Genomic DNA, 115343 nt, shown 5'->3' with positions numbered 1-115343 from the left:
ATCGCAAACGCAGCTATGGTTCTTGTGGCGATTGGACCCGCAGGCATCGGCATACAACATCAACGGTGCGATTCAACTGACGGGCACGCTCGATACCACCGCGCTCGCGCAGGCGCTGGCGCAGTTGCCGCTACACCATCCGGCGCTGCGGATGCGTTTTTCGATGCAAGGTGGAGAACACGGGGGCGTGCCAGTCCAATACGTGGACGCTGATGCGCGGTTGACGCTCTCGAAGGTGGACATGTCCGACACTGCACATGTTGGCGAATCCGTTTCGCCGACGTCGCATGATGTGTCGGCATCGGCATCGGCATCGGTGCCGGCGCGAGTGCAAACATATTTGCGTGAATGTGCCCGCAAGCCATTTGATCTGCTGGCGGAGCCCCCGGTGCGCGCCACGCTGATTTGCACGGCCCCCGATGCGCATCTGCTGCATCTGTCGATGCATCACATCATCGGTGACGACTGGTCCGTCGGTTTGCTGATGCGCGATCTCGCACGGATATATCGGCACTTGGCCGGCGTGGCCGAGGCAAGGCATGGGCAAGGCCAGCCGAGCGCAACGGCAGTGACACGCTCGGCGGCGAAGGTGGCGATCGCCGCTTATCGGGACCATATTCAACATCGCCTCGACGTGGCGGCGCACGACGAGGCGCAACTGGCCTATTGGCGCGACGCCCTGACGTCGGCGTATGAGGCCGCGGACGGCGTTCATTCACTCGATGCGCCAATGGCGTTGCCTTATGACCGGCAGCATCACGCACGGGCGGCCGATACCGCGGGGCGGCCTGGTGGTCGCCTGCAACGGCGCGTTCCCCCGGATGCAGTACGTGCCGTGCGACGTCTCGCGCAACGCTGCGGTGTGACGCCGTTCGTGGCAATGCTCGCTGCGGTTGATTTGCTGTTGTATCGCTATACCGGCCAGCGGGATCTGCGGATTGGTGTGCCGCTCGCCGGACGCGATGCGGAAAAGGCGGCTGACATCGTCGGGTTTTTTGTCAATACCGTGGCGTTGCGTGCGCGGATGCGCGCCAATATGACACTGCGGGGCCTTCTGGCGCAGGTCAAGGACCGCGTACTCGATGCGCATGCACATCAGGCATTGCCGTTTGCGAAAGTGGTGCGGGCGCTTTGTCCTGCGCGCGACCTGACATGTACGCCGCTGTTTCAAGTACTGGTGAATCAGCAGCAACGTTTTGCGGAGGATACCGCTTTTGGTGAGGGGCTGCGGGCATGCGTCTCGCCCGTCGACAGTGGCGAGGCGCAGTTCGACCTGATGGTGCAGTTCGGCGACATGCATTCCGTGCCAGGTGGGGCATCGAATGGACCGGATGCATCGATGTCCGCGGATACGCGGACATCGATGCCGGACGTGACCGCGTCGAACGCGGCGAAGCACATCGCTGACGGCGAAGTGTCTATCGATTGGACATTCGCACGCGACGTCTTCGACGAAGCGACCGTTGCCGCGATGGCCGACGCGCTGGTGGGGCTGTTGACGCAGTGGGCGGGGGCCGACGCCAACCATGGCATGCCGGAGGATCTCCCGCTGGCGCATTGGCAATTTGGCGGCGGCGCCGATGAACGGTTGACGTCTCTCGCCATGACATCGGCGAGGGCCTCGGATGGCGCGAGTGGGCATCGACATCATCTTGAAAATAACAACGATTTCGTCGCCCGGATCGTTGCACAGATGATGACCCGGCCGGACGCGCTTGCGGTGACGTTGCCGGCGGACGGCACGCATGCGCAAAGCGATTGGCGCTACCGCGATCTCGCGCTGGCATCCGCCGCCATTGCGCGCGCCCTTCGCGCGCGGGGCGTGACAGTGGAAACGCGCGTCGGCGTTGCCATGCAACGCGGTGCCGCGTTGATCGCGACGTTGCTTGGTGTGTTGCGGGCGGGTGGCGTGTATGTCCCTCTGGACCCTGCCTATCCAGCGTCCCGCATTGCCTATATCGCCGCCGATGCCGGGCTGCATTGTGTATTGACGGACCAGGCCAGCGTTGACGTATTTATCGGCTCGGGGGGGGGCGTGCCGTGTGAGCAACTGCTGGATATCGATGCGTTACTTGCGGAGGGCACGTCCGGTGCCGTGCAAGAAAGGATCGACGCGCCGGTACATCCTGCGCAATTGGCCTACGTGATCTACACGTCGGGATCGACGGGTGAGCCGAAGGGTGTGGGGGTAACGCATGGGAATGTGTCGTCGCTGTTCGAAGCGACGTCGGGTGGTTTTGCGTTTGACGAGAATGATGTGTGGACACTGTTCCACTCGTACGCGTTTGATTTTTCGGTATGGGAGATTTTTGGTGCGCTGGTGCATGGGGGGAGACTGGTGGTGGTGCCGCATTGGACGGCGCGTGAGCCGTCGGCCTTGCATGCCTTGCTTCGCGGTCAGGGGGTGACGGTGCTGAACCAGACGCCGTCGGCCTTCGCGCAACTGACGCGGGAAGACCGTGAGAACACGCTGGACAGTCTGCGAGTGGTGATTTTTGGTGGTGAGCGTCTGGATGCGGGGTCGATCGTCGAGTGGGCGCAGCGCGCGAGCGCGCGGGGTGTGCGGCCGTTGCTGGTGAACATGTACGGGATCACGGAGACGACGGTGCATGTGACGTGGCGTGTGCTGGACGACGCGTTGTTGCGCGCGTCGGCGCGCAGTGGTCGCAGTGTGATCGGTGAAGCGTTGCCTGGTTGGGAGGCGCGCCTGTGCGATGCGGAGGGCAACGTCGTGCCGGAGGGTGGGCAGGGAGAGATATTGGTTGGGGGAGCGGGCGTGACGCGCGGCTATATTGGTCGACCGTCGCTGACGGCGCTGCGTTACGTGCCGAATGAAGCGGGCGCGCCGGGATCGCGGGCGTATCGGTCGGGCGATCTGGGACGGGCGCAGCGATTCGAGGCGGGTGAGCCAGGCGGAGGGGCCGATGCGCGCTCGGCGGGGGGTGAGATGGGGTCAAGCGAGTCGGCGGGTCTGTTGCTGTGCTATGTGGGCCGCAACGACGATCAGGTGAAGATTCGGGGTTACCGCATCGAACTGGGGGAGATCCAGGCGGCGCTGCAGGCACATCCGTCGGTGCGCGAAGCGGCGATCATCGTCTCGGAGGGGCGCACATCGGCCGATGGCACCCCGCCAGGTAGTGCAAAGGATGGCGCGGCGAAGCAAGGAAGCGACGCAGCGCGTGAAAGGGCGCATGCGCCGGCAGGCGCATTGCAAGCGCATCCGGCGCGGTTGATCGCCTATGTTGTACCACGCGATGGCAACACCGGTACACGAGGCGGCGACAACGACGGTACACATGTCCCGCGATATGATCGTGAAGCGTTGCATGGCTGGCTGTCGGAGCGTTTGCCCGCCCATATGGTGCCGTCGGCGTTTGTCATCATCGACCAATTTCCACTGACGGCGAATGGCAAGCTCGATCGCCGTGCCTTGCCGTTGCCGGAAATCGTCACCGATGCGAAGGGCCAGGGTAAGACAGCCGACGCCGACGAATCGCAGCGTGGGGCGCAGGCGGCTGGATTGGACGTCGAGGTCGGGCCGGCGGAGGCCGTGCTGACCGCGGTGTGGCGCAAGGTGCTGGGCCAAGTGAAGATCGATCGACACGACAATTTCTTTGTCGTGGGGGGCGATTCGATCTTGAGTTTGCAAATTGTCGCGCAAGCCCGTGAGGCGGGCTGGGTCATTACGCCTCGCCAACTGTTCGAGGCGCCGACGATTGCCGCGTTGTCCGCCCGCGCACAACCGATAAACGCGGCCATCGTGACGCGATCCACCGAGTCCGATGATGTGGCACGTCATTCGGAAAGCGCCGACGTGCATGCCGGGAAACCGGATACGGCGCTATCGGTGACCGCTTCCGCTAACGTGGCGGCGGATGGAAATGCGGATGCCGCAGGTGCGGTGCATCGCACCTGGCGGGCGTTGGGGTTGGTGCCGGAGCATGTCGACGACGTATATCCGGCGAGCCCGTTGCAAAGTGGCCTTTTGTTCCATTCGGTGGCGGGTGGAGAAAACGCCGCGTACCTGAATCAGTTTCACCTGACGTTGCGCGGCCGCTTTGATGCCGAGGTGTTTCACGCGGCATGGGCTGCCGCGATGATCCGCCATCCAATGCTGCGTACCCGCTTCCTGTGGCAACACGGTGGCGCGCCGATGCAGGTCGTTCAGCGGCATGGCCCGCTGCCTTACGTCGTCCACGACTGGCGTGGACGTGATCACGCCGATGTCGCAACGGCCTTGGCTGCATGGCGCGCCCGCGATCTCGAAAAAGGCATGGCACTCGACGCCGTGCCGCTGATGCGTATCGCGGTTTTTGAACAAGACGGCGGTGTGACCGATATCGTCTGGACCCATCACCATGTGCTGCTGGATGGCTGGAGCATGGCCACGCTGTTCGGCGAAGTGCTGCGCGACTACCAAGCCAGACTGGACGGGGTGGCTTGCACGTTTGCATCGGTACCCGGTTACCGTACTTATCTCACGCGGGTGAATCGCGTGTCTGACGATCCCGCCACGCGTGAATGGTGGGAACGGCATGCCTTGGGTGGTTTGCATCGAGAAAACCATGACGTTGGCGCATCGAACATCGCGGCGACCGGCGAGGACGCGTTGCCCGCCACACTGATCCCAAGCGTGCCCGCGCCACAGGCGCGCGTGCCGGGCGTTGCGACCTCGCGTGAGCAACTGCCGCCGGGACTGTCGGATGGCTTGACCCAGGCAGCGCGCGATTATCGGGTCACGTTAAATACGATCATGCAGGGTGCCTGGGCGATCGTGTTGGCGCGGTATGGGCATCGCACACGCGTTGCGTACGGGACGACGTTGTCGGGTCGTCCGTCGGATCTGCCCGGGGCGGATCGGATGGTCGGCCTGTTTATCAACACGCTGCCGGTATTGTTCGACGTTGCGCCATCCGCGCCATTGGGAGACTGGCTGGGCGCGCTGCAGCAACACCTGAGCGCAATGAGTGACATGGCGTCGACGCCGCTCGCGCGTGTCCAGCAATGGCTGGGGCGCAGCGGTGATGCATTGTTCGATTCCCTGCTTGTTTTCGAAAACTATCCGCTTGACGCCACCGTGTCCGACGCGCGCGGCGGCCAGGCGGGTCGCGATGCCAACAGCGATGGGCCGTTGGCCATCACACATGTCGATGCGGTTGATGCCACGCACTATCCGCTTGCACTGGCGGTCATGCCGCGGCGTGGCCGCATCGCGCTCGAATGGTCATGGGACGGTGCGCGTCTGGATCGCGACACCGTGATGCAACTGGCGACCGATTACCGCACGGTCCTGATGCGGCTCGCACATAGCACGTTGGCGGGAGCCACCCGTCCTGTCGTCGCGGACATCAATCTGCTGCCGCTGAACGAGGCGGGCGACCGCGCGGTGTTGCCAAGCACGAAAGGGGGGGCGTCATCGTCATATCGGGAACCGCACTGCTATCCGTATGAGTCAGTTGTGTCGGCGTTGCGCGCGCAGGCGTTGCGAACACCGGAAGCGGTGGCGGTACGTTGCGAGGGTGGCAATGGCGCGGGTTTTGGGAGGCGAGCGGATGGGGGTGTGCCGCTGGAGACTTCGCTGACGTACGGAGCGCTGGAGGCGTGGTCTGGCCGGATCGCGTTGCGACTGCGCGCGGCGGGCGTGTGCGCGGAGACGCGGGTGGGACTGTGCGTGGGTCGTGGCCCGGCGCTGATCGCGGGGATGTTGGGGATTTGGCGCGCGGGCGGGGCGTTCGTGCCGCTGGACCCGAGCTATCCGCTGGAGCGTCTGGTGATGATGCGCGAGGACGCGGGCATTGCGCAGGTGGTGGGGGATGAGGCGAGCGTGCGGGGTGTGGCGAGCCTGTTCGATGAGGTGACGCTGATCGATGTGGGTTCGGCGTGCGAGGGGGAGGAGGTGATGGAGGCGCCGGTTGCGGCGCTGCATCCGTCGCAACTGGCGTACGTGCTGTACACGTCGGGCTCGACGGGCAGACCGAAGGGTGTGGCGGTCGAGCATGAAGCGCTGTGGGTGCATTTGCAGGATTTCCTGTCGACCTATGAGATCACGGCCGAGGATGTGGTGCTGCATTCGTCGACGATCAATTTCGACGTGGCCTTGCACGAGATCGTTCCGGCGCTGTTGCGTGGTGCGAGGATCGAGATGCGCGGCGAGCAGCCGTGGGATTTACGCAGTCTGAGCGCGCGTCTGGTGGGGGGGGGTGTCACGTTCGCGCGGATTCCGACGGCGCTGTGGCAGCAATGGCAGCACCATGCGCCGGCGCGGGAGTTGTTGAAGCTGCGGCAGGTGACGGTGGGAGGAGAGGCGTTGCCCGGTGACGCGTTGGCGGTGTGGCAGGGTGGTGCGTTGGGTGATATCGCGCTGGACAATTTGTACGGACCGACGGAGACGACGGTTGCGGCGCTGTACCGGCGCACGCAGGCATCGGACGCGAGCGCGACGACGGTGCCGATCGGGATTACGTATCCTGGTCGCACGGCGCGGGTGCTGGACGCGTTTGGTGATATCGCGCCAGTTGGCGGGTTGGGGGAGTTGTGCATTGGCGGGCCGACGGTGGCGCGGGGTTACCTGGGTCATGCGTCGCAAACGGCGGAGCGTTTCGTGCCGGATCCGTATGGTGCGCCTGGTGCGCGGCAATACCGAAGCGGGGACCTGTGTCGCATGCAGGCGGATGGGTGCGTGGGGTTCCTGGGTCGCCTGGACCAGCAGGTGAAGCTGCGTGGTCAGCGCATCGAGCTTGGAGAGATCGAGGCGGCGTTGCGCAGTTGTGAGGGGGTGCGAGAGGCGGCGGTGATTGTCACGGGGACGGGAGCGCAACAGCGTCTTGCGGCGTACGTGGCGGGTGAGGGAGAGGGCGAGAGTCAAGGTGTTGTAGAAGGGCAGGTGCGTGCGGGCTTGGATGGTGGGGTGATCCGTGAGGTGCTGCAACGCAAGCTGCCGTCGTACATGGTGCCCACGAGTGTGATGGTGCTGGAGAAGTTGCCGTCGATGCCGAACGGGAAGCTGGATCGCGGTGCGTTGCCGCTGGTGCAGGAGGGGGTGTCTGGTGGAGAGAGGACGCAGGCGCGCAACGATGAGGAGCAGACGTTGCTGGGGATCTGGCGTGCGGTGCTGGGACGAGAGGATGTGGGGGTGACGGAGAACTTCTTCGAAGCGGGAGGGGATTCGATCCAGAGCTTGCAGATCATTGCCCGCGCCCGCGAGGCCGGATGGGTCCTGACACCAACACAGATCTTCGAGCAGCCGACCGTGGCACAACAGGTCACCTGCTGGACGGCCGTGCATGCCACGGCGCCCGCTGCAAACACCGGTGGCACCAATGAAGACGCCACACTCCCGCGCGGGGTTGCACATGACCCGCGCGGTCAGCACCCACGGCAGTCATCGTTGCAGTCACTGAACGACGATCTGTCGCCGTTTCCGCTGACGCCGATACAGCAACGCTTTTTCCTGCGCTATCCGCATGGCGAGGCGCACTGGAATCAGTCCGTCCTGCTGCGCGTCAAGGGTGTGTTGGACATCAGTGCCCTGGCCCGCGCGGTGGAGGCACTACGACTGCGCCACGATGCGCTGCGTTTGCGCTTTACGCGTAGTGATGCGGACGGTTGGCGGCAATGGGTCGCCCCGCGTGCCATTCGGGAAGACGATCTGATCCGTCGCCAGACGTTGCGCGATTGGGATGATCTGGCAGCGGCCGGAGAGCGTGTGCAAGCCAGCCTCGACCTGCAACGCGGGCCGATCTGGCGCATCGGCTATTTCGACGTTGCCGGCAATGCCGCCGATGCGGTGCCAGTGGCCGCGATGCCGGAAACCCGTTTGTTGTTGGCGATCCACCATCTGGCGGTTGACGGCGTGTCATGGCGTGTATTGCTGGACGAGTTGCAGCAAGCCTACGAGCAAGCCGAGCGAGATGAGCCGGTCGTGTTGCCCGAGCCGTCCACACCGTGGCGCGAGTGGGTTGGTGCGCTATATCACCATGCATGTGCGGACGATGTGCAACGTGAAGCCGCGTGGTGGGCATCCCATCAAGGCGCGCACGCCGCGCCATCGGGTGACACCGCGGGCAATGTTCGCGCGCACGATCTTTTCACTGCCGGCAAGGGCTTGCCATGCTTGATGCGGGACAGCGTCGTGCGTGAATGGCGCCTGGACGCCACGCGCACGCGTGCCCTGTTGCAACAGGTGCCGCGCGCCTATCGCACACGGCCCGACGAACTGCTGTTGGCTGCGCTTGTGCAGGCCATCGGTCAATGGGCGCATGTCGCCGAGGTGCCGATCGAACTCGAAGGACATGGACGCGAGGACCTCATCGATGGCGTGGATCTGAGTCGTACCGTCGGCTGGTTCACCACACGTTTCCCGCTTGTGTTCAAAGTCTCGCCTGCCGCCGACGAACAGGCCGCCAATGCCGGAGCCAACGTCGATGACGATCCGGACGCGGGCGCCACTTCGCTGATCGCGGTCAAGGAAACGCTTCGGGCAGTGCCGAACAAGGGTTTCCATTGGGGCTTGCTGCAGATGGTGAATGAGTGTGGCACGCCGGCGAGTGGCGCGTCGGCATCCGTTCAGTCGCCGCCACCGATCAGCTTCAACTACCTCGGGCGCTTCGATCAAACACTGTCGGATGACGCGCGGTTTGCCTTTAGCGGCGATGCGGCCGGCAAGAGCACCAGCGAGCATGCTTTTCTCGAACATGCGCTCGATCTGAACGCGATGGTGAGCGGGGATGAATTACAGGTGCGATGGCGCCATGACCCGGCGCGGATATCGGTCGAAGCGTTGGATCAGATCGTCGCGGCGTTCGCTCGGCAAGTCGACGACTTGATCGACCACTGCCTGCGCGCTCGTCCTGGTGCAACCGCATCGGACTTCCCGCTTTCCGGCCTAGACCAGAACGGCTGGCGCGCGGTTCGGCGCCAACTATCGCAGCCCGTGGGGGTGGGGGGAAGTGCGCGCAAGGTGGTGGATATCTCCAAGATCGCCGATATCTATCCCGCCACGCCATTGCAGCAAGGCATGCTGTATCACAGCACTTTGCAGCAAGGTGCCGGGGTCTACATCAACCAGGTTCAACTGACGTTGGGGGGAGCGGTGGATGTGGCCGCGATGCATCAGGCGTGGCGCAGCGTCGTCGCGCGTCATGACATGCTGCGCACGCAATTCGAATGGGGCCATGGTGGAGACGCGCTGCAAATCGTACTGCGCGAAGCAACGCTGCCGTTCGAGGTGCATGACTGGCGTGACCGTCCCGATTACGATGCGGCATTGCGAAACTGGCGAACCCGGGATCTCGCCGCCGGCGTCGACGTGACACGTGCGCCGTTGATGCGGGTCCATCTTTTCCGCCGCCCCGACGGGCGACACGACCTCGTGCGGACCCATCACCATGTGCTGACCGATGGATGGAGTGGCGCGCAGCTGCTGAACGACGTTTTTGATGCGTACCAGACGCATCTGCGCCGGTCCTCCGCACGGCAAGGCGGACAACCGGAGACGCCGTTGCCTCGCGTCGCACCGGCGCCTTCCTATCGTGGCTATGTACGGTGGTTGTCCGGACAGCCGACGGCACGCGATTGGTGGTTGGCGCGTCTCGCCGAGGTCGACGATCCCGGCACGCTGTGTAACAGTCTGGCCGCGCCGCGCGTTGGCGCCGTCGCTCACGCCAGCATCAACGCATCGAAGCGCGCCTCGAACGAGGTCGTCGCGGGCATGGCCTCGGACAAACTCGTGATGCATCTTGATTCGACCCTTGATGCGGCGCTGCGTCGAGCGGCGCAACGCGCGCATGTCACGTTGAATACAGTGATGCAAGGCGCATGGGCGGTGCTCCTGTCGCGTCTGAGCGGGAAGCGCGGCGTGGCGTTCGGGGTGACGGTATCCGGACGTCCGGCAACGTTGCCGGACGCTGACCGGATGATTGGCTTGTTCATCAATAGCTTGCCCGTGTTGATCGATGCGCCGGGAGACATGCCGTTGCGTGACTGGTTGCAGCGCTTGCAACGCTACAACTTACAGATGCGCGACGTAGCGCACACGCCGCTTACCGAACTGCAACAATGGGCCGGCCGTAGCGGCGATGCGTTGTTCGACAGTCTGGTCGTCTTCGAGAATTACCCGGTGTCACGTCGTCAGGTGCCGTCGGCCGCTGCCGGGGAACGTCTCGGCGTCGATGCCGACAAGAGCGCACTCGCGGCTTTGCGCATTGATGCGGTCGACGCAGTCGAGCGCACGCACTATCCGCTGACCCTGACCATCGTGCCATCCCGTATCGACACCGCGGACGATCGACCGGGGCAACCTGTCGCTCTCGGTGATCCACGTGACGATAGCGAAAAGCGTGGTGCGATCGTGCATTGGAGCTGGCAGACGGCGCGTCTCGATTCGGTGCAAATCCGGCAGTTACATGCGCAGTACGTCACGTTGCTGATACAACTCGCTGGATTGGGCGCCGAGCCGGTAACGGACGACCGCGACGCGCCTGATGGCGATGTCTTCGATAGCGACATGGGCGCCATGACGCCGGGAGAGGCCTCCGGTGTTGCGCCTGGCGCCGTCACCGTGGCCGCACATCGCCGCGCGGTCCGATATGTCGGGGACTTGAGCGTCGAGCCGTCGTCGAATGCCGCCGATGCGCCCGCGAGCGATGTCGTGACTCAGGCGCGATCGCCGGCGTCGGCATGGTCTGCCGCATCGCCTTCGATCGTTGCCGACACGCTCGGTGGCGGCGTGGAGGGAGCGGTATCGGTCGTCGCCCGTGTCGAGGCGTTGGCGGTGCAGATGCCTTCGCGGGTCGCTGTACGTTCGTTGACGCGTATTGGAACCGAGAATGGGATGCAGGCGGGCTACGATGGCGTCAACGCTTATGGCGATGCGCTCGACTACGCCGGGCTGGCTCGCTGGCTGCGGCGTCTGCATGGCGATCTCGCGCGGCATCGGCTGCCGCCGGAAGGCGCGGTTGCTGTCTGCATGCGCCGCACGCCAGGATTGATCGCCAGCATGCTGGCGATCTGGCGCGCGGGCGGGGTCTATCTGCCGATGGACCCGCTCTTGCCGCCGGCACGGCTTGCCGCGATGCTCGATGAAGCGGGCGTCGCGCATGTGATCGTGGATGAAACCGGTCGCGCGGCGCTTGATGGCCTGCTCGCGCATCGTGCCGTCATCGATGTGGCGCCGTGCCCCGATCGCATCCCGCAAGCCGAAGAAGTAACGCAAGATAGCGCGCCGTGTGATGCGCAGCAGTTGGCCTATGTGATCTTTACATCGGGCTCTACGGGGCGTCCCAAAGGGGTAGCGGTCCCGCATGGCGCGTTGGACAGGTTGCTGAGGAGCGTCGATGCCGCAATCGGCCAGCGGGACGACGATCTTTTCGTGTCGGCGACGACGGCATCATTCGATATCTCGCTCACCGAGTTCTGCCTGCCGCTTTTACGGGGCGCAACGGTGGGTCTCGTGGACGACGCGGTATTGGGTGACGGTGCCGCATTGGGCGCGATCATCGATGCCAGCGGCGCGACGATCATGCAGGCCACGCCAAGCGGTTGGCGCTTGTTGCTTGAAGCGGGCTGGCGCCGTCACGCGCTCGGCGAAGGGGCTGGCAACGGCGGGCGGTTGCTGGGCCTTAGTGCCGGTGAACCGCTTCCCGCCGATGTCGCGGCGGCTTTGCGGCAGCGTGGCGTGACGATGTGGAATCTTTACGGGCCCACGGAAACGACGATTTACTCCAGTGGCATGTTGGTCGCGGCTGCCATGACGTCTGCAACCCTGCCGCCGGTTGCACCGTTCGGCGATGACGGGTCGTGGCAGCGTGACACACGTCCAGCTCAGGATGCCACGGTGGCAATTGGTCCGGCACTGCCAGGAAATACGGTGCGACTGTGCGACGCCAGCGGGCAGGCCACGGCGTCCGGCGGCGTCGGGGAATTGTGTATTGGCGGGGACAATCTTGCACGCGGCTATCTCGGTCGTCCGGGGCTGACGGCCGAGCGGTTCGTGCCTGATCCATTCGGTGCGCCTGGCGCGCGGATGTACCGGTCAGGTGATCTCGGGCGCGTCGAAGAAAGCGAGACCGTGGCCGGGGACATCGTGCAGGGTTTTGCATGCCTTGGCCGTATCGACCAGCAGATCAAGCTCCGTGGTTATCGTATCGAACTGGAGGAAATCGAGACCGCATTGCGCGACATTCCCGGTGTTCGCGATGCCGCTGTTGTCGTCGTGAACGGCATTGCAGTCGCGGCGCATACGCAGGGCATGATGGGAACGTCGGATGCGGTGGCCGCGGATGCCGACGCGCAGGCGAGGCTGGTGGCGTTGCTGATTCGCGAAGGGGACGCATCTGCCAATGCCGACGTTGACGTTGACTGGCGCACGCCGTTGATGGCCCGTCTGCCGCGCTATATGATCCCGTCCGCCGCCTGTCGTGTGACGTTCTTGCCGCGGACACCCAATGGCAAGCTTGACCGTAAAGTGCTGCTGCAATTGGCCAGGGACGGCATCGCTGCCCAGAAGCAACGTACCGATGCGGCGGATACCGGCGATGTGATGCCGATGACGGGCATGACGGCCTTGATCGCGGAGACGATTGGTGCCGTTCTTGGCGTGACGCGAGTAGGGGCCGACGATGACTTCTTTGCGCTGGGCGGTCATTCGCTGGCCGCCGTGCGGGTCTGCGCGCGGTTGACGCAGTTGTGTGGAACGCAGGTCGCCCTGACCATGTTGTTTTCGCACCCGACGCCGGCGCGGCTTGCCGCGTATCTCGACGGTCCGCACGGCGGCGATTCGGGTCTCCCCGCGGCCGTGCATCGCACGCCGGTGGACGCGCGATCCGCGCCGAATGTCGCGTCCGATGGAGGACGCCCTGCCCCGGATACATCGCTGCAGGCGTTCGATGACTTGTTCGATGCGCTGGACTAGCCGGTCACCGCAACGTTTTATGAAAAATCCTCCGGAGCCCTTGCTTCGGAGGACGCAATCGTCCTTCGAGGACAACACGCCGATGCCATCATGCCGATAGACCCACACGACGATACGGCGCATAAGCCACACGATACGGAAAACACCGCGCTGCGCGGTGACCTCGCCAAGGAAGTGCGCGGCGCGACAGGTGCGAAAGACGTCCTTGCCGTGACCACCCCGCCAGTCGACGCCGCCGCACGCGAGGCAACGGCCGCCATCGCTTTGCCGCGCGCCGACAGCATTGCGCGCAAGTACGCTGCCCTGTCGCCCACGCAGCGGCAGCAATTCCGGCGCAAGGCGCATGCACAACAACTCGACTGGACGCGCTTGCCGGTGATGCCGCTGAACGACGGGAGCGCGGACGTGGCAACAGATGCAACGTCGTTCACGGCGCAAACCGATCCTCGCGGTGATGCCGATGCGGGGACGACCGCTCGGGACAGCGCGTCCAGGCGCCGCTATCCCGTTTCTCCCGCACAGTTGCGCTTATGGTTCCTATGGCGCCTGGACCCGTCCAGCCCGGCGTACAACCTGTCTCAGGCAGTGCGTCTGGAGGGCCGTCTGGATGCGACGGCGATGCGCCAGGCCTTCTCGGCCGTTGTTGCACGACATGGCGCATTGCGTACCGTTTTCACCGAAGAGAATGGCGCGGTCTGGCAATCCGTCCGGCCGATGCCCGAAAAAGACGTTGCGAACGTGTTTGAATTTCAGGTGATCGAGGACGATGCGGACCGCGATCGTCTTCGCGAGCGGTTGCGCGTTATCGCGCGAACGCCGTTCGATCTAACGCGTGGCCCGTTGCTTCGGGTGACGTTGTTGCGTTCGGCGCCGGAGACGCATCGGATGGTGATTGTTACGCACCATATTGTCTCTGATGGGTGGTCGCAGAAAATCCTGTTGAGCGAATTGGCGCAAGCCTATGACGTCGCGATACGGGGCGGCGATCCCACGATCGATTTGCCGCCGACGACGATACATGCCGCGGACGTCGCGGCGTGGCGTGACGAGTGGATGCGTGCCGATGGAGACGGTACGGATACGTCGCGCACGGACGATGCGCTGCAGTTCTGGAAAACGCGCCTGGCGCCATGCGCGCGCCGCGCGCCAATCGCCTTGCCGCTGGATCGACCGCGTGGCGTGCATCGAGGCGTGGAAGGCGGACGTGAGCGTATCGCCGTCGACGGTGCCTTGCTCGACAGCCTGCGTGCGTTTGCCCGCGCGCAGCGCACATCGTTGTTCACCGTGCTGCTGTCGACGTATGCGGCAACGCTTTACCGATACGGCGCTTTGCGTGACATCGGGTCGGACGCAGGCGATACCCCGGCCCGTTTGCCGATCGGGGTGCCATTCGCGGGCCGCGACGATCCGACCTTGCATCCGGTGATCGGGTATTTCGTCAATACGATCGTGCTCGATCCGGCAGTCGACGGCGCGATGTCGGGACAGTCCTTGGTGCAAGCGGTACATAGGCGCCTGGGTGAAGCGCAGGCGCATGCGCATGTGCCGTTTGGTCAGATACTGGACGTTTTGAACGTGTCGCGGGAAGTAGGCCGTGCACCGTTGTTTCAGGTGATGTTCAACCTGGAGCAGGGCGGCGGTCGCGAGGCGGTGGCGAAACTGTCCGGCCTGACGGCAAGCGGCGAGGATGGCGGTACCGATACCGCGCGTTTCGATCTGGTGCTCAATGCGGTGGATCAGGGCGATGGCGTCGCGCTGTTGTTCCATTACGCTGCCGACGTGTTCGATGCCGGGACCATTGCACGCTTCGCCGCGGATTATCGCGGGTTGCTCACGGCGATGACCGCTGATCCGCAGGCACGTATTGGTGCGCTGCCGGTTGCGTCATCGTCATATCGGGAACCGCACTGCTATCCGTATGAGTCAGTTGTGTCGGCGTTGCGCGCGCAGGCGTTGCGAACACCGGAAGCGGTGGCGGTACGTTGCGAGGGTGGCAATGGCGCGGGTTTTGGGAGGCGAGCGGATGGGGGTGTGCCGCTGGAGACTTCGCTGACGTACGGAGCGCTGGAGGCGTGGTCTGGCCGGATCGCGTTGCGACTGCGCGCGGCGGGCGTGTGTGCGGAGACGCGGGTGGGACTGTGCGTGGGTCGTGGCCCGGCGCTGATCGCGGGGATGTTGGGGATTTGGCGCGCGGGCGGGGCGTTCGTGCCGCTGGACCCGAGCTATCCGCTGGAGCGTCTGGTGATGATGCGCGAGGACGCGGGCATTGCGCAGGTGGTGGGGGATGAGGCGAGCGTGCGGGGTGTGGCGAGCCTGTTCGATGAGGTGACGCTGATCGATGTGGGTTCGGCGTGCGAGGGGGAGGAGGTGATGGAGGCGCCGGTTGCGGCGCTGCATCCGTCGCAACTGGCGTACGTGCTGTACACGTCGGGCTCGACGGGCAGACCGAAGGGTGTGGCGGTCGAGCATGAAGCGCTGTGGGTGCATTTGCAGGATTTCCTGTCGACCTATGAGATCACGGCCGAGGATGTGGTGCTGCATTCGTCGACGATCAATTTCGACGTGGCCTTGCACGAGATCGTTCCGGCGCTGTTGCGTGGTGCGAGGATCGAGATGCGCGGCGAGCAGCCGTGGGATTTACGCAGTCTGAGCGCGCGTCTGGTGGGGGGGAGGTGTCACGTTCGCGCGGATTCCGACGGCGCTGTGGCAGCAATGGCAGCACCATGCGCCGGCGCGGGAGTTGTTGAAGCTGCGGCAGGTGACGGTGGGAGGAGAGGCGTTGCCCGGTGACGCGTTGGCGGTGTGGCAGGGTGGTGCGTTGGGTGATATCGCGCTGGACAATTTGTACGGACCGACGGAGACGACGGTTGCGGCGCTGTACCGGCGCACGCAGGCATCGGACGCGAGCGCGACGACGGTGCCGATCGGGATTACGTATCCTGGTCGCACGGCGCGGGTGCTGGACGCGTTTGGTGATATCGCGCCAGTTGGCGGGTTGGGGGAGTTGTGCATTGGCGGGCCGACGGTGGCGCGGGGTTACCTGGGTCATGCGTCGCAAACGGCGGAGCGTTTCGTGCCGGATCCGTATGGTGCGCCTGGTGCGCGGCAATACCGAAGCGGGGACCTGTGTCGCATGCAGGCGGATGGGTGCGTGGGGTTCCTGGGTCGCCTGGACCAGCAGGTGAAGCTGCGTGGTCAGCGCATCGAGCTTGGAGAGATCGAGGCGGCGTTGCGCAGTTGTGAGGGGGTGCGAGAGGCGGCGGTGATTGTCACGGGGACGGGAGCGCAACAGCGTCTTGCGGCGTACGTGGCGGGTGAGGGAGAGGGCGAGAGTCAAGGTGTTGTAGAAGGGCAGGTGCGTGCGGGCTTGGATGGTGGGGTGATCCGTGAGGTGCTGCAACGCAAGCTGCCGTCGTACATGGTGCCCACGAGTGTGATGGTGCTGGAGAAGTTGCCGTCGATGCCGAACGGGAAGCTGGATCGCGGTGCGTTGCCGCTGGTGCAGGAGGGGGTGTTTGGTGGAGAGAGGACGCAGGCGCGCAACGATGAGGAGCAGACGTTGCTGGGGATCTGGCGTGCGGTGCTGGGACGAGAGGATGTGGGGGTGACGGAGAACTTCTTCGAAGCGGGAGGGGATTCGATCCAGAGCTTGCAGATCATTGCCCGCGCCCGCGAGGCCGGATGGGTCCTGACACCACGCCAGATTTTCGACTATCCAACGGTGGCGGAACAAGTGGTGCAATGGACTCCGGCATCCGCTACGGCATCGGCCGATGACGTCGATGATGTGGCGGACGCCTATGACGCGGACGCAGGGGATGCGCCAACATCCCTCCCGCTGACGCCTATTCAGCAATGGTTTTTCTTGCGCTACCCCCATGGCGAATCGCATTGGAATCAGTCCGTGCTGTTGCAAGTGGCTGGGCCGCTCGATCTGGCCGCCTTGGAACAGGCAGTGGATCTGCTGCGACGTCGGCACGATGCGTTGCGTCTGCGGTTCACGCGGGACATCGTGATCGATGGCGATGAAAAGCACGATGCGGAGACTGCGCTGGCCAAGCCGGGAACACCCCATGCGTCGCCAGATCCGCGCTACACATGGCGTCAGACGGTGCTTCCCGCGTCGATAGCCGAGCGCGATCTTGTATGGCGGCAACACCTCGTCGGCTGGGATGCATTGCCCGAGGCAGGGGAGGCGGTACAGCGCAGCCTGGACCTGACACATGGCCCGATCTGGCGTGTAGCGTATTTCACCCTGGCGGATGCGGAGCCGAAGGCGGATACGCGACTGTTGCTGACGGCCCATCACCTGGCAGTCGATGGCGTTTCCTGGCGCATCCTGTTGGACGAATTGCGGCAAGCGTACGAGCAGATCGTGGCGGGCAATACGACCAGCAACGGTACGGATGCGGGCGCGATGCTGGGAGCAAGCGCGGATGCGCATGCCACGCATTTGCCGAATCGAAGCTGGTCGTGGCGGCGCTGGACGCGGGCTTTGTCGGCGTATGCGAAGGAGCCCGCGCGTCTTGCGGAATTGCCGTGGTGGCAAACCGCGCTACGGGAGACGACACAAGGCGCGGCGTCCCTGTCGGCACCGCTTTTCCATACCTTGTCCAACACCGCTGCGCCTCAGCAAACCGTTTTACGCCGTCTGTCGCCGACGCTGACCGACGCATTGCTCCGGATACCCGGTGCGCTGACCAGCCGTTCCGCCCCGAGTGGAATACGTACGGCGCCGTCACCTACGCGACCTGCGATTCGCGTCGAGGATTGCCTGCTTGGCGCATTCGCGTCCGCGATCTGTGCCCATGCGGACCGCGGCCGTTTGCTTGTCGAGATCGAAGGGCACGGCCGCGAGGATGTGGTGGGAGGCGCAGACCTGAGCCGTACCGTAGGCTGGTTCACCACGCAATATCCGATTGTCGTCACGCATCAGCTGGCGCCGGCGGCGATGGTGGCGTCGGTCCGCGACGTCATGGCGCGTGTCCCTGCGCGGGGCATCCATTGGGGCCTGTTGACGCAACAGGCTGATGCGGCGAGCATTGCCGCCGTGCGGGCATTGCCGCAACCCCAGGTCAGTTTCAATTACCTCGGTCGCTTCGACAGTACGCTTGCGGCCGATACGGCGGAGTCGCCGCCATCGCGGTTTGGTTTTGCCGCGGAATCGGCGGGCCGCGCCACGGCACCATCAACGCAGGGACCGGATCGTGTTTTGGACCTCAACGCCTGGATCAGCAATGGCCGTCTGTCGGTGAGCTGGGGCTATGCCCCGCAGTATCTTGACGAAGCCCGCGTGACATCGATCGCCGATGCGTTCGAGGCCGTTATCGCCGCATTGGTCGATGCCGATGCAGCGCACAACGTCGCGCATCAGGTTCCCGGGGCGTCAGCGTATGAGATGGCCGGGTCGGGCGATGTGTCACACGCGGCATCGACACCGCTTGTTGCATCGCCCAGGGCGCCGCGAGAAGCGGAGGCGCTTCTCACGGCGCTGCCGTCGCCAGTGCGCTTGCCTGCCGTGCCGAATCATCTGCGCCAGGCGGCCCTGTCCGAACCAACGCTCAGCGCCTGGGTGACGCGTGCCGATATCGAGCATGCGCTGTTGTCGATACCGGCCGTATCGCCGGGATTTTCCACGTGGTCCGGGTCGACACAGAGGCGGACGGCGCTTCTCGATATTGCACGCGATGCCGCACGGGAGGCCGATTCGCTCCCGTTGATACCGATGAATGCACTGGGGGCGCCATGGACTGTGTTTTGCCTGCATCCTGGGTATGGGATGGTGGCGGAATACTGTAGCGTCGCCCGCGCGCTGAATGGGATTGCCACGGTTGTCGGGGTGCAAGCACCGGCGCTGCGGGGATGTCCCTGGGACGGCGCGACACTCGAGGCGCTGGCGGCGCACTATGCGGACGCAATAGCCGCCTGGTGCGCAGACGCAGACGCTGGTGCGGCGAAGGCCGTGTCATTCCCCGGTGGGCACCCGCGCGGCGCAGGGCGAATCGGTTTACTAGGCTGGTCGTTCGGTGGCCGTCTGGCGGCGGCAATGCTCGCCGCGCCGGGCACGATATCGTTCGATTTCGTCGGCATCGTCGATACGGCCACGCAGTTGGCGGCCTCCGGAGGCGCCGACACCGACGCGCCGATGGCTGCCGGTACCGGGACGCCAAGCTTGACGGACAGCGTGCGCACTGGCGCGCCGTCGCTATTGCGTGCGGCGTTCGAAGCGGATGCCATGCATACGCGACTACTGCACGGTCACCTATTGCCGTCGTTACAATCCAATCTGTTTTTTTGGCGTGCGGCGCGGAGCGGCGTGGCGCAACCGACGGTAGGTGAAAAAGCGGGGGACACGTCCGTCACGTCCGCGCAAACGCCGACGGCAGTCCATCAGGACGTGCCAGTACGCCGCAGCGATTGGCAGCATGTCACGTCGGGCGTTGTCGTCGAGCGCAGCGTGGACGCAACGCACACGAGCATCGTTCACCATCCGACGTTTCTGGCGCAACTTCATGAAACGCTGGCGAATATCGCGCATGAAGGCTAAACATCGACCCACCACGATCTCATTCGAAAGGCGGGTGTAAGAAAAATCTGTCCTTCTAACAAATGATAGTGGTTCTCATTTGTATTAACATATCGCCTGCATCGCGGTTTTCACAAGCACAGTGCTTGAAATCAAACTGACTGACGGCGAGGATATAAGAAGATGGAAAGGCAGCAATTCGGGGCGGAATGCGGCAAGGTGGGGAATGGGGAGCGGGGTGGCAAGAAAGGGCGGCAACAGGGCATGCACACTCGGCTGCGCGCGAAGCGCACGGTGATCGCACGGCACGTGGTCTCTGCGTTGACGTTGGCCGGCGCGGCGGCGGGCACCGCAATGGCGCCCGGTGTGCACGCACAGGCCAACCCATCCAACGGCACCGTTGATACGGGCTCCACCAGCAGCGCCGCGAGCACATCGCAAACCACCTCGGCGATGCAGGCGACCGTTAATGCTGCCTTGCCTACGGTCGCGGTGACCGGAAAGACGGAAAATCCAAAAGGCCCAGGCGTCGGCTACGTCGCCACGCGATCGATGACCGGCACGAAGACCGACAGCTCGCTGATGACGAATCCGCAGAGTGTAAGCGTTGTCACCCGCCAGCAGATGGATGACCAGGGCGCGATGACCGTCGACCAGGCGTTGCGCTACACGCCGGGCGTCTATACGCAAGACGGTACCGATATTCGATCGGACCAGATTCGCGGCCGGGGTTTTACACTGGATTCCTATCTGGACGGATTGAAGCTGCAGGCATCTCCACGCTTCTCCACGCCGCGTGTCGATGCCTATCTGATGGAACGGATGGACATTCTGCACGGCCCGTCTTCGGTGCTGTATGGGTCAGCCAATCCCGGCGGTCTCGTGAATTTCGTCAGTAAATTGCCGACGGAGACGCCATACCACGAAATCATGCTGCAGATAGGGAATCACAATACCTATCAAATCGGCTATGACTTCAGCGGCCCGGTGGATAAGAACGGCACGATCTTATATCGTATCACCGGCATCGGGCGCACCGCGGAGACGCAGGTAAGCGCGATCAAGGACCAACGTATCGCGATTGCCCCGTCGGTGACGATCCGTCCGAGCCGCGACACCTCGTTGACGCTGCAGGGCGGTTATCAACGCGATCCCAATGGTGGCCTGTTCAATCCGGTGCCGGCGTCGGGGACGATTCTGCCGAACCCGAACGGGTCCGTGTCCTCGGACCGGTACTTGGGTGACGCAAGCAAGGACGGCATGCATCGCTCGCAATACTGGCTGGGCTATCAGTTCCAGCATGGGTTCAACGACACGTTCAGCGTGTCGCAAAATGCCCGCTATCTGTTTGTCGACCAACGGTACTATCAGACGTCGGTGGGGGCAGCGCTGCTGAACAATGGGGCAACCGCGCCGATGTACGGAAACGTCGACCAGGAACGGTATTCGCAATTCGAGATAGATACGCATGCAACCGCCAAGTATGCAACCGGGCAGGTGCAGCATACGACGTTATTTGGTCTTGATTACCAGCGGGCATCGTTGAACGACGCAACCAATCTTGCCCAGTTTGTGGGCAATACCAGTCTGTTCAATCCGAACTATGGATCGCTCAGTTCCGTCCATCCGCTGTACAAGGACTCGTATTCCTTGAGCCAGGTGGGCGTGTACGCGCAGGACGAAGCACGGTGGCGTAACTGGGTACTGACGTACGGCATTCGGGAGGACTGGGCCGGGACAGATCAAAATTACCGGCTGATTTCCACCGGTAACAGTATCCAGCATCAGCACGCGGACGACCATGCCTTCACGTGGCGCGTGGGCCTCGCCTACGAGTTCAATAACGGTATCGCACCGTACATCAGCTACGCCAAATCGTTTGCGCCGGTGCTGGGTGCGACATACAGTGGCGCGGCGTTCAAGCCGACCACCGGAAAGCAGACCGAGGTCGGTGTGCGTTACAAACCCACCGGTTATGATGCGCTGTTCACCGCCGCCTTCTATACACTGACGCAGAACAACGTCACGACGACGGACCCGGCGCATACCTCGTCGAGCATCCAGACCGGCCAGATACTATCGCGCGGGATGGATTTATCGGCCAATGCGAACTTGACGGAGAACCTGAAACTGATCGCGTCGTACTCGTACATCGATCAACGCAATACGCAGAGCACCACCGCGTTCGGTAAGCGTCCTACCATCGCGCCGCGTCACTCCGCGTCGATTTGGGCCGATTACACACTGCACAAGGGACCTTTGCGGAACTTCGGTTTTGGTGGCGGTGTTCGGGCGGTGAGCAGTTCGGCCGGGGACGACCAGGACACGATCCGTGTGCCGGGTCGTATGCTGGTTGACCTGAGCGCGCATTACGATATCCAGAACTGGCGTCTGTCGATCAACGTCAACAATCTGCTCGATCGCGAGTATATTTCCTACTGCACGACGTCCTATGCCTGCTATTGGGGTGCAACCCGCACCGTGCTAGGAACGGCGCGTTACCAATGGTGAGCTTGAATGGTCAGGCCGCTGATGTTGCCGGAACTACCAATACTTATGCCCATGCCGGATTGCGGTGACACGAACTTCGGCGATCCCGTTCCGATGACCCGCCGCCGCTGGTTGCGGGCTGTTGGGGGCATGCTTGGCATGGGGTGTCTCGGCGCAGCAGGATTATTGGCCGACCCGGCAATGGTCCATGCCACGTCCACCGCGACGCCGTTTGATCGCAATGCCGCGCGTCGGATGGCGACGGGGACCATGCCGCGGGTTGCCGTGCTCGACTGGGGGCTGACCGAGGTTGTCTTGTCATTGGGCGTGACACCGCTGGCGATTGCGCGACCTACCTGGTATCGGGCGCTTGACGGCGATCCGTCGTTGCCGGTCGCGGTAACAGACACGGGACTGCTCTACCAACCGAATTTCGAGGTATTGCAGGCACTTGCACCGGAGCTGATCATCGTCACGCCATGGCATGCACCGCTGCTACCACAATTGAGGCGCATCGCACCGGTGGAAACGGTGGCAATGTTCGGCGCGCGTCATGATTTGCTTGCGCTTGCGCAATCCGCCACGCAGCAGTTGGGCGACCGGCTGAATCGACAAGCGGCCGCCGCGGCATTGGTGGCGGAAACCGGGCAGGTGATTGCGGCCACCCGGGCCACGCTGGCGTCCCGGCTATCCGATAATGTCGGGACGCCGATGCTGTTTTTCAAACCGATCGATGCGACGCATGTGGCTGTCTATGGCGAGAACAGCTTGTTCGGCGCGGTGGCCGGCCGCGCTGGTCTGCAAAATGCCTGGACGGGAGAAGGGGACTTGCTCGGCAGTGGGCAAACCGATCTCGCCGGTTTGGCCGATGCCACGCGTCTCCATGACGTCGATCGATTGCTGGCCGTTGCCATCGACGCCCCGCCGCCATTGGCCGCCGCGATGCGTGGTAGCCGATTGTGGCAAGTTCTTCCGTTTGCCACGGCCGGGCGTGTCGTGCAGTTAAACGGCATGACATACGATGGTCATCCGTTCGCGCCATTCGGCGGATTGCGGACGGCGATTCGTTTTGCCCGCGCGCTCACTGGCGTACTCGACTTAACGTCTTCTCACAACGTGGCTTCCGGCAGTATGCACGCCCTCTCACGGATGTCGCCCGCGACGCCCCGCGCCTGACGCTAATCGATTCCTGATGACACGATACGATTCCGCTTCACGTGATCCGGCACGGTCCCCCGCGCCACCCGCGCCCGTCCGGTCGCGCGAACGATGGTCGATGCCGGTAGTGGTGTTGCCCTTCCTCTTCATCGCCCTGGCATTACTGGCGCACGGGTTGGCGCAGCAGTTGCCGGTGAGTACCTGGCCACGATTATTCGGTTTGGTTTTTGACCACGGTGCCAGCGTCGGCGGCATCGGCAGGCCCGTAACAGACCACGCGTCGCATGCGGCCTCGGCGGTGGAAACCCTGTCGATCTTGCTGGTCCGCTATGGCTGGCTGCCACGCGTGGTGATTGCACTGATTGCCGGGGGAGCCTTGTCATTGGCGGGCGTGATTTTCCAGCAAGTCTTGCGTAATCCGCTCGCCGAACCCCTGACGCTCGGCGTGGCATCAGGCGGCTATCTGGCGCTGACAGTGGCGGCGGTGGTCGCGCCGGCCCTGGTTGCGGATGCGCGATTCGCCGTGGCCTTCGGCGGTGCCGCGGTGGCGATGCTGCTGACGATGGCCTTTGCCGCCAGGCGCGGCTTTTCATCGCTGTCTGTCATTCTCGCCGGCATGATCGTCAACCTCTATTGCGGCGCCGTGGCCGTGCTGTTGACCATTGTCTATGAGCGCTCACTCACCGCGGTCTTTATCTGGGGCGGCGGCGTCCTCAGTCAAAGCGGCTGGCAAGGCGTGCTCTGGTTGTTGCCTCGGGTCCTCGTCGGCGCGGTGCTGGCAGCGCTGTTGATCCGCCCCTTGCGTCTGTTTTCGCTTGACGACGCGCAAATGTCGCAACTGGGTCTGCGGCTCGCGTGGATCCGGCCATTGGCGCTGACGCTTGCCGTCTTGCTGAGCGCATCAGTTGTCAGCGCGGTCGGCGTGATCGGTTTCATCGGTTTGGCAGGTCCCGCGTTGGCACGACTGGTCGGCGCGCGGCGCCTGCGTGACCAATTGCTGTGGGCACCGGTAATTGGCGCGCTTTTGCTGTTGATCGCCGATCAAGTCGTGCAAGCGCTGCCTCCGGCGCTCGGTGCGCAGTTGCCCACGGGTGCCGCCATCGCTTTGCTGGGGGGGCCGTTGCTGTTGTGGATGTTGCATCGGTTCCGACTGGACGGTGCGCGCCCGGAAACGCTGCACGCCGCCGCGCCGCGTCGCGCGCTGCACGGGCCGGCATGGGTACTGACGATTTTGCTGTTGATCGGCGTATGGCTGTCCCTGCACCTGGGGCGTGATGTCGGCGGCGGTGGCGGGCAGGGTGGATGGACATGGGCTGATGCGTCGACACTGCCACAACTGATGTACTGGCGCTGGCCGCGCTTATTGGCATCGCTTGCTTCGGGCATCATGCTGGCGTTGGCCGGGACGCTCCTGCAGCGCGTCACCGGTAACCCGATGGCAAGTCCGGAGTTGCTCGGGGTCAGCGGTGGCGCAATGGTGGGAACGTTATTGCTGGCGCTGTCGTTAGCGGCGCTCGGCATGGCCCCCGGCACGGGCTGGCTGCTGCTGGGGGCCTCCGCTGGCGCGCTGCTTTTCCTGGCCGCACTGCTCGCGATAGGGCGGCGCCGTCGGTTCGCGCCGGGGCATGTGTTGTTGGGCGGTATCGCGCTCAGTGCCTTTGCACAGGCGGTCATTGTGCTAGCCACGGCCAGCGGTGGCGCGTATGCCACGTTGATACGCCCCTTGCTGTACGGTTCGACCTATCTGGTCAGCCCCGGTACCGCAGTCGGTGTTGCCGTCTCCGCGGTGCTGTTGACGCTGTTGGCGATGCTGTGTGCCCGTTGGCTCGATATGTTGCCACTAGGGGGCGACATTGCCGATGGCTTGGGCATGGACAGCGGGCATGCGCGACTCGTGTTGTTGCTGTTGTCCGCGGTGGCGAGTGCGGCGGCGACGTTGATCGTCGGGCCGATGTCATTTGTCGGCCTGATGGCGCCGCATCTTGCGCGGCTGCTGGGGTTCAATCGAGCACGCTCGCAGCTATGGATTGCCGCACTGATTGGCGCGGTGCTAATGGTGTTGGCGGACTGGCTCGGGCGGAATGTCATCTTCCCGCAGCAGATGCCGGCAGGTATCCTGGCGACGCTGATTGGCGGGCCTTATCTGCTGTGGTTGTTGCAAAAGCGGTAAACAGCATTGCGGCGCCGTCTTGCCGCTATGTTCTCGCGAACGCGGACGGCAGCGTTGGCGGAAGCAGGCACTTCGATAGTAATTTAGGGACCGATGTAAATGCGCTGACGGTTACGCGAGGGAGTGCAAAGAGATCGTCATTCGCACGCGCCCGGCCGCGCGCCGTCGTGGTGGCGTTGCTGTAGCCGGCCTTACGCGTCATGTCGGCAAGTTTCGCGTTCCAATCACCATAGGGGTAGCAGAAAGCGTCGACTGGCGCGTCCACCACGGTTTCCAAGGCGTGTTTGGAACCGGCGATCTGCCGCTCGGCCGATGCGTTGTCCAACTGCGGCAAATGACAGTGATCGATCGTGTGGGAGCCTACTTCCTGGCCCGCCGCGTGCCACGCCCGCACCTGCGCGGCATCCATCAAGGGCGTCGCGGGGACGCCGAGATGCGCGTCCCAGTCATTCGACCCCGCCAGCTTTCCCGCCACGAAATAACATGTCGATGTGAAATGCAATGCCGTCAATACGGGCGCCGCATATTCAAGCACGTTCGCGAAACCATCGTCGAAAGTAATCCCGAACACCTTGCCGGTTTTTTCGCCGTGCAGATAAGGCTGCAGGTCGCGCATCGACAGACCGCGGTAGCCGAGTCGTCGCAGCCATTGCATCTGAGCGCGAAACGCCGACGGTGCGACATGCAACGTCCATAACGGGTTATCGCGCGGCGGCACGATGTCGATCTGGTGGTACATCAGAATCGGAATAGCGGCGCGCGGCGTCATCGAGGGCATGGTGTCAAAGGGCCTGCGACGTGTTGGATGGCACGATCGGCTTGCTCACGCCTGTAGCCGTGTCCATGCTTGTCCGTGTGTCCTTGGTCTGCTTGCCGCGTGCTGCAATGGCGCAATGGTAGACCGACATCGTTTCGACAAGAAAGCCTTCCATGCCGAATTGCGCGACACTTTTGCTCCGGGCTGCGCGCCCCAGCGCCAGTCGATGGTCCGGGTCGTTTAATATCTGGCGCAGCACGCCAGCGACAGCCGCGGCATCCCCTGGTGGGACTACCCAGCCGTTGATACCGTCATCGACATTCTCCAGTAGGCCGCCGCTGGCAGCCACCATCACGGGGAGACCCGCGGCCATTGCTTCCCGGCAGGCGTACGACAGGGTTTCTTTTTGCGATAAGACAAATGCCATGTCACTACAGCCTAATACGGCGTTTTTGTCCGTGATCAGCCCGGTGAAATGAAAATGACGGCGAACGTCCAGCGCGTCGAGTGTCGCCAATGTCAAGTCACAAGGTAATTCCCCGGCCAGTACAACGGACAGTCGCGCGCGCTCCTCGGGGCGCAACAAGACGAGCGCATTGGCCAGTGTCATCCAGCCCTTGTGCGCGCCCGTCCCCGCGGTGCTGCCTAAAACCAGATGAGGCAACCGGCCCGAGGCACCGTAACAGATGTCGCGTAGCCCTTTCCATTGCCGTGCCAGTTCGGGATGATGTCCGGCGTCGAGATCAATGCCGTGTTTGACGACTGAAACCTTGCGGTAAGCGGAGTTGGCAAGGAAGGTTTTGACGTAGTCGCTTACTGCGATGGTGTGATCGGTGAAGAAGCGGGCACGAATGGCATTTCCGATCGAGCACGCGCGATGCTCATTATGTTTCGTGAAAACGATCACAGGGCGTTTGCGAATCAATGCGCAGGCAAGCATAACGAAGCGGTGATCGGCCGATCCGTTGACGTGGATGATGTCGAACTTGCCGGCGACAATCAGTTTTCTCAGGTGAATGATCGTAGTGGCCCACTCGGCGATGCGCGGTTTGAAGTCAAACGGGAGAAACGCGATATCGGGCAGCGCGTCACGCCATGCATATAACTGACTGGTGTCCGGCGTGGCAATGCTGATTCGGTGTTCCTTGGACAACGCCTTCGCCAGCGTCACGATGTACGTAGTGTGGCCTCCACCATTCAAGCTGTGGAAATTCGTATATAGGATGTTCACGCTGGCACCGTATGGCGTTACCGATTATTACTTTCCGCGCCGAGTTTAATACATGCAATCTGCTTACAACTGTCCGTCAGTCCGAAATATACAAAAGTCGCAAAGTCGCAAAGTCGCAACGTCGCGTAACGTGACATATCGACGCCTCACAGCGATATCAGCAGGCGGTCAAACGAATTATTGCTTAGGCACTAAACAACATGCAGCGGTATGGACTATCTGTTTACCGCGAACGAGAAGGCGTAGCGAGGCGAGATGGTCGACATTCATGGTGCCGTCATGACAGGTGACTAGTCTGGGGCTGCTTCACTTCTTTATCCCATGAGAGCCCAAATGACAAAGATCAACTGGCATCATGCGGCTGGCGTTGCAATGGTTGCAATGAGCTTGGTCGCGCACGATGCGTTTGCAAAAACCCCGACAGTTGGCAGTCGGGAATTCAAGGTCCTCTTGAATCCGGCCGCGTTCGACAGCGACCCACTGGACGCGGCGAACCGGTTCCTGACCGACTTGCAGGCCAGCCTCGCGTCGAATGGTTTCGATTCGACCGTGAAAAAGACGTTCGCCGCCGACCACGATCGCACCGTGCTCTATTACGATTCACCGGGAACGTGTGAAGTGAAGGCCGCAGGATATTCGATGCGCGAACGAGACGATAGTGGTGACCGTGAAATCGAGTTGAAGTTTGGTTCCACCGATGAAAGTACGGCGGCGAATACCGATGTCACCGGCAGTTCGTCAAAAGCCGAAAGCAAGCTTGAGGACGATATCACGCCGACGTATCACGAGCAGTTTTCGCATTCGACTTCAGAACCGTTGAAGAGCAGTAAAAACCTCAATCACCTGAGTGACATCAAGGATCTGTTCCCGACGACGACTGTTTTCGATAGCGTCAGCAGCCAGGCATTATCGCCAGTCAGCGGCTTGTCGATCCATGAGGTGACCTATGACGGGCCAACCAGTGATATTGGTCAGTCCGATGCGGATTTCACGCTCACGGTGTGGTACGCAAACGGGGCATCGACTCCCTCATTGGTGGAGATATCGTTCGAAGTCGACGTGAATGGTGATGGTCAATTTACGGACAAGGTGACGTCGCGGTCGAAATTAATTTTCAGCACCTTGCAAGGGATGACGAACTGGACGTTGTCGCCCAGCACGACGAAGACGGCGTGGGTGTACAACTACCAGCCGTCGTTTTGCTCGCAGTAAAAAAACGATCCTATCGGTCAGGCCGGCTGTGCCCATGGCGGCGATGTATCGGCCGGACGGGTGTTCGCGAGCATGGCTGGTAAGATAGCGGGACAGTCATCAGCCCGTCTCCCTTCCACCGATGAAGCCAGCCGCAAAGCCGACCCGAAAGGATATCGGAACCCGAATCACCCCTCGCCCCGCGCAGCGCCTGACGTATTCGATCGGCAACCTCGATCGCCTGCTGCGCCGTCACATGACCGACGCGCTTGCCCCGCTGGGCATCACGCTGGCGCAGTACACGGCGTTGTCCGTACTGGAGGCGCGTGGGCCGTTATCTAATGCGAAGGTTGCCGAGCGCTCATTTATCACGCCGCAATCCGCAAACGAGGTGATGAGTGCCATGGCCACGCGAGGACTGATCCGGCGCGATGCCGATCCGAACCACGGCCGCTTGATCCTTTTGACACTGACCGCGGAAGGCAGCGCGATGCTGCGTCGCTGCGAGACCGTATTTCAACCCCTCGAATTGCAAATGCTCGACGGCATGCAGGATGCCGATCGCGCGGTAGTGCAACGCTGGCTTGACGTCCTGGTGCGCAACCTGCGCAACTGATTCGGTTTCGGACACGCAGCCTTGCCCGACATATCCTGCTGGTTTCGGGTATACACCGAACTCGTGCGCACGCAATATCAGGTAACCTGATATAAATCACCTCTGGTTGCAATCGCGTCGGCGTGGCACCGCGATGCGATGCACTGATCCACACGAATAACGGGAACGTGACATGAGCAAATATGGAAATCGCTGGGAAACGGTGAAGGTGGAGGTATCGGCTGGTATCGCATGGGTCACGCTGAACCGACCGGAAAAGCGCAATGCGATGAGCCCGACGCTCAATCGCGAAATGCTGCAGGTGCTCGATGAGGTCGAGTTCGACGACGAGGCGAAGGTGCTGGTGCTGACCGGTGCGGGCACCGCGTGGACGGCCGGCATGGACCTGAAGGAGTATTTTCGCGAGATCGATGGCGGCTCGGACGCCTTGCAGGAGCGGGTACGTCGCGACGCGTCCGAGTGGCAATGGCGCCGGTTGCGGATGTATAGCAAGCCGACGATCGCGATGGTCAACGGTTGGTGCTTCGGCGGTGGATTTTCCCCGCTGGTCGCGTGCGATCTGGCGATTGCCGCCGACGATGCGGTGTTCGGGCTGTCGGAAATCAACTGGGGCATTCCGCCGGGCAATCTGGTCAGCAAGGCGATGGCGGATACGGTGGGTCATCGCCAGGCGCTGTACTACATCATGACGGGCGACACGTTCACCGGGGCCGAAGCAGCGGAGATGGGGCTCGTCAATCGCAGCGTGCCGCTCGCCGAATTGCGCGATGCGACGATTGCGATCGCCGCGAAGCTGACCGACAAGAATCCCGTCGTGCTGCGCGCGGCGAAACACGGGTTCAAGCGTTGCCGTGAACTCACGTGGGAGCAGTCGGAGGATTATCTGTACGCCAAGCTCGATCAGGCGCAATTGCGCGACCCGGAGCATGGTCGCGAGCAGGGGCTGAAGCAGTTCCTCGATGACAAGGCCATCAAGCCGGGCCTGCAGGCATACAAGCGCTGACTGACAGTGTGTGCTGGTGCCGGGCGCAAGGCGAGCCGAAAGGCGTGTATGCCGTCTTGCGCGGCGTGGCGTGTCCGACGTACCCGTCACGCCGACGTGATGAAAACGATAACGACCCCATCTCGCCCCGCGCCGGCAAGGGCGGGGTGAAGAGACGGACAGGAGACAACATGACCGACGGAAAGATGCTGATCGGCGGCGAATGGCGCGCGGCCACGGGCAGTGCGACGTTCGACCGACACGATCCGGTAACGGGGGCGCTGGCCTCGCGCGCCGGTGCCGCAAGCGTCGACGATGCAACGGCGGCGGTGGCGGCCGCGCACGCCGCCTTCCCCGCTTGGGCGGCGCTCGCCCCGACGGAGCGCCGGCGAAAGTTGCTGCAAGCGGCCGATCTGATGGATGCGCGCGCCGCGGACTTCATCGCCATGGGCGTCGCGGAGACCGGTGCGACGCCCGGTTGGATCGGCTTCAACGTGATGCTTGCGGCGAACATGTTGCGCGAGGCGGCGTCGATGACCACGCAGATTCAGGGCGATGTCATTCCGTCCGATACGCCCGGCAGCCTCGCGATGGGCTTGCGGGTGCCGTGTGGCGTCGTACTCGGCATCGCGCCGTGGAACGCGCCGGTCATCCTCGGCACGCGTGCGGTCGCGATGCCGCTTGCCTGCGGCAACACGGTGGTATTGAAGGCGTCCGAGCTATGTCCGGCACTGCACTTGATGATCGGGGGCGTGCTGAACGACGCGGGCATCGGTGCGGGGGTGATCAACGTGATTACCCATACGGCGGCCGACGCGCCGGCCGTTGTTGAGCGGCTGATCGCGGACCCGCGTGTGCGCCGTGTGAATTTCACCGGTTCGACACGGGTCGGCCGTATTGTCGCGCGGCTTGCCGCGGAGCATCTGAAGCCGGCACTGCTCGAACTTGGCGGCAAGGCGCCGGCGATCGTTCTCGATGACGCCGATCTCGATGCCGCCGTCGACGCGATCGCCTTCGGTGCATTTTTCAATCAAGGGCAGATCTGCATGTCGACGGAGCGCGCGATTGTCGCGCGGGGCGTTGCCGATGCTTTCGTCGAGCGGCTTGCCGTGAAGGCGCGGACGCTCGTGGCGGGTGATCCGCGTGACGGGCATCCGCTTGGCGCGATGGTCGGCGCCGACGCGGCGGCACGCGCCGCGGCGCTGGTCGAGGACGCGACGTTGCAGGGCGCGTCACTGCCGGTTGGCTGTCGTGTCGATGGCGCCATCATGCAGCCGACGATCGTCGACGGTGTGACGTCCTCGATGCGGCTCTATCGCGATGAGTCGTTCGCGCCGGTTGTCGCCGTGCTGCGCGCTGAGGATGACGAGCATGCGATCACGCTCGCGAACGACAGCGAGTTCGGTTTATCCGCGGCGGTATTCAGCCGCGACCTCGCGCGCGCCATGCGTGTTGCGAACCGGATAGCGTCCGGCATCTGTCACATCAACGGCGCGACCGTGCACGACGAGGCGCAGATGCCGTTCGGTGGCGTCAAGTCGAGCGGTCATGGCCGCTTCGGCAGCCGCGCGTCGGTCGCCGAATTCACCGAGCTGCGCTGGATTACCGTGCAGACCTCACCACGTCACTATCCGGTATGAGCAAGGAGACTGCCGTGCTTGCCACGCCTGTTTCATCCGTGCGTTATCGCGCGGCCGACGTCGCCGAGGGCGCCGCGCATATCGAGCGCGACGGTGACGGCTGGCTGCTGCGTGCGGTCGAGCCGCTCGGCGCCTATCCGGATCGCCTGACCGACTGTCTGATCGCCGGGGCGCGGGCGCATCCGTCTCGCACAATCGCCGCGCAACGTGGACCGGACGGCGAGTGGATCCAACTGCATTACGCGGCGATGCTCGAGCGTGCCCGATCACTTGGCGAGGCGCTCATCGGGCTCGGACTATCCGCTGAACGACCGCTCGCGATCCTGTCCGGCAACGACCTGCAGCATCTGCAACTCATGTTCGCCGCGATGCTGGCCGGTGTGCCCGTCGCGCCGATCTCGCCAGCGTATTCGCTGGTATCCACCGACCATGGAAAACTGAAATACACGCTTGGCGTGCTGACGCCTGGCGCGGTATTCGTCGATGACGGCGCGGCGTTCGCACGAGCGATTGCAGCGGCCGCGCCGGCCGACGCGGCCGTGATCGTCGGCCGCAATGCCGGAGCCCTCGCGACGCCTGGCGCGCGCGTCGTCGCGTTCGATGCGCTCCTCGACACGGTCCCGTCGACGATCGATGCCGTCCATGCGCAGGTGGGCCCCGACACGCTCGCGAAGATCCTCTTTACCTCCGGCTCGACGAAGCAGCCGAAGGCCGTGCCGACGACGCACCGGATGTTGTGCAGCAATCAGCAGATGCTGCGCCAGACCATGCCCGAGCTTGCGCGCACGCCACCGGTACTGGTGGACTGGCTGCCATGGCATCACACATTCGGTGGTAGCCACAACCTCGGCATCGCGCTGTACAACGGCGGCACGATCTGGCTCGATGACGGTCGGCCGGTGGCAGGTCGTTTCGACGAAACCGTGCGAAACCTGCGCGAGATCGCGCCCACGATCTATTTCAATGTGCCGAAGGGCTGGGAGGAACTGACGTTCGCCCTGGAGCGTGATTCCGCGTTGCGCGAGTCATTCTTTTCGCGCGTGAAGTTGTATTTCTTCGGTGGCGCGGGACTGTCACAGGCTGCGTGGGACCGGCTTGAACGGGTGACCGAGGCACATTGCGGCGAGCGCGTTCGCATCATGGCGGGGCTCGGCATGACGGAGACGTCGCCGTCATGCCTGTTCACGACCGGGCCGGTGCGACGTTCGGGCTACATCGGTTTGCCTGCACCCGGCTGCGAGGCGCGGCTCGCACGCTGTGGCGACAAGTTCGAGTTGCGTTTTCGCGGGCCGAACGTCATGCGTGGCTATCTCAATGCGGAGGTAGATCCCGCCAGCGTTTTCGATGCCGACGGATTTTATCGCAGCGGCGATGCGGCATATTTCGCCGATCCTGATCGTCCGGCGCTCGGGCTGATGTTCGACGGGAGGCTGACGGAGGATTTCAAGCTCAGTTCAGGGACTTTCGTCAGCGTCGGACCGATGCGCGCGCGGGCGGTATCGGAGGGCGCCCCCTATGTGCAGGACATCGTGGTGACGGGTATCGATCGTGACGACATCGGCTTTCTGGTGTTTCCACGACTCGACGCGTGCCGGCAACTGGCGGGTCTAGCCCCCAATATTCCGGCGGCCGACGTGCTCGCTTCGCCGGCGGTGCGTGACTGGTGCGCGACGTGGCTCGCGCGGTTGAACGCCACCGCGACCGGCAGCGCGTCGCGGATTGCGCGCGTGCGTCTGCTGGAAGTGCCGCCGTCACTGGATCTTGGGGAAACAACGGACAAGGGGTCGATCAATCAGGGTGCGGTGCAACGGCATCGTGCGGCGCTGATCGAGCGGCTATACGCGGCGGCGGCCGACGATCCGCTGGCGATTCTTGCGATACACGACGCACAACAGTGACACCCCATGAAACGCGATCGGCGGACGGGGCGGCGGATCTCACCGTCGCGCCGCACTGCCACAACGGGCATACGGAAAAGGAAAAATTAGGTATCCGTATGATGAAAGAAAACCGATAACAGACATTGCCGCGGCACATCAGACGTCCGCAAGCGGTGCAAATGGAGACCGACGCATGAATACCTATGTAGCGCAGCGGCAAGGAACCGCCGCGACGCTCGCGCTGTGTTTCGCGATTGCCTTGCTCGAGGGGCTCGACTTGCAATCGGTCGGGGTCGCGGCGCCGCGGATGGCGCGAGAATTCGGCCTGTCGGTTGGGCAGATGGGCTGGGCCTTCAGCGCAGGGACGTTCGGACTGCTGCCGGGCGCGATGCTCGGGGGACGGCTTGCGGACCGCTACGGCCGTAAGCGCGTGCTGATTGCATCGGTCTGCCTGTTCGGGTTGCTGTCGCTCGCGACCGCACAGGTGTCGAGCTTTGCCATGCTGACGGTCGTGCGGGTTCTCACCGGGATCGGTCTGGGCGGCGCGATGCCGAACCTGATCGCGTTGTCATCGGAGGTGGTTGCGCCGAATCGGCGCGGCACGGCGGTCAGCGCGATGTATTGCGGCATTCCGTTCGGCGGTGTAATCGCTTCGCTGATCGGTGTCCTGCTGGCAAGCGATACCGAATGGCGTCATATTTTCTATGTCGGCGGCGTCGGGCCGCTGCTGCTGGTGCCGCTTCTTGCCTTGATGCTGCCTGAGTCGCGCGCGTATCTCGACGCGGCCAGTACACGCAGTGAACCGGCGAGTGTTCGCACCGTGCTGTTCGGCGGCGGTCGCACGCCTGCGACGCTGGCGTTGTGGCTCAGCTACTTCTGCACGCTGATCGTGCTGTACTTCCTGTTGAACTGGCTGCCGTCGCTGATGGCCGCGCGCGGACTCGGCCGCGCGGAGGTCGGCATGGTGCAGATCTGCTTCAATATCGGCGGAGGGCTCGGTGCGCTCGGCATCGGCATGTTGACCGACCGACTCGGCGCGGCGCGCGTCGTGGGTGGCATGTACACCGCAATCGTCGTGTCGCTCGCGGCCCTGGCGCTCGCACCCGGTTTCACGACGTTGGCGGCGGCCGCATTTGCCGCGGGGATGTTCGTGATCGGTGGACAGTCGGTGCTGTATGCGCTAGCGGCGATTTATTATCCCACGGCCATGCGCGGTACCGGCGTCGGGGCGGCCGTTGCCGTGGGGCGGGTCGGCTCGGTCGTGGGACCGCTCGCCGCCGCGCAACTGCTTGCGATGGGACGCAGTACCTCCGTCGTGATTGGCGCGAGCATCCCTGTCACGGTGGTGGCCGCGCTCGCCGCGCTGCTGCTCGTGAGGCGTCAACCGGCCGATGAATGAGTCGCGGATGAGGGCGGTACGCGCATCCCGACACCCGTGTGGTCCACGCTAGGTGTTTGTACTAAACCGTACGCATTGGCGATTTAATATCAGGCTTCCTGATATAAGATGCGCTTCACGACAACGGACATTGGCGCGCCCGATGCCAACGTCGAATCGGGCAATACACGTCGCGGATGTCAAGAAGGCAGACTTTGCGATGCAACTAAAAAGGCGGCATCCGGGCATACCGGACAGTTGCCATCCTGCCAGATGGTTTGGAGATTGGAGACAGCATGAAGAAACTCGTCTGCATCGCGGCCTGTGCGATCGGCAGCGTCGCGCACGCGCAAAGCAACGTGACGTTGTACGGGGTCGTCGATGGCGGCCTGCTTTACCAGAACAAGAACGGCGGTCCGGGAGCGGGCGGTCCGACTTCTCATAGCAGCTTTCTGTTCAGCTCGGGAGGCAATACGAGCAATCGCTTCGGATTGCTCGGCATCGAGGATCTTGGCGGCGGCCTGAAGGCTGGCTTCCAGTTGGAAGGGCAGTTCAGTCTCGGCACGGGCGCGCTGTCGGCAACCAATACGTTGTTCGGCCATTATGCAAACGTGTTTTTGCGCACGCCGTACGGCCAGGTGACCGCAGGTTTGCAGCAAGATCCCGCGTATTACGCATTCGGTCGTGTCGACCCGCGCGACCTGAAGCAGGCGTTCAGCGCGGCCGGCTTCTGGAATTTCAACGAAGGCAGGAGCACGAGCTCAGCTGTCACCGTGTATGAATCCAATTCACTCGCGTATACGTATCGCACTGATAGCGTCTACGCTGGCGTGCTGTACCACTTCGGCAACCAGTCCGGCAGCCTTGCGCAAGGGCAGACGGTGTCGGCCGGCGCTGCCTATACGGGCGACCCGCTGATCGCCGAGGTGGCATACGTGCAGAAGAACGACACGACCGGCACGCGTGACCTGCGTGTATGGTCGCTCGGTGGCGGCTACCGGCTTGGCACGGTCACGCTGAAGGCGGCGTGGACCGACTACGACCAGCCGTTGGGCAATGCCATTTCACAGTTCGGGGTGACGGGTCCGTCCGACATCCGCGTGCTCCAAGCGGGCGCTAACTGGAATGTGACGCCCGCGACGCGGCTGACACTCGCCTACTACTGGGCCGAGGATCGGAAGAACACGCAGAATGCGACCACCACCGTCGTGTTGAGCGATGATTATCTGCTGTCGAAGGCGACCAGCGTATACGGCTATGTTGGTTGGATGAATGCGAAGAAAGGCGCGAATGGGCTAACGAATCTGATGACCGCATCGCTGACGGGCGGCGTGGCAGGACAGAACACGACGGCAGTCGGCGTCGGCATCTCGCATAAGTTCTGACCACGCGTAGCGGCACAATGCAACCACGCACGCAGTGGTCGCGTGCGTAACGACGACAAGCGGGAGACGACACGAAATGCAGATGGATCACGATAACGCGGTGCATCGCCCGGGTGGCGCCGGCGTAGCGAAAGTATCGGCCGGCAAGGTTGCATGGATGGTCGTGCTGGCCGCTGGCGTGGCTGGCTATTCGGGGGCGGCCCTGTCGGCATCGGCATCGTCCGGCTCGGCTTCGTCGGTCGCGCGGCGCGACGCCGATAGTAGCGCACAGATGTGCGCGCGCCTTGCTGAAAGCGCGATACCCGATGGCACGGTCACGTCGGCGAAATGGGTCGACGCGGTCAACGGCAAGCCTTCCGAGACGCTACCGGCGCATTGCCTCGTCGAGGGCGTGCTCGCGTCGCGCACCGGCCGGCCCGCGCCGGTCACGGTGAACGGCGCCGCTTCGACCAATGCGCAATACGGCATTCACTTCCAATTGCGTTTGCCGCTCGTATGGGCGGGACGCTTCTTCTACCAGGGCGGCGGCGGTAGTGATGGCGTGGTGCTGCCGGCTACCGGCACGATCCCGTCGTGGCGAGACGGTCCGCGTGCATTGGCGCGCGGCTTTGCCGTCGTCAGTTCCGATGCCGGCCACACCGCCGACCAGAACGTCGGCTTCGGTGTTGATCCCCAGGCACGTGTGGATTACGGCTATGCATCGATCGGCCCGGTCACGCGCGCCGCGAAGCAATTGATTGGCGCATTCTACGGCATCGGGCCGAAGCATTCCTATTTCGCCGGCTGCTCGAAAGGCGGCCAGGAAGCGATGGAAGCGATGCAGCGCTATGGCAGCGAATACGATGGCATCATCGCAGGTGATCCTGGTTTCCGCTTACCGCACGCGGCCATCGCGCAGGTTGCCGACACGCAGGCTTTCTCCCGCGCCGCGCCGCGCGCCTCGGACGGGCGTGTGTTGCTCGGCCAGGCGTTCTCGAATGCGGATCTTAATCTCGTCGCCACGGCCGCGCGCGCGCGCTGCGGCAACAGCGACGGCTTCGATTACCGGCCGGACACCTGCCGGTTCGATCCGGTGGAACTGCAGTGCCGGGCGGGTCAGACCGAGCAGTGCTTGCGCCCGGCGCAGGTTACCGCGCTGCACGAGGTGTTCGATGGTGCGAAATCATCCGATGGTCGCCCGTTGTATGCGCGCTGGCCGTATGACTCGGGGATTGGTAGTGCGAACTGGCGTCAATGGAAGCTGGGTGACAGCACGAATCCGTCGCTCGCCGAAACGCTGGGTGCTGGATCGATGCAGTACGTGTTCTCGACGCCGCCCCGCGATACGTTTGATATCCAGACGGTGTCGCTCGACGATCTCGATCGTTCAATCTACCGGAAGACCCCGGAATATCCGCAGTCGTCCGTCGAATTCATGGACGCTGATTCACTTGATCTCGACGGTTTCAGGGCGCGTGGCGGCAAGCTGTTGATGTATCACGGCGGCAGCGATCCGGTGTTCTCCGTGCTGGATTCCATCGACTACTATCGGCGGCTTTCCGAAAAATACCGTGCACGCGCCGATGCATTCGCGCGCCTGTACATCGTGCCGGGCATGAACCATTGCGCGGGTGGCGACTATGCGCTCGACAGCTTTGATTCGCTTGCGGCGATAGTGGGCTGGGTCGAGCGTGGCACCCCGCCGGGTGCGCTCGTCGCGCATGCAGGCAGTCAGTCCGGGTCGCAGTTGCCGGCCGGGATGACGCGTCCACTGTGCCCCTATCCGCAGACCGCGCGATATGTGAAAGGTGACGTGAACGATGCGTCGAGTTTTGTGTGCGTCGGGTCGTGAGCGCGATGAACAGGAGACATGCGATGAAAACGACTTGGTTGAAACCGCGGGGGTTGGCCGTCTTGCTGATGCTGGTATCCGTGGCGGCCGCCCAGGCGGCCGATATACCGTCACCGCCGCCGGAGCATCCCCCTTCGACCGAACTCGTGATGGAAATCACCTGTGATCTCGCGCCGACGATGTCACTCGGTGAATCGCCGATCGGTGAGCGGCGGATGGTGCCCATCGTCGGTGGCACGTTCACCGGCCCGCATATTCACGGAACCGTGCTGGCGGGTGGGGCGGATCGGCAACTGGTGCGTCGCGACGGCTACAAGCAACTATCCGCCACCTATGAGTTGAAGACCGACGACGGTGCAGTGATCAGCGTGTCGAATCACGTACTTGCGCCGCCGCAGCGTGCGCCCGGCCAGGCTGTGTTCTCGAATCTGGATCTGATTGCGCCGTCGGGGCGGTACGGTTGGATCAACGAGGGCGTGTATGTCGGAACGCTCGACAGCCTGCGTCCGGCACGCGATGCGGTGCTGATTCGCGTGTATCGACTTAAGTAGGCTTTTCGCGGCCGGACGATTCGCGACGATTGCCGCCCCGCATTGCCGGGGCATTGATCAGGTGTCGCTGTTGCCGCGCGCGTCGCGTTCGGCGATCCATGCGTGCGTCGGATCGTTCTTGAAGTGCCAGGTGCGCTTGTCGCCGGCCATGACATTCAGGTAGTAGTTGTCATAGCCGTACGGCACCACCACGGGATGATAGCCGCGCGGCACCATCACCACGTCATGATCTTCCACGGCCATCGTTTCGTCGAGGTCGCGCTGGTCGGTGTAGACGCGCTGAAACGCGAAGCCTTGCGGCGGATTCAGCCGGTGGTAATAGGTTTCCTCGAGCGCGCTTTCCACCGGCACGTTGTCCTGGTCGTGCTTGTGCGGTGGGTAGCTCGATGCGTGCCCGCCAGGCGTCTTCACTTCCACGACGAGCAATCCCTCGGCGGGCTCGGTCTGCGGGAGAATATCGCAGATATAGCGTGTATTCGCCCCTTTGCCGCGCGTCGAGCGGCTCATGTGCGACGGATCGATAAGGCGTGGGGGATACATGCCGGTCGCGGGCGCGCTCGCGACACCGATCTCGGCGTGGCGCGACGCGTGCACGGTAGCCGTCAAGGTGGGCGGTAGATAGACCGCGTACGGTGCGGTGTCCTCGAACACGCTGTCGCGCGTGCCGATGTTTTCCCAGCGGTGCATGCCCGCCTCGATCGTCACCGTGCCTGACAAGACCACGATGCACATCTCACGCGCCGTCTCGTAGAGTGACAGGCTCTCGCCGGGTGCAAGCCGGTAGGCCGCAAAACCGACATGTTTCCACGCCGCGCTTTGCGGTGTCACGCACGCGATGGTCTTGCCGTCGCGTGAAGCCTTCACGAGTAGGTTCATGCTGCCTCCTTCGAATGGGAATCGACGAGCGCGCGCAAAGTGTCATACCCCTTTTGCGCGAAGGCGTAGCTCGGCGCGATGACCGGGTCCTGCTCGGCCTCCACCACCAGCCAGCCGCGGTATCCGTGCTTTTTGAGGCGTGCGATGAGCGCGGGGAAGTCGATGTCGCCGTCGCCCGGAACCGTGAACGCGCCGTTGACCACGGCTTCCAGAAAACTCCAGTTGCGATTGCGTGCCAGCTTGACGACCTCGGTGCGCACGTCCTTGCAGTGGACGTGGCATACGCGTGCGACATGGCGATCCAGCACGGCGAGCGGATCTCCCCCGGCGAATGTGATGTGTCCCGCATCAAACAGGAGGCCCACCGTATCGTCGGTCAGGCTCATCAGCCGATCCACGTCGTCGGGGGTTTCGATATAGGCGCCCATGTGATGATGGTAAGCGACGCGTACACCGTGCGAGAGGGTGTAGGCCGCGAACGTGTCGAGGCGCTCGGCGTACGTGTCCCATTGCGCATCGGTAAAAAAGCGTGGGCGTTTATAAAGTGGTTGTGGCGCACCTTGGATCGAATGGGCGACCTCGCCATACACCATTACTCGCGCGCCGTTCTTCGCCAGCAGAGCCAGATGAGGGCCGACCGCTTCTATTTCCGCCTCTGCGCTGCGCTCGGCGAGGCGCCCCGAGTACCAGCCCGAGACGAGCGCGAGATCGTATGCGTCAAGCAGCGTCTTCAGGGCATGCGGTTCGCGCGGAAACTTGTTGCCGAGCTCAAAACCGTCATAACCGATCCGCCGGCCTTCGGTCAGCGCCGTGGCGAGTGGCGTTTCACCACCGAGCGAAGGCAGGTCGTCGTTCATCCACGACAGCGGATTGATGCCGATGCGTACGTCGAATCTGCTCATGGCGTTAGTCCTTTTTGCGTCCGCGTGCTGCAACGGCGCGTTCGTAGATCTCGCGTGCCTGGTTTACCGAGGCCCGTGCCGAGACCTCCGGCACCGCGACTTCCCACCACCAGCCTCCTTCCTCCGTCGGACGTGCCGGGTCCGTGTCGATGCTGATGAGATAGCTGTAATGTGCGGCGCGTGCGCGTCGCATGGCGGCTTCGAGTTGGCTGATGTTGGAGACGTGTTCGGCGCTCGCGCCGAGCGCGCGGGCATGCATTGCGAAATCGATGAAGGGCGCGCCGTCCGGTCCTTGTCTGCAGTCGTCGATAAGATTGTTGAACGGGGCGCCGCCGCACGCCTGTTGCAGCCGGTTGATGCAACCATAGCCGCGGTTGTCGAGTAGCACCACGATCAGCTTGCATCCGAGCATTACGGACGTGGCCAGCTCGCTGTTCATCATCAGATAGCTGCCGTCGCCCACGATCACGATCACTTCGCGGTCCGGCCGCGCGAGCTTCACGCCGAGGCCCCCCGCGATCTCATAGCCCATGCAGGAGTAACCATATTCGACGTGGTAAGCGCCGGCCACGCCCGCGCGCCAGAGTTTCTGCAGATCGGCGGGAAGTGTGCCGGCCGCACACACCACGATGTCGTTGACGGGCGACTCGGCGTGCGAGCGCTGCACCGCGCCGATCACGTCGGCTTCGCGCGGCAGCGCGTGGTCTGCGGGGGGCGTGCCGGTGACGCGAGCTACGGTGGCGCGCCAATCGCCGGCCAGGGCCTTCGCGCTGGTGGTCCACTGTGGCGCGGCACGCCAGTCCCCGAGCGCGGCGCTCAGCGCATCGAGCGCGGGTGCCGCGTCGCTTTCCACGGCGATGCTGCCTTGCTTCAACGCATCCAATCCATTCGCATTGACCGCGACGATGCGCGCTTGGGAGAAAAGCGTATTCGAGCCGGTGGTGAAATCCTGTAGTCGTGAGCCGACGGCGAGCACGCTGTCTGCCGTATTGGCGAGATCGTTCGCTGCCGCCGAACCGGTTACGCCGATGCCGCCCACGTTCAGCGGGTGATCCCATGCGAGCGCACTTTTTCCCGCCTGTGTTTCCGCGACGGGCACGCCATGGCGCTCCGCGAAGCGCCGAAGCGCCGCGCTTGCGTCGCCATACAGCACGCCCCCGCCCGCGATGATCAGCGGCGTGTACGCTTCACGCAAGGCGTGCGCGGCCGCATCGATTTCATGTGCGACCGGCGCCGGGGCATGGAAGGATATCGTGCGTGGTGCGAAAAACGCGAGCGGATAGTCGTAGGCCATTGCTTGCACGTCCTGCGGCAGGGCAAGCGTTACCGGCCCGCACAGCGCCGCGTCGGTCAGCACGCGAATCGCGCGCGGTAGCGCACTCAGCAATTGCGCCGGATGCATGATGCGGTCGAAGTAGCGCGACACCGGTTTGAGGGCATCGTTGGCCGAGATGCCGCCGTCGTGCGTGTCCTCTATCTGTTGCAAGACGGGGTCGGGGGCACGCGAGACGAATATGTCGCCCGGCAATAGCAAGACCGGCAATCGGTTCACATGCGCGAGTGCCGCCGCGGTCACGAGATTGGTGGCGCCTGGCCCGATGGAGGTGGTGACCGCCATCATGCGCTGGCGGAAATGCGCCTTTGCATAGGCGATGGCACTATGCGCCATCGCCTGTTCGTTATGCGCCCGATAGGTCGGCAGGGTGTCGCGCGCTGCGTATAACGCCTCGCCGATGCCTGCCACATTGCCGTGTCCGAAGATCGCGAAGACGCCGCCGAAGAGCGGTTCGCCCGTGGCCACCCGCAACGCCGCGATATAGCGCACGAGCGCCTGGGCGGTGGTGAGTCGGACCGTCGTTGCCTGCGCGCTCATGCTGCCTGCTCCTGACGTCGTGGCATTCCGGGTGCGCGGACCTTCCGCCATGCGTCGACCAGCGTTTGGAACGTATGCCGTACCTGCGCGATCAGTTCGCGGTCGTCGATTTCGCCGGCGAGCCATGCGCGGCTGGGATCATGAAAGATGGTCCGTCCGACCGTGAAGCCACGGCATGTCGCGGATGCCGCCGCCGCCACGAATGCCTCGCCTAACTGCTCGACTGGCGCCGACAGCCCGAGTAGCACCACGCCCTGGCAGGCAGGGTCGCGCTCGGCGATCAGTGCGTCGATGGCCTGCCATTGCGTCGCGCTCATGGACTCCAGCTTCCACCAATCCGGATAGATGCCGAGGTTATAGAGGCGCTTGAGCGCACGATAAACGCTGTCCTCCTCGGCGATCGGTCCGGTTTTCGGCACGATCACTTCGAGCAGCAACGCGTGACCGCTTGCCTGCGTCGCGTCATAAAGGGCGCGGATCTGCGCTTCCTGTTCGAGCCGCACATCATGGGGATGGTCGGGATGAAACTGCACGAGACATTTGACGATATGCTCGCGCGGCCAATCGGCCAGCGTCGTGCCGATCGAGCGACCTTGGTCGAATACGAGCGGCAGCGACCCTGGCATCTCCACGGGTCGCGCGATCCACCATCCGCGCCCGGTCGCCGCGTTGAGGGCATCCTGACCATAGCGCCCGTCGATCAGCACGCCGATGCGCCCTGCGAGTCCGCATTGTTGCTCGGTCTCGGCCACCGCCTCGACGAAGAGGCGCTTGAGTGTCGCGATACGCTCCTCGCCCGCGCCGCTCTGCTGTGCGAGTTCGAAGAATTGCGGACGATGATCGAAGGCGAAGCCAAGCACTTCGTCCCATTGCCTGCGTGCGGGACTGGTGCGATGCAGGCGCGCGAGGTGGGCATCGCGGTCCGGACGACGCATGCGTTCAGGCTCACGGCTCGCGGCGTCGAGGAAATAATCGAGTTCCGCGGACGTGGGCATGGCCGGCGCGCATCCATGGCGTGACACCACCAATGCGCCGCAGGCGTTGGCGGTGCGTGCGCACGCCTCGGGTGACGCGTCACGCAGCCATTTGGAAAGAAAGCCCGCGGCGAACGCGTCACCCGCACCCAGCACATTCAGCACTTCCACCTGCACACCGCGATGGATCAGTGTGGCGTCGAGTGTCGGCGGCACCGCGCCGTCGATGATCGAGCAGCCGAGCGGTCCCCGCTTGACCACGAGCGTGGCGCCGGTCACACGCCGTACGGCCGCGAGGGAGTCGACGAGGTCGTCGTGTCCTCCTGCGATGCGAAACTCTTCCTCGGTGCCGATCACGAGATCCATCAGCGGCAGGATGCCTTGCAGATGCGCGGTCACGCCTTCGTTCGCGATAAAGCGTGTTTCGCCATCCGCTTTGCCGGTCAGCCCCCACAACACCGGCCTGTAGTCGATATCGAGTATGGTACGCACGTCGTTGCGGTGCGCGTATTCGAGGGCACGGCGGCTCGTGCGGTTAACCTGCGGCGTGGAGAAGTGCGTGCCCGTGATCAGCAGCGATTTCGCGGACGCGATGAATGCTTCGTCGACGTCGCTTTCATCTACCGCCATGTCGGCGCAGTTTTCGCGATAGAACACGAGCGGAAAGGTGTCGCGGTCTTCGATGCCTAGGAGCACGAGCGCCGTAAGCCGTTCGGGATCCACCTTGATGTAGCGCGTGTCGCAGCCTTCGCGCTGGAGTGTCTCCAGGAGGAAGCGGCCCATATGGTCGTCACCGACGCGCGTGAGCATTGCCGATTTCAGGCCAAGTCGCGCCGCGCCAAACGCGATGTTCGCCGATGAACCGCCGAGATACTTCGCGAACGTCGAGACGTCTTCGAGACGCGCACCAACCTGCTGTGCATAAAGGTCGACGCCAAGTCGACCCAGGCAGATGATGTCGAGCGCGCGGTGACGGTCAAAATGGATTTCAGCGCGTGATTCGTTTTTCACTGACATGTCGCGTTCCGGTGCGTAATCCTTGTTCAACGGTCAGACCGTCGCCCCTTCCAGTTCTTCGATCATCCGCTGCATTTCGGCACCTCCCGCCATCATGTCGAGCACTTCGTTCTTCGTGATGGTGTCCTTGGTGAACGTGCCGAGCGAGCGCCCGCGATTGAGCAGCGTGAAGGAATCGCCAATCGGATAGGCATGGTGCACGTTGTGGGTGATGAAAATCACGGAGATGCCTTTGGCGCGCGCCGCATGGATCAGCCGCAGCACGTTGAAACTCTGCTTCACGCCGAGTGCGGCAGTGGGTTCGTCGAGGATCAGTACGCGCGCGCCGAAGTGGATCGCGCGTGCAATCGCCAAGCACTGCTTTTCGCCGCCGGACATGGTGCCGATGGGTTGATGCGGGTCGCGTACGTGGATGCCCATTTCGGCAAGCTTCGCGCGAGCGGTTTCGGCGGCAAGATCAAGGTCCATCACGTTGAAGAGGCCGAGATATTTTCTTTGTGGTTCACGGCCCATGAAGAAATTGCGCGCTACGGACAGGAGCGGCACGAGCGCGAGATCCTGGTAGACGGTCGCGATGCCTAAGTCCAGCGCCTCCTTGGGGGACTGGAACATCACCGGCTTGCCATCGACGAGATACTGGCCGGAGGAGGGCGCATGCACGCCGGCGAGCATCTTGATCAGCGTGGACTTGCCAGCGCCGTTGTCGCCGAGCAGGCAATGCACTTCTCCCCGCCGCAGATGCAAGGTGACGCCATTGAGTGCGATGACCTTCCCGAAGAACTTGCTGACGTTGTCAAGCGCAAGAATGACATCGTCGCTTGGCGTGAAAGAGTCGGTGGACATGACGATTTCCTCGCTCATTGTGCCTGCGACACGCGGCGGCGCACGTAGTGGTTGAAAAGCACGGCGAGCAGCAGCATCACGCCCAGGAACACACGGAACCAGTCGGAACTGACGTTCGTATAGGTGATGCCGATCTGCACGACGCCAAAGATCAGCGCGCCAAAGCATGCCCCGATGACCGACCCATAGCCGCCCGTGAGCAGCGTGCCGCCGATGACGGCAGCGATGATGGCTTCGAACTCTTTTTGCAAGCCGCGATCGGCGGCGGCCGAGCCGATATCGCATACCTGGAGCACGGCGAACAGGCATGCGCAGAAGGCGGTCAGCACGAAGAGGGAGATTTTCACGCGCTTGACCGGTATGCCCACGTTCTTTGCCGCATTGGCGTCGCCACCCACCGAGAGAATCCAGTTGCCGTAGCGCGTCTTGGCAAGCACGAAGGCGCTGACCGCTGCAAGCGCGAACCACCAGAGAAGCACTTTTGGAATGCCTGGCACGAGTGGCTCGCCATTATCAAGCAATTGAAGCAGGCCCATGTGGGCGAGCGCCGTGAAAAAGCCGTGGAACGCGACGCCATGAAAAAGCGTGTTTGTGATCCGGTCCGCCTGTGCGATGTCGCCGACGCCCGAGACGATGGTGCGGTCAGCGAACAAGATGGAAAGCGCGAGCGTGAGGCCGCGCAGGATAAAGAGAAACGCGAGCGTCACAATGAACGACGGCAGGCGCGTCTTCATCACGATATAGCCGTTGAGCGCACCGAGCAGCATGGAGGCAATGAACGCGAAGAGGATCGCGAGTGAGATCGGCCAATGGAAGTACACCGAGGGAATCGCGACCATCATGCCGCTAAAGCCGATCATCGATCCGATGGAGAGATCGAATTCTCCTGCGATCATCAAAAGGCATGCACCTACCGCAAGCAGCCCGAGATAGGCGGCGACCTGCGACCAGTTCATCACGCCATCGAGATTGAACATGCCCGAACTGCCTGCCCCGAACCCGAATATCGCAAAGACGAGCACGGTGCCGGAGATGGCGGCGAATTCGGGGCGATTCAGCAGATGGCCGAACCACGATTCGCGCCGGACGCGCTCGTCGTCCTGCGCGTCTTTTTCAACCGCCCCGGACGACTTTGGGTACCGGGGAGGGTAATGTTTGCCGGCTAAGCCCATGATGGCTCCTTGAAACCTATTCAATGCGGTGCGTTGATACGCGCGCGCCAGCCATGCCTCTCGGCATGGGAATCAGGCGTGCGGTTGCAGCGGATGCGACGCGCGTTCGAGGACGGCCCGGGCTCGCGTTTTTCCGGCAACGGACGGATCAACCGGTCAGCGGTACTGGCCCGCATATTTCAGTACCTTGTCGATATTCTCTTTCGTGATGAAACCCGGGCCCGAACGGATGTTCTTCGGCCCATATGACGGTTGCAGGCCATAAGTCGCCAGGCGCGCCTGGAATTTCGGATTCGCCTCGAGAATCTGGCGGATCTTTACCGGATCAGTGGTCTTGTCTTTTTTCACGATGGCCAGCACCGCAACCGGAATGTAGCCTTGCAGATAGGGCTGCTGGTCGATGGCGAACTGGATCGTGCCGGCCTGGATGGCTTTGGCGATATCGTCGGAGAAGTCGAAGGTGGCGAACCAGATCTTGTTGGCAAGGCCCATTTGTTGCACGGCTTTGAGGGTGGCTGCGGCCGGTGTGGGTCCGAGCGTCAGGATGGCCTGCGTGTTCGGATGGTTGCGCAGGTACGCGCTCACCTTGGACTGGATTTCGGTTGGGTCCTGGCCGGAATCGAGCGTGGCGGGCCTGTAGTCCACACCGATCGCGTCGGCAAAGCCACGACAGCGATCGAATGACACGACGTTGGTGGCGAGGTGGTTCACGCACAGGAACGATTTGATGCCGGCCGCTTTCGCCCTTTCGCCGGCCGCTTTGCCCGCCACGTATTCCGGCTGGCCGACGTGCATGATGGCACCCAGCTGCGCGCTCTGTTCCTCGGTGCCCGAATTGATCGTGACCAGCGGAATTTTTTTCGCCGTTACTTTGTTTATCGAACTTTTCAGCACGTCGTAGTCTGCGATCGTGCTGATCACGCCGTCGTAGTTGCGTGCCGCCGACTGCTCGATCAGACGTGCCATGTCGGCGAGGTCGCCATTCGGCGGGTTACGGTAGTCGGTCTGGACGTTGAAGTCTTCATCCGCCTGCTTGATGGCGTTCTTGATGGTGTTCCACCACGAGTCCGAGTCGGGCGCGTGGCTGATCAGGACGAACTTCGCGTCGGCGGCCGTTGCCGTCGGCGAGGTTATTGCCGCTGCGCCGCACAACGCGACGGCAGCCGCCAGCGCACGGAGCGCATCCCGGCCGTTGCAGAATGTCATTTGTCTCCACCTGTTTCGGTTGTCTTTTTAATGGAACGGTCGATGTGTCCGCGAGGCCGTTCACGACCAAGAGTAGGGCAACGGTGACGGCTTTGCAATAGGAAGTTTAACCATCTCATAAATAGAAAATACGTTCCATTTGCGCTGCGACTTCCCTATACTTCCGAGCATCGTTGCAATTTTGAGAAAGCACCATGCAGGAAGAGAACGGAGCGGAGCAATTGGGCGTCGACGAACTGATGCAGCGCATCACGGCAGCATTCGACACCTTGCCGCGCCAGTTGAAGAGCGTCGCGACCTATATCGACCAGCACCGCGCGAACGTGATGATGGATCGCACGAGCGACATTGCGACGGCGTGTGACGTGCACCCGTCCGCCGTGGTGCGGTTTGCCCAACGTTTCGGGTTTTCCGGCTTCTCGGATCTTCAGGCGGTGTTTCGCCAGGCGTACACGGGGCAAGGGGGGGGCGCACAGAGCTACCAGCAGCGCATCCGCAAACTCATCAACGAGAAACCCGGCAAGCTTTCATGCGTGGCCGTGGCGCGTGAGTTCATCGAGGCGTCTCGTAGCGGGCTGGGAGAACTTGAGGCGGGTCTCGACGACAAGCAGTTCGAGGCTGCCGTGGAAATGCTCCGGCAAGCGGAAAACATCTACGTGGTCGGGGTGCGGCGCTCGTTTCCGGTGGCAACCTACATCGTTTACGCATTGCAGCACACGAAGAAGCGTGTGCATTTGATCTCCGGTTTTGGCGGCATGTATCGCGAGCAGATCCGCAGCGTGAGAAAAGGCGACGTGGTGATTGCCATCAGTTTCGCGCCCTACGGCAAGGAGACGCAGTACTGCGTGCGCGCGGCGCAGCATCATGGCGCCCGCACGCTTGTCATCACCGACAGCCAGCTTTCGCCGCTCGCGCGTCACGCGAGCGCGTATTTGTTCGTGAAGGAAGGTAGCGCGTTCGCGTTCCGTTCCCTCACGAGCACGATCTGCCTGTGCCAGGCGCTTTTCATTGCGCTTGCGTACCGGCTCGAGTTGAACGTGGAAGAATCCAAGGAGACCGGCGGCTATGACGATTGATGTGGCGGTGTTCGGGGCGGGGCGGATTGGTACGATCCATGCGGCGAATCTCGCGCGCCAGCCGGGCGTAAGGCTTAAATACGTGGTGGATGTGAACAGCGCCGCCGCCGCGACGCTCGCCGCTCGACACGGCGCGCGGGTTGCCGATAGGGACGGGGCCATGGGCGATGCCGCGATCGGCGCGACGGTGATCTGTTCCAGTACCGATACGCACGCCGACCTGATCCTGCAATCGGCGGCGCAGGGGAAGCATGTTTTCTGTGAGAAGCCGGTGGATCTCACGCTCGCGCGTGCGCGAGCGTGTGCCGATGCGGTCGCGCAGGCCGGCGTCGTGTGCATGATCGGTTTTCAGCGCCGCTTCGATCCGACATTTTCCGCCCTCAAGGCACGCGTAGACGCGGGCGAGATCGGCGTGCCGGAAATGCTGGTGGTGACGAGCCGCGATCCGGGTGCGCCGCCGGTCGATTACCTCCGCCATTCTGGTGGCATCTTCAAGGACATGCTGATCCATGACTTCGACATTTTCCGCTGGATGCTCGACGATGAAGCCGATACGTTGCACGCAACCGGCAGTTGCCTGACCGATCCGGCCATTGCCGCGGTGGGCGATATCGACTCCGCGGCAGTCACGATTCGCACGAAACGCGGGCGTTTGTGCCAGATCAATACGACGCGGCGGGCGGCCTACGGCTACGATCAGCGCTTTGAACTGCTTGGTAGCGAGGGCATGCTGCAGGCAGGCAACGTGCGACCGACCGAAGTGACGGCGTACACGAAGCAGGCGGTATCGAATGACGTGCCCGAGGCGTTCTTCCTCGAACGTTATCGCGCCGCGTACGCCCTCGAAATCGCGCATTTCCTTGACGCCGTGACGACGGCCAAGCCCGTGCGCACGACCGTTGCGGACGGTATGAAAGCGCTTGAACTTGCCGAAGCCGCGACGCTTTCCTGGAAGGAAGGCCGCATCGTCACGTTTGGGGAGCGCGCGGTATGAGCGTGCCCGTTCAGGTTGGCATTGTCGGGCTAGGACGGCTCGGTCGACGCCACGCGGAAAACCTTGCCTGGCAGGTGCCGGGCGCGGTGCTGGCGGCCGCATGCAGCCCGTTGCAGGAGGAACGTGAGTGGGCAAGCGCGAATCTGCCCGTGCTTCGGCTTTACAGTGATTATGCCGCACTGCTCGCCGACGACGAGATCGACGCTGTCTGGCTCGTCACACCGACGTCACTACATCCGGCGCAGATCATCGACGCCTTGCGCGCGGGCAAGCATGTCTTCTGCGAAAAGCCGCTCTCGCTTGATCTCGCCGACTGCAACCTTGTGATAGCGGAGCATGCACGGCATCCTCATCTCCAGGTGATGATCGGCTTTGTGCGGCGGTTCGATCCGAGCTACCGCGACGCTTTCGAGAAGCTCGGGCAGGGTATGATCGGCCGGCCATTCATGGTGCGCTCGCAAACGTGCGACAAGAATGATCCCGATGGATTTTTCGTGCGCTTCGCACCGACCTCGGGAGGACTGTTTCTCGACTGCAGCGTCCACGACATCGATCTGGTGCGCTGGCTACTCGGTAATCCAAAGCCGACACGCGTTTTCGCGAGCGGGACGATCGCCTTGCACGAGGGTCTGCGCGAATGCGGCGATATCGACAATGGTGTGGGTGTCTGCGAGTTTGAAGACGGGAAATTGGCGGTGTTCTATGCTTCGCGGACGATGTCGCACGGGCACGATGCACAAACGGAGATCATCGGCACGGGTGGAGTGCTTGCTGTGGGACACAATCCCCGGGCCAATCGCGTGGAGATTGCCGACGAGCATGGTGTGCGCAACGAATGTACGCCGACCTTCTTCGAACGTTTCGAGGCTGCCTTCTTGCACGAGGCGCGGGCGTTCATCGGCGCATTGCGGGGCGGCCCCGCGACAGGCCTCACGCTGGATGACGCGCGTGAGGCCACCCGTATCGGCATTGCGTTGCGTGAGGCGTTGCAAGGTGGACAAGTGGTGCGGCTTTAGGGCGAGGGCTTCATGTACCGTGCATACTTCTGCGCACCGCCCTTGTAAGTTGGGGGCAGAGGTAATGCCCATCTATGTCGGGCGCGGGCGCGATACGTGACGGCGGCGCCGACCGATCCGGGCCGGCGCTCGAAACGCGACGTGTTACGTCGATCTATTATTTCGAGATTGGCATGGCGAACTCGGCGCCTTTCCCGATGCTCTCCGGCCAGCGTTGGAGGATCGACTTTTGCTTCGTGTAGAAGCGTACGCCTTCTTCCCCATACGCATGCATGTCGCCGAACAGGCTGCGTTTCCAGCCACCAAAGCCGTGCCACGCCATGGGAACCGGAATAGGGACGTTGATCCCGACCATGCCAACCTGAATCTGCCGCCCGAATTCGCGCGCGATATTCCCGTCGCGGGTATAGCATGCCACGCCGTTGCCAAATTCATGATTATTGACGAGCGCCACTGCCGCCGCAAAATCCTTGACCCGTACACATGCCAGGACCGGGCCGAAAATCTCTTCCTTATAAATCCGCATTTCCGGGGTGACATGGTCAAAAAGAGTGCCTCCGGTAAAGAAACCTTCCTCCCGGCCAGCTACTTTCAGCCCGCGTCCATCGACGACAAGTTGCGCGCCTTCTTGCACACCGATGTCGATGTAACTCTCTATGCGTTCGAGCGCCTGCCGCGTGACCACCGGTCCCATTTCCGCGTCGGGTGCCATGCCGTCCTTGACGACCAGGTTACGCGCGCGGTCGGCCAGGCGCGGCATGACTTTGTCGGCAACGTCGCCGACCAGGACGGCCACTGAAATCGCCATGCATCGTTCCCCGGCCGAGCCATAGGCTGCGCCAATCAAACCGTCGATTGCTTGGTCCAGGTCGGCGTCAGGCATCACCACCATATGATTCTTGGCACCACCCAGGGCTTGAACGCGTTTGCCGTTTTTTGCACCGGTTTCATAGATATGATTCGCAATCGGCGTCGAGCCGACGAAACTCACTGCGTGAACCTCCGGGTGCTGCAAGAGAGCATCGACGACCGTTTTGTCGCCTTGCACGACATTGAATACGCCGTCCGGAAGCCCGGCTTCTTTCAGCAATCGCGCCATGAAAATAGCCGCTGACGGGTCGCGCTCGCTGGGCTTCAGAATAAATGTGTTGCCGGTGGCGATGGCGACCGGATACATCCAGCAAGGTACCATGCAAGGGAAATTGAACGGTGTGATGCCGGCAACCACGCCGAGAGGCTGTCGCACCGTCCAGTTATCCATGCCCGTGGATACTTGCTCGGTATAGTCCCCCTTCAACAATTGCGGGATGCCGCATGCGAATTCGATGATGTCGATGCCGCGCGTGACTTCTCCCTGTGCGTCTGAAAAAACCTTGCCGTGTTCGGCGGTGATGATGGCTGCCAATTCGTCCTTATGCTGATTCATCAACGCGAGAAATGCGAGCATGACGCGTGCGCGGCGAATTGGCGGCACGTCGGCCCACTTGGGGAAGGCCGCTTTTGCAGCTGCCACGGCGGCGTCGACATCGGCGGTGTCGCCGAGCAAGAGTTTTCGGTGTGATTGGCCGGTCGCGGGGTTGAAAACGGGTTGCGTCCGAGTGCCTGCACCACGAACCTCGACGCCCCCAATGAAATGCGTGACGTCGGCGGTTGCCTGATAACTTTGCATGTGACACCTTTCGGGTTGACTGTTCAGTATTGGTAGTCTATGACCGAAAAACCAGGCCGAAAAGCGGCGTTTTCAAAACACATTGTTTTTTCCTATGAACAATCGCGTGAATGAAATGGCAAGTGTCGAAGGTCTTTGGGTCCATCTTCACTGGCTTGTGGTACTCAGTGAGCAGGGATCGTACACCCGGGCCGCCGCACGGTTGCACGTCAGCAAAGCCGCCATGAGCCAGAAAATCGCCGAGTTGGAGCGTGCCGCGGGTATCGCGCTGGTGCAACGAACCACGCGTAGCGTGCGATTCACCGATGCGGGCGAGCGACTGGTGGAAAGCACGAAATCGCAGTTCGAGGAAATTGCCTCACACTTTTTGAACGTGCGGGAGATGGCGGGCGTGGCGCGAGGGGTGATAAGGGTGACCGCGCCGGTGGCATTCGCCCGTCAGCAACTGGTGCCGAAAATGGCGTCGTTCCTGCGGGAAAATCCCGAGGTGAAAGTGGAGCTTGAAGTCTCGGATCGACTCAGCGCGATTTCGACGGAAGGGTTCGACCTGGCGGTCCGTCATAGCGCGCACGTCCCGGATACGCATGTCGCCCTGAAACTTTGTGAGACGAAATCGGTGATTGTGGCAACGCGGGAATACCTGGAGCAAAAAGGACGTCCTGAGCATCCCGGTGATTTGGCCCGGCATGACTGCCTGTTTTACCTTCGTGCGCGCGGACCCACCGAGTGGGCATTTCAACCGAAATCGGAGAAACGAACCCCGGAGTCGGTTCACGTGGTAAAAGTGGACGGCGCATTTGCGGCAAATAACAGTGAGTCGCTACGCGATGCGGCGCTTGACGGTCTTGGTATCGCGCTGCTTCCGGATTTCACGGCGCAAGCGGCAATACGGGATGGACGGCTGCAGATATTGCTCGATGACTGGTATCTGACCAATGCCTTTGCCGACCAGTTATTCGTCGTAAGACCTTACGCGTCACAGGTTCCAAGAGCCATCGATTTATTCACGACCTATCTTCGCGAGACGTTTGTCGGTGGTTTTCCCTTGCGCTACGGCACATTGCCCTGACTTTGAGGACGCCTGTGTTCGCTGCGGCAACGGGGACACGCGTGCGGCAAGTTCGTCGCCGGTGTCAACGGGTCGTTCGAGCGGTGCGGGTGCGACAACTCAGGCTTCGCTGAAATCCGACAGAATGTCTTCGCGAATACGGCTTACAAGCGGATGTGTGCGCTGTCTTGGGCGGGGCAGCTTGATGTCGACGATTCGCGCGATATGCCCCGGGTGGGGCTTCATGACCACGACTCTGTCAGCAAGAAAGACAGCTTCGTCGACATCGTGCGTGACGAGAACCATGGTGATGTTTCCCGCTTCCCATATACGTTGCAGTTCCTGTTGCATCCGCGCGCGCGTGAGTGCATCCAGTGCGCCGAAAGGTTCATCGAGAAGCAATAGCTTGGGGCGATTGACCAGGCCGCGCGCGATTGCCACACGCTGCGCCATGCCGCCCGATAACTGATTCGGAAAATGGTGTGCGTACCCTTTGAGTCCGACGAGTTCGATATGCTCGGCCACCGTCTTCTGTTTTGTTTCTCGCGACAAGCCGGCATTGCGCAACGCCACCGCGATATTCTGTTCAACGGTGCGCCAGGGAAAGAGCCGATGGTCTTGAAACACGATTCCGCGCTCTAGCGACGTGTCGCGGACCGGTGCGCCATTGAACGTTATATCGCCATCGTATTCGGTATCAAGACCTGCCACCAGCCGCAGCAGGGTTGACTTGCCACAGCCGCTCGCGCCAACAATCGCGATGCATTCTCCCTGTTGGACATGCAAATTCACGCTATCCAATACGGGGTGTGCGCTCCGGGTATCGAAGCGTTTGGAGACGTGCGAAAGGGCTAACAGCGCCTCGGACGGCGTCGGGCTGGCGGACGATAAAGTATTGGATGACATGGATGGCGTGTGTGTCGACGAAGAGGTGGTGGATCGATGTGTCTCACGCAAGACAATCAAGCGTCAGATGGTGATCAGTCTATGGTTGCGATGAGGTCGGATGTTGCCAGGCGAAGCGGCGCTGAATGAAACGCGCGATCGCGTTGAGAAGCGCGCCAATGACACCGACGACGAGCACGCCGAAGAGCACCATATCCATGCGGAAATGCTCGCTCCCATCCACTAACAGATTGCCGATCCCACTTCCCGCGACCAAGAGGTACTCGGCACCCAATGTGGCCAGCCAGGAATAGATTAGCGCCAGATAAATACCTGTGAAAATGGACGAGGATGCGCTCGGCAGCACGACGTACACCATCGTTTGCCATGGTCGATAGCGGAAGACGCGAGCGACCTCGCGCTGTTCGACTGGGATCGCGCGAATGCCGTCGGCGGTATGAACGGCAACAGGAACCAAGGCCGCGAGCGATAAAAAGACGACCTTGGCCGCATCGCCCAATCCGAACCATACCGATATCAACGGTATCCATGCGAAAAGCGATACTTGCTTGAAAGCATTAAACGACGGAGAAATCACGCGGTCCGTCCATTTCGAGATGCCGATTGACACACCGAGCAACAGACCCAGCGCCGCGCCGATGGCAAAGCCGGTGAACTCACGTGCTAGGGACGCCGACAGCGCCCGTGCAAGGGCGCCTGAGCGTACTTGTTCGACACCGGTACGCCAGACCTGAGCCGGCGATACGGCTATTCCGTGAGGCGCTAGCGAATCCGGGACGACAATGAACCAAACCGCGAGGAGGGCGACCGGAAGGACCCAGGCCCGCCATGCTGCTCGCCGTGCAATTGCGTTCCTCGCGCGACTGCCTGACGCTGACGCACGCGCAGACAGGGTGTTTGGCAGTTCGGCGATGACGGATGTATCGGAGGGCGGTGGCATGACGTCAGGCCTCGTATGGACTAATACGTATTGAAATTACTTACCCGGAGTGGCTGGTGTAACAACGGCTTGTCTAACCGCGGTGTAGTTTGCTTTCCAAGACTGTCAGCAGGCGGTCCGCGCAATAGCCGATCAGCGCAATGATCAACACCGATGCAAGCACCAGATCGAGTTGGAACAACTGACGCCCATAACCGACCAGATAGCCTAAGCCGGATGACGCGGCGAGCATTTCGACAACGACCAGAGCCAGCCATGCCTTCGTAAACGCCAGTCGGATGCCGGTGCCGATTACGGGCGCTGCCGCCGGCAATATCACCGATATGATGGTTTGCCAGCGTGATAACCGAAACGTCCGCGCCACTTCCATCAATCCTTTCGGTGGTTCACGGAAACCTTGCAAGGTACTCAATGTGACGGGGACGAACGCTGCGTGTGCGATCAATAGGTATTTCAGCGGCTCGCCGATGCCGACCAGCAGCATCAGAAAGGGCAACCAGCCAAGCGACGGAATTTGCACGATGGCATTGAAGGTGGGTAATACGTATGTCTCGGCGACCCGTGATAAACCGAGTATGGCCCCGAGTGCCAACCCACCGGCGACGCCAAGCCCGAATCCGATAGCGATGCGGGTCAGGCTCGCGCTCACATTGGTCCATAGATCGCCGCTGTATGCCATATCGTGAAGCGTCGCAATCACCAGGGCCGGTGGTGGCAGGATCTGCTGCGAAATCCATCCCTGCTCAGAACCGAGAACCCAGAGCAATACCGCCACGCCCGGAAGCAGCCATGGGGCGAGATGCCAGGCCAGCCGCAGGGGTGACGGACCTTCAGTACGTTCCTGGGATCGTTTGGTCGCTATCGGCAGAACGGCGCGAATACGGGCATTAGCCATCAAGGGAAACTCCGTGAAAGCAGCATTCAGCTATCGTGATGGAGAGCGGATTGTGTACTGATGGATCAAGGGCCGGCCGTGGCATCGGTCGATCATCCAGGAATAACCTTGCCATTGGTGTCGTAGCGTGGCCATTCCTTCTGGAGCTGCAACGTTTGCAAGGCATGGTCGAGATATTTTGTTTCGAACCATCCATCCACCTTGACAGGCGTCCGGATCAGGTGCAATGCGAGCGCTTCATCCGCGACCTTTTGGTAACGTGAGATGTAGAAAGGATCAATCAGGGGAGACGCTCTTTCCTTTAGTTGTTGACCTTTGAATTCGTCTTCCCAGGAACTCACAGGGGTGCCGCTATTTGCCCATAGCGCGAAGAGTGCCGCCCGATTCCGCTCATCGGAGGTCCACTGCGCGGCCTGAACGAACGCGGTAACCACTGCTTGCACGACATCCGGATGCGCTTGCTCGAATTCTGGCAGAACAAGCAAGTGCGATTGACGGGTGTATTGCGGGCCGGCCTCTCGAGAGGAATAGATGATCTTCGCCAAACCTTGGCGTTGCAAAGTAAACAACGTGTAGTCCAGGAATGCCGCATCCACGCCCTTGGCGACCAATGCCGCTTGCGCGGCCGATGTATCCAGATTGATGACATGCAGGTCACGTTCACTTAAGCCATTGGCTTTCAATACGTTATCCGCGACTAATTGGGCATTGGTACCTCTGAAAAGCGCGACGTTCTTACCTTTGAGGTCCTTCACGGTCTTGATATCGGAACCGGGCGGTACCGCCAGATAGATGCCGGTACGAACACCGTTGGCGACGATGATATGACTCTTTATCCCGTTCGCGCGGCCCAGCACGGCCGGTAAGTCGCCTTGGTCCGCGAAGTCGATCTGCTTGTTCGCCAATGCTTCATTGACCGCGGGTCCTGCTCCCTTGAAAAAAAACCATTTCACTTGAATGCCTTGTGCTTTCAGGGCATCTTCGTATCGACGCTGGATCCGGGCAGTGGCGTTGGGGGACCCGCCATACGTCGGAGGATCACCACTGCCCTGGGTTGCCACGCCAATCCGTACAACCAGAGAATCCGCGGCGAAAGTATTCGCGGTGCAAAAAGAAAGCGAAGCAAACAGCGTACTGTAGATGAGGCGCACGATGGCAGGTGAAAAAAGACGGCGAGTCGGCAGGCATGGTTTCATATAAAGCGGAACCTATTTTGGCTTACGGAAAAATGGGCGTATCTTGAGGAATGCGCTTTCCAGAAGCCGATGGCATTGGCAAAACGCTCGAATGACGTGTTACTGTCTCTTGTCAACTGACATTCAGGCAACGCGGCGTTGTTCGTATCGACTGCCGGGGTGTGGCAGGCCAAGATTGCAACGAAGATGACCTCCGCGGTTTCCGCAGCGCGTTCCCGGCCGGCTTCCGATGCGCCTGCCTGAACGACCACGGGTGTACCCTGCGGTAAACGCGCGACGGTCAGCGGCCCGCGTACCTGAAAATACTTGCCCTAATAATTCAGGACATGCATTTTTTCCGTGTCGAAGTAGCGGCCGCTGTCTTTGTCGCGAAGAAAGGCATCGTCGTCCCAGTTGTTGATGCCGACATTATCGGCGAAAAATACCGCATCGAATTTGGCTCGTTCCGCTACGTTGGCCAATTCGGCGTAATGCGAAAAATCGAGGTCGCCCGCGTCGTCTGTCTGAGGGTGGCGCCAGGCGGCGATATGGTGCCCCGTTTCCATCAGGAAAGCGCCCAGTTTCATACGGCGCGGATTACTTGTCGACGCTGTGCTCACAATGTTTTCCATTTGTCTGATAAGAAACGGCGTTGCTGATGCATGGCGCTTTCTCAATGCTGGAACGATTGTGCGAGATTTTCGTGCGGATACCAAATAATCTATTTTGGTTTGCTTATCAGCTCATTGGCTCAAGGTGCATCCGGGGAGAAGACGCCGTGCGTGATGACTTCCCAATTTTTGTGTATCGATATATCAAATAGTCGTTTGGCGATGGGCGCATCCGTTCCGAAAAACGAAGTGTTCTGCCGAGAGCGAGCGATGCAGCATTGATTGGAAGACTGAATATGACGAAAAAAGATAAGGTTCGAATTCTAAGCGCAGCACGATTTCTTTGTTTGAATCCCGTGGGGCACTTGATACGGTAGCGTCTATTGTTCACAAGATCTTTTCGTCATCATGCGAGACAGAACCAATCTGGTGCGGCATCTGGAAATTACGAATCAAAGCAACAGGGGCAAGCGTGCGTTCGCCGCGCGACTCAACGCGACATTGAAACGTAGCGGTTTTACGTCGAGCAGGCTCGCAAAGGCGTTGCAGGTAGCGGAAAATGTTGTTGAATTCTGGAGAAGAGGCGTTGTTCTGCCGGATTCGAATGATTGTCGGCGGTTGTGCGAGATCCTTCAGCTCGACGTTTTATGGTTATGCGACGCCAGTGAAAACGTCCCACGGTTGAATGAGGTGGTGCATCGCGTGGTGGTGCGGAGATCAAACACAGCCTGAGCATGATATGGCATGCGTGGAGAGGCCCAGGGACGTCATGCAAGATGACAGTCAGCATGATGCGTATGTCACATGAGTGCGTGCCTTTATTGCAGCGAGAAGAGACCGCTGTTCCATTCCTCCTTCAGTCGTCGCATGAAGGTCGGCTCGACGCGATGACTTTGCTCGCGCGCGGTTTCCTCGACCGCCGTTGCAATTCGATCAAGTGTTGATTCAGCCTCATGCAGGCGAATGCCGCAATGGCGGTGTGCAAACTGCAAAAGGGTTTTTCTGGTCGGATAGCCAAGCGTCTTGTTCAACTTCAACGCGAGCTTTCTATCCGTCAACGTCCGGCCTGATTGCGGATCTTCGATATCATAGGCGCTGGTTGTCACGACGTCGTAGAGCGGAGACAACGCTGGCGCTGCGCCGTTTGGATGGTCGTACAGCAGGCCGAAATTCTTCAGGTGGGCATCGCCGTTCCTGACAAATATCGAGAGGGCGAGATAGTCGAAGTAGCGTCGCAGGCTTTCGGACGAATGCTCTTGGCAAGTCAGGGCGATCATCTCTGCGATCTGTTCGTAGGATCCTTGGTATTTCTGTAATGTGTTTTTGCGCAGCAGCACCGCCATGTCCTCAAAGCCGAGCTGTACCTTTTCTGGTCCAAGAAGATCGAAGCGGCGCATGACGAACAGTGAACCGTCATCGGATAGCCAGAAGTCCGGGACGCGCAGCCCGGCCTTTTTAGCCGCGCTCATGCAGAGAAATTCGTTTTGCGCGAGGCAGGGGTAGTCCTGCCCGGCCGATTTGACAATCAGGTCCGGCGTAATCGCGGTGGATCGTCCTGCCATATCACCATCGGTCGGTGCGGCAGGTATATTATTCAGCGCGTTTGCATCCGGGATCATGATTTTTGGCTGGAAACCCGATATGCCCGATGTGATGTAGGCATTCACCAGATATTCGAAGAGTTCCTCACTTGCGCCGGACGCGAGTAAGGTTTCCAGGCCAACTTCCGCATGGGTGTGCTGCCGCTCCGTGCCCGGCTCCGCATAACGCAGCCGCCCAATCTGATTCGCGCCGGTGATGGCGAGCAAGCGCATGTCATCGAGGTCGAATACCTTGCCAAAGCGTTCCCATAACTTATCCGCCAGATAGCCTTCGGGCTTATTCATGGCAAAGATCGTTGGCAATACGGTGTCGGCGTAACTTTCGGCACGAAGCGGCATGATAAGCGACACTTCCCGCCTTTCATCCGACGTCGTGTAGTTGAACGCATAGCGTGACGCTTTATGCAGCTCGCCCGCGGAGCCTTGTGGCGTAGTCACGTTCAAAAGCTTGATTTTCGCGCTAAGCATCGTCGAGCTGTCCGATCTCGTCGTAATTGATTCGTGCCGTATCGATTCGCAACCCTTTTCTTAATCCCGACAGCGCAGCAAGAATGGTATGTAGGCCAACGTTTTCGCCTTTTTCGATCTGGCTTATTGTCTGCCTCGCAAGTCCTACTTTCTGGGCCAGTTGTTCCTGCGTCAACGCAAGCGCCTTGCGTTCTTTGCGAAAGCATTCGCCAAACTGTGCAGGCAAGACCGAGGTTGGAATGTACGCCATGGCTTACTTTTATCTTTTATTTTCTAAATATGTTATCTATAGGTTACATGAAATCCCGTGAGTGCAATAGTAAATGTTAGCTATATACGACAAATTGTGCTTTATATGAAAAAATGTCGGTTTTGGCGTACATCTTAGGGCATGGCGAAACAGTAACGTCATCGCGTCGGTTCCCCAATGCCTACGCCTACTCCAGACGGGTGCTTCGGTAATGATTCAAGACTGGCGAAAGGCGCGAACGTGCGACGCGCCTAGGTCACGATAACCGCTGGGCGGAAATAAAATGCCGGCGATAGTAGTGCGATGCTTAGCGTCGCGAAGAGGATTCAGCGGAATCGCGCGAGGGGGGTATGGATGCCAGTGAGGCCGCCCTGAGGGGGCGTTAGCTGTTGCCAGAAGGCGTCCACACTGGTGGCGCGACGCTTCCTGCCTGAGTGGTGATACGGCTATACGCTTCCAGACGGCGGTGTTGCGCAAAATTGAAAATCGTATTGCGGCCCAACTCACACATGCCGAGATCGCAATCGGCGACGATCACCTGATCCTCGCAACCGGTGGCCATCGCCATGATTTCCCCTTGCGGATTCACGATAATCGAGTGTCCCATCAATTCGAAGCCATCTTCGATACCGCCTTTCGCCACGCCCACGCCGAAAGTCGCATTCTGGTAGCAGCCGGCCTGAATGGATAGTTGCGAGTGAAAATTGCGCAGATAGTGGGCCTCAAAACCGCGGTTCTCCTGGTTCATCGCGGGAGTGTTGTAGCCGAGCATGACCAGTTCGACCATTTGCAAACCAAGCTCGCGCCACGCTTCAGGCCAACGTCGGTCATTGCACAGCAGCATCCCCAGGTTCACGCCGTCGACATTCCCGACCGGTGCGCGTATGACCGGATACCCCAGATTGCCCACTTCGAAATAGCGCTTCTCCAGATGCTGCACTTTTCGAATCTGGGAGAACTCCTTGTGCCCCGGCAGATGCACCTTGCGATATTTCAAAACGATCTCGCCGTTTGGCGCGATGATGACCGACGTATTGAAGCGGCGCTTACGTACCACGCCTGTTTCATCAGCCTCATGCGCGATCTCCGCGTAGCCGAGATAGCAGGTCATCTGATAGCGACGGATCGCATCAAACAGAGGTTGGGTGGCAGGCGAGGGGAGGGTCTCTTCGTACCAGTGATCGGCTTCATCCAGGTCCTCGACGTACCATCGCGGAAAAAACGTCGTGAGCGCGAGTTCGGGGAACACCACCACATTGGCACCACGCCGGTGCGCATTTTCCAGTAGCGCAATCATGCGCGCGACAACGGATTCACGGGTGTCTGCTCTTTGGATTGCGCCGAGTTGCGCCGCGGCGACAGTGATGAGACGTGTCATATTATCTGAAAGCGGTTAAGTGACGTTAAAGTACGCGTGAAGACGGTGTTTATCCGAGCAAAACTTGTCCTAGCGCCATCGCGGTTGCGGCCTGCGTGGGTTCGACGACGGGAACGCCGGTGGCCTGTTCAAGGGCGTCACGATAAGTGGCCATGCCGGCACATCCCATCACGAGGACGTCGGCCCCGTCGCTGACGAGTTGTTTGCCCACTTCCTGCATGCGCGCCAGCGTGCGGTCGCGGTCGCCGAGTTCCGCCACGCCCAGGCCAATCGCCTGTTCGCCTGAAAGACGGTCGAGCACGCCCATGGCGCCGTATTTACGATAATGGCGTGCAATGGATGTTTTCAAGATAGCGATCACGCCAAAGCGTTGACCCTTCGTCAGCGCCGTGAAGACGCCACTTTCGCTGATGCCGAATACGGGAACATTACGCGCCCGCATGACCTCACGAACGGCTTCCAATCCCGGATCGCTGAAACAGGCGATAACGATTGCCGCGCAGTCATCGGGAAGCGCCTGACAATGCGCGACCAGCGGTACCACGACGCTATCCACGTCTAATTGCGTCTGTATTCCCGGCGGCCCGCTGTCAAGTGTCAGCGTGACAATGCGGGGGCCGCCGGGAATGCGCAAACCCGCCAATGCTTCGTCCACTCCGCGCGTCACGGCGTGTGTGCTATTGGGATTGATGACGTAAATGGTGGATGGCATGACGCATTCCATCAAAAAAGAGCAATATGGCGAATGTAAGTCACACTTTCCGTCGAGCGAAAGTACCGATATATTCGTGAGCGTTAACTTTACGTTACGCATGGGCGCTGCACGCGCCTGTGGTCACTTTTCGCACCTGTCTTCTGTTTAGGTGGAGGCGCTGCCTTTATACTGCGTACTGCGGCCTATCCGGCATGCTTTTAACGGATGGGACTTGGCCTGGCGGTGTGGGATCGGCAATGACGGCGTTAAATTTAAGACAAATCGAGGTGTTTCGCGCGGTGATGACGGCTGGCACCATCGCGGGCGCCTCGCAGATGCTCTTTGTGTCAAAGCCGGCTGTCAGCCGATTACTCTCCCACACCGAGCAGCGCATCGGCTTTGCCCTTTTTGAGCGGATAAAAGGGCGGCTGTATGCTACGCCGGAAGCAAAGCGCCTGTTCCATGAGGTCGAGGAAGTCTATGGGCGCGTACAAAGGGTGAATGAACTCGCGGCGGACTTGGCGCGAAACCACAACGGCATTCTCAACCTCGTATCCAGTCCAAGCGTGGGCCAGCGTTTTATTCCAGAGGCGCTTTCCCAATTCCGCCAAAAACACCCGGATAGCAAAATCACGTTTTGCTGCCATAATTACGAGCATCTCAGTGATCGGTTGCTAAAGCATCAAGCGGATCTCGGCGTGGTGAGCATGCCGATTGAGCATCCCAATCTTACTATCGTTCCGCTGTGCGTCAGTCGGTTGATGTGCGTTCTGCCAGACGATCATCCGTTAGGCGAAAAAGCGCAATTAACGCTCGACGATGTCCTGGCCTACCCGATGATTGGCTATGGTTATGGCACACGCCTGGAACGCAAGGTGGCTGATTATTACGCTGCGAAAGGATTCCAGCAAAGCTATTCAGTGGAAGTTGCCTCGCCGCAGAACGCCGTCAGCCTGGTTGAGATTGGGATGGGCCTGGCGCTGGTTGATGCGTTCTCGGCGTGCAGTGGGTCGTCGTCCCGGCCCGTCATGGTTCGCCCGATGATCGACGCGCCTGAACTTCAGGCGAGCCTGGTCCATCCTCGCTATGAGCCTGTGTCGCAACTCACGCAAAGTTTCGTGGCAATACTTCGTCGACTGCTGGATCGCCATGGTTTCGCTTTGCTCGGTGACGCTGAACCGCTAAGCGCAGAAAGCCTCTAGCCGCGCGACGGCCATGTTTAACCTTATGTTAAACACGCAACCCAAATTGGAATGGGACAAAACAAGCGGTGCTGACGACAATATGAGAAATGCACCGGTGCGATGTATCTGAACTAGCCTGCTTCTGCATTCCTCCTGCACTTTCGCGTCAGCGTGGATTGGGAGGGGCAACGTACGGACGCAAAAACGCTTATGCCGTGCCTGTCAGGGCGCGTGGCGCACCGTTCTTTTCAATCGTACCGCGCCGCAGCCAGCAAGGCCGTCAGGCGCTGTTTCTTTTAAGGTCGACAAGATGTTGTCTTATCGCATGCCCACCATGCAGGATATTCGAGACGCGGCGGAATTGCTTGCAGGCGTGGCCGTGCGAACGCCGGTGGTACGCTCCGATGCATTGGATGCACTGACCGGCGCTCGGGTGTTCGTGAAGTTGGAAAGTCTACAGCATACGGGTGCCTTTAAATTTCGAGGCGCGTATAACTGCATGGCGCGCCTGGACCGTGCCACCTGCCCGGACGGCGTGGTTGCCTATAGCACGGGCAATCACGGGCAAGCGATCGCGACGGTCGGCCGCATGCTGTCGATCCCTACGATTGTCGTCATGCCGTCGAATGCGCCGGAAAATAAAGTCGAAAAAGCGCGTATCGCCGGTGCGCGTATCGTGCGGTATGACCGGGAAAAACAAAGTCGTGAAGCAGTTGCGGAAGCGCTGGCGTGCGAAGGGCAATATCAGGTCGTGCCGCCGGGCGATCATCATCACGTGATCGCCGGACAAGGTACGCTGGCTTTGGAAGCACTCGAACAAGTTGGCGGCGATGTCGACGCAATTATCGCGCCGTGTGGTGGGGGCGGAATGAGTGCCGGGATCAACCTCGCGGTGGAGACGGCAGGTTCGCGCGCTCAGGTATGGGCGGCCGAACCGCGTGACTTTGACGATACACGGCGTTCACTTTTGAGCGGTCGACGGGAAACGAATGCATCCGGTGGTGTCTCTATTTGCGATGCCTTGCTCGCCCCCGTGCCGGCGGCGCTGCCTTTCTCAATCAATGGCGAGCGCCTGGCGGGGGTGTTGACAGCGAGCGACGATGCGGTGCGCCGGGCGATGGCATTCTGTTTCGAGGCTTTTCGGGTCGTCGTGGAACCGGGCGGCGCGGTGGCGCTGGCGGCGATGATGAGCGACCCGGCAGCCCATGCGCTTGTGGGCAAGCGCGTCATCATCGTTGCTTCCGGCGGTAATGTCGATGCGGACTTGTTCGCGTCTTGCATCCGTTCCGTCGCCTAGCGGTACGCCAGGCAGGGGAAAGCGATATGGCAGTGCACCTGTCAAACAGCTTGCAGCCGTCAACATGCGTAGATGAAAACAATGAGTCTTGCGATGAATCTGGCGAAAACCTTGGTGATCGGAAACACGGGCGCGGGGAAAAGCTGGCTTTCCGAGCGGTTGGCGAGCGCTCGGGGGAACACCTGGGTCGACCTGGACCTGTTCAACTGGGAGCCCGGCGGTTACAACGTGTCTCGAAAAAGAGAAGATGTCATTGCCATGGCGCGTGCAGCGGCAAGTGGGGAGGGTTGGGTGATGGAAGGCATTTACGGCTGGATCGCATCCGAAATCCTGCCATTGGCCACCGCGTTGGTATGGATAAACATCGACGAATCCGAATGCGTCGCGAACATTCACCAGCGCGGCATGCGGCGTGGCGCGACCACGCAATCTTTCAAAGCATTACTGGAATGGGCGATGACGTACCGTTCGCGAAGCGGTTCGAGTGCGCATACCGCCCATGCGTCGCTGTTCAAATCATTCACGCGAGACAAAGCATGTCTGAAAACGCGTGACCAAGTCACGACATTCGCTCGCGCTTTCTATCGATGAATGTCCGTCCGGCACAGCACCTTCTAGCGCAATGCCATCGCCATGGTCCGACAAAAAGCACGAGATCGACTGCGAAGAAGTAGGCATGGCACGTTTTTCTGGGAAATAGCGTAGCGAATACGCATGTAATGGTCAGGTCAATAATTTCGTGCCGTGACGATATCAGTCCGTAGTTATCCTATTCAATCATACGTATCGACAGCCCACTTCATTGCGCATTGCCGCAACCGTCTCGCGAGGGCTGTGTTGAAACTAATTTGTCACCAGCGATGTTTACCATGGCGATCGACATGCACGATGCAGCGAATGTGCATGTCGATCCTGGCTAGCGTGGCGGGCTAATTTTTATGTATCGGTAGAAGTAGCATTTCTTCACGTTGAATGATCGAAAAGAGTTATTTTTAATAACGTCAAGTCATCCTGATATTTAATTCAATATAAAAACGTCTGGAGAATGATCGGTGAAGATATCCGCGGCAGTAGTAACAATTGGCCTCGCCACGCTTGCAGCACATGCACAGGCTCAGAATTCGGTGACGCTGTATGGCATTGTGGACACCGGGTTGCAGTACGTGCATAACGGTGGGGTACAGTCCACCCAGATATCGATGGTCAGTGGGACACAATCGGGTTCACGTTTCGGCCTCAAAGGCGGAGAGGACCTGGGAGGCGGCTTGAAAGCGATCTTCCAGCTGGAAAACGGCTTCAATTCTACAACCGGAAAGTTGGGGCAGGGCAGCCGGATGTTTGGGCGCCAGGCATTCGTCGGGCTGACGGGATCGACTTGGGGTACGGTGACCGCGGGTCGACAATATGATCCGCTGATTACATTAGTGCAACCGGTTCAGGGTGATAATTTCCTGGGCGGGTTTTTTACGACCCCCGGCGACATCGACAACGCTGACAATAGCGTTCGCATCAGTAATTCGCTGAAGTGGGTCAGTCCGACCTGGTCCGGGCTGCAATTGTCGGCCATGTATTCATTTAGCGGGATCGCCGGGTCGACTGGATCGGGGCAGACGTATAGCGGTGCGGCCGGGTACAAAAGCGGCCCGGTGTCGCTTGCTGTAGGTTATCTCCATATCGATAACGGCAATGCAGCACTTTCGGCACGTACGACGACCAGTGCCGACTCACTTTTTAACAGTTCGGTCAACAATGCGTACGCCTCATCGCGGTCGATTAACATCACTCGCGCAGGTGCCAACTACGCCATTGGCCCAGTGATCCTCGGCGGCTATTATAGTTTCTCTCAATACAATCCCGATGCGAGTTCGACGTTTACGCGTGCGGAAAAATATCACAACGCCGAGGTCTATGCGGTTTGGAATGTTTCTGCACAGATTCAAACGCAGATTGGTTACGATTATCTGAAATCGACCGGTGATTCGTCCGCCAAGCAAAATCAGTTTACGATCGGCGCGGATTACGTCGTGAGCAAGCGGACTGACTTTTACGCTGTAGCCGCTTATGCGCACGCCGGCGGTACGAACGGAACAGGTAAAGCACAGGCCGTCATCGGCTCACTGGATGTGGATTCCGGAGCGAGCTCGCAGGCAGCCGTGGTGGTTGGTATGCGACATAGATTCTAATGTCGTGCGGTCTCGTCGGCATTAAAGACGGTGGTAACCATGCCGTGACGGCAAAAAGGGAATGGAGCCGGCGGAAAAAGCAGCCGGCTCCGCAACCGTTTAAAACGAGACGGATTAGCGAGTGGCCTCAGTAGCCGAGCGCGTCGCGTACGAGCCGCGCTTGTTCCGTCCGATGCGCACGCTGTGAGGCATGCGCTCCCGACGGGGTCGCCGTGCGGCAGACCGCTTTCAACGCACACCTCGAAGGTAACGCCGCCTCTATTTCTTCACGCACGCTTCGCCACGCGCCTTGATTCGCATCTTCTTCCTGTGTCCACACCACGTCACGCAGGTTCGGATAAGCGGCGAATGCCGCGCCTAGTTCCGTAGACGGGAATGGATACAATTGTTCAATGCGCACCAGGGCTACCGTGCCGTCGTTCTCCGCAGCGCGGCTGGCTTCCAGTTCGTAATAGAACTTGCCGCTGCACAAAACGACGCGCGTGACGCTCTCGGAAGCACCACGATCCTCAGGGGCGATCACGGGAAGAAAACGGCCTTCCACGAGATCACGTACACATCCGTGCGAGGCTGGGTCTTCATAAAGGCGAGACTTCGGCGACATTACGATCAGTGGTCGGATAGCATTCGATGCAGCCTGTTCACGCAGCAAGTGAAACCATTGCGCGGACGTGCTCGGCACGGTGACGCAAAGGTTGTTTGCCGCGCATAACTGCAAGAAGCGGCCCAGATAGCCATTCGAATGTTCGGGCCCAACGCCTTCGTGACCATGTGGCAGCAGCACCGTCAAGGCGGACTGCTGCCCCCATTTATATTCGCCGCTGGCGATAAACTGATCGATCATCACCTGCGCGCCGTTGGCGAAATCGCCGTACTGCGCCTCCCATATGGTCAGGCGGGATCGCGTCTGTACGCTGTATCCGTACTCGAATCCCAACACCGCTTCCTCTGTCAGCGGTGAATTGACGATGTCGCATTGGCCTTGCGCACCAATATGCTGCAATGGGACATAGGTGCTTTCATCTTCTGGCAAATCCCCTTGCGCATGCCAGACCGCGTGCCGGTGCATGAACGTGCCGCGACCGACGTCCATGCCGGAAATGCGCAAACCCACGCCGTCGTCCAACAGGGTGGCGTAAGCCAGGTTTTCCGCGAGTGTCCAGTTAACCGGAGACGTTTCCTGCGTCGCTGCCGCTTTCCCGTTGTCGATCAGCCGCCGGACCTTTTCATGTACCCGCAGGCCCGGAGGAAGCGTAGTTAATGCCGCGATGGTCGCGTGCAGCTGCACTTCCGGGCATCCCTGTGTCGCTCCCGTTCGTAACGGCAAACGGTTCGACGCCGAGTCCGTGCGCTTTATCCTGGTGTTTTCTACCGCCACCTCGCCAAGGCGATTTAGCGCCTCGGTGCGTAGCGATTCAAGTGCGGCTACGCCGGGAATCATCGCGTGATATCGCTCGCATACCGGGATATGCCCATCGATTTGTTTCTGCCACTGCGGCTGCGTCACCGCAGGGAGGTCATGTTCAGAATGCCCCAGGCGTCGATAGCCGATCAGATCAATCACGACGTCCGTGCCAAAATGCATCCGGTAGTCAAACGCGATTCGGACTGCTCGCAGTACATCATCAGGATAATCCGCGTTGACGTGTATTACGGGGGCATCAATCATCCGCGTCACGTCAGTGCAAAAAAGCGGTGATTCGGCATTCATCCGGTTGGGTGTCGTGAATCCGATCTGGTTGTTCACGATCACATGAATTGTGCCACCCACCGAATAGCCTGCTTGACGCGTCATATTAAGCGTCTCGGGTACGACCCCTTGTCCCGCGAAGGCGGCATCGCCGTGCACGACGATTAATGCGCCGTCGGATTCCGGATGGTCATCGCGCCACGCCCGCGCCATGCCACTGACTACAGGAAACGCGCTTTCCAGATGTGATGGATTGCTGGCCAGCGTCATGTCGACATGGCCTGATGTTGTCGCGCGCGTGGTTTGCGCACCGAGATGATAGGGCAGGTCGGTCTGCGTGGCGGCGGTATCTGACAGCGGGTCGAGACATTCCAGCATATGCTGGGCCGGTACGCCGAAGAGATTGACGAGAATGTTGAGTCGCCCTCTATGCGGCATGGAGACAAACAGATGGCGCACCCCATTACGCCCGGCATTGTCGACCATCGCATCCATGAGTGGCAGAAGGCTTTCGCAGCCTTCCAGCGAAAAGCGCTTGCCATCCGGCACGGTCTGCGCAGCCAACCGCTCCCATGCCTCCGCCGCCAACAAACGGTGCAGCAGCGTTTCTCGTGAATTGGGTGCAACGGGGTCCGCCTGACTTTCGGATTCGATGCGTGCATACAGCCATTTACGGCGTGTCTCGTCGCGCAGGCCGGTACAGTCGAAGCCGATATTGCCGCAATAGGTGCGATGCAACCAGTGCGCCAGTTCGCGCACGGTCAATGCGCCGGGAAGCAAGTCTGGATCAAAGCCGCGCGCTTGATCGATGTCGAGATCGTGGAAGGCGGGCGCCAGTTCCCGGAGACGTGGAGCGGGAGAGAGGCCAAGCGGGTCGAGTCGTGCGATGCGATAGCCATGTTGCCGGTAGGCATCCGCGAGGCTTTGCGTCTGTTGCGGCGATGCAAGTGCCTCATGGAGACCGCGCGTCGCCGGCGACGAGCCCTTTATCACTGGAGAATGCAATACATCAGGATACTCGAATGGTGTGTTGGGCATGTCGGTCGATGTGTGATAAGCAGCCGTTGATCGGTTAGTGCAGCCCACCGCTTCAGTTGGAGCGTTGGACCGCCCGACGTCCCACCGCGATAAATCCGCGATGGTTTCGTCGCTTCATTTTTATCGTTTGTCTCCCCGCGTCCCTTCGGTGCCTCGTTTGTCTCTCTGTTTTGCCTGGCTTGATTCCGCTTTACGAGATGCCTCCCATCAAACGCCGGCCAGCACGGCGCGATGCCCCGCGTTGGGAAGGGCGTTGAAAGCCGCGGCTCCCGCAGTCGGGGATGCTCCTGCCGCCCCTGTTTCGTCAAGCCGGAAGGCGCTGACCAATTCCGCCAGCTCGCCTGCCTGGTCCTGCATGGACCGTGACGCCGCGGCACTTTCCTCGACCAATGCGGCATTTTCCTGCGTGGCGTGGTCGACTTGCGCAATCGCCTGGTTGATCTGCTCGAGCCCCTCGCTCTGTTCGCGACTGGAAAGCGTGATTTCCGAGACGACATCGGTCACGCTCTTGATGCTGTCGACAATCCGGAGGATCGTTTGTCCGGCGTCTCCCACCATCTTGCCGCCTTGCTCCACTTGCTCAACCGACTCGCCGATCAGCTCCTTGATTTCCTTCGCTGCTACCGCGCTGCGTTGCGCGAGTCCTCGCACCTCACTGGCGACGACGGCAAAACCGCGTCCGTGCTCGCCGGCACGCGCGGCCTCGACCGCCGCGTTCAGCGCGAGAATATTCGTTTGAAAGGCGATTTCGTCAATCACGCCGATGATGTCGGCAATACGCCTTGACGACGTATTGATCCCGGTCATCGTCTGCACGACACGTTCAACCGCGCCACCACCTTGTGCCGCCACTTCCGATGCCGATTCCGCCATCATGTTTGCCTGCTTCGCACGATCGGCGTTCTGCTTGACCGTTGCGGTCAATTGCTCGATTGCGGCCGCGGTCTGCTCCAACGCGCTGGCCTGCTGTTCGGTACGATTGGCCAGATCCATGTTGCCGGCAGCAACCTCGCTCGAGGCGCCTGCAATTGTGTCGGTACTAAGCCGCACTTTGGAGACGATGGCATTCAGGTTGCGTACCATTTGTCCAAACGCCGTGAGCAGGCGCCCGATCTCGTCGTTCGACGTCACTTCCACCTTGCACGTCAGATTGCCAGCCGCCACATCCTCGACCAGCTGAACGGCGCGCTGTACTGGAACGGTGATAGAACGCGTGATATATACGCTGATCACGCTGGCTAGCACAATCGCGCCGATCGACAAGAAGACCATTTGGAGCTGGGCGCCTTGTGATTCGGTGTTCGCGTCCGCGACGTTGCGGCTCATCTGAGCAGACTGATAGTCGACCATCTTGTCGACGAGTGCATAGTAGCTGGCCTGTAGTTCTGCCATGCGTCCTTGATAGAGGTCGCGCGCTTCAGGAATGTTGCCATCCTTGACCAATGCGAAGAAGTCACGAACGGCTTGGCCATAGGCGGAACGTGCGGTGAACTGCTGTTGGTACAGCGCCTTGCTCTCCGCATCCTGTGGCAATTTCTCGAATTTCGCGTAGGCGCTGGCGTTGGCTTCCCGTATCTGCGCGTACTGGTCCATGTACTTACGGGACTGTTCGGCCGACGATGACAGCAACAGATTGCTGAGAATGTTGCTTGCCCTGTCGCCGTTGCTCTTGATCTTGTTGCTCAACGCAATCAACTGATAATGCTCGTCGATCACGCTGTTCATCTTCTCCGTATTGTCATTCAGGTGCTGGGTCCCCAGCAACGCGACGGCGATCAAAAGGAACACGACCAAGGCGAATGCGAGTCCTAGTCGGACCCCAATTCTGAAATTTAAGAGTTTCATTTGGTGAGTATCTGTTTCGAAAATTTCAACTGAACCCCCCCGAAGGGGACGGTAACCATCTAGATCTGATTTCGCAAAACTCCTAGGACGTTGGCACTTGCCGCGCGCTTTACGATCCTGTGCGAGCCTGACATCGGCTCAGCGTAGTTAATGGACAATTCGCTCAGTCGTTTGATTACTGCAATGCGCCTGTGAGGCGATCGGGTACTAATACGTCTATAGCCATGCTGATAAATACGTTTTCACGAAGCGACTAGTGTCCTTACGGCACACACCTTGTGAAACTTGAGAAATTTTATTTGTCTAGTTAATTATGCATAAAAGAATCATACGTTTATGTGCCACAAAGAATAAAAAATGATGTCCACTGGTGTCGTAAAATCGACAGACCGTCCTGGAAATTGTGACGATATTGTGATATTGCAAAAGAAAAGCATCTAGATAGGTGTTGGCACTTGCACAAAATTGGTCCGGGAAGACGCTCAACTGATAGCCGCAAGTGCAACAAGCTGATCGGGTGCTGTCGGTGTATGTCAGGTGGGTTGCACACGTGACTGTCATCATTGACGTATCCGCCGTGCCAGCATATGCGGTCGTTGGGTGACGTCCGGGATAAGCATTGCATCCCTTATCGATGCGTTGGTGTGACGAGCTTACCCCCGGAGCGCAAGGAGTACAGGACAGGGGGTTTGCGTTTGCATCGTTGATGCGGTGAGCTTCTACCTGAGCGTATTGGTGGCAGAGGGAACTGCCACAATGCAAGTGAAAAACGCTCAGCGCGCTATACAAAACGGAAGTGACGGCTGGATAGCAGCGTGAAATGCATGAGACGCGGTCTACATGCCGGCAGGCACGCTTGTACTATTCTTCACGACGACCGTATCGAAGGCGAAGTTGAAACAAGAAATAGAATGGTTACTCGTAGGTAACATCATTCGGTTTTTAATTATACTATTTTAATAGTATAAGAAGTGCTTTCGATAACTGGTGTCATCAGGCCAGTTGAATGCTATCACTATCTGTGGTGATCAAGATAATTAGAGAAGATTTTTTGATAATTAATTTTTATATGTTGCTTGCTGACTTTGGAATATGTTCTAAAAATCACGGCCAATATAGAGTCTCATGAGGAAGTTGACTGGTTTGAGTGAGGTGTTTCTATTTTTTAGAAAATAATCAATGTTTAATATTTATTTTTGATATGCCGGTGATGCAGCATGAATAAGTCACTGCAATACTGAATCAAATCCCGGTTGACACGCGAAATATTCCGATCTGACGGACATTTAGAGATAGGGACGGGATTGGTCCCTGGGGCATGTGGCAATGACTGATGCCCTGGCAGACATAGGCGTGACATGTTAGTAATCGCGTATTTCGTTGAAAAACATACTTGCGACGTATCGACGTGTTGAAGGAAAGCGGATCGCTCAAGATACATGCCGTATCGTGCGCTATCGTTAAAACCATATGAGAATGTCTTGAACCAGGTGGCATCGTGAACGGCGTTTTATTTTGAGAAAAATGTGCTGTGCAGCTAAAAGCATCAAATGTCGTTGCAAAAATGCCATCGGTGGGTCTGTCGGAATGCCATGTCAGTTAATATTCCACAGAAAATGTTCACGAGTATTGACAGGCAAGAGGACAGATATCAGAACAGACCGAGCATTGACGATATGACCAAGTAATTCCGCTTTTGCCTTTTGGTGTCTTATCGACACGCCCACGAATCACGTTCATTTTTGCTTCATGCTATCTTAAAGGCACGCAATGCACTCTCGTTATAAGGCCGCCAGCTCTGCGCTTCTTGCGGCTGCTTTGTTTGGTGCGGCGACGCCGGTCGCCAAGGTCCTTTTGGGCTCGTTGTCCCCATTCATGGTTGCCGGCCTTTTTTACGTGGGTAGCGGCATTGGGCTGGCGGCGGGGATTGTGATCCAGCGTTGCCGCGCGACTGCACCTGAACGTTTGGACGGCAGCCGCATTGAGTTTGAAGATGTGCCGTGGCTCGTAGGCGCGATTGCCGCTGGTGGCGTGGCCGGACCTGCGCTGTTGATGCTTGGCCTGAACACGGTGTCCGCGTCGACGAGTTCCTTGCTACTGAATTTTGAAGCCGTGTTTACGGCAATGATTGCCTGGATCGTATTTCGCGAGAATGCCGATCTTCAGATCGTCCTCGGGATGGTTGCGATCGTGGCGGGTGGCGTGGCGCTGTCTTGGCAATCCGGCGGGGCGGACGTGTCCTCAGGGGCATGGCTTGTGGTTGGCGCTTGTCTCGCGTGGGCGATCGACAATAACCTGACGCGAAAAGTATCGACAAACAACGCGGTGGTCATTGCATGCGCGAAAGGGCTTGCGGCCGGTCCGGTAAACCTGGGTATCGCGTTTTCCATGGGTGCGCATCTGCCGAATGCAGAGACGATGACGCTAGCCATGCTTACCGGCTTCGCGGGCTATGGTATCAGTCTCGTGCTCTTTGTCGTGGCGCTGCGTAACCTTGGCACGGGAAGAACTAGCGCCTATTTCTCCGTTGGCCCTTTATTTGGCGTCGCATTGTCGCTATATCTATGGCCGCAAATGCCGTCACCGTTATTCTGGGTTGCGGCGGCACTCATGGGATTAGGCATCTGGTTGCATATTCGAGAACGGCATGCGCATCAGCACACGCATGAAGTGGTCACGCATAATCATCGACATCGCCACGATGCGCACCATCAACATAAGCACGACTTCGAGTGGGATGGTCATGAACCACATGCCCATCTGCATCAACATGAACCGATCACACACATGCATGCCCATTTTCCTGATGTGCATCATCGTCACATGCACTAATGCGGTACGTTTTGTTGTGTGTGAGCATGGCCGATCGGAGTATTCGCTTCACGTTAAAAAAGCCGTGGCATAGGGTTATGACGTGCCATGAATATTAGAATATGTTGGGTTATGTCGAGGCGAAGTGCTTTGTGGTTCCTCGTTCAGAGATGCAAATCTGATCGGCTGAGGGGGCAGGAACAAGTTCTGCTAAGGAGGTATACGCGTTGACAAAGCCACGTTAATTTGTTGATATAAGCGAAATGCGCTTTTAATGAAACGCGCGCCATCCATTATCGCTTCCGAGCCGAAAAGAAACAGCATATGCCTTTGCTATAGGATCCGCATGCACCACAATCAACGCCCCTATTCTCCTCCCCAGAAGCGCGATGATGCCATCGCCAAATTTAATGCACTTTTTAAAAGCGCTGACGAAGTAGAACGCGACACGCATACGCAACGGCTTGCCGAGGCACGCTTGAGAGCGGAAGAAGAGCGGGCCGTGGGGCGTATTCGAGCAATAGAGAAAGTCAGAGACGCCATTGCCGAGTATGGTTTTCAGAAAGCGGATCTTTATGGTTGAATGCACGATGACAAAGGCGCCGCGTGCTACACCAGATGTTTTCTCGTCATGTCGACATTGTTCGCGAAATGCTTGGCGTCATAATGATCTGCGGCAAGAAGCTTCGGTAGTGTGAAGTTTGGCAAATCATGGGCGCGATATCCGTTGTGGTCGATTAACTAACCGTCTATGACGGAATGAATTGGCCGCGGCTTGGCCAATGGATAAGTGTTCAAGACATAGAATCGTTTATTATCGACAGCGAAATTCCGGTTTAAAAAGTGCAATTGCACCGGTCCCAATCCGCAGAGGGGTTTGCGATAGTGCGTTTCAACCAGCATATGCCCGGATGCATCTTTACCGAGTGGTCGATCAAGATGGACAGACGGTGGACTTCTTGCTCAGGGCCAAAGGCGACGTGGCAGTAGCTAATCTATAAGGCATTCATACATATACCAAATATTTCCGCCAGACGAGCTATTTGCACTAGCGCCGTAATGAGAAGGTGCCGGAACTCGTGCAACCGACATCGCCAGCCGCCTAGCGGCATATCGATATGGGCCGCCACTATGCGTTCCCCTGCGGCGCATAGGCCATCGACCTGGACACCAGCATTCAGAGCCTGGCCTGGGAATGACGGAAACAGCGGCGCGAAATGCGCTCTCCACTATCACCCGGAACGTGCACCGTAGGCCGTGGGAACTTTTGGCGGTTTGGGCTACACAATGGCATTCGGTTAAGGCTTCGGCGCGGCACCAAACGAATTCCATCGCGTGCGGGGCTTGAAGGAGCGTCGCGGGTAGCGCCGCCCCGGGCGATTGCGTTGCCTGATTCGGGCCACTGCCGCCATCGCCTTATCCAGCCAGTCCGCAACAGTACGCCCTGCCATCAGAACAAGATTTTCCAGGTGGCGTCCGACAACAGACAGGCAATGCTTGAAATTGATCTTCAACGTCTTGCCGGATTGAGGCCATGAGATCGTGCGGCAGGATTCCTCTGGCCGGCCATTGGAAGGTAGCCGGTTGCGGGTATCTATTTCAAACAGTCGGGCAAGGTTGATCAGCAGGAAATGCCCATAGATCTCATGCTTTACACCGCGCTCCGTTTGCGAATGAAAGTCCTCCATGCCGATGATCTCTTTCGAAATCTTGTACAGCTCTTCGATGCCCCAGCGCCCGTGATACAGATCCGGAAAACAGTCTGCAGGATAACCGGCCTGATCCATCAGGGTCGTGGCATACACGTGGGTTTCATCCTCGATACGGCACTTCACCAGCCTGACTGAAAGCGGCTGAGGACCCACGGTGTGTCCGCGTTTTTTGAGCCCATGTTTCACTGCGGGCGACGGGACGTACTCGATAATGGCGTCCCTGCGCTCACTCCCCCAGAACGCGGCCACTTGCGAATTGGTGGTCCCCTGCTGCAGGCGGAACACCGCGTATTGTCCGCTGGCCAGAACCTGATGCAGCATCAGGTAGCTGAAGTAGCCCCGGTCGAAAATGACCAGATCTCCCTCCTCCAGTTTTGCCAGATGGTCAGGCACACAGCGGCGTTCATCGTTGTGGGGTACCAGTACGAAATCGTAGATCAGTTGTTCCTGCAGGTTGTACAAGCCGCTCACCATGCCGCAAGGGTAATGCCGGGTCGTCTCCCGCGGAGTTTTATAGCCGTATTCCAGCAGGCCGCGGGGCGCATTGATTTTCGAGCCGTCTATGGCGAAAACGCGATGCCCTTTCCAGTTCGGGGTATCCCGGTGAGCATGCCACAGTGAAATCAGTTCGTTGTTGAGCGTTTTAAAAATGGCTTCTGGAAGCTTTTGCCGGGCCTCACACAGCGACGAAGCCGCAACAGCATCGGTACGGGGCAGAGTGATCCCTTTGTCCGAACAGGACTCCCAGAGTGCGCACAGACTGCTGCCATAGCCCTGCCGGTTTCTACTCAAAACCAGCTTCAGGATGAATACGACCAGCAGCCGGGTATCGATCACGCGCTTACGTTTTCGCCAGATTGGATCCATGGCTTGACAGGTTTGCTCAAACAGTTCGCCGGCTTTTGTCCAAAACACTGATATTTCTTCATGAGGCATCGGGAAGAGGAACCTTGCTCGATTTTTTGAGAAAACTAGCATAGCGCTTAACCGAATGCCATTGTTGGGCTACACCCCCCAATCAGCGCGTCCGCCGCATTACGTCGCGCCTTAGATCGATAGCAGGTCTGGATGATGCCTGGCACCTCGCCTGCAAGCCGAATCGACCCCCGTCGGCGTGCCACCCCGTCCTTGGCTATCTCGCGGCGAGTAGATGGCCTCAGTCTTTTTTTGCTATCGCCTCAGCGATGATGTCAGCCTTGATCTTCTTCACTACATACATCTTGCGAAGCTGGGCGCTATCCGCTGTCTGCTATTTCATCTTCGCCATCAGCGAGACGCCCGCACCGCCGTATTTACCACGCCAATTGTAAAACGTGGCCACGATGATACGTCACTCCCGGCACATCTCCGCTACCGCCCAGCCAGGTTCTACTCGCTTGAGCGCGTCCTTGATCTGACTGTCCGTGAACTTCGACTTCTCTGTTCTATAAAACTCCCTTTGCTGGAATATCCCACTGTCACACGCGCGGATTGCGAGAAGCGATTACATTGATAAGGGAAACGAACTACTGGTTTCGTTTTGCGGAGCGGGTTTTCGTGCGGCGTACGCCATACACACTCCGCCGTAACTACGCTTGGGTTCCAATATGTTTCAACATACCGATGCCATCCCATGCCGCCCAAACTCCCCAGCATCTTGACTAGTGTTTGCGTCTCGCGTCCTTCGTCGCAACAAGCGGGCACAGGCGAGGCCGCCACGCCGTCCACGCCTGCCAGAAAAGCGTCCAGGCAGCGCGGCGAATTTAACGGTTTGAAGAAAGCCCCCCCGGCACCGCCTGCGCTGCCAGGCGCGCCTCAACCCAACGTCGGCATGGCGAAGCGGGTCGGTAAGGCGTTGCGTGCGCAAGTCAAGAACACATTCAGCTGCATGACCAAAGACGGTGCCAGCCGACTCGACTGGAACACACCCTTCAGCACACATTCGCGGACAGGCAAACCGACCACGCTGCGAGATTTCACTCACGTCAAGCGATTTGCCGAGCGGATTGCGGGCACGCGCGGCGATGCGCCTCAGCCCGGCAGCCCGTCGCGTTCCGGGCGTAGAACCAATGAGGCGCTCAATCATGCAATGACCGGCCTGCGCACTCAGATTTCGGCGATCGCGAATGCCAGCGCTAGCCTCCACGGCGATAACGCGCAACCAGCGCAAACGCTGCAACACGTTGATGACGTCATTGCCTACTGGGCGTCGCCGGAAGGGCAAGGGTTGGCCGGGAAAGTCAGTAGCGAACCCGATGCGTTCGTGACGGGGATTCGGGAGATGGCTGCTGCGCATTCGCCTGCGGTCGCCACGGCGGTCTCGATGGCGCTCGTGTCTGCCAAGGAACGTCTCGACCCGGACAACGCCACAAAGCTGAATGGCGACATTTTTTCGTACCTGAAGCATGCAGACCTAGGGGCTGAAATCGGCAACGCGAAAACGCATTCCGAGACATCGCGCGATACCCATATCCTCGCGCTGCGTGGCGCGCTGCAGCAGACGCGCGAGGCTCTGATGGCAAACCGGTGCACCACTGCTACCGATTCGGCTGGTGTGGATGGTGCGTCTTCGTCGGCACCGTCCCACGCCATACACGTCGAGGCTCTGCAGGCATTCATCCAAACGGTGCGGGATTTTCCTATCACCATGCGTGAGGCCGCGCGTCATGCGCCGCAGGCCCTTGCCGATTGGCCAGGGGTCCGCGACAGCCTAGGGAAGTTCGATGCACACAATGCCGAGGCAGCCGCAGCCTGCCTGGCCACGCTCGAAGCGGTGGCCGACGAAATCGGTCCGCAACAGCCCGCGCACGGGCAAAAGGGGCCGGTTGTGGTTTCGGCGCAAACCGTCGCGAAAATCCGCGACGCGCAGGAGGCAATGATCGCGGTTGTCTCTACGCCGAGGCACCTGCACACACACGACGAGCAGCTCAAGCATGCCGAATTGGGAAGGGCCGTAGCATGGGGCGCGCTGCAGCACGCCGCAGCCACCGGCAACTTCGAGGCTATGCTCGCCGCTACGGGTAATCATAGCCTTGGCGCCATCGAACAGGCCAACCTCCGCGTCCATCTACAGGCTGGTGCCGCGATTGCAACCGCACTGAAGGCCAAGCCGACGCCCGAGGCGCTGATTGCCGCGCGGCTTGCCCCGCACGAGACGGTGTCGAGCGCGACGAACTTCGCCCAGCGCGTCTCCGATGCAAGCGCCAAGCTGATCCATGGCGCCGGGCCGGCCACCCTGAGCGCCGGCGACAAAAGTGATCTAGTCGCATGGCGCAACGGCTTCACCGACGACGCACCGGGTTCCGACCTGAGCCAGCTTAAGGCGCGTATGTTTAAGTCGCTTACTTGGGTCAACCGAATGGGCGACGACCGGCATGCGTCACTGCCGAGCTACCACAAATCGCCGCTCTCCGCTGCACGCATGGGGATGGCACAGGGCGATCGCGCCGTCTTGGCGAACGAGCAGAAGGCACTGATGGCCGAGCTTGCGAAGCCGGCGGTCACCGAGGTAGTGCAGGCGGTTGCCGCAGAGATGGAACGCCTTTACGCCACCCCCCCATCGCTGCTAGCCGCTGCCGAAGAGGGGGAAACGCCTCGTGCGGATGCACTGACTGAAACCCATTGCCAATGGATTGCCTTGCGGGTCGCGCTTGATGACTGGATGCCGGAGCACAGCGCTGCGCGTCAGGGGCATCAACTTGTGCTGGGCCGCGAGTTCTCGCCTGCAGCATTGCCGGAAGATGTGGAGCAGCGCATTCGCAAGTTCACAGAGGACGCCGTACAAAAGGTGACATCGGGCTCCTCCGAAGCCCTGGAACAGGCGGTTGCCAACGTTCGGCAGCATCTTGGCAAGGTCCACCTGGGCTTTGAAGACGTGCATACGCTGGCCAACTTCTTCAATATCGAGCGCTCCGAGCCTTACGAGAAGGCCATGGAAACTGTCCGGAAAATTGCGGCCGCCCCTCCGCTTGGCCCCGCTGACCGATCGCAGCAGAGCGTACGCGCCATGGTGGTCGACTTCCTGAAGACGATTCCAGGTGGCAATACGGTCCGCTTCAGCCGCGGTACCAATGGCGGGTTTAGCACCAAGGGCGTTACGAGATCGCTCGTCAATGCCAAGAAGCGTCTGCTGGGCGTGCCAGTGGCGAGCAATGCCCGTATTGATCTGCGTTATGAGAAGGGACGTGAAGCGGTCGTCTCGATGTCATACCCTGTGCACGCCGCCGAACTGTTCATTGGCACGGAAAAGCGCCACCGAGCACGCATTGGCGCGGGCTGCTTCTTTGGCGCCAAGCTATTCAAATGCGGCCGCGCCGGCGCCAACGTGGATGTGAATCCGTACGAGTACGAGCGCACGGATGCCAACGGCCTCATAGTCCGGATCCCGCGCCGGACAGCGGCAAAAGAGGCGGAAGTCCGCGCGCTATTCTCGCGCGTGACCGACTTCATGTTTTCGGCGGCGGATGCACGGCACCGCACGCCCGAGGGCATGCCCGACGCCGATGCGCTGTTCCGTGCCTTCGCCAGCGAGTTCTACGCCGAGCAAGATCTGTCGATCAGTTGGATCAACCAGAAGACACGCGCCCACCGCAGCGAGATGTCGGCTGGGATCGCAGCGTCCGTCACCCAGCTGCTCAACCCTAGCCAACAACGAAAAAGCCAGCAAGAGACCGGCGCCCTTGGTACGAGCCTGGGCTACTCGTTTGAGAAGCAATGGTTGTCGACCTTCAAGCAGCTCGACGCCACCGGCACTTACCGAATCGCCAACCTGCGCGAGCAAAAGCTGAGCCGGCACAAGCTCAGCCTTGGACTCACTACCTCGGCCACGACCGGCAAGATCGGCAACACGTCGGCCGATCTGTTGGGTGGTGCGGTGGTCAGAGAGCGCGACACGAACGTGAAGTTACGCCTGGCCATCGATCGGGACAACGTGCTGCCGATCAAGTCGGTGGCCGATTTCGAATTCGACAGCGTCAACGACTACGCCCGGCACGTGGAGGCGACCAAGCAGGAGTGGGTAAAATTTTTCGCCTATCCACACAAGAACGATCCCGACGGTGGACTGGCTAAGGGACTTAAGGCAGTCAGCGACAATCTGGATACGGCCCGCCTCCTCGACACGCCGTACAATGCATTTTTTGTGCGGCGAGCCCTCACGACAGATGCCGCGAAAACGCTGAACCATCTGCAGCAGCTTTCGGAGGTGACGCCGCAAAGCGAGACGGAGCTGCGCACGCAACTGGCGGCGTCTTACACCAAGACCATCAATGCTCCCGACTCCTGGATGCCGATCGGCTTGCGTGCTTATGAAAAATACAATGAGGCCGATGGTTTCAATGTCAACGCGGGGCTGCGCCTGACGCAGAGCACCGGCTTGAAGGTCGAGCGGCAGATCGTGTTCGACACCATCGACGCCAAGCTGCTCAAGGAGTACGAAGCCGAGCTGACAGCAAGACAAAACGCGCCGCAACAACCAACCCAGGCCGAGGCTTCAGACACCGTGCCTCCGTCGCCTCGTCCGCTGCGGCGCGAGGGTTCATTGGACACCCTGGCACGTCCGAGCGCGCAAGGCGGACGATCCGAGATCGAACTGGCAGACGAAGAGCCCGTCAGCGAACCGGTTTCGGTGCCGACGCGCGAGGCTTACCGGCCTACTTCGCTTGCCGCCATGTTCGGCAGGTCTTCGTCGCGTTCGCAGCCGGAATCGCGGCCCGACGATACTCGCGCGCATCTGGAGCGCTTGAAACAGCAAATGGATGTGAAGGCTGGCATTGCGCCTGCTCCGAAAAAGTCTGGCGATCTCTCCCGCAGGCTGTTCGGGCAACGTAGGGGCGCTCCAAAAACCGGAGAACAAAGTTAGTGGGCGTCGGATGCCGCCACCTTGGGCGCCGTACCGGGGGAAGCCCGCTCTATCATTTCTGCTGTACGTCGTTTCGAGGCAGGGTCACGCTCGTCGAAAAAGTATGGAAGCCCCCTTCAGCAACACACAAAGCATCCGTTGAATGGAGGTCAACAGCAAAATCGGCAAAACTGACCTATGGACGCGATAGTCAAGACGAACGATGAGAGGGGCGTTGTCAGCGCGCGTCTGGTCGCAATGTTGTTCGATCGGGTGTTCTTGACCCAGTCCGTTGCCGTGCTGCTGGCGATCCTGCTAACCAGTATCTCTTTTCAAGAAAAGCCCAGAGAGGTAGTAGGTTGGCTGTTTTTGATGATCACAATTGCCTTATGGCGCGTTCTGCTCGCAGCCCGGTTCAGGCACTCAGTCAATCCTGACGTCACGGTTTGGTCTCGGTACGCTGTTGTTGCCGCAGCAATAAGCGGGATGGCATGGTCCGTCGGTATTGTGATACTTACGTGGAAAACGAGCCCAGCGGTTGCCATGTTTGTACCTTTCATATTGGCTGGCGCAGTCGCTGGCGCGGTGACCACGCTGGCTCCTGTCCCTTCCGCGTTCGTTGCTTTTGCATTAACGCCGTTGCTTACGCTGGCGATTGTTCAATTCTTTACGAATACTCTTGCGCTCCGTTTTCAAGTTACCGCCGCTGTCGTGCTTTTTCTTTTGGGCATGCTCCTGTGTGCGCGACAATTTTATGAACAAATTCAGAAGGCGATCGTACTTGAGGTACGCTACGCGAATGAGGCACGTTCGCACGCCGCCGCGCGTGACGCGGCCTTGAATGCGGCGAATGTAAAGAGTGACTTCCTTGCCATGATCAGCCACGAAATCAGGACCCCAATGAACGGCATTGTGGGTATGAGCAGCCTTCTTGCTGAGAGCGAGCTGTCGGAGGCGCAAGTCGAGTTGGCCAATGTGATTTGCGCTAGCGCTTGCACACTGCTTGAAATCGTCAACGACATAATAGATGTCGCGAAGTTAGACAATGGAAAACTGTCGCTAGCACGTTCGGCGTTTAGCATTAGAAAACTATTGCACGAGAGCGTGACGTCACTTCGCCTAAAAATCGAAGAAAAAAACATCAAGATTGGGCTCTCGATTCCCGACGACATTCCTGCAATGGTAATGGGTGACGAGCGTAAATTTCGCAAGGTCATTGATAACGTACTATCAAATGCCGGGAAATTCACTGAGCAAGGCCGGATCGATGTGCGTGTGGAAAAATGCGGCAGCACTGAGAACGTCCTGTGGTTGACGTTTGCGGTGATTGATACCGGGATAGGTATTCCGCAAAATGCAGAATCGATCCTATTTACCCCTTTCTCGCAAATTGATGTTTCATCGACGAGGCAGCAAGGCGGAATCGGTCTTGGCCTGATGATTTGTAGGCGTCTCGTCGACGCAATGGGTGGCACGATAACCTATGAGAGTGAAAGCGGGCGCGGATCGACGTTCTACATCGCGCTCCCGTTTTTGCAAGTGGAGTTGCATCCAGGCGCGACGTCACTCTAGCAGCAGCGAATTAATCGTAGTTAGAAATGCTGTTCATACGATTGATTAACTGTCATGCGGATCCGTGTGATGGAGCGAGAACATGGCTAATGCTATGATTTTCAGTGGCACGACAGTCACTCTTGAAAGGGAGCTGAATCATTCGTTTTATTGCTTGCATCTGAAAGTGTTTCAGGTTGATCGAAATCAAATATGGATACTTCAGAAAATCCGTGGCGTGCCGTAAACCCGATATGACCCTTGGATTGAGATAATGCAATGCCGAATGCGAACGCCCCGGTATCCGCAACATCGAATAGTAGCATCATGGCGCCGTTCAAATGTACGGGTGATGCTCATTGCAGTGAAATAGGATTTTTGGAAAATTCCAGAATATTAAATAGGATACCAGAAGAATCCTACAATCGAATTGTTCGGCGTGTAAGTGCTTACTTTGACGTTCCTATATGCTTGATCTCTTTGATCGATGCTGAGAATCAATGGTTTAAGGCGAAAGTTGGCGTGGACTTAGATACCTTTCCGCGCGAAGCGTCGTTTTGCGAGGCCGCACTTGAGCAAAGCGACGTTTATATTGTGACTGATGCATCACAATCCATACGTTTTCGTGATCACCCGGCAGTTGCCGGGGCGCCGGAAATTCGCTTTTACGCCGGCGTACCGTTGCTTTTCGAGGGGCGTAATAAGGTTGGCACACTGTGCATACTTGATACCAAGCCGAGAACATTAGATGCGAACCAGATCGACGCGCTGAAGGATTATGCGTCTTTAGTTGTCGATGAATTACACCTTCGCCTACGCGCAGTCAAGGTTGAAGCACAACTCGATAGGTATTATCACAACCTGAACGAAAGTATTGCGGCCGAAAAGGATCGTGCGGACTTTCTCGCCATGGTGACACACGAGATACGTGCTCCGCTGAATGCGATCCTTGGCATGGTAACGCTTTTGTCGTTGGAAGGTGAGCAGGCGCAGAAACCGTTTTCTCCGATCGACCTTCGGACATCGACGGAGCATCTTGTCCGATTGATCAACGACGTGCTCGATCTCGCGAAGCTGGAAGCCACCGGATTTCCATTTGTTTTGGCGCCGTTCAGTCTTCGCCTTGAAATGGAAAGTATTGTCGAGATTGTACGACCCCAAGCGGAGGCAAAAGGGCTGTCCCTGAAACTGTCGCTATCAGAGAGCATTCCGGACTTAATTGTCGGAGACCGTACCCGGCTATCCCAGGTTCTTCTGAACCTGCTAAATAATGCCATCAAGTTCACCGTAGCCGGCGGTGTGCATGTACAGGCTACAGCGACACATTTAGAGCAATGCGTCGAGATTGCATTTTCCGTATCGGATAGCGGGGTGGGTTTGCCCGAAACAGCCAAAGATCAACTTTTCAAATGCTTTTCGCAATTGCACCTGAGTCGTGACGATGACCAACAAGGAACTGGCCTCGGACTCGCTATTTCTCGTAAGCTGGTTGAAGCAATGGGTGGCACGATAGCGGTGTCGAGCAAGCCTGGCGTCGGGACGCGTTTCAGCTTTTGCCTCCGGTTCAATGTCGTATCTGCTACACCGATGTCTCCGGCAACCCATACGGCATCCCTGCGCGTCCTCGTTGTCGATGACGACGTTATTAGCAGCAAGGTTTTCTGCGCTTTGCTCAAACACATGGGGCATGCCGTCGAGTTTGCATTGAACGGAGGCGAAGCGTTGGCCCGGCTCAGTTCCACGCCGTTTGACGCGGCATTCCTGGATATCAACGTCCCGGAATTGGACGGCTATGCGATCGCCCAGCAATATCTTGAAGGTAAGTCACCGGATGACGTCGCCACGCTCATTGCTGTATCAGGTGCGGATCCGGCAGATGGTGATGCACGACTTGCTTTATTCGATGATTACTTGGTTAAACCCGTATCGATGGACACACTGCAGGCAAGCATCGCGAAACTCATGCAAGGACGGCGTGGATTCAAGACGATCAAAGGGGGCTGAGAATGAAGCTGCAGCCCCCCATACATACGATCGATCATGCACAGTCGGGTTCCGTAACCAACGACGACGCGGCGCAGGAGGGCGGCCGGTTTCCTCGTACCCTTGGATGGGCTAGCCTTTCCGCGCTTGCGATGGGGGGAAGTAATCAGAGCCTTTTTCTCATCGCCGCCTTGCTTGTCGGCGGGGAGCACATTCCTGGGATCGGGACTTTAGGACTGGCTTTATTTGTCGTGGGTATCTTGCTGAGCTATGCGGCCTTGCCCGGATGGACGGAACTTGTGCTGATGTATCCGCGCAAAGTTGGAGGGATCGCAGCGGTATGTACCGATGCTTTCAGGCGGTATGGTGACATGCCGTCAGCGTTGGTAGGGATATGTTACTGGTGGGGATGGATTCCCACATGTGGAATCACCGCGATTCTCTGTGCGTCTGCGATACATCAATGGTTTCTGCCACAGCTATCGGTCACTCTGATGGCCTGTACGCTGGTTGGATTCTGTACTTTATTGAATCTGTCAGGCATCAAGCATGTCGCCAGACTTTCCATCCCGATAGCGATATTGTCGGGACTTCTTGCATTTATCTCTGCTCTTCTACCGGTGACGACGGGCGCTGTAGATTGGCATCAATCGTTCGATTTGCGTTTGGAGACGCCGTTCCCGGGTTGGTTTGGCACAGTCACGGCGCTAATGGCAGGGCTTTATCTGGTCGGCTTTGCCGCACCGGCATTTGAGGCAGTCGCATGCCATGTCGGAGAAACAAAAGACCCGGCTCGAAACGTCCCGCGTGCGATAAAAGTTAGCGCCGGTATGGCATCGATTTTTTTTGTGGCACTTCCATTTATCTGGCTAGGAACGATTGGCAAAGCCGAGTTGGCTGGAAATCTAGGCAGCTCCTTGAGCCCGACTTTCGCGCCACTCTTTGGCAGCTTTGCAAAGTCGGCAGCGCTGGGTTTCATGGTTTTTAATATGTTTCATGGAACGATGCAACCGCTCGCCGGTGCGTCGCGTACGTTATGGCAAATGGCTGATGACGGCCTTCTACCAACCTTTCTGGGACGCCTTTCCGCGAAACAGGTGCCAACGGCAGCCACGCTGATGACGGCCGCGACCGCGATAGCCTTCCTGTTATTCGGCGATCCTATCTGGCTTGTTGCCGCCGCAAATTTCACTTATCTGATCGGTATTGCCGCGCCGAGTCTTGCAGTATGGCTGCTGCGCCGCAGCGCACCACAAGCGCCCCGGCTTTATCAAGCGCCCCGTTTCACACTGGGCCTTGGCCTGCTTGTCGCGGCAATCTGGATAGCATCAACGGTTCTGGGGTTCCAGCAGTTCGGCGTGCCGACCATTCTCGCTGGGTTATCGATGGCCTATTCTGGTGCGTTGCTACACGCTTTTCGAAAATGGCAAGACCGTCGCCGCAATGGACTTCACGGCTTTACGATGAATCTGCACGTCAAATTGACTGGGGCGATGTTGCTTGTGCTCGGTTTGGATGGAGCGGGTTATTTACTGGCAGTGTCACAGTTACCCGTACCAGCGCCGATGTCGAGCGCATTGGCCGATATTTTTACCGCTGTCGCACTTCTTACTATGGTGGTCGGGATCGTTTTGCCAGGCACCATTTCCCAGACCGCAAAAAGCGTTGGTGATGCTGCTGAACGCTTGGCAAGCGTGACGCTATATGAACTGGCATCGGCCATACGGACCCTCGGGGAGGGGGATACCGGTATGGTGAAGATCAATGCCAGCCAAGAGCAACTTCCGGTTTATTCGCGGGACGAGCTTGGCCTGATGTCAGAAAGCTTCAACACCATACATCGACACGTACTTATTGCCGTCGAGGGTATCGACATGGCGCGAGGGCAACTCGACAAGACGCGAAGTGGATTGATCGAGTCAAATCGCCTGTTAGAGGCGAAGGTTTTGGAAGAGCGAAAATTGATTGAGGAGCTACGGCTCGCAAAGCAGATTGTTGAGATGTCGAATGGTGCAAAGGATCGTTTCGTGGCACGGATGAGCCACGAGCTTCGTACGCCCTTGCATGGTGTGCTGGCCAGCGCCGAGCTCCTGGAACTCCGGGGTCTCGACCACGATGCTACGCAACTGGCACATACGATTCAAGAGTGCGGAGGCGCACTATTGAATCTGGTCGATCATATGATTGAGGTCACGACAACGGAGAGTAATGAAGCGACGCTGAACGCGACTACGTTCGACGCGCTCGCTATGTTGAACGCGCTATGTCGGCAATATCAGCGTAAGGCCAAGTGGAAAGGCTTGTCATTCACTGCCGAAACGACAGGGTTCGAGCGATATCTTATATCCGTCGATCGCGAAAAAATATACTGGATCGTCAATAATTTACTGTCAAATGCGGTACGTTTCACGAATATCGGTTACGTCGTTTTCAAGGCGGAGCTCTTAACGCTCGCAAACGATGTCAACCAGCTTTCTCTTACCGTGCGTGATAGCGGAAGCGGGATCGATCTCGCACGCGCCGAGGAAGTCTTCGCATCTTTTCTACGAGCGGAGCAAGGATCCGCAAGGATAGTTGATAGTGCAGGAATAGGCCTTTTTCTAGTGCGGGAATTGGTGAAAAAGCTGGATGGCGAGACGACGATGCGAAGCGAGATGGATGCTGGCACCGACATTTCGCTGACCTTGCCTGTCGGCATACTACCAAGGAAGGATTCGAAACCAGGCGTCGAGCACGGGCAGCGGGAAGGGCTTGACGCTTATAACGCAGGGGAGGCTGTCGACGCCCTTGAAACAGCCGAGCCTGCACTCTGGCACCGACCGCGCATTCTGCTTGCCGAGGACAATCCCGTGAATCAGGCAGTGGCCATGGCGTCATTGAAGCGTATCGGTCTGACAGCGGATCTTGCCGTTAACGGACGTGCTGCTTTGGCACGATTTGAATTGGCGGAATACGACATGGTTCTGATGGATTGTCACATGCCTTATGTCGACGGTGCTGCCGCCACGGAGGCCATACGCGCACTTGAGAAGGCCCGTGGAACATCGCCCGTCCCGGTGATTGGGATCACAGCAGATATGACGGCTGGGAATATCTCACGATGCCGACGCGCCGGTATGAATCATATTCTCTCGAAGCCGTTTACGGTTAGGGAATTCGAGGCCTGCATTGTCGAATTTCTTCCGGAGCCTTACCCGGGTGCGAGATCCGCCGTCGGCTTGTCGAGCAACCCTTTTTTCACGAACGCTAGACCGGATACGATTGCCTTACCAGCCGCGCGTAGCGGCAGCGAGGCGGCACACCCTGGCGACTTGATATTCGACGAACAGAGTGTGCGAGCGTTGCAGGCGCTTGCGGATGACGACACCCCCGACTTTGCCGACGACCTCGTCAAAACGTTTGTGCACAACGCGACGGCTCAACTAGACGCCCTGATGGCGGCGCTTGCAGACAATGACTCGGACCAGATCAAACAGATATCGCATTCGCTGAAATCAAGCAGCGCGTATGTCGGTGCTAGTGGCTTTTCGACCTTGATGCGCGCTTTGGAGCGCGACGCCGCGAATATATCCCAGAAAGATCTAATGGATTACCGGGGCCGCCTTCCGATTGCATTTCAATTTGTGAAGGAAAGCCTGAATCGCATCTTTGCACAACGGGGGCATGATGTCTGAGGCAATGCATGTTGCGGCGGCTTCCATATTGGTTGTGGAAGATGATCCGGTTCAATTGTCGATTCTCACCGCGATGCTGAAGTCGCTCGGTGTGCAAAGCTATGGCGCGACTACTGTGGCACAGGCGCGCGAGGAACTCGCACAGCGCGATGTAAGGACGATTTTACTTGACTTGCAACTTGGACGTGAAAACGGACTGGATGTCTTGCAGTCAATGGGCGCTGGTTTGCTGCCGCGCTCGGTCATCTTAGTGAGTGGTTGTGACGAGCGAACGCGGATTGCCACGACGCAAATCGCCGACGCGCTGGGAATCCATGTGGCTGGATCCATCGAGAAGCCGGCGCATCTGGCCGATTTGGCGCATTTACTTGATCTGCCGATGATCAAGCCAAAACCGACTCTCGCAAGACCGAAACAGTCGATCGAGGCACCACAGCTTGCAGAGGCGCTTGATAGAAATGAAATCGTGGTGGAGTTTCAGCCGAAGGTTTCCTTCGCGACTGGGGTGCCAATAGGCGCTGAAGCGTTGGCGCGATGGCGGTCGAAGACAATGGGCGACGTTGCACCTGATGTCTTTATTGCTGTTGCCGAAGCGTCGGGTCAAATGCGGCGGCTTACCGAGACGATTCTGCATCGATCCGTGAAGGCATGTGCCCGCTGGCGTCAGGCGTTTCCCGGGGTCGGTGTGGCCATTAACGTATCGGCGAGCGATATCGACCAGACGTTGTACGAGTCCATTCGTTCGGCCTTGGTTCAGTATGGCGTGCCTGCCAATGCTCTAACTGTCGAAGTGACAGAAAGTATCTCGCTGCCTAACACTGATGCAATACGGAGTATATTGACGCGTATGCGCATCGATGGCATCTCGTTAAGCATTGATGATTTCGGGACGGGATATGGCAACTTGGCATCGCTTCTTAGAATGCCGTTCAACGAACTCAAGCTCGATCGTTTATTCGTCGCATCGGCCCTGGTCGAAGTCGATGCGCAACGGATACTTAAGTCCCTCGTAGCGCTTGGACGTGAAATGGGATTAAGAACCGTGGCGGAGGGGGTGGAGTGCCATGATGTCGCGGAGCGGTTGAAAGCTTATGGATGCGGCATTGGACAAGGATGGTGGTGGGCGCCGGCGATGAGCGAAACCGCTTTCTCTTCCTGGCTCCGACACCGAATTGGGACCATGACGCAATCTGCTTGAATCGCCTTGTTTTGGTAACGACGAGTAAGTCATGCTTCTGAGCCTAAATAACGTCGAATACGAAGATACCTATGCGCGTATCGCCACTGCTTGGCGAGCGTGCGGTTACGAGTCTTGGAGCAGCGTGGTGTCGGCATGTAGTCAACACGGGCGTCTGTTTCGTATTACGTTCGCGCGAGATCGTCCCGAGCATTTCGTCAAGCAATTTTCCCATATGGTAAAAGCAAGCGGTCTGCTGTTGCGCGTTGGGAATCGGTTGGACCTCTTTCTAGGTGCCGAGGAAATGTTGGATTTCTATGAGGCTAGAGGCGTCTACCCGCCTTCGGATATTACGGACATTTCGATGTTGGGACACGTGGATATCCAATCCGAACCACATGTCGTCCTCTCGTCTCCCTCGCGTTCGGCTGGGGTGCAAAAGCGCGGCGCGCCTCCTTCGGCGATCCTGGGTGGTAAGACGGCAATGGTACTCGACGACGACGTGGTGTCGCGTCGCGTGATTTCCCGCATGTTAGGGCGGGAGGGATGTGCCGTGCAGTCTTTGGCCGAAGCGGAGCCGGCATTCCAATTATTGCGAACAGAAGTGCCGGACATCGTGATTTTAGACGTGGTGTTGGGAGGCGTAATTGATGGCCTCGATTTCTGCGAGTCGATGCGCAGTCAAGCGCATCTGGCAAAGACCCCGGTTATTTTCGTATCCGGACATGGCTCCAGCGGTATTCGCGATCGTGTGCAACAGTATGCTGCGGTATTTTTGGATAAACCAGTCAAGCTCGAACAATTCAAGCAAGCCGTGGAATCTCTCTCGGGTTGACAACGGCAGGTCCAGGCTTGAAAAATTTAATCGATGCCTATGCCTGAGACGCGATAATTTGCATGTTAAGGTCGCGGGCATCGATTGCACGCGTCCTGACTTCGCTTATCTGTTGCAAACAACATACGTTGAAAGATTTCCGCATCGCTTTTGCCCCCGCTAAGTTTCCGGTGTACATCTTCTGGGACAAAGAGCGTGTTTCAACACGATGTACGCAAAATGATGAATCGGACTTCAGTAGCAGGACACCCATCCGTTATCACTTGAAGAGCGGCATCGTTGATTTGGTTTTGAGTGACGTAAATTCTATTAGGAATGGGACTGATGAATGATTCCAAGTTAATAGCTGGTCAGGAATATGAGATAAGTCAGAACGACATGCTTGTTTCCGCGACGGATTTGGCTAGCAACATCCTATATTGCAATCCAGCATTTATCGAGGCGTCGGGCTATTCCAGCGAAGAGCTTATAGGCAAGCCGCACAACATCATTCGGCATCCAGATATGCCGCGTGAGGCATTTGGAGACATGTGGCAAACGATTCGATCTGGTAAGCCCTGGACATCTCTTGTTAAAAACAGACGAAAGAACGGTGACTACTATTGGATTTGTGCAAATGTTACGCCGATCGTACGCGACGGCACCGCCATTGGTTATTTGAGCGTCCGCACCAAACCTTCTCGCGAGGACATTAAACGTGCCGAGACCCTTTATCGGCAAATGCGTTTAGGTCAAGCAAAAGGATTCACTATAAGGTCTGGGGAAATAAAAAGAACGGGTCCGCGGCGGTTCATTGACGCAATACTTGACGCCAAACTAGCTGCAAGAATGATGGCAGTCGCCGCGTGCTTTACGGTTGCGGTAACGTCTCTGAGAGTCACGTTCCCAGAAGCGTTTGACGGTGCAGTAGGGGTTATAACATTTGTGCTTTGCATGCTTGCGGCATCGATACCGTCACTGCTTATGGCCTGCCGCACAGGAAAGCAGATTGCCCTAATCGAAAAAGCTATACGTCGTTTGGCGGCCGGAGACTTGGCGGCGGCAATACCAACATCAAGGAACAGCGACGCAAAGGGTATTTTGAGAGGGCTGGTTCAACTACGCGTCAGCCTCGTGGCGATTGTATCAGACGTACGAAAACAAATTGACGGGGTCAAGCTCGCGACCGGTGAGATTGCCAGTGGTAACATGGATCTCACGACTCGTACCGAGATGCAAGCTGCATCACTGGAGGAGTCTGCCGCATCTCTCGAACAGTTGGGAGCAACGGTCAAGAGTAATGCGGAGTCTGCGAAGCAAGCAAATCTGATTGTTGAGAAGGCGCAAATGACCATAAATCAGGGATGCGAATCAGTGAAGATGACTGAAGAGACCATGAGAGGAATAGCGGCGCGCTCAGAACAAATCACGGCCATTGTTTCCGCAATTGACAGCATTGCATTTCAAACTAACATTCTCGCGTTAAACGCCGCGGTCGAGGCTGCGAGGGCAGGCGAGGCAGGCAAAGGATTCGCCGTGGTCGCGGGAGAGGTACGCAATTTGTCTCATAGGTGCGCTGCTTCGGCGAAAGAAATAAAGGGAATCGTTGAATCCAATTCGGTCGCGGCGAAAGAAGGGACCGCAAGTGTGGAAACGGTCTCCGCGCAGATGGCTTCGGCAGCAGAAACGATGACCAATGTGCTCGCCAAGATAAAGGAAGTCGCCATGGCGAGTCAGGAGCAATCATTTGGTATCGATGCGATCAATTCGGCCGTTTCGCAACTTGACGACGCGACACAGCAGAATGCGGCGCTGGTGGAACAAAGCGCCGCTACTGCGAAAAGTCTTTCAAATCAGGCCAACGTTCTTGACGAGGCAGTAAGGCTGTTCACGCTTCCAACATGAGTTCGAAATTCCTCATCTTTTCGCCGATGCTAACGAAAGCGCCTCATTGTGCTGAATTGCGTGGTAGGTAACGTGTTCTAGCCTCGTGCACTACTGGTCGAATAGCTCAATTATATGGGGTGTTTGGATACTCGCGAGAATCCGATTGGCTTGACGGTGAAGCGCATCCCCACACATTTCTCGTATGTAGACGGGCGAAAAGACTCGAAATTACGAGAAGCATCGGCAGGAGCGAGCAATTTCGGGGTTGGCGTTGCTACGTCGTCGTGCTATTGAGATTGAAATTAGTAAAACTAATTATTAACGCAAGACTGACGCGATTGTACGCGAAAGCTCAATGCAACTCACTTACCGACGCCGAACGGGAAGACTTTTCATTTCGCTTTGTATGTATTACGCAATGATAGCTCGTTTCCTTCAGCAAGTTTAGGATCACCCGTTACCCATAAAGAGCAGTGCGTATTTGACGCCTGTAATCGATCTGAGGGTATCAGCCATGTATCGGGAATCTGAGAACGACGTCGTATCGTTTGCAAGGAAAGATGGTCAACAAGATCTGGAAGCGGTATCACATCATGCGCTTATCGCTGTCGACTACTTGAATGTGTTGATCGAACGACGTGTTACAGAGTGCGTCAGAGATCTCGAATTCGGACGGGTTGACTGGAGCCGATAGCATAAAGCCAGCGACGCTCGGGACGCTTAGCATAGTAACTTACGCGTGAGCGATATTTGGCTACTTTTGACGCCGCCTGATGAGCACATAAAAATGCTGGAATACGTTTCGGCGCTTCGGGAGAGACACATGGATAACAAACGCGATAATCGCTATTTGACCGACTGCGATCTTACGCACATCTTTGAACTTGCAGACTGTGCTTGCATTCTGGGTTTTGGGGACGACCAGAATTGCGCGGATCATCAAAACGAACACAAATGGAATTCGGTGGGCACGGTCGAGACGACGTTGATCAATATGCTATCTCTTTCGGATGCGCTGGTGCGCCTGCGCATTATCGCGGAGATATGTCATGAAAGCTTATCGGCTAATGAACGTAAAATCCTGTCGGATATCTGTAACACGATTCAGTGCGCGGAGAGGGAAGAACGGTGGCGCGAATTGCATTATTGCCGAGCCGTTGAAGACTGACGCCTGCGGCGCTCGCCATTATCTAAGGGCACGTGACGAGTGTGAGCATTGTGGTGCTGATGCCCAGTTTTCAGCAAGTTTCCGGTCATGCAGTCCTGGCATCCGCAGGCTTGAACGCATCCATGATTCCGCTATCCGTTAATCTGAACGCATTCGTGCTGTAGAACTGCTTTTGCCTGAATATGCGACTCTCGCCCTTGCTTACGGCGCTGCGTTATTACTGGCGAGCGCAAGATCGCCTTAAATAATTTCGAGCTAAAGTCTGACCTGACACATTATTGTGATTTTTACGAAACGCTGTTGATCTCCCGGGCGCAACGCTAGGTTCGAAAAAGAACATATGTTTACATGCAGGAAGGCAACAAACGCGTTTCGTTAAAGCATCCTTCGTATCGGAAACTGGATAGAAGGATATACTTCATTGCAAAGTGCTGATGCAAGACATGAGGTTTGCTAAGAAAATTAGAGGAACGGCGAGGCTATGTTTTATGTTGTTCAAGGATCAATTTTTAGTTTACTGGATTGGCTGTTTCGAATGGTCAACTGTTGTTTGTCGGTATTAACGAGATGCCTCACGGGGCAAAAATGGATAGCGTAAAAGCAGCGGTGCCTATGGCTGACATCGACAATTTCAACGTGTTATTTGTTCTAGGATAAATTTCGCTGTTATTCAATTTTGCCGTTTGAAAATAGAAGCGGAGAAGGCATGAGTGCAAGAGTATCGATTTTTAGCAGAATCAAGAAGCTTGACCTAAATGACCTTCGGAAGATCGTTGTGTCGTTGGCATTGTCAGTGTTGCTATTGACCATAACAATGGTATTTGCTGGGTGCCACAACAAAAAAATAGTACAAGAATCATTTCATGAAACGCTTGGGAAAACAGAAAATAATATTCTGGAAAGGTTGGGTAGATACGAATATGGTCTGCGCGGTATGCGGGGTGCGATCGTTGTCGCAGACTCTGGTATCGTGACAGAAAAAAAATTAAATGACTACAGCAAAACCCGAGATCTTCCAAAAGAGTTCCCTGGGGCAAAAGGAATAGGTTATATTAATTTTGTCAAAGCAGGCGACGTGCTTTTATTTCAAAAAGAGTTTTTTCAAAAAAATCATTTTAATATTGAAATTCGGGATTTATCTCAATCTTCGGGTGACAAGTTTATTATTCAATACATTTTCCCACGCGAATCTAATGCTAATGCAATGGGGTTGAATATCGCTTCGGAGCACAACCGTCGCCAGGCAGCGGAATCGGCTGCCAAGACCGGCCTAGCGACCTTGACCGCACCGATCACGTTGGTCCAAGACCCAACGAAAACGACACAGTCCTTTTTGTTTCTATTGCCGGTATATTCAGGTGATGAGAACAAAACTGAGGATGAGCGAATCCGCTCCCTTCGCGGTTGGTCGTATGCTCCGCTGTCCATGGCCGAAGTTTTGGGTAATGGAGGTTTAGACGCTGACAAAGTTCGACTTAATTTGTCTGATTCCTCGGAACCTGGACGTCCCGTTCCATTTTTCGAATCTATCGTTTCCCCTACGTTCAAAGGAAATGGAGGAGAGATTCGACGGGATATAAACGTTTATGGTAGGAGGTGGACCATCGATCTGCATTTTTCGAAATCGTACATTGCACAACAGTCGATTATCCCGCTGTGGCCACTCTTCGGATTTCTTGTAGCGATAGCGTCACTGGTCAACGGATTCTTGTTTTTCAGATTTGAACAAGCCCGTAAGGCGACAGAACTTTTCAAAGCCCGTATGGAATTAGCTTTGCTGGTAGACAGCTCGATAGATGCCATTATTGGAAAGAATCTAAACGGAGTCATCACCACCTGGAACAGAGGTGCAAGAGAGATATTCGGTTACTCAACTGCCGAGGCAATAGGGAGGCCATTGCTCGATCTGATCGTGCCATTAGATCGGAAAGATGAAGAGGCACATATCCTTGATGACATATCAAAAGGTAAAAGTCGCCTGAATTTTGAGACGAAGCGGCGAACAAAGAGCGGCGAACTGATCGATGTTTCTGTCTCCGTGTCACCAATATTCGGACCACAAGGGGTAATTCTAGGGGCCTCAAAGACTGTCAGAGATATCACTGCCAAGAAGGCAGCAGAACGGGCAATACGTGATGCGAAGGACGCGTTAGAAAATGAGGTTAAGTTACGAACGTCCGAATTAGAGTCAGCGCGTCGTACGTTGCGTACGGTCATGGACGCCCTGCCATCGATGATTGGTTATTGGGACAAGAATTTGGTCAATCAAGTGGCGAATATCGCGTATCACAACTGGTTCGGCGTGACGCCAGGCGAGCTATTAGGACGAAGACTTCCTGATCTTCTTGGCCTTGATTTATATACCCAAAATATACCGCATGTTGAAGGCGTTCTAGCTGGTCAGCCTCAAACGTTTGAGCGAGAAATCGTCACACCTAATGGCACCAAAGTTGCCATTGCTCATTATCTCCCCGATAAAATAGATGGCGAAGTACGCGGCTTCTTTGTAATCGTCCATGACGTGACTGAATTAAGCCAGCAACGCGCTGAATTGTCCGATGCGCTTCATACAAATCAGCTTCAAAAAGACATGCTTCGTGCAGCCAACGAGCAGCTCGAATTGGCAGCGCAAATCGCACGTCTTGGTGTATGGATTTGGGATATCGACACCGGTGAGCTCAGGTGGAACAAGTTAATGTTCGAGCTCTACGATTGCGAGGGAATATCACGTGATGAAAAAATAGATTACGAGCAATGGCGCATCCGGGTTCATCCAGATGATATCGAATACGTGGAATGCGCTTTACGCCGTGCAATCGAAGAGGACGAAATCTACGATCCGAAGTTTAGGGCGCTCCACAGAAATGGACAAGTAAGATATATCCAAGCGGCGGGAATGGTCGAGCGAGATCACGAGCGTCGTGCGGTACGCTTGATAGGCATCAACCTTGACGTAACCCAAAATCATATATATCAGCAGTCTCTTATTTATTCTAAGCAACAAGCAGAGCAAGCAGATAGGGTCAAGGGACGATTCTTGGCAAATATGAGTCATGAAATTCGCACTCCACTCAATGCGGTGTTGGGGATGTTGCAATTACTAGAACGTTCTATGTTGACCCAACGCCAAGGTGACTATGTCCAAAAAGCGAAAAGCGCGGCCCAATCGCTCCTGGACCTGCTCAATGATATTTTGGATTATTCAAAAATTGAAGCAGAGAAGATAGAGCTAGATGTTCACCGATTTTCTCTTAGTGAATTTTTGCAGGAAATAAATGTTGTTTTGAGTGGCAATGTCGCGGGCAAGAACTTAGAGATCTTGTTTGACATTGATCCACGAATAAACGATGAGATTATTGCCGATCGGCTACGCCTGAAGCAGGTGTTGGTCAATATCTGCGGCAATGCGATAAAGTTTACTGAGCATGGTTACGTTTTGCTCGCACTTGCCTATGTCGAAACTGTTGGCGGCCAAACGCATGTTCGCTTTTCGGTGAAAGACACTGGTATTGGGATCTCGGAAGAGCAGCAGGCATTTATCTTTGATGCTTTTTCACAAGCTGAATCGTCTACGACCAAACATTATGGAGGCACGGGGCTTGGGCTGGCGATAAGCAAGCGGCTAGTCAATTTAATGGGTGGTGACTTGCACTTAAGCAGTGCGCTCGGGAAAGGCAGCCATTTTTGGTTTGAACTGCCTCTCCATATCTCGCCTGTCCAAACGTTAAGAACTGAAGAGCCGTTGCGTGTCATGATCGTTGATGACAACGCGATAGCAACGAGTATTTTGGCCTCAATGTGCCATTCATTCGGCTGGGAGGTCGATACTGCACAAAGTGGCTACGAAGCGCTTAATCGATTTTTGCGGATCGCGGATGGCGATCAGCCTCAAAAAGATGTGATTTTCATGGATTGGCGGATGCCAGGCATGGACGGTATCCAGGTATCTGAAAAGCTGCGCCATTTGCTTGGAAAGCATTGTCCTCCTATCGTTATGGTAACGGCTTTTGGACATGAAGATCTGTTGGATGTGCTCAAGCAAAGATCGGTGCCGTTTAGTGATGTCTTGACCAAGCCTATTCTGAGGGATGATTTATTACGGGCGGTAACCAATGCTCGCCTGCATCCTGACCAGAGTAATGTGCTATTGCCGACCAAAGCGCTAGCCGGACCGAAGCTTCCTGGCGTAAGCGTTTTGGTCGTTGAGGACAATGAACTGAATCGTCAGGTGATTCAAAGTTTACTTCTTGAATCAGGAGCGCGGGTGACGCTTGCTGAAGGAGGGCTGTCCGGTGTCCGACTTGCAACACATCACGATTCGGAATTCGAAGTTATCCTAATGGATATACAAATGCCGGATATTGATGGATTCGAGGCAACTAGGCGTATTCGTTCACATCAGTTTGGTGCTAACGTTCCTATTATTGCCATGACCGCAAACAACGCACCTTCCGATGTTGAGGCATCGATTGCCGCTGGGATGGATGCGCATATCGGAAAGCCAATAGACATCGAAGAGGTAGAGCGAACATTGCTGCGCTATGTGAAGCGTCCTTTAAGTTCGGATTTGTCACCGCAGCGCAATATGCAACAAGATCCGAGGGAAGATGAGGCGCAAACACTGGTTGAATCCTGGTCACGTATTGCCAGAAGATTTAATCAAAATACAAAAGTGTACAGGCTTGCCCTGAAATCTTTTTCCGAGCAAGCCCGTTTTCTAATCGATAAAATTCAAGCTCATTTAGAGAATGCTGATATAGGAAATAGTGCCGATGAGTTTCATGCCCTGAAGGGGGCTGCGGCAACTGTCGGTGCGATAAAGATTGCCTCCGTTGCAAGCAGCGCGGAAGTGACTCTCAGGAATGCGCGCGACGCTGACGCCGACATGAGAATCGCAAGAGATTTAAGTAACGAGATTTGCGCTCTCGTCGAACCTACTATAGTGGCATTACATGCTCAGGTGGGTATATCTGTTGCAGAAGAAAAGAGTGAGGTAAATTCGCCGCTGGAATTATCGGAAGAGAAGTTCAAAGATAGGCTGAAGATGTTGACGACTTTGTTGAAAACAGGGAATATCAAGGCAATTAGTGAAGCAGAGCAATTGTCAAAATTATCAAACGTCAGCAATCAAGCTTGGATGCAAGAATTGTGCAATCATACATCGCAATTGCGTTTTAATCAGGCGATTGATATTCTGGAAAATTATTTGAGCGAAGGTCATCGTGAGTAATCTTAATGAATTAATTGAACGACGTGGTCAGTTGCCACGCATTTTGATTGTTGATGATCAGCCTGCGATCATTTATTCTCTGCAAACGATATTTGATAGTCATTATGAGATATTTTTCGCGACAAGTGGACGTGACGCACTCAAGATGTGCAAGGAAGCATTGCCTGATTTGGTAATTCTGGATATTAAGATGCCAGATTTGAATGGGTTGGACGTTTGTCGCTCAATCAAAGAAGACAATAATGCGTCTACCATACCAGTCATATTTCTTACGTCTAGTCGCGAAGAGGTTGACGAAATTGCCGGATTTGAGGTTGGTGCGGCTGATTTTATTTATAAACCAATTAATCCCGTAATATTTAAAGCCAGGCTGCTCAACCATCTAGCATTAAAATTTCAGACGGATATTTTACGAGACCTCGCGGAAACTGACGGTCTGACCGGCATTGCCAATCGCCGTCGATTTGAAGAACAATTTCATAAGGAGTGGCGCCATTTCATGCGAACCTCCGAGCCGCTTTCGCTGCTGATGATTGATGTCGACTATTTTAAACGCTACAACGATACTTATGGTCATTTAGCGGGTGATGATTGTTTGAAAAGAATTGCTGCGACCCTGTCATCTGCCATCAAGCGTCCTCACGACTTTATTGCACGATACGGTGGAGAGGAGTTTGTCGTTATACTTCCGCGCACTGGTGGAGCAGAAGCGGGTCTGGTGGCCGAGAAAATGTTAGAAGCAGTACGAAATTTGAAAATCGAACATCGTAGATCCGATGTATCGAGAAATGCGACCATCTCGATCGGTGTTGCTGAAGCAGCGATATTTGACACGGCTGATTCGAAGAGGCTGAAATCCGCTGCGGATTTCGCGCTGTATCGTGCAAAGAATTTGGGACGTAACCAAGCTAGAATCTGTGACATTACTGAATACAGCCGAGCCTTCGAGTGAGCAGGACAGTTGCTAATCGAGTTCGATGCCCGAGTCGAACTCGACTAACCCTTTCTTGTTATTACAGGTAGGTCCTTAGCTAAACCTACATCGCTCAGGAAGGCAATGCCGCCAAGGTGAAGGGCCTTGTCTATTTATCGGAGCTGGTACCGGATGATGACCAGTCCGTCGCTGACCTGCTGCAGCGGCTCGACGCGCAAATGTCGGGCGTCGAGCCGGATGCGGAGGGCATGATCTGGTTCGACGATCCTCGACGGTTCCAGCATATTATGGCGGCAGATATTCCGTTCGAAGACGGGCGTTCGCTGGCATCGGTTCAGCAGCCTATCGCTGCGGGGTGCTTTACTGGCAAGATCCAGCACGCGGCTTGGCACGACAAGCCAAGCTGGTATTTACGCACCACCAACGACAACGCGCTTAGGCCCGCCGTGCAGCAAGCCGTTGCGCAGCACATTGGGGCCACGGTCATGTCCATTCGCTCCAGCCACATGTTGATGCGATCTCGCCCCGACGACGTTGCAAGGTTGATCGATCACGCCGCGCGAACGGCATCGCAATAACGTATTGGGTGTTTTGACACGCTTTGCATGAACTGTATAGCCTTGCAACACTGGAGTATGCGACGTCGCGCCGGGTCGCGGCGCTGTCGTGTTAATTATTTGTTAGGTGGCAACCATGGGTGTGCATCAGACTCTATCGTAGGAAAATAGAGAGGTTTGCACCATTAGAGAAATCGGCAGCAGCGAACACGCCAAGATGGCCTGATCGACGGCACCCTCGGCTGCGACTACGCACTGTTGAGCGGCAGCTTCAGAAGCTTTTTTCGGCATTCAAGGTCGATCCGCGAGGGCTGACCTATCCGCCGCCACGTGCCAATCAGATCAGCGCCTGCGGAACGCATCGAGCGAAGACAGTGCGTTCCCGTGAAAATCGAACAATGTGTTGTTGTCCCATTGATCACCGGCGCCCAGTTTCCAGCCGACGTTCGGCGTCGGGATCCATTCCGGTTCCCACCAGAACACGCCCTTGCCATGGCCGTTGGGAATCGACTGGACGATATCCGTCAGCGCGTTCAGGAATTGCGCTTGTCCCGCTGGCGTCTGCGGATAGGTCGACGAACCGACGTTGGTCATGGCGTTGGGTTCCGAATCACCGTCACTGGTCGTCCACGGAAAAGCGGTCTCGACAACAATCACGTCCTTGTCATAACGCGTTGCGAGGTCGTTCGCGTTGGTCTGCAGATCGTTGAGTGAGCCTTGCCATTGCGGGTAATACGACAGCCCGATGACGTCGAACGTGACACCGCGCTGCGTGGCGCTATCGAACCACCATCGGCTCGTTGCATTATTGCCGCCGCTGTCCAGGTGGAGCATCACCTTGATGCGATCGTCCACCGATTTGACCGCGTCGTGCCCGGCTTTCAGTAATTGCGCGAGGTTGTCCCATTGATCATATTTACCGAGCGGCCAGAGCATGCCACCGGTGATCTCGTTGCCGACCTGCACCCATTCTGGATGCACCCCGTCGCTGCGCAGCATCTTCAGCACCGTCGACGTGTAAGCGGACAGCAAATCACAGGTTTCAGTGAGGTCCTTGCCGGCCCACGCATGCGGGGGATACTGCTTGCCGGGATCGGCCCACCAGTCGCTGTAGTGGAAATCGATCAATATCCGCATGCCGAGCGCTGCTGCGCGGCGAGCGAGCGTGCGCACATGCTCGGCATTATTGTAGCCGGCAACGGGACTTTGATTGGCCGGAAAGAAATCCGGGTTGCCGGGATCGTTCCAGACCTTGATGCGGATCGCGTCGACACCATGCGCGCGCAGGATCCGCAGACAGTCCAGTGGTGCGTGGTGATCATAGAACGTCGCGCCATTGGCCTCCAGTTCGAGGAGGGTGGACACGTCCGCCCCCATCGCAAAACGGTTCCTTCTGCCCATCAGCTGTTCCAGTCCGCCGGCCAAGGCCGGGGTACCTACGCCCGCCGTTGCGGCCGCGGCGCTCGCTGAGGCCAGCCATCCAAGCATGTCTCTTCGGTTCATTTGTCATCCTCCATTGATTGAATGGCGGCTCTCAGACACGGCCGCCTTTTCCGGGTTGACGCGCCACGATGGCTGCGCCCGATTGCATCCAGCCTGTTGCGCCGTCCTTTCTCAAGCGTCCCTCCACACGCAGACATCACCGGTTTTCAACGATGCGTTGCCGAGCACGAAGGCCGCATTCGATGGCGCCGGCGCTTCCACCGCTTGCGCGCCAAAATTGAACGCAAAGACCAACCCGTCGCGACGGCGAACGCGCAAGCCTTCCGGCAAAAGTCGTGTCGCGATGCCGGCATCATGCGCAGCCTGTGCAAGCACCGCACGATGTAATGCATGTGATAACCAGCCCGCCACATACCGCACGCGCGCGTGCGCGAGCACCGCCGGCCACGCATCGTCGAAGAGCGCCTCGACGCGCGTGTCGTCGTTGGCACGCACGTGTTCGCGCCAATGCAGCGCGACACCCGGCGTATCCCCAATCGTCACGGCAGGCGCGAGCGTCGGGCGCAGCGATTCGACCTCCAGCACCTGCATCGGCAGAACGTGTTGCAGCGCGCCCGGCGGCAGGTTGGATGGAATTGCGAACGCGCTGGTCTTCGAGCCGCTGCGCGGTCCGAAGACCCATTGCGCGGCTCCGGTTTTGAACTGGTCGATGAGTGCGTCGTCGATCACCGCGAGGCTGGGCACCACCACCAGGCGGTAGGGCGAGAGATCGGTTCCACCCGATACGATATCGACATCGAGCCCCAACTCGCGCAGCGCTTCGTAGTAGTCGAACACCAGTGTCTGATAATCGAAGTGCTTGCCGTGACGCTGGATGTCGAACATCCATTGCGTTTCGTAGTCGAAGACGATCGCCACACTCGCGCGGGAGGGTTTGCCAAGCTTGGACAGCACCGCCGATCCAGCGATCTCGCGCGCCGCTTGCTGTACTTCCAGACCACCCGGCGATAATTCGTTGTTCGGCAGGTTCAGGGCCGAATGCATCTGCTCCTGGGCATACGGACACTGGCGCCAGCGAAAATACGACACCAGCTCGGCGCCGTGTGCGAATGCCTCGTAAGCCCACAACCTGACCATGCCCTGTGCCGGCACCGGATTCCACGGTGCCCAGTTGACCGGACCCGCCTGCTGTTCCATCACCCAGAGGCGTCCGCCGCCGATCGCGCGATAACGATCGTGGTCGAATGCCGATACATCCGGATGCGCGGTCCTTGCGTAATACGCTTTCTGCGCCTCGGGCAGCGCGATCGATTCGGTGCGGGCAATCGGATAGTTGTCCCAGGCGGCGATATCAAGCGCGCTGTCCGAAGCAAAGCGGTAGTGATCGAAAGTCGTGAAAAAGCCCATGAAGTTATGCAGCAGATCCGCACCGGGCGCATGTGTGCGCAGCACCGCGATCTGTTCGCGATGAAAACTCGCCACTTCGTCGGACATGAAGCGGCGAAAGTCGAGCAGGTGTATCGGATTGGCATCGGTCGGCGTGAGATGCGGCAATTCGATTGCCTCGAACGATGGATACTCCATGCTCCAGAACACGTTGCCCCATGCCTCGTTCAGTACGGCGATGCGCTCGTAGCGCTGCCGCAGCCACGCTTGAAACCGTTGCAACGCGGCGTGCGAATAGCTTGGCACGGTGTCGTGACAGCCGAGTTCGTTATCCGTTTGCCACGCGACAATCGACGGGTGTCGTCCATAACGGGCTGCCATCGCCGTGACGATACGCAAACATTCGCGCCGGTATGTCTCGCTTGAAATGTCGTAATGCCGACGCGAACCGAAGTGCCAGCGCGTGCCGTCCGCGCGTACCGGGAGGACGTCCGGATGCGCATCGATCAGCCATTTCGGCGGCGATGCAGTTGGCGTGCCGAGCACGAGTTTCAGCCCCGCGGCGGACAACGTGTCTACCGCTTCGTCAAGCCATGTCCAGTCGAATTCGCCGTCGCGCGGCTCCATGCGACTCCACGCAAATTCACCGATGCGTACATGGGTCATACCGATTTCGACCATTCGGGTCGCGTCGTCGGCCCACATCGAACGGGGCCATTGTTCCGGGTAATAACAGACACCAAGTTGCATGAGAAAAGTCTCCTGAAGAGGTGAAGGTGCAAGCCGAGTCGCTCAACCCTTGCTTGCCCCGAACGTCAGGCCGGCGATGAAATGTTTCTGCATCACGAAGAACATCAGCACGGAGGGCAGCGCTGCCAGAACGGAGCCCGCCGCCACGAGATTCCAGGCGGTGGTCCACTGTCCTTTTAACGCGGCGACACCCACCGTGATCGGTGCGGCGTCGTCACCTTGCGTCAGACACAAGGCCCAGAAGTAGTCGTTCCACACGAATGTAAAGACCAGAATTCCCAGTGCCGCGAGTGCGGGACGGATCAATGGCAACACGATGCGCAAATAGATGGTCCACTCGCCGGCGCCTTCCACGCGCGCAGCTTCGATCATTTCAAAGGGCAACTGCTTGATGAAGTTGCGCAGAAACAGCGTGCAGAACCCGGTCTGAAACGACACATGGAAAATCACCAGCGCCCACACGCTGTTGAACAACCCTACTTTCAGCGCCATGTCGCGCACCGGAATCATCAGGATCTGGATCGGCACGAAATTGCCCGCGACGAACGCGAACAGCACCAGCGTATTGCCGGGAAAGCGGTACGTCGCCAGGGCAAAGCCCGCCATCGAAGCTAGCACGATCGCACCAAGCACCGAAGGGACGGTGATCAGTACGCTATTCGCGAAATAGTGCAGCATCGGCGTCTGCGTAAGCGCCGTGCCGTAGTTCTCGATCAACGCGAAATGCCTGGGCCAACCCCAGTAGTCGCCCCGCGAAAGTTCGTCGGACGAACGGATCGATGTGACCAGCACTGCGAGCATCGGCAGCAGCCAGATCAGCAGCGCGATCGGCAGCGAGGCTTTATAGAGCGCGCGATTACGCGGTTTCCAGCGTTCAATGGGAAGCGGATACATGGCACGGAATTCCTTGAAATCAGCGTTCTTCGCGCAGCATGCGGCGCAGATGGAACACGATGTAGACAAGCATGATGGCGAACAGTACGACGGCAATCGCCGCGGAATAGCCTTCGCGGTAGTACTTGATGGCCTGGTCGTACATGTAATAGGCGAGCACGGTGGAGCTGTCGAACGGGCCGCCGCCGCTCATCACCGCGATCAGGTCGAAACTGCGCAGCGCACCGATCACGGTAAGCACGACAGCCATGAACGTGGCAGGGCGCAGTTGCGGCAGGATCACGTGCCACAGCAGACGTACACCCTTCGCGCCTTCCATGCGGGCCGCTTCCACCACTTCGGGATTGATGGCGGTAAGACCGGTGAGATACAGGACCATGCAGAACGGTGTTTGCGGCCAGAGTGCGGCGAAAATGATCCCGAAAGTCACCGTATGGGGATCACCGAGCACCGGAATGCCATGTCCCACGAGCAGACGCAGCAGTCCGAAACCGGGATCGTAGAACCAACTGAACACAAGCCCTACTACTACGCCGGACAACACGAAAGGGGCAAAAAAAAGCGATTTCACAACACGCATGCCACGGATGTGCTGGTTCAGATAAAGCGCGAACAGCAGCCCGAGCGGCGGTGCCAGTAGAAACAGCCCGAGCCAGAGCAGGTTATTCTTCAACGCCGTATAGAACGTGTCCGCATGAAACAGTTCGACGTAGTTGCTGAAGCCGACGAAGCTTTTCGGCGTCATACCGTCCCAGCTGTAGAAACTGAGCGAAATACTGCTGATGATCGGATAGATCACGCACAGACACAGCAGTGCACAGCCGGGTAACAGGAAGAAGAATGCCGCGCGATGTTGATGCCGGTGCGTCGTCGAGACGTGACGATGCCGGGCCGCCGGCAGGCGGCGCGCTACGGGATGGAACATGATCAAGCCTCGTCGGAATGCGATGGCGAGCGCCGGACGGGGTAGTCGTGCCGGCGCTGCGGGGCTTACTTCTTGTAGATGCGCTTGCGGGTCGCTTCGAGGCGGGCGAGCAGGGCATCGAGCTGCGACGGGTCGTTGTAGAACTGCTGCATCGCCTTCATGCCTTCGTCGGCCATTTCCTTGGTCATGTCGCGATCGTAGAACTGCGCAATGCCGCCTTGCGTATTCGCGAGTGTCTGGAAGCCGACTTTCGAAATCGCGTCCTCGGGTTCGGGCGATTTATTGTTCGATGGCAGCGTACCCCAACCCTTCGCGAGCTCCGCATTGATCTCCGGTGTCTCCATGAAAGCCAGGAGCTTGCGCGCGTCGGCTTTGTTTCTTGCTTTTGTCGGAATCAGCAATACGTTCACCGGACCGTCCTCAGCCATTGGTACGCTCGCGTCGATCACGGGAAAACGGAAGAAACCGATCTCGGGTTTGATCGACGCAGGAATGCTCGCCGAAAAGAAGGTGCCCATCAGCATCATCGCCGCCTTGCCATTGACGAGAAACGGCGCAATCGAATCGAGGTCGTAAGAGAGCGCGTTATCGATGAAATAGTGGTTTTCTATCAGCGTCTTCCATGCGGTGTACACTTTTTTCACACGCGGATCGGTATACGGAACGTCGCCTGCCATCAATTGCTGGTGAAACGTGTTGCCGTTGATCCGCAGATCCAGATAGTCGAACCACGCGGCGAGCGTCCAGCTATCGCGCGCGGCCACGGCGATCGGCGCGACACCGCTTGCCTTCAGCTTCTTGCAGGCGTCGAGCAGTTCGTCCCATGTTTTAGGCTCGCCCTTGATCCCCGCCTTCTCGAACAGATCCTTGCGATAGAAAAATCCGTACGCGTCATAGCCAAGGGGCGCGGCGTACTGCTTGCCCTTATAGGTCGAGGCTTCCTTGACCGACGCATATTGCTGCGACCAGCCGTTCTTGCTCCAGTCCGGGGACAGGTCTTCGAGCAGGCCGCGTTGTGCGTAATACGCCATGCGTTCGCCGCCATGCCACGACAGAACGTCCGGCGGATCGGTGGCAAGCCAACCGCTCATCTGCACTTTGTACACTTCCTCGGTGACATACGTGACTTTCAGGTCGATGCCCGGATTGGCTTTCTTGAACTTGTCGAACGCTTCTTGCCAGGTCGAGCGCTGATTTCCGCGTGCCGACACGTTCACGTTCAATGTCGCGGCGTCGGCCATGCTGCTGGAAAACGCGCCGACAACCAACGCGGCGGCCGCGAAACATTGCGCTAGACGGCGAAGGCGAAGAGCAATCATGTTTTGTCTCCTTGACTACCTTTTCTCTGACAACTCGGCGCTGCCAGACGATGTAACCCGCTCTCTGGCGGGATCCATTTGCGCGCTGCCCGCGCGCCATGCACTGGCAGCGTGTCGTGCTATGCGGCGGCCTGCTCACGCTTGAAAGCGTTGCGTGGCATCGCGATTCCGTCCGCGTCGAACAAGTGGCAGGCGGATGGCGGGACGTGCACGCGAACGTGCTCGCCCGCGCCGATCGATGTGTCGCCCTCGGTCTTGGCGATCAGCGACCCGTCGGCGTGGTCGGCGTGAATGTAGCTGTGCTCGCCGAGCCGTTCCGACAGCACGGTCACGCACTGGATGAACTGTCCGTCGCCGGCAAGCCGCAGATGTTCGGGCCGCACGCCGAGCGTGACGGTCTGTCCCGCTTGCAGACGGTGGCCGTCCACCGCTGCCTCAAGGTGCTCGCCGCTTCCGGTGAGCTTGACGCGCACGCCGCCTGCAAGCTTCGATTCGACGACGGCATCGATAAAATTCGTCCGCGGCGAGCCGATGAAGCCGGCCACGAAGCGTGATGTCGGATGGTGATAGAGATCAAGCGGCGCGCCGCTTTGCGCAATGCTGCCGAAGCGCTCCGCGTCGGCACCGGCGTGCAGCAATACGATGCGATCCGCGAGCGTCATGGCTTCGACCTGATCGTGCGTCACATAGACTACGCTCGCGTTGGTAAAGCGCTGATGCAAACGTGCGATTTCGACGCGCGTCTGGCCGCGCAACGCCGCGTCGAGGTTCGACAGCGGTTCGTCGAACAGGAACACGCCGGGTTCGCGCACGATCGCCCGGCCGATGGCGACGCGCTGACGCTGGCCACCGGATAGCGCTTTCGGGTAACGCTCCAGAAGACTGTCCAGTTGCAAAATGCGTGCGGCTTCGCGCACTTTCCGGTCGATCACGTCTTTGGGGTGTTTCGCGAGCCGCAGTCCGAATGCCATGTTGTCGAACACGGTCATGTGCGGAAACAGCGCGTAGCTCTGGAACACCATCGCCACGCCGCGGGCAGCGGCGGGCACGTCGTTCACGAGACGGCCGCCGATGTGCAACTCACCCTCGCTGAGATCCTCCAGCCCGGCGATCATGCGCAGCAGCGTGGACTTGCCGCAGCCCGATGGGCCGAGGAACACGCAGAATTCGTGTTGTGCGATGTCGAGGTTGACCTGCCGGATTACCGGCGCATGGGCACCGTACGACTTCTGCACGTTCGTCAGACGAATTGTCGCCATTTTCCCTCCGATTTAACCGCTTAAATTTTTGTCGAAAATAGTACGAAAACCCTTGCAGGATCGGCATTTAATCGCTTAAATTCGAGGGCGGTGGAAGAAGGCATAATGCGTGTCTCCGCTGTATTTTTCAGCAAGATATCACAACCTTGTCCATCCTTTGCAATATTTGAATAACGTTCCCTGAATGTGGGATAGCGAGATCATGGTTACCCTCTCCGAAGTTGCCAGACGGGCGCATGTGACGGCCGCTACGGTGTCGAACGTGCTGCGCAACCGCGAAAAGGTTCGTCCTGAAACCGCCGAACGTGTGCTGAAAGCGATTACGGATCTTGGCTACAGGCCAAACCTGAACGCGCGCGCGCTCGCCGAGGGGCGCTCGTCGACGCTGGCCTTGATGCTGTCGAATATTTCGAATCCGTTTTATCCGGAGTTCGTGCTGGCGGCCGAGCGTGCTGCGCGCAAGGCGGCCCGTTTCCTGATGGTTTGCAATACCGACGACGACGCCGAGATTGGCCGCGCCTACTTGAACCAGATTGCCGGCACGCTGGCCGACGGCGTGCTTGTGATGAACACGGACATCGCGATCAATGATCTGTGCGCGTCGGCGATACATAGCGCGCCGATTCTGCTCGCCATGTGGGAACATCCCGAGACGCCCCCCGCCTTACCCTGCGTTGCGGTGGACTTCGCGCATGCGGGCGCGCTCGCCGCGCGTCATCTGCTCGATCTTGGGCATCGTGAAATTGGCCTGCTGATCGGCGACGGCTGCGGTGGCCTGCAGGATGCGCGCTCGAACGGCTTTCGCGCCGCCATGCGCGAGGCCGGTATCGAAACGGATGCCGGCGCGGTATTGCAAATTCGCGATTCGATCGATGCCGGATACGCAGCCTGCATGCAATTGATGGCGAATTGCCCGCACCTCAGCGCGATCTTCGCGACCAATGATCTGCTGGCCATCGGGGCGGTGCAGGCCTTGATCACGCTCGGCCGGTCCGTGCCGGGCGACGTATCGGTCATCGGCATCACCGACATTCAGCTTGCGCATCAGGTTCATCCGGCGCTGACCACGGTTGCGATCCAGACGGCGGCGATCGCGGAGCTATCCGTCAGCAGTCTGATTCGTCTGATCGATGCACACGAGATGCATCCGGGAATGGTATTGGCACCACCACCCAAACTGGTCGTGCGTGCGTCGACGGGGCCGAAGTCGAACCGGTCGCGCTGAGGCAGGGCGAGGGCCCATGCAACCGCGCGTTATGCGTTTCCGAATGGCGTCGGGATGGTCCATCTTTCACGCCCCAGCAAATGCCGCCCACCTCGAGAAAGCGGTTCCGTCGCTCAAAGCGTGGCCAATGCCTGATCGAGGTCTTCCAGCAGATCATCGATATGTTCGATACCCACCGACAGCCGCACCGTCTCTTCACGCACACCCGCGCGCGCTAGTTCTTCCGATGAAAGCTGCCGGTGCGTGGTGGAAGCCGGGTGCGTGACCAGCGATTTCGCATCGCCTATATTGACCAGGCGGGTGAACAAATTCAACCGATCCTGGAAGCGTGCACCGGCGGCACGCCCACCCTTGACGCCAAACGTCAGGATGCCGGGGCCGCGCCCTGACAGGTAGCGCTTGACGAGCGCATGGTCCGGATGGTCTGGCAAGCCTGCATAGCTTACCCATTCGGTGTTTCCGTGCTTTTGCAGATGCTGCGCGATCTTCAGCGTGTTCTCGCTGATTCGATCCATGCGCAGTGCCAGTGTCTCGATTCCTTGCAAGATTTGAAATGCATTAAACGGAGAGATGGCGGCCCCGATGTTGCGCAGCGGTACCACCCGCGCCCGTCCAATATAGGCAGCGGGTCCAAGCGCTTCGGTGTAGATGACGCCGTGATAACTCACGTCGGGCGTGGTCAGGCGCTTGAATCGATCCGCATGCTCGGCCCACGGAAACTTGCCCGAGTCCACGATCGCGCCGCCGATGCTGGTGCCGTGACCGCCAAGATACTTGGTCAGCGAATGCACCACGATATCCGCGCCATGGTCGAACGGGCGCAGCAGATAGGGAGAGGGCACGGTGTTGTCGACGATCAGTGGCACGCCATGACGATGCGCGATCTCGGCGAGCGCGGCAATGTCCGTGATATTGCCAAGCGGATTGCCAACTGATTCGACGAAAATCGCTTTGGTGCGATCGTCGATCACGGCGCTGAAAGAGGCTGGCTCACGCGAATCGGCAAAACGTGTGGTGATGCCATATTGCGGCAACGTGTGCGCGAACAGGTTGTAGGTCCCACCGTACAGCGTACTCGAGGAAACGATGTTGTCGCCCGCTTCGGCGATCGTAAGGATCGAATAGGTGACCGCTGCTTGGCCGGACGCGACCGCTAGTGCGCCCACGCCGCCTTCTAGCGCGGCAACGCGCTGTTCGAGCACGTTCTGTGTCGGATTCATGATCCGGGTATAGATATTTCCGGGCACCTTCAGATCGAACAGATCCGCGCCATGCTGGGTATCGTCAAAAGCGAAGGCGACCGTCTGATAAATCGGTACGGCTGCCGCGCGGGTAGTGGGGTCGGGCTGGTATCCGCCGTGCACGGCGATCGTTTCAAGGCGCCAGTTGGCGGATGCAGGCTCGCTCATGTTCGGTCTCCAGTGGTGAGGTCCTCCGTCGAGGCACGGTGGTAGGAGCTGATTATTGAACGCTTTGCCAGTGCGTTTTAGCACGTTTTGTCGCTTGCTTAGCTGATTTGATTTCATGCGGCGAAACACGGATGTGTTTGCTGAAGGCAGATAAGCAAAGTCACATATCTGCTTACGACCCTCACTGCTATCGACGGAACGATTTGTTGTTTAGAGGCGGTATCCGCCTGCTCCTAGAATTTCGGACGGTGACGAAAAGCAATCGCGACAATAGAAGAGGAAATTAAGAAATGCCTGCAAGCATTGCGTCTTTTATAGCGCGACTAGCTCGAACCGGCTTGATCACCAGCGCGATAGCCGTTGCGGCGGTAACAGTAAGCGGTACGCCATACTATCTGGGTGTCAGCGGCCCGATGACCGATGTCAATGCACAGTATGGCGAACAATGGCGAGCACGGTTCGATCTGGCGCTCGCCCAGCTCGACGCGGATGGTGGTGTGCGGGGGCATCCGCTTGCCTATACCTTCGAAGACAGTTAGAGCGATCCGCGTCAGTCGGTGACCATTGCGCAGAAGTTCGTCTCGGATCTGCGCATTCTGATCGAGCTCGGCGATTTCTCCAGCCCTGCGTCAGCACTGCCGCCTACGCCTGCGACGGCGGCTAGCACGCGTCATTAAGCGGTCGCGGAGGATGATGCGCACTGATGACGTGAGACATCATGTGACTTCCGTTCATCGCCGCCGGGGCAAATGATGACGTTCAAGACCACGCTGATTCTCCGATCATGACCTCTATCAATCCTTCTTTCGATGCCGATACCTTCCGTCGCGTGCTGGGCCACTTCGCAACGGGTGTCACCGTCATCACGACGCGCGACGTCGATGGCCGCCCTGTCGGCATGACTGCCAACAGTTTTAACTCCGTGTCGCTTGATCCACCGCTCGTCCTCTGGAGCCTTGCTCGACGGGCAACATCGCATGCCGTGTTCGCGTCGGCACGCTACTGGGCCGTCCATGTGCTGTCAGAGGAGCAGGAAGCGCTGTCGCGGCGTTTTGCAACGCGCGATATCGACCGGTTCGCCGGTCTCGACATGCTAGGCGGGTATGGCGGAACGCCTTTGCTCGTCGGCTGCGCTGCCCGTTTCGAGTGTGAGACTGCGTCGCTCCATGAAGGCGGCGATCACACTATTTTGATTGGTAAGGTGCTGGCGGTGGAACAGCACGCGCCTGCCGCGCCGCTGGTGTTCCACGGCGGACGATACCGCCGCCTGGCCACGCCAGCCGACGCCGCTGGTCAACCCGCCGTGGGCGTTGCCTCGCAGGCCGTGGCCGCTTGATGCACACCCGCACCCAGGCGCGCGAGAAGCGCGGCAAAGCGTTTATCGCCGCGAAGGGGATCGAATTGCGGCGCACTGCACAGCAGCAGTTCGGGCGCCGTGGGCATTTCGAGCGCGACAGTCAGCGCGGAAAGCGCGGCGTCGTGATCGCCCAGTCCGAGCTGGATTGGCACGCGTGCCATCGACACCCGTGCAGGATCGTCATCGGAATCGTTGAGTTCTTCCAGTATCGCGCGTGCCTTGTCGGTCAGACCCGCGCGGGCACTGACGTACCCGAGCTTGCCGAGCGCGTAGGCGCTGCGCCCCCCGATCTCGGTCAGTTCCTCGAATCGGCCGAGTGCCTGGGAAACGCGTCCGTCCCAGAACAGCGCGTCCGCAAGCAGCGCCTGCGCGGGCTTGAATTCGGTGTCGAGCGCCACGGCCCGGCGCGCCAGTTCAACCGCTTCGCCATAGCGGCGACAGTTGATCAGCACCGCCGCGGCCATTCCGGTGACGGTGGCCGACAGCGGATGGAACTCGCGCGCCAGGCGAATGTCGTTCATCGCACCGTCCAGGCATCCCACTTGCAGATGCAGCAGGCCGCGCGCCATGCGTGCGCCGCAGTCCTGCGGCGCAAGCGTGACCGCGCGCGTCAGGGCACCATGGGCTGTCGCCAGATCCAGAACGAACAACGATGCCATGCCCCATGCGATCAGGCCTTGTGTAGCCAGGTGCGGCTCTGTCGTGCTCATCTGCGCCACGTGTCGCAGGCGCGGCATGAGATCCGCACCGGAGCCCGGCACGATGGTGATGAAGGCGGCCAGCAGATTGGCCAGCGTCAGTTGCATTTCGGCGTCGTTCGGGTTGTCGCGCAGACGTGTTTCGAGCCAACCGATGCTGTGTCGCATGATGTCGAGCACGGTCGGCGTGCAGCCCATCCCGACGAGCAAGATCTGTCGCAGGTCCGAGTCCAGCCGCACGCTTTCGATGAACGTTTCAGCCAACGACGTCTGCCAGACAGGCGCACTGCGCATCAAATCAGTCACAAGCCTGGCAGCGGTATCTTCCAGGAAGCCGGCCTCGTCACACCATGACACTACCTTGGCATGCGTCCACAACTGGCAGCCGGTGACGGCGTCAATCAGTTGCAACAAGATGCGGATGTCGTTGCCGGTTCGTCGCAGGCTACCTTCGAAGAGCAGCGTTGCGCCAAGGTGTCGTGCGGCCTCTCGGATATCGACCATCGGCTGCGCGGTCATGGCGCGACAGGACGATCGCGCGGCGACTTCGAGTCGTGGAAGACGGCTTAAGGCATGGCTGAATTCGTCGGACAGGCTTTCACCAAAACCGCGCAGCAAGGGGTCGTCGCCCGTGGCCATGAACGGCAGGACCGCGACGCGTGCAACCGTCGAAACGCTCCGTGGCGCGAAGCTCAATGAACGTGATGGCTCGGGGATCGACCACGCCAGCACCGCGAAAGAACGCTTGGCCAATTGCAGCCGTATTGGATTGGCAACGCCTTCCGTTTCGTAATAACGGGTAAGGCGGGCGCGCAGGCGCCACGCTTCGGTACGCACCACGGTCTCGATGCGCGGATCGAAGTCCTTGCCCCGTCCGAATACCTCGACCGCGATCGTATATTCCTTGAGCCGATCCGCCCGCCCGTCGAGGGTCTGGTTGACCAGGTATTCGATCAAGGCGCGCATGCGTTCGGACGTCGCGAAGCATTGGCTGACAAGGATTCGGGCAAGTTCGCCGCGCACGCTCGCCGCGTCGGGCATCGTGCCAGCGCCGTGACATGCGTGATCGATTTTCTCATCACGTTTCAATGATATTTCCCCGGAAAATCGATAATCGGCAATGTTTTTATATTAGGGCGCCCCCTCGTTTCCCACTACCCCGAGAAAACCCCACATCGGTAGACATATAAACAACGCCGCCTGTCTCTGCGCATGACGCAAGCGTTCTCACGGAGATGCGGTGAACGACGTGACGTTGTTGATCGGAGTCGGGAACATTGATTAGACATCTTGTAACTTCATGTCGCTTTTGACCTGGCGCAAATTAGGGTCTCGCATTCGCCTTGCGGTGTGCAGTGGCGAGTGGCAGCCCGACCGAGAGGAATGTAATGACCATGACCGAGTTGTTTCCCGCCGATGGCGCCCCCGCCCTGACTACCGAACGAGGGCGTCACATCCGTGCACGGGTTGCCGAACTGGTGCCGCTGATTCGCAAGCATGCGTTGGAGGGGGAGAAGCTGGGTGCGCTTCCCGATCCGACCGTGGCCGCGCTGACAGAAGCCGGCGTTTTCAAGCTGACGACGCCGGTCGAGCTTGGCGGCTATGCGTTGGGCATTCGCGACGTGGTTGACATCGTGTCGGAAGTCGGCCGTGCGGATGGCGCGGCGGGTTGGATGGCGTTCGTCGCAGGTGGTACGCGTAACCTGCTGCCGTTCCCGGCACAGGCGGTCGAGGAGGTCTTTGCTGAACGCGACAGTTGGGTCGGCCCGTTGGCTGCCGGCGCATCGGTCTTTTCGACCAAGGTCGGCGATGCACGTCGTGTCGACGGTGGTTTCATGGTCAAGG

Annotated in this window: 70 protein-coding genes and 1 pseudogene (2 of these 71 only partly in view); 40 read left to right on the top strand and 31 right to left on the bottom strand. The window is 58.9% G+C overall.

Going from position 1 to position 115343, the window contains the following annotated elements; translation table 11 throughout:
* The 6 genes from SJQ66_RS09165 to fhuB all read left to right on the top strand — a co-directional run.
* Nucleotides 1–12910, top strand: partial view of a non-ribosomal peptide synthetase gene (locus tag SJQ66_RS09165; RefSeq protein WP_320533967.1) — the 3' portion only. 6128 nt of this gene lie to the left of the window's left edge; only the last 12910 of its 19038 coding nucleotides appear in the window; its start codon lies beyond the left edge, outside the window; it ends in the stop codon at nt 12908–12910.
* A gap of 90 nt (nt 12911–13000) precedes the next feature.
* Entirely contained in the window at nt 13001–15700 is a 2700-nt protein-coding gene (locus SJQ66_RS09160) for a non-ribosomal peptide synthetase (RefSeq protein ID WP_320533966.1), read from the top strand.
* Nucleotides 15600–19457, top strand: coding sequence for a condensation domain-containing protein (locus tag SJQ66_RS09155; protein ID WP_320534182.1), 3858 nt, complete (start codon nt 15600–15602; stop codon nt 19455–19457). The genes SJQ66_RS09160 and SJQ66_RS09155 overlap by 101 nt, the downstream gene beginning before the upstream one ends.
* 162 nt (nt 19458–19619) lie before the next feature.
* Nucleotides 19620–21947: a TonB-dependent siderophore receptor gene (locus tag SJQ66_RS09150; protein ID WP_024903976.1), complete on the top strand. Its 2328-nt coding sequence runs from the start codon at nt 19620–19622 to the stop codon at nt 21945–21947.
* Nucleotides 21948–21953: 6 nt separating this feature from the next.
* Nucleotides 21954–23102 (top strand): ABC transporter substrate-binding protein, encoded by a 1149-nt coding sequence (locus SJQ66_RS09145; RefSeq protein ID WP_052738288.1) that lies wholly within the window; start codon nt 21954–21956, stop codon nt 23100–23102.
* Between the two features lie 16 nt (nt 23103–23118).
* Nucleotides 23119–25254 (top strand): Fe(3+)-hydroxamate ABC transporter permease FhuB, encoded by a 2136-nt coding sequence (gene fhuB / locus SJQ66_RS09140; protein ID WP_320533965.1) that lies wholly within the window; start codon nt 23119–23121, stop codon nt 25252–25254.
* A gap of 25 nt (nt 25255–25279) precedes the next feature.
* Here the strand turns inward: fhuB and SJQ66_RS09135 are convergent, their stop codons facing one another.
* Nucleotides 25280–26023 carry a polysaccharide deacetylase family protein gene (locus tag SJQ66_RS09135; RefSeq protein WP_236693486.1) on the bottom strand — a complete coding sequence of 248 codons (744 nt, stop codon included), beginning with the start codon at nt 26021–26023 and terminating at the stop codon, nt 25280–25282.
* 13 nt (nt 26024–26036) lie between these two features.
* Nucleotides 26037–27242 (bottom strand): glycosyltransferase family 4 protein, encoded by a 1206-nt coding sequence (locus SJQ66_RS09130; protein ID WP_024903980.1) that lies wholly within the window; start codon nt 27240–27242, stop codon nt 26037–26039.
* Nucleotides 27243–27575: 333 nt separating this feature from the next.
* Here SJQ66_RS09130 and SJQ66_RS09125 point away from each other — a divergent pair, with 333 nt between their 5' ends.
* From SJQ66_RS09125 to SJQ66_RS09085, 9 genes are all read left to right on the top strand, one after another.
* On the top strand, nt 27576–28454 hold the full coding sequence (locus tag SJQ66_RS09125) for a hypothetical protein (RefSeq protein WP_024903981.1): 879 nt from the start codon (nt 27576–27578) through the stop codon (nt 28452–28454).
* Between the two features lie 121 nt (nt 28455–28575).
* Nucleotides 28576–29049: a MarR family winged helix-turn-helix transcriptional regulator gene (locus SJQ66_RS09120; RefSeq protein ID WP_024903982.1), complete on the top strand. Its 474-nt coding sequence runs from the start codon at nt 28576–28578 to the stop codon at nt 29047–29049.
* A gap of 172 nt (nt 29050–29221) precedes the next feature.
* On the top strand, nt 29222–30052 hold the full coding sequence (locus tag SJQ66_RS09115) for a p-hydroxycinnamoyl CoA hydratase/lyase (RefSeq protein ID WP_024903983.1): 831 nt from the start codon (nt 29222–29224) through the stop codon (nt 30050–30052).
* Nucleotides 30053–30222: 170 nt separating this feature from the next.
* Nucleotides 30223–31671 (top strand): aldehyde dehydrogenase, encoded by a 1449-nt coding sequence (locus SJQ66_RS09110; protein ID WP_024903984.1) that lies wholly within the window; start codon nt 30223–30225, stop codon nt 31669–31671.
* Nucleotides 31668–33569 carry a feruloyl-CoA synthase gene (locus SJQ66_RS09105; protein ID WP_320533964.1) on the top strand — a complete coding sequence of 634 codons (1902 nt, stop codon included), beginning with the start codon at nt 31668–31670 and terminating at the stop codon, nt 33567–33569. The genes SJQ66_RS09110 and SJQ66_RS09105 overlap by 4 nt, the downstream gene beginning before the upstream one ends.
* 175 nt (nt 33570–33744) lie before the next feature.
* Nucleotides 33745–34950, top strand: coding sequence for a 3-(3-hydroxy-phenyl)propionate transporter MhpT (gene mhpT / locus SJQ66_RS09100; protein WP_024903986.1), 1206 nt, complete (start codon nt 33745–33747; stop codon nt 34948–34950).
* A 275-nt stretch (nt 34951–35225) separates the two neighbouring features.
* A complete protein-coding gene (locus SJQ66_RS09095) occupies nt 35226–36314 on the top strand; it encodes a porin (RefSeq protein WP_024903987.1) in 1089 nt (362 codons plus the stop codon).
* 82 nt (nt 36315–36396) lie between these two features.
* Nucleotides 36397–38145 carry a tannase/feruloyl esterase family alpha/beta hydrolase gene (locus SJQ66_RS09090; protein ID WP_157685775.1) on the top strand — a complete coding sequence of 583 codons (1749 nt, stop codon included), beginning with the start codon at nt 36397–36399 and terminating at the stop codon, nt 38143–38145.
* A gap of 23 nt (nt 38146–38168) precedes the next feature.
* Nucleotides 38169–38696 (top strand): DUF3237 domain-containing protein, encoded by a 528-nt coding sequence (locus SJQ66_RS09085; RefSeq protein ID WP_024905212.1) that lies wholly within the window; start codon nt 38169–38171, stop codon nt 38694–38696.
* A gap of 57 nt (nt 38697–38753) precedes the next feature.
* Here SJQ66_RS09085 and iolB read toward each other — a convergent pair whose 3' ends face one another.
* The 7 genes from iolB to SJQ66_RS09050 form a co-directional block, all read right to left on the bottom strand.
* The gene (iolB, locus tag SJQ66_RS09080; protein WP_024905213.1) at nt 38754–39572 is read right to left on the bottom strand and encodes a 5-deoxy-glucuronate isomerase; all 819 of its coding nucleotides are present in this window, start codon (nt 39570–39572) and stop codon (nt 38754–38756) included.
* A complete protein-coding gene (gene iolE, locus SJQ66_RS09075) occupies nt 39569–40474 on the bottom strand; it encodes a myo-inosose-2 dehydratase (RefSeq protein WP_024905214.1) in 906 nt (301 codons plus the stop codon). The genes iolB and iolE overlap by 4 nt, the downstream gene beginning before the upstream one ends.
* Nucleotides 40475–40478: 4 nt before the next feature.
* Nucleotides 40479–42347, bottom strand: coding sequence for a 3D-(3,5/4)-trihydroxycyclohexane-1,2-dione acylhydrolase (decyclizing) (iolD, locus tag SJQ66_RS09070; RefSeq protein WP_236693476.1), 1869 nt, complete (start codon nt 42345–42347; stop codon nt 40479–40481).
* Nucleotides 42344–44338: a bifunctional 5-dehydro-2-deoxygluconokinase/5-dehydro-2-deoxyphosphogluconate aldolase gene (locus SJQ66_RS09065; RefSeq protein WP_024905215.1), complete on the bottom strand. Its 1995-nt coding sequence runs from the start codon at nt 44336–44338 to the stop codon at nt 42344–42346. The genes iolD and SJQ66_RS09065 overlap by 4 nt, the downstream gene beginning before the upstream one ends.
* Nucleotides 44339–44371: 33 nt before the next feature.
* A complete protein-coding gene (locus tag SJQ66_RS09060) occupies nt 44372–45181 on the bottom strand; it encodes an ATP-binding cassette domain-containing protein (protein WP_024905216.1) in 810 nt (269 codons plus the stop codon).
* Nucleotides 45182–45195: 14 nt separating this feature from the next.
* Nucleotides 45196–46353, bottom strand: coding sequence for an ABC transporter permease (locus SJQ66_RS09055; protein WP_320533963.1), 1158 nt, complete (start codon nt 46351–46353; stop codon nt 45196–45198).
* A 156-nt stretch (nt 46354–46509) separates the two neighbouring features.
* A complete protein-coding gene (locus SJQ66_RS09050; protein ID WP_320533962.1) occupies nt 46510–47559 on the bottom strand; it encodes a sugar ABC transporter substrate-binding protein in 1050 nt (349 codons plus the stop codon).
* Between the two features lie 194 nt (nt 47560–47753).
* Between SJQ66_RS09050 and SJQ66_RS09045 the strand changes: the two genes are divergently transcribed.
* From SJQ66_RS09045 to SJQ66_RS09035, 3 genes are read left to right on the top strand one after another with little or no spacing between them, the layout of a single operon-like run.
* On the top strand, nt 47754–48635 hold the full coding sequence (locus tag SJQ66_RS09045; RefSeq protein WP_046152926.1) for a MurR/RpiR family transcriptional regulator: 882 nt from the start codon (nt 47754–47756) through the stop codon (nt 48633–48635).
* Nucleotides 48625–49629, top strand: coding sequence for an inositol 2-dehydrogenase (gene iolG, locus SJQ66_RS09040; RefSeq protein WP_024905220.1), 1005 nt, complete (start codon nt 48625–48627; stop codon nt 49627–49629). Before SJQ66_RS09045 ends, iolG begins: the two co-directional genes overlap by 11 nt.
* A complete protein-coding gene (locus SJQ66_RS09035) occupies nt 49626–50645 on the top strand; it encodes a Gfo/Idh/MocA family oxidoreductase (protein ID WP_024905221.1) in 1020 nt (339 codons plus the stop codon). Before iolG ends, SJQ66_RS09035 begins: the two co-directional genes overlap by 4 nt.
* Before the next feature lie 157 nt (nt 50646–50802).
* Here SJQ66_RS09035 and SJQ66_RS09030 read toward each other — a convergent pair whose 3' ends face one another.
* Nucleotides 50803–52314, bottom strand: a complete 1512-nt coding sequence (locus SJQ66_RS09030) for a CoA-acylating methylmalonate-semialdehyde dehydrogenase (RefSeq protein WP_046152927.1) — start codon at nt 52312–52314, stop codon at nt 50803–50805.
* A gap of 94 nt (nt 52315–52408) precedes the next feature.
* On the opposite strand from SJQ66_RS09030, the gene SJQ66_RS09025 reads away from it, so the two are divergent.
* Complete coding sequence (locus SJQ66_RS09025; protein ID WP_024905223.1) at nt 52409–53383, top strand: LysR family transcriptional regulator; 975 nt, start codon at nt 52409–52411, stop codon at nt 53381–53383.
* A 99-nt stretch (nt 53384–53482) separates the two neighbouring features.
* Here SJQ66_RS09025 and SJQ66_RS09020 read toward each other — a convergent pair whose 3' ends face one another.
* The 9 genes and pseudogenes from SJQ66_RS09020 to SJQ66_RS08980 all read right to left on the bottom strand — a co-directional run bounded on the left by SJQ66_RS09020 (nt 53483) and on the right by SJQ66_RS08980 (nt 62298).
* Nucleotides 53483–54268: an ABC transporter ATP-binding protein gene (locus SJQ66_RS09020; protein WP_024905224.1), complete on the bottom strand. Its 786-nt coding sequence runs from the start codon at nt 54266–54268 to the stop codon at nt 53483–53485.
* Nucleotides 54269–54347: 79 nt separating this feature from the next.
* On the bottom strand, nt 54348–55208 hold the full coding sequence (locus SJQ66_RS09015) for an ABC transporter permease (RefSeq protein WP_081765147.1): 861 nt from the start codon (nt 55206–55208) through the stop codon (nt 54348–54350).
* A gap of 73 nt (nt 55209–55281) precedes the next feature.
* The gene (locus SJQ66_RS09010; protein ID WP_320533961.1) at nt 55282–56103 is read right to left on the bottom strand and encodes an ABC transporter permease; all 822 of its coding nucleotides are present in this window, start codon (nt 56101–56103) and stop codon (nt 55282–55284) included.
* A gap of 92 nt (nt 56104–56195) precedes the next feature.
* Complete coding sequence (locus SJQ66_RS09005) at nt 56196–57299, bottom strand: ABC transporter substrate-binding protein (RefSeq protein WP_024905227.1); 1104 nt, start codon at nt 57297–57299, stop codon at nt 56196–56198.
* 176 nt (nt 57300–57475) lie between these two features.
* Nucleotides 57476–57910, bottom strand: a pseudogene (locus SJQ66_RS09000) (nitrilotriacetate monooxygenase); the annotation flags it as partial.
* A 797-nt stretch (nt 57911–58707) separates the two neighbouring features.
* Nucleotides 58708–59958 carry a type II toxin-antitoxin system HipA family toxin gene (locus SJQ66_RS08995; RefSeq protein WP_024905231.1) on the bottom strand — a complete coding sequence of 417 codons (1251 nt, stop codon included), beginning with the start codon at nt 59956–59958 and terminating at the stop codon, nt 58708–58710.
* Entirely contained in the window at nt 59951–60208 is a 258-nt protein-coding gene (locus SJQ66_RS08990) for a helix-turn-helix domain-containing protein (protein ID WP_024905232.1), read from the bottom strand. Before SJQ66_RS08990 ends, SJQ66_RS08995 begins: the two co-directional genes overlap by 8 nt.
* A gap of 382 nt (nt 60209–60590) precedes the next feature.
* Complete coding sequence (locus SJQ66_RS08985; RefSeq protein WP_320533960.1) at nt 60591–61586, bottom strand: N-carbamoyl-D-amino-acid hydrolase; 996 nt, start codon at nt 61584–61586, stop codon at nt 60591–60593.
* A 49-nt stretch (nt 61587–61635) separates the two neighbouring features.
* A complete protein-coding gene (locus tag SJQ66_RS08980; RefSeq protein ID WP_024905234.1) occupies nt 61636–62298 on the bottom strand; it encodes an aspartate/glutamate racemase family protein in 663 nt (220 codons plus the stop codon).
* 239 nt (nt 62299–62537) lie between these two features.
* Here SJQ66_RS08980 and SJQ66_RS08975 point away from each other — a divergent pair, with 239 nt between their 5' ends.
* The 4 genes from SJQ66_RS08975 (at nt 62538) to SJQ66_RS08960 (ending at nt 66944) form a co-directional block, all read left to right on the top strand.
* Nucleotides 62538–63482 (top strand): LysR substrate-binding domain-containing protein, encoded by a 945-nt coding sequence (locus tag SJQ66_RS08975; protein WP_407691486.1) that lies wholly within the window; start codon nt 62538–62540, stop codon nt 63480–63482.
* A gap of 292 nt (nt 63483–63774) precedes the next feature.
* The gene (locus SJQ66_RS08970; protein WP_176025989.1) at nt 63775–64761 is read left to right on the top strand and encodes a threonine ammonia-lyase; all 987 of its coding nucleotides are present in this window, start codon (nt 63775–63777) and stop codon (nt 64759–64761) included.
* Between the two features lie 93 nt (nt 64762–64854).
* Complete coding sequence (locus SJQ66_RS08965) at nt 64855–65352, top strand: P-loop NTPase family protein (protein WP_253465950.1); 498 nt, start codon at nt 64855–64857, stop codon at nt 65350–65352.
* Nucleotides 65353–65813: 461 nt separating this feature from the next.
* Complete coding sequence (locus SJQ66_RS08960) at nt 65814–66944, top strand: porin (RefSeq protein WP_046152931.1); 1131 nt, start codon at nt 65814–65816, stop codon at nt 66942–66944.
* A 127-nt stretch (nt 66945–67071) separates the two neighbouring features.
* Here the strand turns inward: SJQ66_RS08960 and SJQ66_RS08955 are convergent, their stop codons facing one another.
* Together SJQ66_RS08955 and SJQ66_RS08950 are read right to left on the bottom strand one after the other, a co-directional pair.
* On the bottom strand, nt 67072–69672 hold the full coding sequence (locus SJQ66_RS08955; RefSeq protein WP_081765148.1) for a 2-oxoglutarate dehydrogenase E1 component: 2601 nt from the start codon (nt 69670–69672) through the stop codon (nt 67072–67074).
* 207 nt (nt 69673–69879) lie between these two features.
* Nucleotides 69880–71517 carry a methyl-accepting chemotaxis protein gene (locus SJQ66_RS08950; RefSeq protein ID WP_024905239.1) on the bottom strand — a complete coding sequence of 546 codons (1638 nt, stop codon included), beginning with the start codon at nt 71515–71517 and terminating at the stop codon, nt 69880–69882.
* Nucleotides 71518–73287: 1770 nt separating this feature from the next.
* Between SJQ66_RS08950 and SJQ66_RS08945 the strand changes: the two genes are divergently transcribed.
* Complete coding sequence (locus SJQ66_RS08945; protein ID WP_253465944.1) at nt 73288–74349, top strand: DMT family transporter; 1062 nt, start codon at nt 73288–73290, stop codon at nt 74347–74349.
* 325 nt (nt 74350–74674) lie between these two features.
* Nucleotides 74675–74911: a hypothetical protein gene (locus tag SJQ66_RS08940; RefSeq protein WP_036012496.1), complete on the top strand. Its 237-nt coding sequence runs from the start codon at nt 74675–74677 to the stop codon at nt 74909–74911.
* Nucleotides 74912–75626: 715 nt separating this feature from the next.
* Here SJQ66_RS08940 and SJQ66_RS08935 read toward each other — a convergent pair.
* Nucleotides 75627–76907, bottom strand: coding sequence for an IS4 family transposase (locus tag SJQ66_RS08935; RefSeq protein ID WP_320533958.1), 1281 nt, complete (start codon nt 76905–76907; stop codon nt 75627–75629).
* A gap of 1201 nt (nt 76908–78108) precedes the next feature.
* Between SJQ66_RS08935 and SJQ66_RS08930 the strand changes: the two genes are divergently transcribed.
* Both SJQ66_RS08930 and SJQ66_RS08925 read left to right on the top strand, forming a co-directional pair.
* Complete coding sequence (locus tag SJQ66_RS08930; protein WP_320533957.1) at nt 78109–81879, top strand: hypothetical protein; 3771 nt, start codon at nt 78109–78111, stop codon at nt 81877–81879.
* A 177-nt stretch (nt 81880–82056) separates the two neighbouring features.
* Nucleotides 82057–83430 (top strand): sensor histidine kinase, encoded by a 1374-nt coding sequence (locus tag SJQ66_RS08925; protein ID WP_320533956.1) that lies wholly within the window; start codon nt 82057–82059, stop codon nt 83428–83430.
* A gap of 116 nt (nt 83431–83546) precedes the next feature.
* Here the strand turns inward: SJQ66_RS08925 and SJQ66_RS08920 are convergent, their stop codons facing one another.
* Nucleotides 83547–83738, bottom strand: coding sequence for a hypothetical protein (locus SJQ66_RS08920; protein WP_052738292.1), 192 nt, complete (start codon nt 83736–83738; stop codon nt 83547–83549).
* On the opposite strand from SJQ66_RS08920, the gene SJQ66_RS08915 reads away from it, so the two are divergent.
* The 9 genes from SJQ66_RS08915 to SJQ66_RS08875 all read left to right on the top strand — a co-directional run bounded on the left by SJQ66_RS08915 (nt 83737) and on the right by SJQ66_RS08875 (nt 100854).
* Nucleotides 83737–85413: a hybrid sensor histidine kinase/response regulator gene (locus SJQ66_RS08915; RefSeq protein ID WP_046152965.1), complete on the top strand. Its 1677-nt coding sequence runs from the start codon at nt 83737–83739 to the stop codon at nt 85411–85413. The two genes, SJQ66_RS08920 and SJQ66_RS08915, sit on opposite strands and share 2 nt — an antisense overlap.
* Before the next feature lie 2 nt (nt 85414–85415).
* Complete coding sequence (locus tag SJQ66_RS08910) at nt 85416–89066, top strand: amino acid permease (RefSeq protein WP_320533955.1); 3651 nt, start codon at nt 85416–85418, stop codon at nt 89064–89066.
* Nucleotides 89056–90264 (top strand): two-component system response regulator, encoded by a 1209-nt coding sequence (locus tag SJQ66_RS08905; RefSeq protein WP_024905246.1) that lies wholly within the window; start codon nt 89056–89058, stop codon nt 90262–90264. Before SJQ66_RS08910 ends, SJQ66_RS08905 begins: the two co-directional genes overlap by 11 nt.
* A gap of 31 nt (nt 90265–90295) precedes the next feature.
* Complete coding sequence (locus tag SJQ66_RS08900; protein WP_051504658.1) at nt 90296–91078, top strand: response regulator; 783 nt, start codon at nt 90296–90298, stop codon at nt 91076–91078.
* A gap of 324 nt (nt 91079–91402) precedes the next feature.
* On the top strand, nt 91403–92962 hold the full coding sequence (locus SJQ66_RS08895; protein WP_024905247.1) for a methyl-accepting chemotaxis protein: 1560 nt from the start codon (nt 91403–91405) through the stop codon (nt 92960–92962).
* An 805-nt stretch (nt 92963–93767) separates the two neighbouring features.
* Entirely contained in the window at nt 93768–94112 is a 345-nt protein-coding gene (locus SJQ66_RS08890) for a hypothetical protein (RefSeq protein WP_320533954.1), read from the top strand.
* 706 nt (nt 94113–94818) lie between these two features.
* Nucleotides 94819–99342 carry a response regulator gene (locus SJQ66_RS08885; protein WP_320533953.1) on the top strand — a complete coding sequence of 1508 codons (4524 nt, stop codon included), beginning with the start codon at nt 94819–94821 and terminating at the stop codon, nt 99340–99342.
* Nucleotides 99335–100294, top strand: a complete 960-nt coding sequence (locus SJQ66_RS08880) for a diguanylate cyclase domain-containing protein (RefSeq protein ID WP_024905251.1) — start codon at nt 99335–99337, stop codon at nt 100292–100294. The genes SJQ66_RS08885 and SJQ66_RS08880 overlap by 8 nt, the downstream gene beginning before the upstream one ends.
* Nucleotides 100295–100383: 89 nt before the next feature.
* Nucleotides 100384–100854, top strand: coding sequence for an alpha/beta hydrolase (locus tag SJQ66_RS08875; protein WP_366520233.1), 471 nt, complete (start codon nt 100384–100386; stop codon nt 100852–100854).
* 321 nt (nt 100855–101175) lie between these two features.
* On the opposite strand, the gene SJQ66_RS08870 is transcribed toward SJQ66_RS08875, so the two are convergent.
* The 6 genes from SJQ66_RS08870 to SJQ66_RS08845 form a co-directional block, all read right to left on the bottom strand.
* Nucleotides 101176–102336 carry a glycoside hydrolase family 53 protein gene (locus SJQ66_RS08870; protein WP_046152936.1) on the bottom strand — a complete coding sequence of 387 codons (1161 nt, stop codon included), beginning with the start codon at nt 102334–102336 and terminating at the stop codon, nt 101176–101178.
* Nucleotides 102337–102447: 111 nt separating this feature from the next.
* Nucleotides 102448–104412, bottom strand: a complete 1965-nt coding sequence (locus tag SJQ66_RS08865) for a beta-galactosidase (RefSeq protein ID WP_024905253.1) — start codon at nt 104410–104412, stop codon at nt 102448–102450.
* Between the two features lie 42 nt (nt 104413–104454).
* Nucleotides 104455–105306 carry a carbohydrate ABC transporter permease gene (locus tag SJQ66_RS08860; RefSeq protein WP_024905254.1) on the bottom strand — a complete coding sequence of 284 codons (852 nt, stop codon included), beginning with the start codon at nt 105304–105306 and terminating at the stop codon, nt 104455–104457.
* A gap of 19 nt (nt 105307–105325) precedes the next feature.
* The gene (locus tag SJQ66_RS08855) at nt 105326–106231 is read right to left on the bottom strand and encodes a carbohydrate ABC transporter permease (protein WP_024905255.1); all 906 of its coding nucleotides are present in this window, start codon (nt 106229–106231) and stop codon (nt 105326–105328) included.
* A gap of 65 nt (nt 106232–106296) precedes the next feature.
* Nucleotides 106297–107550, bottom strand: a complete 1254-nt coding sequence (locus SJQ66_RS08850; protein WP_253465534.1) for an ABC transporter substrate-binding protein — start codon at nt 107548–107550, stop codon at nt 106297–106299.
* 119 nt (nt 107551–107669) lie between these two features.
* The gene (locus SJQ66_RS08845; RefSeq protein ID WP_320533952.1) at nt 107670–108809 is read right to left on the bottom strand and encodes an ABC transporter ATP-binding protein; all 1140 of its coding nucleotides are present in this window, start codon (nt 108807–108809) and stop codon (nt 107670–107672) included.
* 202 nt (nt 108810–109011) lie between these two features.
* Between SJQ66_RS08845 and SJQ66_RS08840 the strand changes: the two genes are divergently transcribed.
* Nucleotides 109012–110034 (top strand): LacI family DNA-binding transcriptional regulator, encoded by a 1023-nt coding sequence (locus tag SJQ66_RS08840; protein WP_320533951.1) that lies wholly within the window; start codon nt 109012–109014, stop codon nt 110032–110034.
* 113 nt (nt 110035–110147) lie between these two features.
* Here the strand turns inward: SJQ66_RS08840 and SJQ66_RS08835 are convergent, their stop codons facing one another.
* Complete coding sequence (locus SJQ66_RS08835) at nt 110148–111443, bottom strand: O-acetylhomoserine aminocarboxypropyltransferase/cysteine synthase family protein (RefSeq protein WP_253465540.1); 1296 nt, start codon at nt 111441–111443, stop codon at nt 110148–110150.
* A 290-nt stretch (nt 111444–111733) separates the two neighbouring features.
* Here SJQ66_RS08835 and SJQ66_RS08830 point away from each other — a divergent pair, with 290 nt between their 5' ends.
* A complete protein-coding gene (locus SJQ66_RS08830; RefSeq protein ID WP_201779136.1) occupies nt 111734–111982 on the top strand; it encodes a hypothetical protein in 249 nt (82 codons plus the stop codon).
* A 245-nt stretch (nt 111983–112227) separates the two neighbouring features.
* A complete protein-coding gene (locus SJQ66_RS08825; RefSeq protein ID WP_024905261.1) occupies nt 112228–112779 on the top strand; it encodes a flavin reductase family protein in 552 nt (183 codons plus the stop codon).
* On the opposite strand, the gene SJQ66_RS08820 is transcribed toward SJQ66_RS08825, so the two are convergent.
* On the bottom strand, nt 112737–114587 hold the full coding sequence (locus SJQ66_RS08820; RefSeq protein WP_046152941.1) for a tetratricopeptide repeat protein: 1851 nt from the start codon (nt 114585–114587) through the stop codon (nt 112737–112739). The genes SJQ66_RS08825 and SJQ66_RS08820 overlap by 43 nt on opposite strands.
* Before the next feature lie 305 nt (nt 114588–114892).
* Here SJQ66_RS08820 and SJQ66_RS08815 point away from each other — a divergent pair, with 305 nt between their 5' ends.
* Nucleotides 114893–115343, top strand: the beginning of a protein-coding gene (locus tag SJQ66_RS08815) for an acyl-CoA dehydrogenase family protein (RefSeq protein WP_024905263.1). The gene runs 845 nt beyond the window's last position; the window shows 451 of its 1296 coding nt (coding positions 1–451); the start codon lies at nt 114893–114895; the stop codon falls past the right edge of the window.

It is taken from the genome of Robbsia andropogonis (assembly GCF_034047095.1).
GTDB lineage: Bacteria > Pseudomonadota > Gammaproteobacteria > Burkholderiales > Burkholderiaceae > Robbsia > Robbsia andropogonis.
The sequence above is the reverse complement of the archived record's forward strand: the minus strand, read 5'-3'. Positions and strand labels throughout refer to the sequence as shown.

What these genes read in the sequence shown, in the direction of transcription:
- iolE (WP_024905214.1), bottom strand. Translation starts at nt 40,474, where the DNA reads ATGAGCAGATTCGACGTACGCATCGGCATCAATCCGCTGTCGTGGATG.
- SJQ66_RS09065 (WP_024905215.1), bottom strand. Translation starts at nt 44,338, where the DNA reads ATGTCAGTGAAAAACGAATCACGCGCTGAAATCCATTTTGACCGTCAC.
- SJQ66_RS09010 (WP_320533961.1), bottom strand. Translation starts at nt 56,103, where the DNA reads ATGGCTAATGCCCGTATTCGCGCCGTTCTGCCGATAGCGACCAAACGA.
- SJQ66_RS09120 (WP_024903982.1), top strand. Translation starts at nt 28,576, where the DNA reads ATGAAGCCAGCCGCAAAGCCGACCCGAAAGGATATCGGAACCCGAATC.
- SJQ66_RS09090 (WP_157685775.1), top strand. Translation starts at nt 36,397, where the DNA reads ATGGATCACGATAACGCGGTGCATCGCCCGGGTGGCGCCGGCGTAGCG.
- SJQ66_RS08995 (WP_024905231.1), bottom strand. Translation starts at nt 59,958, where the DNA reads ATGCTTAGCGCGAAAATCAAGCTTTTGAACGTGACTACGCCACAAGGC.
- SJQ66_RS08830 (WP_201779136.1), top strand. Translation starts at nt 111,734, where the DNA reads ATGCCTGCAAGCATTGCGTCTTTTATAGCGCGACTAGCTCGAACCGGC.
- SJQ66_RS08940 (WP_036012496.1), top strand. Translation starts at nt 74,675, where the DNA reads ATGCACCACAATCAACGCCCCTATTCTCCTCCCCAGAAGCGCGATGAT.
- SJQ66_RS08840 (WP_320533951.1), top strand. Translation starts at nt 109,012, where the DNA reads ATGGTTACCCTCTCCGAAGTTGCCAGACGGGCGCATGTGACGGCCGCT.
- SJQ66_RS08910 (WP_320533955.1), top strand. Translation starts at nt 85,416, where the DNA reads ATGAAGCTGCAGCCCCCCATACATACGATCGATCATGCACAGTCGGGT.
- SJQ66_RS09135 (WP_236693486.1), bottom strand. Translation starts at nt 26,023, where the DNA reads ATGACGCCGCGCGCCGCTATTCCGATTCTGATGTACCACCAGATCGAC.
- SJQ66_RS08920 (WP_052738292.1), bottom strand. Translation starts at nt 83,738, where the DNA reads ATGATGCTACTATTCGATGTTGCGGATACCGGGGCGTTCGCATTCGGC.
- SJQ66_RS08930 (WP_320533957.1), top strand. Translation starts at nt 78,109, where the DNA reads ATGACCGGCCTGCGCACTCAGATTTCGGCGATCGCGAATGCCAGCGCT.
- iolG (WP_024905220.1), top strand. Translation starts at nt 48,625, where the DNA reads ATGACGATTGATGTGGCGGTGTTCGGGGCGGGGCGGATTGGTACGATC.
- mhpT (WP_024903986.1), top strand. Translation starts at nt 33,745, where the DNA reads ATGAATACCTATGTAGCGCAGCGGCAAGGAACCGCCGCGACGCTCGCG.
- SJQ66_RS08900 (WP_051504658.1), top strand. Translation starts at nt 90,296, where the DNA reads ATGCTTCTGAGCCTAAATAACGTCGAATACGAAGATACCTATGCGCGT.
- SJQ66_RS08965 (WP_253465950.1), top strand. Translation starts at nt 64,855, where the DNA reads ATGAATCTGGCGAAAACCTTGGTGATCGGAAACACGGGCGCGGGGAAA.
- SJQ66_RS08855 (WP_024905255.1), bottom strand. Translation starts at nt 106,231, where the DNA reads ATGTTCCATCCCGTAGCGCGCCGCCTGCCGGCGGCCCGGCATCGTCAC.
- SJQ66_RS09110 (WP_024903984.1), top strand. Translation starts at nt 30,223, where the DNA reads ATGACCGACGGAAAGATGCTGATCGGCGGCGAATGGCGCGCGGCCACG.
- SJQ66_RS08865 (WP_024905253.1), bottom strand. Translation starts at nt 104,412, where the DNA reads ATGCAACTTGGTGTCTGTTATTACCCGGAACAATGGCCCCGTTCGATG.
- SJQ66_RS09125 (WP_024903981.1), top strand. Translation starts at nt 27,576, where the DNA reads ATGACAAAGATCAACTGGCATCATGCGGCTGGCGTTGCAATGGTTGCA.
- SJQ66_RS09085 (WP_024905212.1), top strand. Translation starts at nt 38,169, where the DNA reads ATGAAAACGACTTGGTTGAAACCGCGGGGGTTGGCCGTCTTGCTGATG.
- SJQ66_RS09005 (WP_024905227.1), bottom strand. Translation starts at nt 57,299, where the DNA reads ATGAAACCATGCCTGCCGACTCGCCGTCTTTTTTCACCTGCCATCGTG.
- SJQ66_RS09055 (WP_320533963.1), bottom strand. Translation starts at nt 46,353, where the DNA reads ATGGGCTTAGCCGGCAAACATTACCCTCCCCGGTACCCAAAGTCGTCC.
- SJQ66_RS09145 (WP_052738288.1), top strand. Translation starts at nt 21,954, where the DNA reads ATGGTCAGGCCGCTGATGTTGCCGGAACTACCAATACTTATGCCCATG.
- SJQ66_RS09035 (WP_024905221.1), top strand. Translation starts at nt 49,626, where the DNA reads ATGAGCGTGCCCGTTCAGGTTGGCATTGTCGGGCTAGGACGGCTCGGT.
- SJQ66_RS08835 (WP_253465540.1), bottom strand. Translation starts at nt 111,443, where the DNA reads ATGAGCGAGCCTGCATCCGCCAACTGGCGCCTTGAAACGATCGCCGTG.
- SJQ66_RS09160 (WP_320533966.1), top strand. Translation starts at nt 13,001, where the DNA reads ATGCCGATAGACCCACACGACGATACGGCGCATAAGCCACACGATACG.
- SJQ66_RS09015 (WP_081765147.1), bottom strand. Translation starts at nt 55,208, where the DNA reads ATGCCACCGCCCTCCGATACATCCGTCATCGCCGAACTGCCAAACACC.
- SJQ66_RS08990 (WP_024905232.1), bottom strand. Translation starts at nt 60,208, where the DNA reads ATGGCGTACATTCCAACCTCGGTCTTGCCTGCACAGTTTGGCGAATGC.
- SJQ66_RS09060 (WP_024905216.1), bottom strand. Translation starts at nt 45,181, where the DNA reads ATGTCCACCGACTCTTTCACGCCAAGCGACGATGTCATTCTTGCGCTT.
- SJQ66_RS08915 (WP_046152965.1), top strand. Translation starts at nt 83,737, where the DNA reads ATGGCGCCGTTCAAATGTACGGGTGATGCTCATTGCAGTGAAATAGGA.
- SJQ66_RS09105 (WP_320533964.1), top strand. Translation starts at nt 31,668, where the DNA reads ATGAGCAAGGAGACTGCCGTGCTTGCCACGCCTGTTTCATCCGTGCGT.
- SJQ66_RS09050 (WP_320533962.1), bottom strand. Translation starts at nt 47,559, where the DNA reads ATGACATTCTGCAACGGCCGGGATGCGCTCCGTGCGCTGGCGGCTGCC.
- SJQ66_RS09150 (WP_024903976.1), top strand. Translation starts at nt 19,620, where the DNA reads ATGGAAAGGCAGCAATTCGGGGCGGAATGCGGCAAGGTGGGGAATGGG.
- SJQ66_RS08985 (WP_320533960.1), bottom strand. Translation starts at nt 61,586, where the DNA reads ATGACACGTCTCATCACTGTCGCCGCGGCGCAACTCGGCGCAATCCAA.
- SJQ66_RS08905 (WP_024905246.1), top strand. Translation starts at nt 89,056, where the DNA reads ATGATGTCTGAGGCAATGCATGTTGCGGCGGCTTCCATATTGGTTGTG.
- SJQ66_RS08955 (WP_081765148.1), bottom strand. Translation starts at nt 69,672, where the DNA reads ATGCCCAACACACCATTCGAGTATCCTGATGTATTGCATTCTCCAGTG.
- SJQ66_RS08935 (WP_320533958.1), bottom strand. Translation starts at nt 76,907, where the DNA reads ATGGATCCAATCTGGCGAAAACGTAAGCGCGTGATCGATACCCGGCTG.
- SJQ66_RS08825 (WP_024905261.1), top strand. Translation starts at nt 112,228, where the DNA reads ATGACCTCTATCAATCCTTCTTTCGATGCCGATACCTTCCGTCGCGTG.
- SJQ66_RS09030 (WP_046152927.1), bottom strand. Translation starts at nt 52,314, where the DNA reads ATGCAAAGTTATCAGGCAACCGCCGACGTCACGCATTTCATTGGGGGC.
- SJQ66_RS08925 (WP_320533956.1), top strand. Translation starts at nt 82,057, where the DNA reads ATGGACGCGATAGTCAAGACGAACGATGAGAGGGGCGTTGTCAGCGCG.
- SJQ66_RS08980 (WP_024905234.1), bottom strand. Translation starts at nt 62,298, where the DNA reads ATGCCATCCACCATTTACGTCATCAATCCCAATAGCACACACGCCGTG.
- fhuB (WP_320533965.1), top strand. Translation starts at nt 23,119, where the DNA reads ATGACACGATACGATTCCGCTTCACGTGATCCGGCACGGTCCCCCGCG.
- iolB (WP_024905213.1), bottom strand. Translation starts at nt 39,572, where the DNA reads ATGAACCTACTCGTGAAGGCTTCACGCGACGGCAAGACCATCGCGTGC.
- SJQ66_RS08845 (WP_320533952.1), bottom strand. Translation starts at nt 108,809, where the DNA reads ATGGCGACAATTCGTCTGACGAACGTGCAGAAGTCGTACGGTGCCCAT.
- SJQ66_RS08975 (WP_407691486.1), top strand. Translation starts at nt 62,538, where the DNA reads ATGACGGCGTTAAATTTAAGACAAATCGAGGTGTTTCGCGCGGTGATG.
- iolD (WP_236693476.1), bottom strand. Translation starts at nt 42,347, where the DNA reads ATGAGCGCGCAGGCAACGACGGTCCGACTCACCACCGCCCAGGCGCTC.
- SJQ66_RS08890 (WP_320533954.1), top strand. Translation starts at nt 93,768, where the DNA reads ATGGATAACAAACGCGATAATCGCTATTTGACCGACTGCGATCTTACG.
- SJQ66_RS09095 (WP_024903987.1), top strand. Translation starts at nt 35,226, where the DNA reads ATGAAGAAACTCGTCTGCATCGCGGCCTGTGCGATCGGCAGCGTCGCG.
- SJQ66_RS09045 (WP_046152926.1), top strand. Translation starts at nt 47,754, where the DNA reads ATGCAGGAAGAGAACGGAGCGGAGCAATTGGGCGTCGACGAACTGATG.
- SJQ66_RS08870 (WP_046152936.1), bottom strand. Translation starts at nt 102,336, where the DNA reads ATGAACCGAAGAGACATGCTTGGATGGCTGGCCTCAGCGAGCGCCGCG.
- SJQ66_RS09115 (WP_024903983.1), top strand. Translation starts at nt 29,222, where the DNA reads ATGAGCAAATATGGAAATCGCTGGGAAACGGTGAAGGTGGAGGTATCG.
- SJQ66_RS08860 (WP_024905254.1), bottom strand. Translation starts at nt 105,306, where the DNA reads ATGTATCCGCTTCCCATTGAACGCTGGAAACCGCGTAATCGCGCGCTC.
- SJQ66_RS09020 (WP_024905224.1), bottom strand. Translation starts at nt 54,268, where the DNA reads ATGTCATCCAATACTTTATCGTCCGCCAGCCCGACGCCGTCCGAGGCG.
- SJQ66_RS08950 (WP_024905239.1), bottom strand. Translation starts at nt 71,517, where the DNA reads ATGAAACTCTTAAATTTCAGAATTGGGGTCCGACTAGGACTCGCATTC.
- SJQ66_RS08850 (WP_253465534.1), bottom strand. Translation starts at nt 107,550, where the DNA reads ATGATTGCTCTTCGCCTTCGCCGTCTAGCGCAATGTTTCGCGGCCGCC.
- SJQ66_RS08885 (WP_320533953.1), top strand. Translation starts at nt 94,819, where the DNA reads ATGAGTGCAAGAGTATCGATTTTTAGCAGAATCAAGAAGCTTGACCTA.
- SJQ66_RS08945 (WP_253465944.1), top strand. Translation starts at nt 73,288, where the DNA reads ATGCACTCTCGTTATAAGGCCGCCAGCTCTGCGCTTCTTGCGGCTGCT.
- SJQ66_RS08895 (WP_024905247.1), top strand. Translation starts at nt 91,403, where the DNA reads ATGAATGATTCCAAGTTAATAGCTGGTCAGGAATATGAGATAAGTCAG.
- SJQ66_RS09025 (WP_024905223.1), top strand. Translation starts at nt 52,409, where the DNA reads ATGAACAATCGCGTGAATGAAATGGCAAGTGTCGAAGGTCTTTGGGTC.
- SJQ66_RS08970 (WP_176025989.1), top strand. Translation starts at nt 63,775, where the DNA reads ATGTTGTCTTATCGCATGCCCACCATGCAGGATATTCGAGACGCGGCG.